Annotated in this window: 103 protein-coding genes, 3 tRNA genes and 6 pseudogenes (2 of these 112 only partly in view); 40 read left to right on the top strand and 72 right to left on the bottom strand. The window is 72.0% G+C overall.

Going from position 1 to position 112359, the window contains the following annotated elements:
* Positions 1-364 carry the end of an amino acid permease gene (locus SRB17_RS08260; protein WP_153536346.1) on the top strand. It extends 1058 nt beyond the left edge of the window, so 364 of the gene's 1422 nt are visible here — the last part of the coding sequence; the start codon falls outside the window, past its left edge; its stop codon occupies positions 362-364.
* A 34-nt stretch (positions 365-398) separates the two neighbouring features.
* On the opposite strand, the gene SRB17_RS08255 is transcribed toward SRB17_RS08260, so the two are convergent.
* Positions 399-1241, bottom strand: a complete 843-nt coding sequence (locus SRB17_RS08255; RefSeq protein ID WP_153536343.1) for an NmrA family transcriptional regulator — start codon at positions 1239-1241, stop codon at positions 399-401.
* A gap of 178 nt (positions 1242-1419) precedes the next feature.
* Between SRB17_RS08255 and SRB17_RS08250 the strand changes: the two genes are divergently transcribed.
* Entirely contained in the window at positions 1420-2865 is a 1446-nt protein-coding gene (locus SRB17_RS08250; protein WP_153536341.1) for a flavin monoamine oxidase family protein, read from the top strand.
* A gap of 164 nt (positions 2866-3029) precedes the next feature.
* On the opposite strand, the gene SRB17_RS08245 is transcribed toward SRB17_RS08250, so the two are convergent.
* Positions 3030-5006 carry a chorismate-binding protein gene (locus SRB17_RS08245; RefSeq protein ID WP_323375178.1) on the bottom strand — a complete coding sequence of 659 codons (1977 nt, stop codon included), beginning with the start codon at positions 5004-5006 and terminating at the stop codon, positions 3030-3032.
* A 106-nt stretch (positions 5007-5112) separates the two neighbouring features.
* On the opposite strand from SRB17_RS08245, the gene SRB17_RS08240 reads away from it, so the two are divergent.
* Entirely contained in the window at positions 5113-6273 is a 1161-nt protein-coding gene (locus SRB17_RS08240) for an FAD-dependent monooxygenase (RefSeq protein WP_194293943.1), read from the top strand.
* Positions 6274-6303: 30 nt separating this feature from the next.
* Here SRB17_RS08240 and SRB17_RS08235 read toward each other — a convergent pair whose 3' ends face one another.
* The 7 genes from SRB17_RS08235 to SRB17_RS08205 form a co-directional block, all read right to left on the bottom strand.
* Positions 6304-6504, bottom strand: coding sequence for a 2-hydroxymuconate tautomerase (locus tag SRB17_RS08235; protein WP_153536335.1), 201 nt, complete (start codon positions 6502-6504; stop codon positions 6304-6306).
* 75 nt (positions 6505-6579) lie between these two features.
* Complete coding sequence (locus SRB17_RS08230) at positions 6580-8901, bottom strand: ATP-binding cassette domain-containing protein (protein WP_416237033.1); 2322 nt, start codon at positions 8899-8901, stop codon at positions 6580-6582.
* A gap of 44 nt (positions 8902-8945) precedes the next feature.
* The gene (locus tag SRB17_RS08225; protein WP_323375177.1) at positions 8946-10739 is read right to left on the bottom strand and encodes a gamma-glutamyltransferase family protein; all 1794 of its coding nucleotides are present in this window, start codon (positions 10737-10739) and stop codon (positions 8946-8948) included.
* Between the two features lie 80 nt (positions 10740-10819).
* The gene (locus tag SRB17_RS08220; RefSeq protein ID WP_153536333.1) at positions 10820-11692 is read right to left on the bottom strand and encodes a PhzF family phenazine biosynthesis protein; all 873 of its coding nucleotides are present in this window, start codon (positions 11690-11692) and stop codon (positions 10820-10822) included.
* Positions 11689-12588, bottom strand: coding sequence for an LLM class flavin-dependent oxidoreductase (locus tag SRB17_RS08215; RefSeq protein WP_323375176.1), 900 nt, complete (start codon positions 12586-12588; stop codon positions 11689-11691). Before SRB17_RS08215 ends, SRB17_RS08220 begins: the two co-directional genes overlap by 4 nt.
* A 44-nt stretch (positions 12589-12632) precedes the next feature.
* Positions 12633-13592 (bottom strand): hypothetical protein, encoded by a 960-nt coding sequence (locus SRB17_RS08210; RefSeq protein WP_153536331.1) that lies wholly within the window; start codon positions 13590-13592, stop codon positions 12633-12635.
* The gene (locus SRB17_RS08205; protein ID WP_153536329.1) at positions 13589-14059 is read right to left on the bottom strand and encodes a VOC family protein; all 471 of its coding nucleotides are present in this window, start codon (positions 14057-14059) and stop codon (positions 13589-13591) included. The genes SRB17_RS08210 and SRB17_RS08205 overlap by 4 nt, the downstream gene beginning before the upstream one ends.
* Positions 14060-14178: 119 nt before the next feature.
* Between SRB17_RS08205 and SRB17_RS08200 the strand changes: the two genes are divergently transcribed.
* Complete coding sequence (locus SRB17_RS08200; protein WP_194293942.1) at positions 14179-14847, top strand: O-methyltransferase; 669 nt, start codon at positions 14179-14181, stop codon at positions 14845-14847.
* 75 nt (positions 14848-14922) lie between these two features.
* On the opposite strand, the gene SRB17_RS08195 is transcribed toward SRB17_RS08200, so the two are convergent.
* From SRB17_RS08195 to SRB17_RS08170, 8 genes and pseudogenes are all read right to left on the bottom strand, one after another.
* Positions 14923-16524 (bottom strand): 4-hydroxyphenylacetate 3-hydroxylase N-terminal domain-containing protein, encoded by a 1602-nt coding sequence (locus SRB17_RS08195; RefSeq protein WP_153536324.1) that lies wholly within the window; start codon positions 16522-16524, stop codon positions 14923-14925.
* 4 nt (positions 16525-16528) lie between these two features.
* Positions 16529-17146, bottom strand: coding sequence for a flavin reductase family protein (locus SRB17_RS08190; RefSeq protein WP_153536322.1), 618 nt, complete (start codon positions 17144-17146; stop codon positions 16529-16531).
* A complete protein-coding gene (locus SRB17_RS48435; RefSeq protein WP_416237046.1) occupies positions 17143-17757 on the bottom strand; it encodes an aminodeoxychorismate/anthranilate synthase component II in 615 nt (204 codons plus the stop codon). The genes SRB17_RS08190 and SRB17_RS48435 overlap by 4 nt, the downstream gene beginning before the upstream one ends.
* Before the next feature lie 196 nt (positions 17758-17953).
* Positions 17954-18061, bottom strand: a pseudogene (locus tag SRB17_RS48430) (hypothetical protein); the annotation flags it as partial.
* A 320-nt stretch (positions 18062-18381) separates the two neighbouring features.
* Positions 18382-19209: pseudogene (locus SRB17_RS48425) on the bottom strand (chorismate-binding protein); the annotation flags it as partial.
* 410 nt (positions 19210-19619) lie between these two features.
* Entirely contained in the window at positions 19620-20840 is a 1221-nt protein-coding gene (locus SRB17_RS08180) for a 3-deoxy-7-phosphoheptulonate synthase (protein ID WP_153536318.1), read from the bottom strand.
* Positions 20841-20957: 117 nt separating this feature from the next.
* Positions 20958-25556 carry a non-ribosomal peptide synthetase gene (locus SRB17_RS08175; RefSeq protein WP_153536316.1) on the bottom strand — a complete coding sequence of 1533 codons (4599 nt, stop codon included), beginning with the start codon at positions 25554-25556 and terminating at the stop codon, positions 20958-20960.
* Between the two features lie 65 nt (positions 25557-25621).
* The gene (locus SRB17_RS08170; protein ID WP_194293941.1) at positions 25622-27460 is read right to left on the bottom strand and encodes a non-ribosomal peptide synthetase; all 1839 of its coding nucleotides are present in this window, start codon (positions 27458-27460) and stop codon (positions 25622-25624) included.
* A 432-nt stretch (positions 27461-27892) separates the two neighbouring features.
* Between SRB17_RS08170 and SRB17_RS08165 the strand changes: the two genes are divergently transcribed.
* The gene (locus SRB17_RS08165) at positions 27893-28357 is read left to right on the top strand and encodes a MarR family winged helix-turn-helix transcriptional regulator (protein ID WP_153536311.1); all 465 of its coding nucleotides are present in this window, start codon (positions 27893-27895) and stop codon (positions 28355-28357) included.
* A 79-nt stretch (positions 28358-28436) separates the two neighbouring features.
* Here the strand turns inward: SRB17_RS08165 and SRB17_RS08160 are convergent.
* Positions 28437-28510 (bottom strand) — tRNA-Pro (locus SRB17_RS08160).
* Positions 28511-28557: 47 nt separating this feature from the next.
* Complete coding sequence (locus SRB17_RS08155; RefSeq protein ID WP_153536309.1) at positions 28558-29985, bottom strand: MFS transporter; 1428 nt, start codon at positions 29983-29985, stop codon at positions 28558-28560.
* 218 nt (positions 29986-30203) lie between these two features.
* Between SRB17_RS08155 and SRB17_RS08150 the strand changes: the two genes are divergently transcribed.
* Positions 30204-30782 (top strand): helix-turn-helix domain-containing protein, encoded by a 579-nt coding sequence (locus SRB17_RS08150; protein WP_323375175.1) that lies wholly within the window; start codon positions 30204-30206, stop codon positions 30780-30782.
* A gap of 49 nt (positions 30783-30831) precedes the next feature.
* Here SRB17_RS08150 and SRB17_RS08145 read toward each other — a convergent pair whose 3' ends face one another.
* Complete coding sequence (locus SRB17_RS08145) at positions 30832-31347, bottom strand: hypothetical protein (RefSeq protein WP_153536307.1); 516 nt, start codon at positions 31345-31347, stop codon at positions 30832-30834.
* A gap of 129 nt (positions 31348-31476) precedes the next feature.
* Between SRB17_RS08145 and SRB17_RS08140 the strand changes: the two genes are divergently transcribed.
* The gene (locus SRB17_RS08140) at positions 31477-31821 is read left to right on the top strand and encodes a cupin domain-containing protein (RefSeq protein ID WP_153536305.1); all 345 of its coding nucleotides are present in this window, start codon (positions 31477-31479) and stop codon (positions 31819-31821) included.
* Between the two features lie 84 nt (positions 31822-31905).
* On the opposite strand, the gene SRB17_RS08135 is transcribed toward SRB17_RS08140, so the two are convergent.
* Both SRB17_RS08135 and SRB17_RS08130 read right to left on the bottom strand, forming a co-directional pair.
* Complete coding sequence (locus SRB17_RS08135) at positions 31906-32529, bottom strand: poly-gamma-glutamate hydrolase family protein (RefSeq protein ID WP_153536303.1); 624 nt, start codon at positions 32527-32529, stop codon at positions 31906-31908.
* A gap of 13 nt (positions 32530-32542) precedes the next feature.
* Entirely contained in the window at positions 32543-33574 is a 1032-nt protein-coding gene (locus SRB17_RS08130) for a LacI family DNA-binding transcriptional regulator (RefSeq protein WP_153536301.1), read from the bottom strand.
* Between the two features lie 123 nt (positions 33575-33697).
* Here SRB17_RS08130 and SRB17_RS08125 point away from each other — a divergent pair, with 123 nt between their 5' ends.
* From SRB17_RS08125 to SRB17_RS08115, 3 genes are all read left to right on the top strand, one after another.
* Positions 33698-34864, top strand: a complete 1167-nt coding sequence (locus tag SRB17_RS08125) for a phytanoyl-CoA dioxygenase family protein (protein WP_153536299.1) — start codon at positions 33698-33700, stop codon at positions 34862-34864.
* Positions 34865-34894: 30 nt separating this feature from the next.
* A complete protein-coding gene (locus tag SRB17_RS08120; protein WP_153536297.1) occupies positions 34895-35683 on the top strand; it encodes an SDR family oxidoreductase in 789 nt (262 codons plus the stop codon).
* A 69-nt stretch (positions 35684-35752) separates the two neighbouring features.
* Complete coding sequence (locus tag SRB17_RS08115; protein ID WP_153536295.1) at positions 35753-36757, top strand: Gfo/Idh/MocA family oxidoreductase; 1005 nt, start codon at positions 35753-35755, stop codon at positions 36755-36757.
* Positions 36758-36805: 48 nt separating this feature from the next.
* Here SRB17_RS08115 and SRB17_RS08110 read toward each other — a convergent pair whose 3' ends face one another.
* The 5 genes from SRB17_RS08110 to SRB17_RS08090 all read right to left on the bottom strand — a co-directional run bounded on the left by SRB17_RS08110 (position 36806) and on the right by SRB17_RS08090 (position 41059).
* Entirely contained in the window at positions 36806-37000 is a 195-nt protein-coding gene (locus tag SRB17_RS08110; RefSeq protein WP_153536293.1) for a hypothetical protein, read from the bottom strand.
* A 148-nt stretch (positions 37001-37148) separates the two neighbouring features.
* Positions 37149-38057 carry a sugar phosphate isomerase/epimerase family protein gene (locus SRB17_RS08105; protein WP_153536291.1) on the bottom strand — a complete coding sequence of 303 codons (909 nt, stop codon included), beginning with the start codon at positions 38055-38057 and terminating at the stop codon, positions 37149-37151.
* Between the two features lie 2 nt (positions 38058-38059).
* Positions 38060-38965 carry an ATP-binding cassette domain-containing protein gene (locus SRB17_RS08100; protein WP_153536289.1) on the bottom strand — a complete coding sequence of 302 codons (906 nt, stop codon included), beginning with the start codon at positions 38963-38965 and terminating at the stop codon, positions 38060-38062.
* Between the two features lie 4 nt (positions 38966-38969).
* Positions 38970-40040 (bottom strand): ABC transporter permease, encoded by a 1071-nt coding sequence (locus tag SRB17_RS08095; protein ID WP_153536287.1) that lies wholly within the window; start codon positions 40038-40040, stop codon positions 38970-38972.
* Positions 40040-41059 (bottom strand): sugar ABC transporter substrate-binding protein, encoded by a 1020-nt coding sequence (locus SRB17_RS08090; protein WP_153536284.1) that lies wholly within the window; start codon positions 41057-41059, stop codon positions 40040-40042. The genes SRB17_RS08095 and SRB17_RS08090 overlap by 1 nt, the downstream gene beginning before the upstream one ends.
* A 178-nt stretch (positions 41060-41237) precedes the next feature.
* On the opposite strand from SRB17_RS08090, the gene SRB17_RS08085 reads away from it, so the two are divergent.
* The 5 genes from SRB17_RS08085 to SRB17_RS08065 all read left to right on the top strand — a co-directional run bounded on the left by SRB17_RS08085 (position 41238) and on the right by SRB17_RS08065 (position 47598).
* On the top strand, positions 41238-42029 hold the full coding sequence (locus SRB17_RS08085; RefSeq protein ID WP_153536282.1) for a GntR family transcriptional regulator: 792 nt from the start codon (positions 41238-41240) through the stop codon (positions 42027-42029).
* A 328-nt stretch (positions 42030-42357) separates the two neighbouring features.
* Positions 42358-43671 (top strand): ABC transporter substrate-binding protein, encoded by a 1314-nt coding sequence (locus tag SRB17_RS08080; protein ID WP_153536281.1) that lies wholly within the window; start codon positions 42358-42360, stop codon positions 43669-43671.
* Between the two features lie 8 nt (positions 43672-43679).
* Positions 43680-44660 (top strand): carbohydrate ABC transporter permease, encoded by a 981-nt coding sequence (locus SRB17_RS08075; RefSeq protein WP_153536279.1) that lies wholly within the window; start codon positions 43680-43682, stop codon positions 44658-44660.
* Complete coding sequence (locus SRB17_RS08070; protein ID WP_153536277.1) at positions 44657-45550, top strand: carbohydrate ABC transporter permease; 894 nt, start codon at positions 44657-44659, stop codon at positions 45548-45550. The genes SRB17_RS08075 and SRB17_RS08070 overlap by 4 nt, the downstream gene beginning before the upstream one ends.
* Before the next feature lie 35 nt (positions 45551-45585).
* Positions 45586-47598: a beta-galactosidase gene (locus SRB17_RS08065; RefSeq protein ID WP_323375174.1), complete on the top strand. Its 2013-nt coding sequence runs from the start codon at positions 45586-45588 to the stop codon at positions 47596-47598.
* Positions 47599-47609: 11 nt separating this feature from the next.
* Here the strand turns inward: SRB17_RS08065 and SRB17_RS48420 are convergent, their stop codons facing one another.
* Entirely contained in the window at positions 47610-48029 is a 420-nt protein-coding gene (locus SRB17_RS48420; protein ID WP_416237032.1) for a hypothetical protein, read from the bottom strand.
* Positions 48030-48281: 252 nt separating this feature from the next.
* On the opposite strand from SRB17_RS48420, the gene SRB17_RS08055 reads away from it, so the two are divergent.
* The 3 genes and pseudogenes from SRB17_RS08055 (at position 48282) to SRB17_RS47970 (ending at position 50587) form a co-directional block, all read left to right on the top strand.
* Complete coding sequence (locus tag SRB17_RS08055; RefSeq protein ID WP_153536273.1) at positions 48282-49499, top strand: PP2C family protein-serine/threonine phosphatase; 1218 nt, start codon at positions 48282-48284, stop codon at positions 49497-49499.
* Between the two features lie 154 nt (positions 49500-49653).
* A pseudogene (locus SRB17_RS47975) lies at positions 49654-49908 on the top strand (MASE1 domain-containing protein); the annotation flags it as partial.
* Positions 49909-50005: 97 nt separating this feature from the next.
* A complete protein-coding gene (locus tag SRB17_RS47970) occupies positions 50006-50587 on the top strand; it encodes an MASE1 domain-containing protein (RefSeq protein ID WP_323375173.1) in 582 nt (193 codons plus the stop codon).
* Here the strand turns inward: SRB17_RS47970 and SRB17_RS08045 are convergent.
* Positions 50566-50642, bottom strand: a tRNA-Pro gene (locus tag SRB17_RS08045). The two genes, SRB17_RS47970 and SRB17_RS08045, sit on opposite strands and share 22 nt — an antisense overlap.
* 104 nt (positions 50643-50746) lie before the next feature.
* Here SRB17_RS08045 and SRB17_RS08040 point away from each other — a divergent pair.
* The 3 genes from SRB17_RS08040 (at position 50747) to SRB17_RS08030 (ending at position 52636) form a co-directional block, all read left to right on the top strand.
* On the top strand, positions 50747-51250 hold the full coding sequence (locus tag SRB17_RS08040) for a DUF309 domain-containing protein (RefSeq protein ID WP_153536271.1): 504 nt from the start codon (positions 50747-50749) through the stop codon (positions 51248-51250).
* Positions 51251-51317: 67 nt separating this feature from the next.
* The gene (gene cobF, locus SRB17_RS08035) at positions 51318-52091 is read left to right on the top strand and encodes a precorrin-6A synthase (deacetylating) (protein ID WP_323375172.1); all 774 of its coding nucleotides are present in this window, start codon (positions 51318-51320) and stop codon (positions 52089-52091) included.
* A 50-nt stretch (positions 52092-52141) separates the two neighbouring features.
* The gene (locus tag SRB17_RS08030; protein ID WP_153536267.1) at positions 52142-52636 is read left to right on the top strand and encodes a hypothetical protein; all 495 of its coding nucleotides are present in this window, start codon (positions 52142-52144) and stop codon (positions 52634-52636) included.
* On the opposite strand, the gene SRB17_RS08025 is transcribed toward SRB17_RS08030, so the two are convergent.
* Positions 52623-53369 (bottom strand): cobalt-precorrin-6A reductase, encoded by a 747-nt coding sequence (locus SRB17_RS08025; RefSeq protein WP_153536265.1) that lies wholly within the window; start codon positions 53367-53369, stop codon positions 52623-52625. The two genes, SRB17_RS08030 and SRB17_RS08025, sit on opposite strands and share 14 nt — an antisense overlap.
* A 70-nt stretch (positions 53370-53439) precedes the next feature.
* On the opposite strand from SRB17_RS08025, the gene SRB17_RS08020 reads away from it, so the two are divergent.
* Entirely contained in the window at positions 53440-54219 is a 780-nt protein-coding gene (locus tag SRB17_RS08020; protein WP_323375406.1) for an HAD-IIA family hydrolase, read from the top strand.
* Here SRB17_RS08020 and SRB17_RS08015 read toward each other — a convergent pair.
* The 3 genes from SRB17_RS08015 to SRB17_RS08005 all read right to left on the bottom strand — a co-directional run bounded on the left by SRB17_RS08015 (position 54208) and on the right by SRB17_RS08005 (position 57850).
* Positions 54208-54981, bottom strand: a complete 774-nt coding sequence (locus SRB17_RS08015) for a sulfite exporter TauE/SafE family protein (RefSeq protein WP_153536260.1) — start codon at positions 54979-54981, stop codon at positions 54208-54210. The two genes, SRB17_RS08020 and SRB17_RS08015, sit on opposite strands and share 12 nt — an antisense overlap.
* Positions 54982-55075: 94 nt before the next feature.
* Complete coding sequence (locus SRB17_RS08010) at positions 55076-56602, bottom strand: long-chain-fatty-acid--CoA ligase (protein ID WP_153536258.1); 1527 nt, start codon at positions 56600-56602, stop codon at positions 55076-55078.
* 60 nt (positions 56603-56662) lie between these two features.
* Entirely contained in the window at positions 56663-57850 is a 1188-nt protein-coding gene (locus SRB17_RS08005) for a thiolase family protein (protein ID WP_323375171.1), read from the bottom strand.
* Positions 57851-58027: 177 nt separating this feature from the next.
* Here SRB17_RS08005 and SRB17_RS08000 point away from each other — a divergent pair, with 177 nt between their 5' ends.
* From SRB17_RS08000 to SRB17_RS07985, 4 genes are all read left to right on the top strand, one after another.
* Positions 58028-58837, top strand: a complete 810-nt coding sequence (locus SRB17_RS08000; RefSeq protein WP_153536256.1) for an alpha/beta hydrolase — start codon at positions 58028-58030, stop codon at positions 58835-58837.
* Positions 58838-59013: 176 nt separating this feature from the next.
* Positions 59014-59346: a DUF3140 domain-containing protein gene (locus tag SRB17_RS07995; RefSeq protein ID WP_153536254.1), complete on the top strand. Its 333-nt coding sequence runs from the start codon at positions 59014-59016 to the stop codon at positions 59344-59346.
* A gap of 21 nt (positions 59347-59367) precedes the next feature.
* Positions 59368-60015 (top strand): endonuclease, encoded by a 648-nt coding sequence (locus tag SRB17_RS07990; RefSeq protein WP_153536252.1) that lies wholly within the window; start codon positions 59368-59370, stop codon positions 60013-60015.
* Positions 60016-60062: 47 nt separating this feature from the next.
* The gene (locus tag SRB17_RS07985; RefSeq protein WP_323375170.1) at positions 60063-60863 is read left to right on the top strand and encodes an SAM-dependent methyltransferase; all 801 of its coding nucleotides are present in this window, start codon (positions 60063-60065) and stop codon (positions 60861-60863) included.
* A 14-nt stretch (positions 60864-60877) separates the two neighbouring features.
* Here SRB17_RS07985 and SRB17_RS07980 read toward each other — a convergent pair whose 3' ends face one another.
* Positions 60878-61732: a Cof-type HAD-IIB family hydrolase gene (locus SRB17_RS07980; RefSeq protein ID WP_153536248.1), complete on the bottom strand. Its 855-nt coding sequence runs from the start codon at positions 61730-61732 to the stop codon at positions 60878-60880.
* Between the two features lie 193 nt (positions 61733-61925).
* Here SRB17_RS07980 and SRB17_RS07975 point away from each other — a divergent pair, with 193 nt between their 5' ends.
* The 5 genes from SRB17_RS07975 (at position 61926) to SRB17_RS07955 (ending at position 66944) form a co-directional block, all read left to right on the top strand.
* Complete coding sequence (locus tag SRB17_RS07975; protein WP_323375169.1) at positions 61926-62738, top strand: SAM-dependent methyltransferase; 813 nt, start codon at positions 61926-61928, stop codon at positions 62736-62738.
* 87 nt (positions 62739-62825) lie between these two features.
* Positions 62826-64229: a glutamine synthetase family protein gene (locus tag SRB17_RS07970; RefSeq protein ID WP_323375168.1), complete on the top strand. Its 1404-nt coding sequence runs from the start codon at positions 62826-62828 to the stop codon at positions 64227-64229.
* A gap of 2 nt (positions 64230-64231) precedes the next feature.
* Positions 64232-65422 (top strand): amidohydrolase family protein, encoded by a 1191-nt coding sequence (locus SRB17_RS07965; RefSeq protein WP_153536246.1) that lies wholly within the window; start codon positions 64232-64234, stop codon positions 65420-65422.
* Between the two features lie 7 nt (positions 65423-65429).
* A complete protein-coding gene (locus SRB17_RS07960) occupies positions 65430-65966 on the top strand; it encodes an NUDIX hydrolase family protein (protein WP_153536244.1) in 537 nt (178 codons plus the stop codon).
* A 180-nt stretch (positions 65967-66146) separates the two neighbouring features.
* A complete protein-coding gene (locus SRB17_RS07955) occupies positions 66147-66944 on the top strand; it encodes a hypothetical protein (protein ID WP_153536242.1) in 798 nt (265 codons plus the stop codon).
* An 85-nt stretch (positions 66945-67029) separates the two neighbouring features.
* On the opposite strand, the gene SRB17_RS07950 is transcribed toward SRB17_RS07955, so the two are convergent.
* Positions 67030-67103 (bottom strand) — tRNA-Pro (locus tag SRB17_RS07950).
* A 124-nt stretch (positions 67104-67227) separates the two neighbouring features.
* Here SRB17_RS07950 and SRB17_RS07945 point away from each other — a divergent pair.
* Positions 67228-67935, top strand: a complete 708-nt coding sequence (locus SRB17_RS07945; RefSeq protein WP_153536240.1) for a transketolase — start codon at positions 67228-67230, stop codon at positions 67933-67935.
* A 32-nt stretch (positions 67936-67967) separates the two neighbouring features.
* Complete coding sequence (locus SRB17_RS07940; protein WP_153536238.1) at positions 67968-68882, top strand: transketolase family protein; 915 nt, start codon at positions 67968-67970, stop codon at positions 68880-68882.
* A 178-nt stretch (positions 68883-69060) separates the two neighbouring features.
* On the opposite strand, the gene SRB17_RS07935 is transcribed toward SRB17_RS07940, so the two are convergent.
* The 13 genes from SRB17_RS07935 to SRB17_RS07875 form a co-directional block, all read right to left on the bottom strand.
* Positions 69061-70344 carry an MFS transporter gene (locus SRB17_RS07935; RefSeq protein ID WP_153536236.1) on the bottom strand — a complete coding sequence of 428 codons (1284 nt, stop codon included), beginning with the start codon at positions 70342-70344 and terminating at the stop codon, positions 69061-69063.
* Positions 70345-70438: 94 nt separating this feature from the next.
* Positions 70439-70798: an MmcQ/YjbR family DNA-binding protein gene (locus tag SRB17_RS07930; protein WP_153536234.1), complete on the bottom strand. Its 360-nt coding sequence runs from the start codon at positions 70796-70798 to the stop codon at positions 70439-70441.
* 30 nt (positions 70799-70828) lie between these two features.
* Entirely contained in the window at positions 70829-71359 is a 531-nt protein-coding gene (locus SRB17_RS07925) for a GNAT family N-acetyltransferase (RefSeq protein WP_416237031.1), read from the bottom strand.
* Positions 71356-71925 (bottom strand): helix-turn-helix domain-containing protein, encoded by a 570-nt coding sequence (locus SRB17_RS07920; RefSeq protein WP_323375167.1) that lies wholly within the window; start codon positions 71923-71925, stop codon positions 71356-71358. Before SRB17_RS07920 ends, SRB17_RS07925 begins: the two co-directional genes overlap by 4 nt.
* Before the next feature lie 46 nt (positions 71926-71971).
* On the bottom strand, positions 71972-72877 hold the full coding sequence (locus SRB17_RS07915) for a LysR family transcriptional regulator (RefSeq protein ID WP_153536232.1): 906 nt from the start codon (positions 72875-72877) through the stop codon (positions 71972-71974).
* A gap of 31 nt (positions 72878-72908) precedes the next feature.
* Positions 72909-74102, bottom strand: coding sequence for a glycine C-acetyltransferase (locus SRB17_RS07910; RefSeq protein WP_153536230.1), 1194 nt, complete (start codon positions 74100-74102; stop codon positions 72909-72911).
* Positions 74103-74140: 38 nt separating this feature from the next.
* Entirely contained in the window at positions 74141-75169 is a 1029-nt protein-coding gene (gene tdh, locus SRB17_RS07905) for an L-threonine 3-dehydrogenase (RefSeq protein WP_323375166.1), read from the bottom strand.
* A gap of 189 nt (positions 75170-75358) precedes the next feature.
* Complete coding sequence (locus SRB17_RS07900) at positions 75359-75934, bottom strand: GAF domain-containing protein (protein WP_153536228.1); 576 nt, start codon at positions 75932-75934, stop codon at positions 75359-75361.
* Positions 75935-76019: 85 nt separating this feature from the next.
* Positions 76020-76619, bottom strand: coding sequence for a GTP-binding protein (locus SRB17_RS07895; RefSeq protein ID WP_153536226.1), 600 nt, complete (start codon positions 76617-76619; stop codon positions 76020-76022).
* Entirely contained in the window at positions 76597-76968 is a 372-nt protein-coding gene (locus SRB17_RS07890) for a DUF742 domain-containing protein (RefSeq protein WP_323375165.1), read from the bottom strand. The genes SRB17_RS07895 and SRB17_RS07890 overlap by 23 nt, the downstream gene beginning before the upstream one ends.
* A gap of 2 nt (positions 76969-76970) precedes the next feature.
* On the bottom strand, positions 76971-77405 hold the full coding sequence (locus SRB17_RS07885) for a roadblock/LC7 domain-containing protein (protein ID WP_067127653.1): 435 nt from the start codon (positions 77403-77405) through the stop codon (positions 76971-76973).
* A gap of 96 nt (positions 77406-77501) precedes the next feature.
* Complete coding sequence (locus SRB17_RS07880) at positions 77502-79958, bottom strand: sensor histidine kinase (protein WP_228395922.1); 2457 nt, start codon at positions 79956-79958, stop codon at positions 77502-77504.
* A 368-nt stretch (positions 79959-80326) separates the two neighbouring features.
* Entirely contained in the window at positions 80327-81493 is a 1167-nt protein-coding gene (locus SRB17_RS07875) for an MBL fold metallo-hydrolase (protein WP_323375164.1), read from the bottom strand.
* A gap of 233 nt (positions 81494-81726) precedes the next feature.
* Here SRB17_RS07875 and SRB17_RS07870 point away from each other — a divergent pair, with 233 nt between their 5' ends.
* The 4 genes and pseudogenes from SRB17_RS07870 to SRB17_RS47965 form a co-directional block, all read left to right on the top strand.
* Positions 81727-82884: an acyl-CoA dehydrogenase family protein gene (locus SRB17_RS07870; protein ID WP_153536222.1), complete on the top strand. Its 1158-nt coding sequence runs from the start codon at positions 81727-81729 to the stop codon at positions 82882-82884.
* Positions 82884-84602 carry a thiamine pyrophosphate-binding protein gene (locus tag SRB17_RS07865; RefSeq protein ID WP_153536220.1) on the top strand — a complete coding sequence of 573 codons (1719 nt, stop codon included), beginning with the start codon at positions 82884-82886 and terminating at the stop codon, positions 84600-84602. Before SRB17_RS07870 ends, SRB17_RS07865 begins: the two co-directional genes overlap by 1 nt.
* Positions 84599-85783, top strand: coding sequence for a glutamate dehydrogenase (locus SRB17_RS07860; protein WP_153536218.1), 1185 nt, complete (start codon positions 84599-84601; stop codon positions 85781-85783). The genes SRB17_RS07865 and SRB17_RS07860 overlap by 4 nt, the downstream gene beginning before the upstream one ends.
* Positions 85784-85865: 82 nt before the next feature.
* Positions 85866-86114 (top strand): annotated as a pseudogene (locus SRB17_RS47965) (CoA-binding protein); the annotation flags it as partial.
* 198 nt (positions 86115-86312) lie between these two features.
* Here SRB17_RS47965 and SRB17_RS47515 read toward each other — a convergent pair.
* Both SRB17_RS47515 and SRB17_RS47510 read right to left on the bottom strand, forming a co-directional pair.
* A pseudogene (locus SRB17_RS47515) lies at positions 86313-86588 on the bottom strand (amino acid permease); the annotation flags it as partial.
* Positions 86589-86655: 67 nt separating this feature from the next.
* Positions 86656-86997 (bottom strand): annotated as a pseudogene (locus tag SRB17_RS47510) (amino acid permease); the annotation flags it as partial.
* Between the two features lie 368 nt (positions 86998-87365).
* On the opposite strand from SRB17_RS47510, the gene SRB17_RS07845 reads away from it, so the two are divergent.
* A complete protein-coding gene (locus SRB17_RS07845) occupies positions 87366-87980 on the top strand; it encodes a TetR/AcrR family transcriptional regulator (RefSeq protein WP_323375163.1) in 615 nt (204 codons plus the stop codon).
* 373 nt (positions 87981-88353) lie between these two features.
* Here the strand turns inward: SRB17_RS07845 and SRB17_RS07840 are convergent, their stop codons facing one another.
* Both SRB17_RS07840 and SRB17_RS07835 read right to left on the bottom strand, forming a co-directional pair.
* On the bottom strand, positions 88354-89139 hold the full coding sequence (locus SRB17_RS07840; RefSeq protein WP_323375403.1) for an SGNH/GDSL hydrolase family protein: 786 nt from the start codon (positions 89137-89139) through the stop codon (positions 88354-88356).
* 153 nt (positions 89140-89292) lie between these two features.
* Positions 89293-91365 carry an alpha-galactosidase gene (locus tag SRB17_RS07835; RefSeq protein ID WP_323375401.1) on the bottom strand — a complete coding sequence of 691 codons (2073 nt, stop codon included), beginning with the start codon at positions 91363-91365 and terminating at the stop codon, positions 89293-89295.
* Positions 91366-91539: 174 nt separating this feature from the next.
* On the opposite strand from SRB17_RS07835, the gene SRB17_RS07830 reads away from it, so the two are divergent.
* Positions 91540-92337: a tyrosine-protein phosphatase gene (locus SRB17_RS07830; protein WP_323375162.1), complete on the top strand. Its 798-nt coding sequence runs from the start codon at positions 91540-91542 to the stop codon at positions 92335-92337.
* Positions 92338-92359: 22 nt separating this feature from the next.
* On the opposite strand, the gene SRB17_RS07825 is transcribed toward SRB17_RS07830, so the two are convergent.
* Positions 92360-92482 carry a DUF6126 family protein gene (locus SRB17_RS07825; RefSeq protein ID WP_153536212.1) on the bottom strand — a complete coding sequence of 41 codons (123 nt, stop codon included), beginning with the start codon at positions 92480-92482 and terminating at the stop codon, positions 92360-92362.
* Positions 92479-93102, bottom strand: a complete 624-nt coding sequence (locus SRB17_RS07820) for a helix-turn-helix domain-containing protein (RefSeq protein ID WP_153536210.1) — start codon at positions 93100-93102, stop codon at positions 92479-92481. Before SRB17_RS07820 ends, SRB17_RS07825 begins: the two co-directional genes overlap by 4 nt.
* A gap of 125 nt (positions 93103-93227) precedes the next feature.
* Here SRB17_RS07820 and SRB17_RS07815 point away from each other — a divergent pair, with 125 nt between their 5' ends.
* Positions 93228-93524, top strand: a complete 297-nt coding sequence (locus tag SRB17_RS07815; protein ID WP_153536208.1) for a hypothetical protein — start codon at positions 93228-93230, stop codon at positions 93522-93524.
* Between the two features lie 7 nt (positions 93525-93531).
* On the opposite strand, the gene SRB17_RS07810 is transcribed toward SRB17_RS07815, so the two are convergent.
* The 18 genes from SRB17_RS07810 to SRB17_RS07730 all read right to left on the bottom strand — a co-directional run.
* Positions 93532-94917: an aspartate aminotransferase family protein gene (locus tag SRB17_RS07810; RefSeq protein WP_153536206.1), complete on the bottom strand. Its 1386-nt coding sequence runs from the start codon at positions 94915-94917 to the stop codon at positions 93532-93534.
* Complete coding sequence (gene dxs / locus SRB17_RS07805) at positions 94914-96812, bottom strand: 1-deoxy-D-xylulose-5-phosphate synthase (RefSeq protein ID WP_323375161.1); 1899 nt, start codon at positions 96810-96812, stop codon at positions 94914-94916. The genes SRB17_RS07810 and dxs overlap by 4 nt, the downstream gene beginning before the upstream one ends.
* 39 nt (positions 96813-96851) lie before the next feature.
* Positions 96852-97979 (bottom strand): flavodoxin-dependent (E)-4-hydroxy-3-methylbut-2-enyl-diphosphate synthase, encoded by a 1128-nt coding sequence (ispG, locus tag SRB17_RS07800; RefSeq protein ID WP_153536204.1) that lies wholly within the window; start codon positions 97977-97979, stop codon positions 96852-96854.
* 4 nt (positions 97980-97983) lie between these two features.
* The gene (hpnH, locus tag SRB17_RS07795) at positions 97984-99009 is read right to left on the bottom strand and encodes an adenosyl-hopene transferase HpnH (RefSeq protein WP_153536202.1); all 1026 of its coding nucleotides are present in this window, start codon (positions 99007-99009) and stop codon (positions 97984-97986) included.
* Positions 99010-99014: 5 nt separating this feature from the next.
* Complete coding sequence (locus tag SRB17_RS07790; RefSeq protein WP_153536200.1) at positions 99015-99656, bottom strand: 1-hydroxy-2-methyl-2-butenyl 4-diphosphate reductase; 642 nt, start codon at positions 99654-99656, stop codon at positions 99015-99017.
* 2 nt (positions 99657-99658) lie between these two features.
* The gene (gene shc, locus SRB17_RS07785; protein WP_153536198.1) at positions 99659-101683 is read right to left on the bottom strand and encodes a squalene--hopene cyclase; all 2025 of its coding nucleotides are present in this window, start codon (positions 101681-101683) and stop codon (positions 99659-99661) included.
* A 121-nt stretch (positions 101684-101804) separates the two neighbouring features.
* Positions 101805-102941, bottom strand: a complete 1137-nt coding sequence (locus tag SRB17_RS07780; RefSeq protein WP_153536196.1) for a polyprenyl synthetase family protein — start codon at positions 102939-102941, stop codon at positions 101805-101807.
* The gene (gene hpnE / locus SRB17_RS07775) at positions 102941-104374 is read right to left on the bottom strand and encodes a hydroxysqualene dehydroxylase HpnE (protein ID WP_153536194.1); all 1434 of its coding nucleotides are present in this window, start codon (positions 104372-104374) and stop codon (positions 102941-102943) included. The genes SRB17_RS07780 and hpnE overlap by 1 nt, the downstream gene beginning before the upstream one ends.
* The gene (locus SRB17_RS46030) at positions 104371-104589 is read right to left on the bottom strand and encodes a DUF6380 family protein (RefSeq protein ID WP_228395921.1); all 219 of its coding nucleotides are present in this window, start codon (positions 104587-104589) and stop codon (positions 104371-104373) included. The genes hpnE and SRB17_RS46030 overlap by 4 nt, the downstream gene beginning before the upstream one ends.
* Positions 104589-105551, bottom strand: coding sequence for a presqualene diphosphate synthase HpnD (hpnD, locus tag SRB17_RS07770; protein WP_323375160.1), 963 nt, complete (start codon positions 105549-105551; stop codon positions 104589-104591). The genes SRB17_RS46030 and hpnD overlap by 1 nt, the downstream gene beginning before the upstream one ends.
* Positions 105548-106444 carry a squalene synthase HpnC gene (gene hpnC, locus SRB17_RS07765; protein WP_153538009.1) on the bottom strand — a complete coding sequence of 299 codons (897 nt, stop codon included), beginning with the start codon at positions 106442-106444 and terminating at the stop codon, positions 105548-105550. The genes hpnD and hpnC overlap by 4 nt, the downstream gene beginning before the upstream one ends.
* Positions 106445-106805: 361 nt before the next feature.
* Positions 106806-107615 carry an ABC transporter ATP-binding protein gene (locus SRB17_RS07760; protein WP_323375399.1) on the bottom strand — a complete coding sequence of 270 codons (810 nt, stop codon included), beginning with the start codon at positions 107613-107615 and terminating at the stop codon, positions 106806-106808.
* 31 nt (positions 107616-107646) lie between these two features.
* Positions 107647-108576: an ABC transporter permease gene (locus tag SRB17_RS07755; protein ID WP_323375159.1), complete on the bottom strand. Its 930-nt coding sequence runs from the start codon at positions 108574-108576 to the stop codon at positions 107647-107649.
* Positions 108577-108635: 59 nt separating this feature from the next.
* The gene (locus tag SRB17_RS07750) at positions 108636-109508 is read right to left on the bottom strand and encodes a glycosyltransferase (RefSeq protein ID WP_153538004.1); all 873 of its coding nucleotides are present in this window, start codon (positions 109506-109508) and stop codon (positions 108636-108638) included.
* Between the two features lie 8 nt (positions 109509-109516).
* On the bottom strand, positions 109517-110296 hold the full coding sequence (locus SRB17_RS07745; protein WP_153536192.1) for a CDP-alcohol phosphatidyltransferase family protein: 780 nt from the start codon (positions 110294-110296) through the stop codon (positions 109517-109519).
* Complete coding sequence (locus SRB17_RS07740) at positions 110274-111335, bottom strand: iron-containing alcohol dehydrogenase family protein (RefSeq protein WP_323375157.1); 1062 nt, start codon at positions 111333-111335, stop codon at positions 110274-110276. The genes SRB17_RS07745 and SRB17_RS07740 overlap by 23 nt, the downstream gene beginning before the upstream one ends.
* Entirely contained in the window at positions 111323-112075 is a 753-nt protein-coding gene (locus SRB17_RS07735) for a sugar phosphate nucleotidyltransferase (protein ID WP_153536190.1), read from the bottom strand. The genes SRB17_RS07740 and SRB17_RS07735 overlap by 13 nt, the downstream gene beginning before the upstream one ends.
* Positions 112072-112359: the 3' end of a DUF5941 domain-containing protein gene (locus SRB17_RS07730; RefSeq protein ID WP_153536188.1), read on the bottom strand. Its footprint extends 1509 nt past the window's final position; the window shows 288 of its 1797 coding nt (coding positions 1510-1797); its start codon lies off the right edge, out of view — the gene reads right to left on this strand; the stop codon is at positions 112072-112074. Before SRB17_RS07730 ends, SRB17_RS07735 begins: the two co-directional genes overlap by 4 nt.

Below are 112359 nucleotides of genomic sequence, written 5' to 3'. Positions count from 1 at the left end.
CCGGGGCGTGCCGACGGTGGGCGTCGGCGTCACGGTCGTCCTCTCCTCCCTGCTCACGGCCTACAACTACCTGTCGGGCTCGGCGAAGGTGTTCGACGTCCTGGTCCTCGTCACCACGTTCACCGCGACCGTGCCGTACCTGCTGGCGACGGCGGCGCAGCTGTTCCACCTGGTCTCCGGCCGGTCGGTGGACCGGGGACGCCTGGTGCGGGACTCGGTGATCACCGTGATCGCGGCCGCGTTCTCCGTCTGGCTGATGGCCGGCGCCGGTTACGCGGCGGTGTACCAGGGCGTGCTGTTCCTGTTCGTCGGCATCCTGGTCTACGCGGTGATGGCGGCTCGCCGGCAGCGACGCGAGGCGTAGCCCCAGCGCCCGGCGCCGGGACCCTTCGCGGGCGTCAGGGCGTCGCGGCTGCGCCCGGAGTGCGGCGCCAGCAGCCGCCGGCCGCCGCCGCGGCGGCGTACTCCCGCAAGCTGCGGGCGGGGCGCCCGATCAGCCGGGGCACGGTGTCGAGCGGCTCGGTGTCGCCCAGGGCGCGGAGTGCGGCAAAGGCGGCGACGTCCCGCTCGATCGCCTCCGCCGGCCGGCCGAGGGCGGCCTGCGCGGCACGGTAGGCGTCCTCGCCGCCGTGGAACCTGACGGGCCGGCCGGAGACCTCCTCGATGACGGCGCACGCCTCGTGGAAAGACAGCGCCTGCGGCCCGGTCAGCTCGTACGACCGGCCGGCGTGCCCGGTCTCCGTCAGCACCCGGGCGGCCACCTCTCCGACGTCGTCCAGGTCCACGAAGCCCTGACGGCAGTCCCCGACCGGTACGGCCAGTTCCCCGGCGAGCACCGACGCGCGGAAGGGGCCCTCGTCGAAGTTCTGGTCGAACCAGTCGACGCGCAGGATCGTCCAGGCGGTCCCGGACTTCTTGACGATGTCCTCGGCGTCGAGAAGCCGCTGGTCCCCCATCGCCTCGATGGCGCGGCTGGAGAGCAGGACGACGTGACCGACGCCCAGGTCCGCCGCCAGGGCGACGAAGTCCGGGTCGACCGGGATGCCGTCGGGGGCCATCAGGAACATGCGGCCGGCGCCGCGCAGGACCGGCTCCCAGGTGCCGCGGTCGTGCCAGTCGAACGGGACGGCGCCGCGCCGGGAGGCGGCCCTGACCGGCGCGCCCAGCTTCCGCAGATGCGCGGCGACACGTCGGCCCGCGGAGCCGGTGGCTCCGATGACGAGGATCGGTGTGGTGCTCATGCCTCCTGAACGACGGCCGGGGCGGGAGGAAACGACCAGCCGGAGAAGTCATCGCATTCCCTGGGGCAATCAGTTCGCCTTGACGAGGGGACGCATCGCCACATCGAGCCCGAATATGATTTCCTGTTTTCAATCATATGGGTGAACCGTGAGCGGTCACGACGGAGGGGAGATGTCCATGTCCGAGCTGACGCAGACGGACGTGCGCCGGGCGTTCGACCAGGGGATGCCGGGGTTACGGGTGCCGGGCCGGGTCGTCGTCGTCGGTGCGGGTCTGTCGGGCCTCGCCGTGGCGTACGAACTGGCCGAGCGGGGCGGTGACGTCACCGTGCTGGAGGCGTCGGACCGGCCGGGAGGACGGGCGTACACGCTGCGCGCCCCCTTCGCCGACGGGCTGTACGCCGAGGCCGGCGCGATGACCCTCACGCCGCACTGCCACTACGCGATGCACTATCTGCGCGAGCTGGGGGTGGAACTCGACACGGCCGACCTGGTCGGCACACGGTTCTCGTACTTCGCCGGCGGCGGCTTCTTCGGTCCCGACGCCGACTCCCTCGACCGCGCCGGACTGCCCCTGGCTCCGCACGAGAAGGGGCTGAGCGTCGCCGACATGATCGACCGGTACGTGCGCCGCACCTACGAGGCACTGGAGCCCGACATCACGGCGGCCGACTGGGCGCCGACGCCACTCCTCGCGCCGTACGACCGGCGGTCGGTCCACGAGGTGCTGACCGGGCGCGGCGCCTCGCCGACGGCGATCGACCTGGTGGAGCCGCACTTCCTGGAGATGCGCGGAGGGGACCTCAAGACCGCCTCCGCCCTGTCCTGGCTGCGGCACGAAGCCGGCCCGCACTCGCTGGCCAACGCCGACGCCCGGTGGTCGAAGGTGAGGGGCGGCACGGACCGCTTCCCGCGGGCGTTCGCCGCACGGCTGAAGGACCGCATCCGCTATCGCGCTCCGGTGGTGCGGGTGACCCAGCACGACGACGGCGCGCGGGTCACCTTCCTGGACGGCACCCGGATGCACACCCTGGACGCGGAACGCGTGGTGGTGACCGTGCCGTTCAGCGCGATCCGGCACATCGACTTCACGGACGCCGGGCTGTCCGCGGCCAAGCGGGACGCCATGCGCCGGGTGACGTACTCGTCCATCGTGCGCATCTACCTGCAGATGCGCCGGCAGTTCTGGCCCCAGGACAACGCGAGCTTCTCCACCGATCTGCCGGTGCGCTGGGTGCGGGACGCCACGCCCCGGCTGCCCGGGCCCCGCAAGATACTGGAGTGCCTGATCACCGGCTGGCACGCCCGGGCCCTCGCCGTGCTCAGCCCCGAGGAGCGGGTCCGCTTCGCCCTGGACCAGGTCGAGCGGATGCTGCCGGGCGCCCGTGAGCACTTCGAGACCGGCACCTCGGTGGTCTGGGACCGGCAGCCGTACGTCGAGGGCGCCTACATCCTGCCCGAAGTGGGACACAGCTCCCTCATGCCGGCCATGCGCCGGCCGGAGGGCCGGCTGCACTTCGCCGGTGACCACACCTCGTTCGAGCCCAACGGCGGCTCGATGACCCTCGCACTGGAATCGGCCGCGCGGACCGTGCTGGAGCTGGGGGCTGCCGCGGGGGCGTGAGCGGCCGGGCGGCCCCCTGGGTCCTGTCGTCGAACTCCCTCCCCCAGCCTTCGGCCGGGGGGACCCCCGGAGCACGCACCTACGACGTACATAGCCGCTCCGCGGCGGGCGCGAGGCCCCCCTGCGGGCGGACGACGGGAGTTTGACGACAGGACCCAGCCCGCTCAGGCCAGCAGCAGGCCGAGCAGGTCCGCGCCCTCCACGGTCAGCACCGAGGCGGGGTGGAAGGCGAATCCTCCGGTGCGCGGACCGCGCAGGGCCGCCGGTTCACCGCGGTGCGGGCCGTACCAGAGGTTCAGGCCGAGCCGGCGGGCCCGGATGTCGGCGTCGGGGCCCGCCGACACGGTGTGTGTGCCGGCGTATCCCACCGTCACCCGCCGGCCGAGCACGTCGATCTCGTGCTGGGCCGGGGCCCCGCCCCACGGCCGTACGGTCCCGGCCAGGCCCAGCCCGCCGAGCAGGAGGTGGAAGCCGAGTCCGAAGCCGAACGTGGGCGTCCCACGGGCCAGGAACCGGGCCGCGAGGCCGCGCAGGCCGGCGATCCGGTCGTCTCCGGGGGCGAACGGGTCACCGGGACCCGGGCCGAGGATCACCGTGGTCCGGGGGTCGACGGACTCCGCCGCCGCGACCACCGCGCCCCAGGGGCGCACCTCGACCGTGTGGCCGAGCCCGCGCAGCATGGTGGCCAGCGCCGCCGTCTCCTCGCCTGCCGCGTCCACGAGCAGCACGGACCGGCCGGACTCCGGTCGGCCGCCCGGCCGTACGGGGTCGCGCCAGTGGGCGGACAGACGGGCGCGCCGGCGCGCCAGTTCGGCCGTCACCGACGGGTGCCGCGTCGGGGGGTCGAGGGGCTCCGGTGCGGTGACCCGGGGGCGCATCGCGCGGTCGGCGTCGCCCGGCCGGTCCCGGCCCGTGCCGCCGTCGCCGGTCCGCCCGGCGCCCTCGAACACCGACAGCAGGGCCGCTGCCTTGGCGCGGGTCTCGGCCGCCTCCGCGGCGGGGGCGGAGCGGGGTCCGACGGTGGCTCCGACGGACAGCTTCAGCCGACCCTGCCCGGACACCTCGAACGTTCGGATGAGCACGGCCGTGTCCAGGTCCTCCCGGCCCTCCCCGTCATGACCGAGCAGTGCGATCAGGCCGCCGTAGTAGCCCCGCCCGGTGGGTTCGCGCCGGGCGATGACACGGCAGGCGTCCGCGAACGGGCGGCCCACCGCCGTCGCCGCGAACAGCGTGCCGGCGAGCGTGTGCCGGACGGAGAGCGCGGCGGACCCGCTGATCCGGCAGGCGGTGTGCAGCACCCGGGCGAGGGGCCGCAGTTGAGGTCCCTCCAGCCGTATGTCACCGTCGCTGACCCGGCACAGCATGGCCAGTTCCGCGTCGATGACGGCGCCCAGTTCCTCGGACTCCTTGCGGTCGCGCAGGAACGCCACCAGGTCGGCGGCCGCCGGCGGTCCCCCGGGTGGCAACCGCAGCGTCCCGCACATCGGGCTCAGCGCGACCCGGCCGTGCCGGACCCGGACGTGGGCCTGCGGGGAGGCACCGGCCAGTGCGGCCCCGCGGGGGCCTCCCGTGTACACGGCGAACGTCCAGTGCGCGCCGGGCTCGACGGCCAGCAGCCGGTGGAACAAGGCGCCCACCGCCGCGGGCCCGTGGGCGCGCAGCCGGGCGGTGAGGTCCCTGCGGATCAGGACGTGCAGTCCGGTGCCCGCGACGTCGTGGTCCACGACCTCGCGTACCACGTCGGCGTACTCTGCGTCGGTGCCGTCGAACCCGGCGTCGTCCCAGGCCGGTTCCGTCCCGTGGCGGGCGGCGGCGAGAGCCGCGGCGAGGGCGTCGACGCCGGCCGTGTACCGCCGGCGGATCCGCAGCACCCGCAGCGGTGTGCCGTCGTCGCGGCAGTCCAGTCCGCATTCGGCCAGACAGCGGTAGGGCAGCAGGGCCAGGGCGTGCGGGCCGCCGCCCGGCCGGGGCGGACCCGCGGGCAGGTCGGTCACGCGGGGGACGGTGTCCATGGTTCCGGTGAACACCTCGAACTCTCCGGGGCCTGCCCCGTCCCGCGTACGACGGCGTACCAGGGCGAAGGGGGGAGGGTCGGAGGCGGTGAACAGTTCGGCCAGCATGACCGAAGATGATTGCTCCACAGAACATTCCTCCCGGGCTTTTCCCTGCAGACCGGCTTGTTTCATTTCCGTCTGGTTACTATTTGCTGGTCCCTGCACGTGGATCCCCCGAACCCAGCGAGGTGTCATGCGGATAGCGGTGATCGGAGCCGGCCCCGGCGGGCTGTACACGGCCTGCCTCGTCAAGCGCCTGCGGCCCCAGGACGTCGTGGAGGTCTGGGAGGCCGACGCGGCAGGTGACACATTCGGGTTCGGTGTCGTCTTCTCCGACGGTGCGCTCGGCGGTATCGAGGCGGCGGACCCCGTACTGTTCGCAGCCGTCACGGCCGAGTTCGCGCGCTGGACGCGGATCGACGTCCACTACCGCGGCCGGACCCAGCACAACGAGGGGTACGGGTTCGCCGCGATCGGCCGGCACACCCTGCTCCGGCTGCTGCGCGAGCGCTGCGCCGGCCTCGGGGTGCGGCTGCACTTCGGCACCCCGGCGCCACTGGTGTCCCGGCTGCGCGCCGCGTACGACCTCGTCGTCGCCGCGGACGGCGTCGGATCGCAGACCCGGGCCCGGCACCCGGCCGCGTTCGGCACGGAACGCCGGACGGCCGGTGCGCGATACATGTGGCTCGGCACGGACCGGCCGTTCGACGCGCTCACCTTCGCCGTCGTGGAGACCGAGCACGGCCCGATGCAGGCTCACGCCTACCCGTACGCCGACGGCCGCGGCACGTTCATCGTCGAGGTCGGCGACGCGGTGTGGCACGCGGCCGGTTTCGAGGCCGCGGAGCGCCGGTCCGGCGAGGCGGCGGGCGACGGGCGGAGCATCGCGAGGGTCGCGGAGTTCTTCTCCGAGCTGCTGGACGGGCACGGGCTGTGGGGCAACCGGTCGTACTGGGGACGCTTCGTCGCCGTACGCAACCGGAGCTGGAACCACGGCAACCTCGTCCTCCTCGGCGACAGCGCGCACACCACGCACTTCTCGATCGGTTCGGGCACCAAGCTGGCCATGGAGGACGCCCTGGCCCTCGCCACGGCCCTGCACGACCATCGGGAGCTTCCCGAGGCGCTGGCGGCCTATCAGGACGAGCGGCGGCCCGCCGTGGAGCGGATGCAGCGGACCGCGCTGACCAGCCTGGAGTGGTTCGAGAACATCGACCGCTGTGTCGGGCTGCCCCCGGAGGCGTTCAACGCGCATCTGCTCACCCGCAGCGGCCGGCTCAGCCGCGACGATCTTCCGGCGGTCGATCCCGAGCGCGTCGGACGGATCCGCCGGCGGTTCGCAGACGCGGCCTGAACCGCGGGGTCCGGGCGGCACGAGGGCCGCTCAGCCGCCCCGGACCCGCCGTTCGGCCATCGAGTCGCCGCCCACGAACCAGTGCTCGGGTGCGCACTCGTCCACCGTCACCCGGATCACGTCCCGTGGGGTGCCCAGCGTGGCGTGCACGGCGTCGGTGAGAGCGCGGGCGAGCGCGGCGATCTCCTCCTCGCCGCGGCCGCTCAGCAAGGTGACGTGGATGAGGGGCATGAGAACTCCTTGTCCGTGCGGGGGCATGGGGCGCGGGGGCATGGGGCGCGGGGGCATGGGGCGCGGGGGCGGCGGTCAGAGGTGACCGTGTGCGGCGAGGTCCTCGGCCAGGCACCGGCCGGTGTGCGAGGCACGTGCCCGCACCAGGTCGGCCGGGGTGCCCTCGAAGACCACCCGGCCGCCGTGCCGGCCGGCCTCGGGGCCGAGGTCGATGATCCAGTCGGCGTACTTCAGCACGTCCAGGTCGTGTTCGATCACCACCACCGTGTTGCCGCCGTCGACCAGCCGGTCGAAGAGGGCGAGCAGCTTGCCCAGGTCCGTCATGTGCAGACCGGTGGAGGGCTCGTCGAAGACGTAGACGCTGCCGGAGGTGTGCAGCCGGTGGGCCAGTTTCAGCCGCTGGCGTTCACCGCCGGAGAGGGTGGACAGGGACCGGCCGAGGGTGAGGTAGCCCAGGCCCACCTCGGTGAGCAGGGCAAGCCTGCGGCGGACGGGCTCCTCCTCGAAGAACGCCCTGGCCTCCTCGGCCGTCATGCCGAGGACGTCCACGATGGTCCTGCCGGACAGGGTGTGGCGCAGCGCCTCGTCGTTGAACCGGCGTCCCGCGCAGCGCTCGCAGACCGTGGTGACCGGGTCCATGAAGGCGAGGTCGGTCTCGATCACGCCCCGTCCCTGGCACTCGGGGCAGGCGCCCGCGGAGTTGAAGCTGAACAGTGCGGGGTCGGCGCCCGAGGCGCGGGCGAACAGCCGCCGGACGGTGTCCATGATGTCGACGTAGGTCGCGGGAGTGGACCGGGAGGAGATCCCGATCGAGGACTGGTCGACCACGACCGCCCCTTCTCGGTGCCGGGCGACCAGTTCCCGGGCGAGCGAGCTCTTGCCCGAACCGGCGACGCCGCTCAGCGCCACCAGCACGCCGGTGGGCACGTCGACCGTGACGTCCTGGAGGTTGTGCAGCCGGGCCCCGTCGACCGTCAGACTGCCTCGAGGGGTCCGGGGTGCGGGCTTCAGACCGGGCACCGAGGCCAGGCCGCGTCCGGTCGGGGTGGCGGCGGCGCGTAATCCGGCCAGGGTTCCCTCGTAGACCACCTCGCCCCCCTGGCCGCCCGCGCCCGGACCCATGTCGACCACATGGTCGGCGATGGCGATCACGTCCCGGTCGTGCTCCACCACGAGCACCGTGTTGCCCTTGTCGCGCAGCCCGAGCAGCAGCTCGTTCAGGCGCCGCACGTCGCGCGGGTGCAGACCCACGCTCGGCTCGTCGAAGATGTACGTCAGCCCGGTCAGGCTGCTGCCCAGGTGGCGCACCGTCTTCAGGCGCTGGGCCTCGCCTCCGGAGAGGGTGGCGGTCTGGCGGTCGAGGCTGAGATAGCCGAGTCCGACCGCCTCGATCCTGCGCAGCGCGGACAGCGCCCCCTGCACCACCGGTTTGACCGCCGGGGCGTCGATCCGCTCCAGGCGCCCGATCAGATCGGTGACCTCCAGGGCGGCGTAGTCGGCGATGGTGTCCGCGCCGATGCGCGACGCGAGCGCGGCCGGTCCCAGCCGGGCGCCGCCGCAGGTCGCGCAGGGGCCCTCCGTCACGACCCGCTCCACCGCCGCGCGCTCCTTCGGCTTGAGGGCGTCCAGCCCCGGCTTGAGGTAGCGGCGGGTGAAGCGCAGCACGATCCCTTCGTACTCGTTCTTGTAGACGCCGTGCCGGCCTGCCCGGTCGACCTTGAACCCCGAGCCGTGCAGCAGCAGTTCGCGGTCGTCCGCGGAGAACTCGCGCAGCGGCAGGTCGGGATCGAAGAGCCCCGACTCCCCGTACAGCTGCCACTGGAAGGTGCCCACCGCGAAGGCCGGGAACCGGATGGCGCCCTGGTTGAGGCTCCTGTCCTCGTCCAGCAGCCGGCCGAGGTCCAGCCGCACGGTGGATCCGAGCCCCTCGCACTCCGGGCACATGCCCCGCGGGTCGTTGAAGGAGTACATGTGCGAGGGGCCGGCGCTGGGCCTGCCGTGCCGGGAGAACAGCACCCGCAGCATGGGGTGGATCTCGGTCATGGTGCCGACCGTGGAGCGGGCGTTGCCGCCGACCGGGCGCTGGTCGATCACGATCGCGGTGGACAGGTTCTCGATGACCTCCGCGTCGGGCCGCTCGAACTTGGGCAGCCGGTTGCGGATGAACGCCGGGTAGGTCTCGTTCAGCTGCCGCTGCGACTCGACGGCGATCGTCCCGAACACCAGCGAGGACTTGCCGGAACCCGACACCCCGGTGAAGACGGTCAGCCGCCCCTTGGGAATGCGCAGGCTGACGCCCTTGAGGTTGTTCTGCCGGGCCTCGCCCAGAACGATGCAGTCAGCCGGGTCCGGTGACGGGTGGGACGCCATGCCGTTCCTCTTCCACGTACGAGCCATCAGATGATTTCCTCTGGGAAATTTATCCCATCCAGGGTCCTTCCTCAATCGGCGACGGCGTAGGCCTGCGCGCCGCGCGGGCTGGCCGCGGCAATGACCATGTCGTCCCTGCTCATTCCGGTGGCGCAGACCTTGCTCAGGGTGTAGTCGGCCACCGTGCGCACCGTGTGGCCGCGCCGCCGGAGCTCCTCGATGGTTTCCACCGGCATCCCCTCCTCGACGACCAGGGTCCCGGGAGCGAACCGTCGCGGGGTGAAGGAGGTCGGCACGTGATCGGTGTGGAAGGTGCGCGCCTCGACGGCCTCCTGCACCCCCATGCCGTGCTCGGCGTAGCGCAGGAAGAACTCCAGGGTCCACTGGTCCTGCTGGTCTCCGCCCGGCGTGCCGAACGCGAGAAGAGGCCTGCCCTCCCGGAGCACCAGGGTCGGGCTGAGCGTGGTGCGCGGGCGCTTGCCCGGTGCCAGCGCGTTGGCGTGGCCGCGGGTCAGGGTGGCCATCTGCCCGCGCGTGCCGAGCGGGAAGCCCAGGCCGGGCACCACGGGAGAGCTCTTCAGCCAGCCGCCGCTCGGTGTCGCGACGACCATGTTGCCGCGGGCGTCGACGGCCGTGACACAGCAGGTGTCGCCCCGGGCGGCGGTGGAGCGCAGCACCGCCGGGATGCCCTCCTCCAGCTCGCCGAGCCAGGCGGGGCCGGCCGGTCCGGCGGACTCGTCGTGGATCGGCGGCAGCACGGGGGCCCGGCCGCCGGGCGAGCCCGGCCGCAGCTCCCCGGACGCCTCCCGGCCGATCAGCGCGCGGCGGGCCGCCGTGTAGTCCGGGTCGAGCAGGGCGTCCATCGGCACCTGGGCGTGGGCGGGATCGCCGTACCAGGCCTCACGGTCGGCGAACGCCAGTTTCGCCGCCTCCGTGACGCAGTGCAGGAAGTCGGCGCTGTGCGGACCCGTGCCCGCGAGGTCGAAGCCCTGCAGGAGCGCGAGTTGCTGCAGGAAGACGGGGCCCTGGGACCAGGGCCCCGCCTTGTGCACCGTGAGGGCGCCGTGCCGCAGGGAGAGCGAAGGCTCCACCGTCGGCCGCCAGCCGGCCATGTCGGCGCCGGTCAGCAGCCCGCGATGGCGGCGGCCCGTCGCGTCGATCTCCTCGGCCGTCGCCAGATAGTGGTCGACGGCCTCGGCCACGAAGCCCTCGTAGAAGGCGCGCACGGCCGCGTCGATCTGTTTGTCCCGGTCGGCTCCGGCCGCCCTGGCCTCGTCCAGGATCCGCCGGTAGGTCCGGGCGAGGTCCGGGTTGGTCATGCGCGAGCCGGGCCGCGGCGCGACGCCGCCGACCAGGTAGGTGCGCGCGGACTCCGTCCACTCGTCGCGGAACAGGTCCTGCATGGCCCGGATCATCTCCGCGGCCTTGGGCAGCAGGGGGTAGCCGTGCTCGGCGTAGCCGACCGCCGGCTCAAGGACGTCCTCCAGGCGCAGGGTGCCGTACTCGGCGAGGACCCGCAGCCAGGCGCCGAACGCGCCGGGCACCACCGCGGGAAGGAGACCGGAGCCGGGGATCACCGACAGGCCGAGGTCCTCGAACCGCTCGATGGTCGCGGCCCGCGGCATCGGGCCCTGTCCGCAGACGACGTCGACCTGCCCGGACCCGGCCCGGTGGGCCAGGACGGGCACGTCTCCGCCCGGCCCGTTGAGGTGGGGCTCCACCACCTGGATGACGAACGCGGCGGCCACGGCCGCGTCGAACGCGTTGCCCCCCTTGTCGTACATCCGGAATCCCGCGGCCGAGGCCAGCCAGTGGGTCGAGGCGACCGCGCCCCGGGTACCGCGCAGCTCTGGACGGAACAACACAGTCGGGTTCCTCTCGTCTTGGTTGCGATCGTCGTTGCGCTCTTGGTTCTGAGTGCCTGCTGGTGAGCGTCCGGGCCCGATCAGCCGGTGACGGCGGTCGTTCGGGGCAGGCGCATCCGGCCGGCGGCGGTGGCCACCACCTCTCCGGTCACCTCGGCCGCGACCGCCCGGCCGCCGCGCACGGTCACCGCGCAGTCGAGCCGGGCGGGCCGGCCCAGCCCCTCGCCCTGCCGGACGCGGTAGGCCCAGGTGCCGTCCGCCGGCACCCGGCCGGACTGGGCGAGCCAGGCGCCCAGTCCGAGGGCGGCGGAGGCGCACGCCGGGTCCTCGGGCATGCCGTAGCCGGGGGCGAACACCCTCACCTCGGCCCGTTGCGCACGGCTGTCATGGGCGACGACCACCGCGTCGGGGCAGCCGGACCACACCGGGTGCTCCGGGTGGTGCACGGCGCGGGCGACCGCCTCGGGCCGTACCGGCAACACATGGAACGCCGGTCCGAACCCGGTCACGCAGGGCTCGGCCACCAGATCGCCGGCGGTGAGACCGCACGCCGCGAGGAGTGGGGCGGGATCCAGGGGCTCGGGTGGCACGGGCTCGCCCCGGACCCGGAGCGAGGCCCGCCGGTCGTTCGCCCGCACGGTCAACAGCCGCCCGCCGCACTCCTGCACCGACTCCCCGGCCGGCAGGCGGCCCAGCCGGACGAGGGTGGTGGCCGTGCCCACCGCGGAGTGCCCCCCGTACGGCGACTCCCGCTCCGGGGTGAAGACCCGGACCCGGTGAGTGGCCCCGGCCGACTCGGGAGGCAGGACGAACGCCGTCTCGGTGAGCCCGATCTCGCAGGCGACGGCCCGCATTCCGGTGTCGTCCAGTGCCGTCGCGTCCGGGACCACCCCGAGCGCGCAGCCCTCGAACGCGGTGTCCGTGAACATGTCGACGATCTCGTAGTCGATCACGGCCGCTCCCCGGACCGGGCGGTCAGCACGTCCTCGGCGATCCGCTCCAGCACCCGCACGCTGCCCTGATAGGGGAAGGAGGGCCGGGGCCAGTGCACGACGAAGTCGGTGACGCCGAGTTCGCCGAAGCGGCCGACGGCGTCACGGTAGGCCTCGACGGAGTCCAGCGTGCCGCCCACCACGGCGCCGGTGAGCAGCAGCCGGCGCAGCGTGGACGGATCGCGCCCGGTCTGCTCACAGGCCTCGTCCAGGCGCGCCAGCTGCTCCTTGATCGCCGGCAGCGTCTCCTCGTACGGCACGGCGTCGAAGTTGCCGGGCGCCCCTGCGGTGATCCACAGCGCGGCGTGGCGGGCGGCCAGCCGCATGCCGCGCGGCCCGGTCGCCGCGATGGCGAACGGCACCCGGGGCACGGTCAGGCAGCCCGGCCGCATCGGCACCTCCCGGACGTCGTAGTAGGCGCCCGTGTACGTGGTGCTGGGCCGGCTCAGCAGCTGGTCCAGCAGCTCCACGAACTCGGCGAAACGGTCCGCGCGTTGCCGCGGGGAGTAGGCGGTCGGGTCGACCACGCGGTCGTCGAGGCCGCCGGCCCCCGCGCCCAGACCGCAGACGAACCGGCCGCCGGCGATGTCCTCGAGGGTCATCACGTCCTTGGCCAGTGTCACCGGGTGCCGATAGGTGGGGGTGGCCACCATGGTGCCCACGGTCAGGGTCGAGGTGGCCGCGGCGGCGGCCGCCAGGGCGGGTACGGCGCCGAACCAGGGCTCGTCGCGCAGCCACCGCCACATCAGCTGGTCGTAGGTCCAGGCGTGATCGAAGCCGAACTCCTCGGCGCGCGCCCACAGTTCGCGGGCCCGCGGCCACCGGTGCTCGGGCAGGACGACGACTCCGTGCCGCACGGTCCGTCAGCTCCTCTCGGTCGGGTGTCGGGGACGAGGGCGGCTCAGCGGGCGATCGTGCCGCCGAGCAGCCGCCGGTCGAGCGCGGCGGCCAGGCCGTCGGCACGCTCGAGCACGGCCGTGAAGTCGCGCTCGCAGGCCCGCGCGGACTCGCTGCGCAGTTCCTCGGGCAGCGCGGCGTCCTCCTGCGGGGTCAGCCCGGGGTACAGGCCGTTGACCGACACGTCCACACGCACCGCGGCCAGCCGGCGCCGGAGCTGGCCGACGACCTCGGCGGTGGGGACGTCGGCACGCAGGGTGAGGAAGTAGTTGTCGTAGACCAGGGCCTGCAGGCGGGGGTGGTTCGGCCGGGCCGTGTGGGCGTTCTCCTGCAGCAGGGACCTGCCGCTGGGCACCAGCTTCGCGGCGACGCCCGAGTGCACCAGGTGGTAGAGCCGGACCTCGTCGGCGAGCAGGGTCCCCTCCGGGGTGTCCTGCCACGGCAGCTTCCGTCCGCGCAGCACCTGCCGGACGGGGGCGAAGTCCGGCGCCCAGGTGCCGCTGAAGCCACGGTGCTGCAGGAACATACTGGGCCGGATGACGTCGCCGTAGACGTCCTTGGGGCAGGAGCTGGTGTAGAGCAGCATCGCGGTGTAGGCCCGCGTCAGGTCCGCCATGGCCGTCAGCGACGGGGCGGGGTCGGGCCGGGCGTGCGCCTGGTGCAGCGCGTGGCCGAGCAACTGCCAGACGGCGAAGGTCACCTGGTGGCCGGTGATCCAGCGGAACCAGAACAGCTGGTGGGCCAGTTCCGGAAGGCCGGGCGCCGGACCCGTGCGCGGGCACGCAGGCGGTGCCGTGGCCGGTCCGGACGCGGGGCCGGCGCGCAGCACGTCGGGCACGTCGGCCACGGGCCGGTGCGGCGGCTCGGGCAGGGTCAGCGGCTCCAGGCCGTAGGGGAAGTCCCCGAAGTCCCAGCCCTCGGGCACCGGCAGCTCGGTGACGACACGGTCCGGGCCCGCGCTCATGCGGCACCGCCCGGGACGTAGGTGAGCTCGAACTCCAGGCCGTTGACGTCGAACAGGTAGCAGCTGTGCACCCCGTCGGCGTCGACCACGATGTCCGTGGGCTGCTCGTCGGTCGCGAAGTCGTAGCGGCCCGAGAGGTACAACTCGATCCAGCGTTCACGCCAGGACCGGAGTTCGTCCGGGGAGCCCGTGGCGAGGCAGACGTGCTGGAACTGGGGCTTGTTGCCCCCGGGCAGGACCGGGTCGTGTCCCTCGCGTTCGAAGAGATGGAAGCGGACGTCGGCGACGCCGATCTCGGTGAGCCGGGTGATGCCCGGCAGCCTGCTGTGGGTGAGTTCGGAGAACGTGGTGAGCGTCCAGGTCTCGGTGCAGCCGAAGAAATCCTTGTACCAGGCCAGGCAGTTGTCCAGATCGCGGGTCTGGACACCCAGGTGGTGCATCGAAGGCACGAGTTTCGCTTCTGACATGTGGTGCACTCTCCTGTTTCTGGACTTTATCCGGGCGGAATTGAGGACCGCTTTTCGGACACTTCTCGGCTCTTGTCATGCTCTTGCCAGTCGCGGATTTCTGATGAATTATGGCGGGCATGGAACAAGAGCTTTGGAACAGCGTCGACGCCTATTTCAGCTCCCTTCTCGTGGAGCAGGACGAAGCCCTTTCGAAAGCCGCCCGCGCCCATGTCGAATTCGACCTCCCCGATCTCGCCGTCAGCGCCCCGCAGGGAAAGCTGCTGCATCTGCTGGCGCGTCTCGGGCGGGCGCGCAGCATCCTGGAGATCGGCACGTTCGGCGGGTACAGCAGCATCTGGCTGGCCCGCGCGCTGCCGTCCGACGGCCGTCTGGTCACCATCGAGTGGGAGCGGTCCTTCGCCGAGGCCGCCGCGGCGCGCCTCGCCGAGGCGGGGGTCGCCCACCTGGTCGAGCAGCACGTCGGCCGGGCGCTGGACATCCTGCCGACGCTCGACCGGCCCGGCACCGCCCCCTTCGACATGGTGTTCATCGACGCCAACAAGTCCGACATCCCCGCCTACTTCGACTGGGCCCGGAAGCTGGCGCGGCCGGGCGCGGTGGTGGTGGTCGACAACGTCGTCCTGGGCGGGGCGGTGGCCGAACCCGACCACCCCGACGCCGGCGTCCAGGGCGTGCGCCGGTTCCACGAGCAGCTGGCCGGCCGGACGGACGTCGTCGCCACCTCGATCCAGACCGTCGGCACCAAGGGGTACGACGGCTTCACGCTGGCCCTGATCACCGGTTGACCCGCCGGGGCGGGCGGTTCGCCTCCCGCCCCGGAACAAGCCTCCCTGCCTGCTCCGAGGGCCGGTCGGCGGCGGTCAGTCGACGTCCGGCGGCACCAGGTCCGGCGCGGTCCAGCCGTCCAGGTCGTACTCCGCCATGCACTGCTCGGCGAAGCCCCGGTACCGGTCGACGAGACCGGAGGCCGTCTGCGCGTGCAGCAGTTCGATCCGCACGCTCTCGTGGTTGCCCGAGTAGTTCCGCTCGTACAGCTCGTGCCGGCCGGCGAACTCGGTGCCCACCGAGTCCCAGATGAGCTTCATCAGCTTGGCCCGCTCCACCGCCTCGTAGCCGTTCGAGCCCCGCATGAAGCGGTCCAGGTGGGGCCGCAGTTCCGGCTCCTTGAAGTCCTTGGCGTGCGAGGTGAGGTAGATCAGTCCGCTGCTGAGGTCCTGCAGGATGATCTCCCGGACGCGGGGGTAGCCGACCGTCATGAACCACCGGTAGGCCATGCCGTAGTCGAGGTTGGGCAGCAGGGCTCCGGCGTGCCACGGGTCGGGGTTGTGCGCCATCGCGTCGCTCAGCGCCCAGAACATGTTGCGCCAGGCGAGGACCTCGCCGACCCGGGTCTGGATGCCCCGGAAGTCCTTGGTGCCGGTGACCTCCACGCCCTTGAGCAGCAGACCGGCCAGGAAGTCCAGCTTCACGGCCAGCCGGGTCACCCCGTGGAAGGTGAGCCGGTGGGTGAAGCCGGAGGTCTGCAGGAAGGTGCCGGCGCGGGCGGTGTCCCCGTAGATGAGCACGTTCTCCCAGGGGATCTTCACCTTGTCCAGGACGAACACGGTGTCGTTCTCGTCGAGCCGGCTCGACAGCGGGTAGTCGAACGGGCTGCCCGTGCGGCTCGCGGCCAGTTCGTAGGACTGGCGGCAGATGAGCTTCACCCCCGGTGCGTGCAGGGGCAGCGTGGCGACGAGGGCGAACTCCTTCTTCTTGACGGGCAGTCCGTAGTGGGCCACGAAGTTGAAGTGGGTGAGCGCGGAGCCGGTCGCCACCACCTTCGCGCCGCTGACCACGAGACCGTCGTCGCACTCCTTCTCCACGTGCACGAAGACGTCGTCCACCTCGTCCGCCGGACGGTGCCGGTCGACCGGCGGGTTGATCACCGCGTGGTTCCAGAACAGCACGCTCTCCTGCGCGGCGGCGTACCAGCGGCGGGCATTGTCCGCGAAGTCCCCGTAGTACTCCGGGTTCGCGCCGAGGGTCGCAAGGAAGCTCGCCTTGTAGTCGGGGCTGCGGCCCATCCAGCCGTAGGTGAGGCGGGCCCAGGCGGCGATGGCGTCCCGGTCGCCCACGAGATCCTGCACGCTGCGCGGCACCCGGTAGAACTTGTGGGTGAAGCCGTCGCTGCCGGTGTCGGTGGGCGCGGTGAGCGTGTCGTGGTGCTCCGGGTCGTGCAGGGCGTCGTACAGGCGCGCCGTCATGCGCGCGGTGTTGCGGAACGCCGGGTGCTTGGTGACGTCGTCGACCTTCTCGCCGTACGCCCAGATCTCCCGGCCGTCCCTGATGCTCTCGATGTACTCGTCCCCGGTGAGCGGCCGGGTGACCCGGGCCGTCGCGGAGGCCGGTCGTCCGGTCGTGCCGGGTGCGGCGGGCTGTTCGGTCGTGCCGGGTGCGGCGGGCTGTCCGTTGTCGGGTGCCATGTCCCTACTTCCGTGTCTCGTGATCGGTGACGAACTGCTCCCTGACCGGTCCTGGGCCGTCCAGGCAGAACGACCACACCGCGGTGGACCCGTCCGGCCCTGGTCCCGCCCGCTCGTCCTCCTCCGTCATCAGCCGGGGGAAGACACCGCGGTAGAACAGCAGTGGCCGGCCCCCGCCGGCGGCGAACTCCTCGACGCGGCCGACGTGCAGGGTGTGGTCGCCTCCGTCGTAGGTGCGCCAGGGGCGGCACACGAGGTGGCCGAGGGTGCCGCCCAGCCGAGGCCGGTCCCCGTCCGGGCGTACCCAGGGCACGGCACCGGCCGACGGGCCGCCGGCGAAGTGCACGGCCAGGTCCCGCTGGTCCTCGCCGAGCAGATTGACGACGTACGGGCCCGCGTCCAGCAGGGCGGCGGCGCGGGTACGCCGGCCCAGGGCCACCAGGGCCAGCGGCGGGTCCAGCGACACCGAGGTGAAGGAGTTGACCGTGGCCCCGTGCAGCAGGCTGCCGCGCCGGCAGGTCACCACCGTGACCCCGGTGGCGAAATGGCCCAGGGCGCGGCGCAGTTCGCGCGCCTCGCGCGAGGTGACGGCCCGGCCGGCCGTGGCGGGCGTCGCGTTCATGCGCTCTCCTCGGCTCGACGGGAGACCAGGGCCTCGGTCAGTTCCGCGGTCCTGCGGGCCCGGTGCACCAGTTCGCGCAGGATGTCCGGGCCGTCCTCGGTGAGCAGCGACTCCGCGTGGAACTGGACGGTGGCCAGGCCCGGGCCGTCCAGCGCCACCACGTCGCCGTCGGCACGGCGCCAGACGCGGGCCGGGCCGCCGGGACCGGGCAGGGCGCAGCGATCGGTGTCGGAGCGGGCGGTGAAACTGTTGTAGAAGCCGACGTTCCGCTCCCGGCCCCACAGTTCGACGGTCATCCTCGCCCCCTGGCGGGGCTGGTCCAGCCTGACCAGGCCGAGACCCAGCACCCCGCAGACGGCCTGGTGACCGAGGCACACGGCGGCCAGCGGCAGCCGCCGGGCGAGCCTTCGGGCGGCCAGGGACCGCAGCCGCGCCACGCGTGCGTCGGCCGTGTTCCGGGGGTCGCCGGGGCCGGGCCCCAGCAGCAGCACGGTCTCGGGGTCGCCGGCCACGGCAGGGACGGCCCACCAGGGGTGGACCTCGACCTGGCAGCCGACCGCACGGAGTTGCCGGGCGAGCATGCTGGTGAAGCGGTCCTCCGCGTCGATCACGGCAACCCGCGGACCGGTGCCGGGCGGTACGGCGAGGTGCGTGCCGCCCTGGAGCCAGAAGGCGGCGATGCCGTCGTTGCGGGAGCACAACGCGGCCCGTACCGCCGGATCGGAGGCGAGCGGCCCGACGTCGGGCGGACGGGAGGCGGACCGCTTGGAATCGGACGGACCGGAGGCGGACGGGCCGGAAGCGGGCTCACCGGAAGCGGACCACTTGGAATCGCGCGGACCGGAGGCGGACGGACCCGAAGCGGGCTGACCGGAGGCGGACGGACCCAAACTGGGCTGACCGGAGGTGAACGGACCGGAGGCGGACGGACCCGAAGCGGGCTGACCGGAGGCGGGCTGCCCGGAGGCCGACGGACCCGAAGCGGGCTGGCCGGAGGCCGACGGACCCGAACTGGGCTCACCGGAAGCGGGCTGACCGGAGGCCGACGGACCCGAACTGGGCTCACCGGAAGCGGGCTGACCGGAGGCCGACGGACCCGAACTGGGCTCACCGGAAGCGGGCTGACCGGAATCGAGCGGCCTGGCCTGCGCGGCGGGACCGGCGGTCGGGGGCCGGTCGCCGGTCCCGCCGTGGCGGGCGAGGGCGGTGAGCAGGCCCGCGGCCTTCGCCGTGGTTTCCGCCGCCTCCTCGTGCGGCACCGAGTCCCGCACCACGGTCGCGCCGGCGGTCAGCCGGACCGTGCCGTCCGCGGCGATGTCGGCGGTGCGCAGCACGATGACCGCGTCCAGACTGCGCCGTCCCGCTTCCCGGCCGGCCAGCGCCAGCACGCCGCTGTAGTAGCCGCGGCCCCGCGGCTCGTACCGGGCGATGACCCGGCAGGCGTTCTCCACCGGGCTGCCCGTCACCGTGGGCGCGGGCACCGTGCCCCGCAGGATGTCCGTCAGCGACAGCTCGGACCGGCCGTGCAGGTGGTACTGGGTGTGCGCGAGACGCGACATCCAGGCGAGCGTCGGACCGGACACCCGCACACCGGGGCCGCACAGCTCGCTCATCATCTTCAGTTCCTCGTCCACGACCATGTACAGCTCGTGGATCTCCTTGAGATCGGCGAGGAACCGGAGCAGGCCCTCCCGGTCCGGGCCGCCCGGCTCCGGGTAGCGGTAGGTGCCGCTGACCGGGTTCATGGAGACCTGCGCGCCGGCCACCCGTACCTGCTGTTCCGGGGAACTGCCGATCAGGTACCGGTCACCGGTGCAGACCAGGTAGGTCCAGTAGGCGCCGCTCTCCGCGATCAGCAGTCGGCGCAGGGCGGCCAGGGCCCGGCTCCGGTCGAAGTCGCGGATTCTCCCGTACAGGCTGCGGGCGAGGACGAAGTTGGCCCCCTCACCCCGCTGGATCTCCCGGCGGGTGAGGGCGTCGACACCGGCGGCGTAGCGGTCGTCGTCGAGGTCGAACCCGGCCCGGTCGACGCGCAGTTCGCCGTCCGGCAGCAGCGCCAGCATCCGCTCCAGGGAGACCGTGTGCTGGGACGTGACGTCCAGGGCGAGCAGCGGAGTGCCGTCGTCGGGTGCCGCGAAACCGCGTTCGGCGATCTGCCGGTGGGGCACCAGGGCGAGGACCCGGTGCGCCGGTCCGGTGCGAGCCGGCCCCTGGCACGCTGCCGGGGCCGGCTCGTCGTCGAGACGCAGCTCGGCGAGGCCGGCGGCGGTGCGGACGGGTCCGCTGACGACGTCCACGGTGTCCGGGTGACCCGCGCCCGGCCGGTGCAGGATCGCGAAGGGCGAGCCCGGTGGAGGCAGCAGGGCGTCCAGGGCCGAATCACCGCGTCCGTTCGCCCCCGGCTCGTCCGGTTTCACGGGCTCCACCGCCTCTCCCGGCTCGCCCGCCCCGCTCTCACGGCTCTCCCGGGCGCTCACGCGGCGGCCTCCAGGGCCGGCAGCCGCCAGTAGGCGGTCGCGGCGACGGCCTGGACCAGGTTCAGCCGGGGATCGCACAGGGTGCGGTAGGCCGGGCCGGGGACCGGGCTGAACCCGGCACCGCTGCACTCGACGATGTCGTCCGGAGAGGCCTCCAGGTGCAGTCCGGCACTGCGGCCGCCCTCGGCGGACACGATGTCCACGAACCGGCTGATCTCCGTCATGACGGCGCTGAGCCGGCGCGTCTTGAGTCCGTGCGCGGTGCGTTCTCCGTTGCCGTGCATCGGATCGCACAGCCACAGCACGGGATGACCGGCGGCGCGCACCGCCCGCACCAGAGGTGCCAGGCCGTCGATGCGGCCGGCCCCGAACCGGGCGACGAGGGAGAGCCGGCCCGGTGAGCGCTCCGGGTCGAGCGCGGCGCACAGGGCGAGCACCTGCTCCACGGACGTGGTCGGCCCGATCTTGCACGCCACCGGGTTGTCCACCTCCGCCAGCAGCCGCACATGGGCGCCGTCCGGCCGGCGGGTCCGTTCGCCGACCCATGGCCAATGGGTGCTGGCGAGGTAGGCGCGGCCGGAGCGGTGCCGGCGCACCAGGGGCAGCTCGTAGTCGAGCAGGAGGGCCTCGTGGCTGGTCCACACCCGGGTCTCGGCGGGGGATCCCTCGCCGCGGCCCAGCCGGTCCAGCGACTCCACGGCCCGCTGAGCGGCCCGGAAGCAGCTCAGGATGCGGCCGGGGTCGGGGCGGCGGGCGGCGGCGTCGGGTTCCGGGGCGTTGACCATCGGGCCGCGGTAGACCGGTAACGGCACGCCGTCGTGCAACTCCTCCGGCTGGGAGCGGGGTTTGGCGTACTGTCCGGCGACCCGGCCCACCCGGACGACCGGCCGCCCTGCGCCCGTGCGCACGATGTCGCTGAGGACGTCCAGCATCTCGGCCTTGCGAGCCAGCGGGGCCGGATCGCAGTCGGCGGGGTCCTCGGCGCAGTCTCCGGCCTGCAGGATGCACAGCTCGCCCACGGCGGCGCGTTCCAGGAGCCGGCGCAGGGCGCGCACGCTGTCGTACGTCACCAGTGGGTCCGCGCACGCCAGTTCGGTGTGGACGAGGGCGAGACGCCCCGGGTCAGGCCACTGAGGCTGCTGTGCGGCCGGGAGGGCGGCGACGACGGAGGGTATGAGGGTGTCGTATTCGGTCTCGGGGCAGGAGCTCGTGGGCATGACTGCTCGTGCTTTCGGTGTCCGGCGACCGCCTGGGCGATGGCCGTGATGGTGGATGGTCGGTGGGCGCCGTGGGGTGCCCGGTACGCCGGGGGGCACCGGACGGCGCCGGTGTCCTCAGTCGTCGGCCAGCTCTCCGGTGGAACGGAAGTAGCGGATCATGCGGGTGATCGCCGCTTCACCGATGGCGGGCCAGGTCAGACCCAGCTCGGTCAGCAGGCGGGTGGTGGCGGCGTTGTGGTAGGTGTTGTCGCCCAGTTCCAGGGCGCCCTCGCGGAAGAGGGGTACGGCGGCGGCGAGGGCGTTGCCGCCCGGGCCGCGTGCGGACTCCTCCAGGCGGGCCAGCCATGCGTCGGTCGGCACGATCTCGAGCGGACGGCCGTCGGCGCGCAGGGCCGCGTGGACCGGAGAGAAGTCCGATCCGTTCGGATGGAAGACGTGCAGGGTCCGGTTGTGGGCGGCGGGGTGCCGGGAGAGGGCGACGACGGCCCGGGCGACGAAGTCGACGGGCAGCAGATCGGTGAAGAGGTCCTCGGCCGGCGGGGCCGAGCCCAGTTCGATGAAGCTCTTGATCTGCCGCCACAGGAAGTCGTCGCTCTGGCAGGCGCCGGTGACGCTGTCTCCGGAGATGCGTCCGATGCGGTGGATGGTGACCGGGATGCCGTGCGCGCGCGCCGCGAGGGCGATGCGCTCGGCGACCCACTTGCTCTGGGTGTAGCCGATGCCCAGGCGTTCGCACGCCTCGGGCACGTCGTCCTCGGTGAGGACCGCGCCGGCGGGTGCCTCGCCCGGCGCGAACACGGCGATGGTGGACATGTACTGCAGATGCTTGGGCCGGTCCGTCGCAGCGAAGCGGACGAGATGGCGGAAGCCCTCGACGTTCGTCGGCTTCACCGAGGCGTACGGCAGCACGAAGTTGATGTGCGCGGCCGCGTGGTGGACGACGTCGACGGTGCCGGCCAGCGTGTCGTACGCCGGGCCGCTCAGACCGAGCCCCGGCCGGCTCAGGTCACCGGGTACGGCGCGCACCCGGGACCAGTCGATCCGCCCGTCCAGCCGGTAGCGTCCGGCGGTGGCGCGCAGCCGGCGTGTGGCGTCCGGTTCGTCCGCGGCCCGTACCAGGCAGTGGACCCGGGCGCCGGTCCGTGTGGTCAGCTCCCGCAGCAGGTAGCTGCCCAGGAACCCGGTGGCGCCGGTGAGCAGGACGTCGCGGGCCTCGGCCACCGGCACCGGGGTGCCGGTGACGGCGGGCAGACCGTCCGGAAGGGTCACGTCCGCCCGCAGCGCGGGAGCGGCGGCGGGGGTGCCGGTGCCCAGCCGGGCGGCCATGCCCGCCACGGTCGGGTCGTCGAACAGGGCGCGCAGGGACAGCTCCTGGCCGAACGACCGGCGCAGGCGGTAGACGAGTTCGGTGGCGATGATCGAGTTTCCGCCGATCGTGAAGAAGTCCTCGTCCCTGCCCACCGCGGACACCTTCAGCACGTCCGCCCACTCCCGGGCGATCCGCTGCTCCAGTCCCGGCCGCGGGGGGCGGGCGGGCTCCGCGGGTGCGGTCCGTGCCGCGTGCGCCTGTGCGACGGCCAGTTCGCCGACGGCCCGCCGGTCGGTCTTCCCGCTCGGGGTCGTCGGCATGTGCTCCACCGGCACCACCAGCGCGGGCACCATGTAGTCGGGCAGCGTGCCGGACACCGCGCGGCGCAGCTCGGCGGTCTCCCAGGTGCGGGAGGCTTCCAGGACCGCGACGAGCCTGCGGTCTCCGGGCGCGATGTCGACGGCGGCGACGGCGGAGGAGGCGACGCCGTCGAGGTCGTCGAGAGCGGCCTCGATCTCGGCGGGCTCGATCCGGTAGCCGCGTATCTTGATCTGGTCGTCGGTCCGGCCGAGGTACTCCAGGTCGCCGGCGGCGTTCCAGCGCACCAGGTCGCCGGTGCGGTAGAGCCGGTCACCGGGTTCGCCGAAGGGGTCCGGAAGGAAGCGGCGGGCCGTCTCCTCGGGGCGGTTGCGGTATCCGGGGGACAGCACGGACCCGCCGATGTACAGCTCGCCCGGGACGCCGGGGGGTACGAGCCGCCGGTGGGCGTCCAGGACCACCAGCCGGACGCCGTCCACCGGGCGGCCGATCGGCGGGGTGTCGGGCCAGTCGGCGGGCGGGCCGGTGAGGGGGTGCCAGGTGGCGAGGTGGGTTTCCGACGGCCCGTACATGTTCACCAGCCGGGCCGCCGGGTGCCGGGTGAAGAACTCCCTGATCTGCGGGGAGACGACGAGGGCCTCGCCGACGGAGGTGATCTCACGCAGGTCGTCCAGGCGCGGCCCGCCGTCCGCGGCGAGGGCTGCCAGCTGCTGCAGCGCGATGTACGGCAGGTACACCCGGGTGATGCGGCGCCGGGCGAGGAACCCGGCGAGGGCCTGCAGGTCCTTGCGCAGTTCCTCGGGGACGAGCACCAGGGTGCCGCCGGCGCACAGGGTGCCGAGGATCTCCATCACCGAGACGTCGAAGGACAGCGACATGTACTGCAGCGTCCGCCCGGTCGCCCCGCACGGTGAGCAACGGTCCTGCGCGCGTACCAGGTTGGCGACGGTCCGGTCGGCGATGACCACACCCTTGGGCAGGCCGGTGGAGCCCGAGGTGTGCACGACGTAGACCGGGTCGTCCGGCGTCTTGACCCGGCCGAGTCCGGTGGCGGGCGCCGCGGCGATGCGCTCGGTGTGCCGGTCCAGCACGAAGAGGCGCTCGCCCGGCGGCAGTTCACCGGCCAGCACGGTGTCCGTGACGGTCAGCGAGACCCCGGCGTCGTGCAGCGTGTGGGTGAGCCGCTGGGCGGGGTATGAGGGGTCGAGCGGCACGTACGCGGCGCCGGTCTTGAGGACGGCGAGCAGGGTGACGACCATGGCGTGGGAGCGGGGCAGGCAGATGCCGATCCGGGTGCCGGTGCGGGCGCCGGACGCGCGCAGCACCTGGGCGAGCCGGTTGGCTCGCCGGTCGAGCTCGCGGTAGGTCAGGGCCGTGCCGTCGTCCTCCAGGGCCACGGCGTCGGGGGTGGCGGCCGCCTGGGCCTCGAAGAGTTCGCTGACGGGCGCGTCGTGCGCGGCGTACGCGGTGCGGTCGCCGCGGGCCAGGACGGTCCGCCGCTCCTCCTGGTCGAGCGCGTCCAGTTGGTGCAGCGGCGCGTCGGGGAGGCGGACGAACTGTCCCATCAGGTACCGCAGTCGCGCTCCCATGGCCTGCGCGGTCGCCTCGTCGAAGAGGTGGGTGTCGTATTCGATCAGGCCGTGCAGGCCCTCGGCGTCGCGTTCGAAGACCACCGACAGGTCGTACTTGGCACCGTGGGAGGCACCTCGTTCGATGCGCAGTTCCCCGTCCCCGTGGGTGATCCGTCCGGAACCGGCCTGGGTGAGCACGAGCATGGTCTGCACGAGCGGGGTGTAGCCGCTGCTGCGCGGCGGCTGGAGCCGCTCGACGACCTTGTCGAACGGCACCCACTTGTGCCGCAGCGCGCGGCTCACCTCCTCGCCGGCCTGCCGCAGCACGTCCCGGACGGTCATGCCGGGGTCGATCTCCTGGCGCAGGACGACCAGGTTGACGAAGTAGCCGATCAGGTCGTGGGTGGCGGGATCGTCGCGGAGTGAGACGGGGCTGCCGACCAGCACGCGCCGCTGCCCGGTGTGCCGGGCGAGGAAGACCGCGTACGCGGCGACGAGCGCCATGAACAGGGTCACCCCCGCGTCCCGGGCGAGGGCCTCGAAGTCGTCGGCCAGGGCGGCCGGGAGGCGCAACGGGACGGCGCCGCCCCGGTGTTGCTGCACCGGGGGGCGGGGCCGGTCGGTGGGCAGGTCCAGCACCGGGAGTTCCCCGGCGAGCCGGTCGGCGACCTGGTCGAGGGAGCGTGCCAGGGCGTCGGGGGTCATCCGGTCCCGGTACCACTGGCTGAAGTCCGCGTAGGTGGGCCGGAGCGGGTCGGCCTCGACGGGCAGCCCGCGGCCGAGGCGGTCGTAGGCGTCGAGGAGTTCGCGCAGGAAGATGCCGGCGGAGGCGGCGTCGGAGGCGATGTGGTGGATGTTGCAGACGAGCGCCGACCGGTCGTCGGGACCCTGGGCGCAGGTCAGCGCGACGACCGGCCCCCGCGACAGGTCGAGGCGGAGATTGGCCACCCGGTGGACGAGGGCGGCGAGTTCCTTGTCGTCGCCGTAGCGGGCGACCTCGAACTCGACGGCGTCGTCGTCCTCCGAGACGGTCTGCCGGAGGACCCCGTCGCGCAGGGCGTAGGTGGTGCGCAGGACGTCCTGGCGGCGCAGCACACCGCGCACGGCCGCACGCATGCGGTCGGAGTCGGCGGTGAAGGGCAGCCGGACGGAGAACGGGCCGTTGTAGGCGGCCGGGTGGGGCAGGTACTGGTCGATGAGCCAGATGCCGCTCTGGCCGAAGGAGGCCTCCACGCCCGTCCCGTCGCGCCGGACGAGCCCGGCGCGCAGCTCGGGGGTCCGGGGCGCCCCGCGCCGCTCGGCGAGTCGTGCGGCGACGTCGGCGACGGTGACGTGGCCCGTCAGCTCCGCGGCGGTGACGTCGACGGCGAAGACGGCGGTCAGGGTGGTGGCGAGGCGGTCGAGCGGGCCGGGGTGGGAGCACCGGCCGGCGAGCGGCTCGTGCGCGGTGAGGCCGGCGCTGGCGAGGGTGGTCCGGGCAAGGTCGAGTACGGCGGTTTCGAGGGGGGAGTTCACCGGTCGTTGTCCTCTGCAGAGATCCACCGGCCGGCGGCGACGGACGCCGCACGGCCGCGGCCGGGTTACGACTGCTGGGCCTGTGCCGCGGGGTCGCGCCCGGTGTCCCGCGCCTGCTCGACGAACCGCGCCAGCTGTTCCACGGTGCCGTGCCGGAACACGTCCTCGGTGCTCACCTCGACGCCGAAGATCTTCTGCAGCCGGGAGGCGAGTTGCACGAAGTGCAGGGAGTTCCCGCCGTGCCCGAGGAAGGAGTCGGTGGTGGTGAAGTCCTGGGCGCCGGAGATGTCCTTCCAGGCCTGGAGTACGACGGTCTCGAGCGGGTTCTGCACGGCTGCGTCACCTTTCTTCGGCTTCGGTAGGGCCACCGACGGGTCCGTGAGCGCGGACCGGTCGATCTTTCCGTTGACGTTCCTCGGCAGCTCGCCGAGGTGGTGGAACGAGGACGGGACCATGTACGAGGGCAGTTCGTCCCCCAGCAGCCGCGCCAGGTCGGCGCCGTCGCGAGGCCGTCCGTCGGTGGTGGTGTAGAAGGCGGTGAGCGACTTGTCACCGGCGTCCTCGGGGAACGCCTTGACCACGGCGTCGGTGACGCCGTCGAGGGCGCGCAGGGCGAGGGTGACGGCGGTCAGTTCGACGCGGTAGCCGCGGATCTTCACCATGCTGTCGGCGCGGCCGACGAGGACGATGTCGCCGTCGGCGGTGGTGCGGGCCAGATCGCCGGTCAGGTAGCGGAGCCGGCCGTCGGGGCCGGTGACGAACTTGCGGGCCGTCAGTTCGGGATCGTCGAGATAGCCCTGGGCGAGTCCGAGTCCGCCGACGGTCAGCTGTCCGGGTGTGCCCGGCGGGCAGGGCCGCAGGGTGTCGTCGAGGACCTCCAGGTCGACCTCGGGCAGGGGGCGCCCGACGGGGACCCGTTCCTCGCGGGGGACGTCGTCGGCGCCGCGGATGGGGTGGAGGGCGGTGATGGAGGAGTTCTCGGTGCAGCCGTAGCCGTTGTAGATGACCGCCTGTGTCGACCGGGCCGCGCGGCGCAGGTGCTCCGGTGACGGGAAGTCGCCGCTGAGCAGGATGACCCGGAGGTCGCGCAGGCACTCCGGTTCCTCGTCCACCAGCAGGTTGAACAGGCCGCAGGGCAGCGAGAGCGCGGTCACGCCGTGCCGGACGATCGCCTCCTTCAGCGCCGGGAGGCTGGGCAGTCCGTGCGGCATGACGACGAGTCGTGCTCCGTGCAGGAAGGCGAGCCAGATCTCGATGGTGGAGGCCGCGAAGGAGAACGCGGCGGACTGGACCAGACAGTCCCCCGGTCCCATCCGCAGGTCGCCGGCGTACGGTCCCAGCCGGGCCAGCCCGCGGTGGGCGATGCGCACGCCCTTGGGCCGGCCGGTGGATCCGGAGGTGAACATGAGGAACGCGGTGCTCTCCGGATCGGACACCGCGGGCGGCGCCATGTCGGAGCCGGGGTCGGCGCCCCGGGTCAGCTCGTCGACCGGCACGTGCAGCGGTGCCCCGGCCGTCGTGGGCGCGGCGCCCGGCGGTTCGGTGTCGTGCACGACGGCGCGCGGCGCCGATTCGGCCACGACCCGGGAGACGAACGGCGCGGGGTGATCCGGGTTGAGGGGCACCACGCAGGCGGCCGCCTTGAGCACGCCGAGCATGACCGCGTACAGGTCGGTCGAGCGGCGCAGATACACGGCGACCCGGTCGCCGGGCGCCACCTTCCGGGCGACCAGAGCACGGGCCACGCGCTCGGCCCGCTCGTTCAGTTCGCGAAAGGTCACGGTCTCCGTGCCGGAGACGAGGGCCACTTCGTGGCCGGCGGTCCGCACGATGCGGTCGAAGCAGTCGGTGAGAGTCAGGGAAACAGGGGAACGCGCCGCGCTCGACGCGTGGTCCGTGCGCACATGTGCTCCTTGCCTCGCTGGCATCCAGGGACAGGCATTCCACGGAAACAAGCACACATCAGATGAAAACGGATGATTGCTGTGTGGAAATCACGTTAGGCATGAGCTCTTCAGCGTGTCAACCCCGATCCGGACCGGCACGCCCGCCCTCACCTACACCCCGACCCTACGACCCACCCTCCGCGCACCTCCGCTTTTTTCAGCCATTCGCTTTCCATCAGGAAAGCGACCGCTCGTTGACGAAAGATCCAACAATCGTTTTCCCGGAAGAAATCATTCCGGATCTCACACTTGAGGGAATCTGATTTCTGATCGGAAACCATTTTGTGAAGTGGAGGCCGCGTGTGGAGCGCAGTGGTGTACGTGAGGTCTGACGATCGTTGATAATGGGTAACCAACCGACTCTCTCCCACCTCATCATCCGAGGGACTGATGACTCGAACCGACAGTCCACCGCGCGCGTCCGACGCTCCGCCCGCGCCGGGCGAACTCGAGGACGCACTGTCCCACCTGCAGTGCATCCTGGTCGCCCGCCGCACGCGCTCGAATCCGGAAGGCGTCACCTGGCAGCAGTACGACGTGCTCGAACTGCTGCGTATTCGCGGTCCCATGACCCCCTCGGTCCTGAGCGGCTCGCTCGGCGTGTCGAGGGCGACCACCTCCAAGGCGCTGCGGGTCCTGAAGGACCTCGGCCTCGTCGGGCAGCAGACGCTCGGTGAGGATCGGCGTGAACTGACCACCTCGCTCACCGCGACCGGCGAGTCCTTCCTCACCCGGGTGGCCGACCAGCGGCGCGACAACGCCGCCATCGTCGAGGCCGCCCTGAGCCCGGGCGAGCGGGCGATGTTCGTCGAGCTGTGCCACAAGGTCGCCGGGGCCCTGGAACCCCACCTGTGACCGAGAGAGACCGCAACGGCGAAGGCCGTGCCGAGGATTGCGACAATCCTCGGCACGGCCTTCGCCCTGCGTCTCGCAGTCGGGACGACAGGATTTGAACCTGCGACCCCTTGACCCCCAGTCAAGTGCGCTACCAAGCTGCGCCACGTCCCGTTGCGGTCCCACCCGGGGTGTCCCCCGCGTGATCACGCAGGTCAACCCTACCGCACCCGAGCGGGTGCCGGTGCCGCCCCCGAGGCGGCGGGGATCGTCGTACGGTCCTGGCGGCGGGCCGGGACGAGGAGGGCGGCGCCGGCCGCGGCCAGGCAGAGGAGGGCGAGCAGGGCCCAGCCGTGGGTGTAGCCGGAGGCGTAGGGCAGGCCGGAGGGCTGGAGGCGGCCGGTGACCAGGACGCCGGTGAGCGCGGCGCCGATGGAGCCGCCGATGGTGCGGATGTTGGCGTTCATGCCGGTCGCGGCTCCGGTCTGCTCGGGCGGGACGCTGCCGACGACGAGGTTGGCCATGGACGCGAAGGCCAGCCCGATACCCAGGCCGAACAGCCCGGCCACGACGGCGATCTGCCACTGGGCGTCATGCCAGAGGGTGAGGAAGCCGCAGGCCAGCGCGCCGAGGGCGGCACCCGCGGTGAGGAGCGCCTTGGCGCCGACGCGGGGCTCCAGGCGGCCCGAGAGGATGCCGGAGAGGAACATCGCCAGCAGCATCGGGAGCATGAGGAGGCCGGAGGCGGTGACGCTCGCGCCGAAGCCGTAACCGGCCGTGGACGGCGTCTGGACGAAGCCCGGCAGGAAGGACCAGATGGCGTACATGCCCGCGCCGAAGAGCAGGGCGGCGGCGTTGGTCGTCCACACCGCGGGCAGCCGCATCACGCGCAGGTCGATCAGCGGGGTGCGGGAGCGGGCCTCGGCCGTGAGCCACAGGACGAACAGCACGACCGCGGCGGCGAACAGACCGAGCACCTTCGCGGAACCCCAGCCCCACTGCCCGGCCTGGCTCAGCGGCAGCAGCAGGGCGACCAGCCATGCGGAGAGCAGGATGGCGCCGTACCAACCCACCTTCCCCTGGGCCCGCTTGGGCGACTCGGGGACGTACGCCACGGCGATCAGGACCGTCGCGGCGACGATCGCCACGGGGATCCAGAACAGCCAGCGGTAGTCGAGCGCGGAGACGATCGGTCCGGCGGCCACCATGCCGACACCGCCGCCCGCGGCGATGACCGCGGAGAGGGTGCTGATGCTGCCGCTCACCTCGGCCGGCGCGAACTCGTCGCGGATGATGCCGAAGGACAGCGGGAACAGGGCGCCACCGACGCCCTGGACGACCCGGGCGACGACGAGGACACCGATGTCCGGGGCGAGCGCGGCGACCAGACAGCCGGCGAGGACGGCGAGCAGGACGCCGACGAGCGTGCGCTTCTTTCCGACGAGGTCACCGACCCGGCCGAGGATGGGGGTGAAGACCGAGGCGGACAGCAGGTAGGCCGTCATCACCCAGGTCGCGGTCGACTGGGAGGTGTGCAGGGCGTGCTGGACGGTCGGCAGGGCCGGCGCGATCAGCGACTGGAGCATGGAGAACACGCCCGCACCGGTCGCGAGGACCGCGAAGGTGAGGCGAGTGGACGTGCGGGGCATGAGAGAGCCTCTCCGAAGGGGAGCGCCGAGGAAGGGGCGAAGGAGGAAGTCGAGGAAGAGGTGACGGGGGCATCGCCGCCGGGCACGTCTGCCCAGGGCGGAGTCGGCCCCAGCACTGCTAAAGTGGAGGTGCACCTCCACTCTAGCGGAGGCGCGCCTCCGGTTCAACCGAACCGGATGCGTTCCTCCGGTTCATCGATCCCCCATGGGAGGCACCAGTGACGGCCACGCCGTTCCCCGTCGGCGAGATCGTGGCGACCCGCCGGCCTCACCGCAAGGACGCCGCCCGCAACTACGACGCCCTGCTCGCCGCCGCCCGCGAGGCGTTCGCGGAGCACGGCTCGGACGCCTCCCTGGAGGACATCGCCCGCCGCGCGGGCGTCGGAATCGGCACCCTGTACCGGAACTTCCCCACCCGCCGCGACCTCTTCGAGAGCGTCTACGCCGACGAGGTCAACACGCTGTGCCGGGCGGCCGAGGAGGTGGCGGACCTACAGCCGTGGGAGGCGCTGACGGCCTGGCTGGACCGCTTCTCCGGCTACATGGTCACCAAGCGCGCGGTGCGCGAGGCGCTGAACGACGAGTCCGAGATCTTCCAGACCTGCCGCGACTCGATGTACGCCGCCGGAGGCCCGCTGCTCGAGCGCGCCCAGCGGGCCGGCGTGGCCCGCGCGGACATGGACTTCACCGACCTGCTGAGGATGGTCGCCGGCATCACGGCCACGGCGTTCGACGACGACGCCCAGCGCGACCGCGTTCTCGCCATCGCGCTCGACGGGGTACGCACCGGCCGCTGAGGCCGGGCACCACCTCCTTGATGGGCGCCTTCCACTTGATGAGCGCCTTCTACTTGATGAGCGCGTTCGCCACCACCACGATCACCCCGAGCAACGCGTCCCCGCCGCCCATGAGGCACGCCATGGACCAACTCCGTGCCGACCAGCGGGCGGTGATCAGGCCGAGGACGAAAAGAATCACGATGTTGAGGGCGAACGCCGGGTACTGGACCCCGTTCGGCGGCCACCAGCCCCAGCCCGCGCCCGCGAGCAGGAAGACCGTGGGCAGCACGGCCGTGACCAGCGGCCACTCGTCCCGCAGCGTGCGCAGCACGTCCCAACGGCGGTGCGGGGCGCGTTCCGCGATGTAGTGGGCGTAGCCGTGCGCGAGGGCGGAGGCGCAGGCGGTCACCAGGAGCCACACGGCGTCGTAGAGGCGGCCGGCGGCGGTCGTACGGCCGTACTGGGTGAGCGCCGCGACCATCGAGCTGGCGAGCACGGCACCGTACACACCGCCGAACAGGACGGCCTCGCGTGTGTCGTGCTGCCGGGGCGGTGCCGTGCCGACCGCCGTGGAGTCAGCCATGTTCCCCACGATCAACCGTGCCACGCCGCCCCGCCAGTTCGCACGGACCGACGAACTGTCCTCCCACCAGCCCAGATGCCCCACACACTGTCGGCTTCGCCACGGCCCGGCGCTGGCTAGGCTCGCCGCATGACGCACAGCTTCGCGCTCCACATCCCCGACGCCGAACTCGAACCCGAGCCCCTCGACCCCGAACAGATCGTCTCCGGCGACCCGGAGGTCACCGGGAAGGTGGTCTGGGAGTCGCCGGACGGCCGGCAGATCCGCGGGATCTGGCAGATCACGCCGGGCGCGGTCAAGGACACGGAGGCGGACGAACTGTTCGTCGTGATCAGCGGTTCGGCGACGATCGAGGTGCAGGACGGGCCGACGCTGACGGTGGGGCCGGGGGACATGGCGGTGCTGCGGGCGGGGGACCGTACGACGTGGACCGTGCGCGAGACGCTGCGCAAGGCGTACGCGATCAACCTGTGAGGCGCGGTCGGGGCGCCGCGACATGCCGTCGCGCGTCTGCGGCGCCGTTGTGGTCGCTCGCGCCCACACGGCGGTAGCCGCATGTCAAAAGGGCCCCGCGCCCCTTTGGGGCGCGCCGGCTCGGGGCGCCAAGCTGCTCAGCTCCTTGACCCCGGCGGTCAGCGCCTCGGCCACCGCCTGCGGCGGTATGTCCGCTCCCCCGCTCGTGCGGGCCGAGAGTGGCAGTTCCACCTGGACGCCGCGCAGGCGGGTCAGGTTGACGGGGTTGCGGGGATGGACGCCGCGCAGGTCTGCCGGGATGGCCGTCAGGTCGGTGACGGCCGGGAACTGTGGGGCGCCGGCGGCGAGCGCCGAGGCGAGGACGTGGGCCGCGGGCCGGTTGGCGCCGCCCAGGAAGATCGTGTGCGGTGCCTCGGGGCGCATGTGGCCGTGCACGGAGACCGTGAGGGAGACGTGCTCCAGGAACTCCCGCAGGAGGGCGCAGTGATCGGCCGCCATGCGCGCGGACGGGATGTGCACGGGGCGCCGTACCCCCGGCTGGGTGAAGACGAGGCTGGTGGCGCCGCAGCGGCGCGCCACGAGGTCCGCGAGTTCGGCTGTGCCCCCTTCGTTGCTGCCGTGCAGGGCCAGCAGCCCGATCCCGCTGCCCGGTACGAGGGCCGCGACCAGCGGTGTGCCGTCGATCTCCACGTGTTCGGTACGGGTCACCGGATCGCCCCCTTCACTCGGCCGGCTGCGCGGGCATGTTGTACGGCGTGACGACCTGGATCGCGGACGGCAGCGCCGGGCCGGCCGGGGGCAGCGCGCCGTGCGCCCGCATCACGAGGTGGCAGGCCTCCCGCATGTCCTGGCGCAGGTCGTGGTGGAGCACGGCGGACAGCCGGTGCTCGCGCAGCAGTCGCGTGTTGTCGTGGTCGAGGTCGTGGGCGATGAACACCGCGCAGGCGCGGCCGAGGTCGGCGAAGGCGCGCAGGGTGGCGTCGTTGCCGCCGCCGATGGAATACACGGCCCGGATCTCAGGGTCCCGTTCCAGGGCCGCGCGGACCAGGTCGTACTGGGTGGCGTCCAGGCCCTGTCCCTCGGCGATCTCCACCAGGGTGCGCTCGGGATGCCGGGCCCGCATCACGCTCCGGAACCCCATCTCGCGCTCCTCCTCGTTGCGGAAGTAGCCGCTGCTCAGGCTGGTGAGGACATGGCCGGGCCGGTCGCCGAGCCACTGGCCCATCAGATAGGCGGCGGTGGCCCCGGCGGCCCGGTTGTCGCTGCCGACGTAGCCGATCCGGCCGCCGGCGGGCAGGTCGGTGACCAGGGTGACGACCGGGATGCCGGCCGCGGTGAGCCGGCCCACGGCGGCGGTGACCTCGGGGACGTCCGGCGCCTTGAGGATCACGCCCTGGGAGCCGCGCCGGGCGATCCGGTCCAGCGTTCTGACCTGCTCGGCGGCCGGGCCGGTCTCGCGGAAGTGGAAGCGTGAGCGCACCACCGCCGGGTGCAGGGACGGCAGTTCGGCCTCCAGGGCGGCGCGTACGGCGGTGGAGAACCGCTCCGGCGCCTGCACCACGATGTCCACCATGAAGGTGCGGCCGACCAGCCGCACCTGGGTGCGCTGCCGGTCGAGGTCGGCGATGGCCCGGTGCACTTCTTGCGCGGTGCTCTCGCGCACGCCTCCCCTGCCGTTCAGCACACGGTCCACCGTGGCCTCGCTCAGACCCGCCTGACGTGCGATCTCCCGGATCGGGAACGGGTGTCCCATGGGCCGGCTCCTTGAGGGGTTTTTGATGGCTGGCTGCTGGTTGTTCGAGGGGTTTGTCATGACAAGAATGACAGGGCTGTGCCGCTCCGGTGGCCTGAAGTCGTGACTGAAAGAAGGACACCGATGTCCGTCGCCTCCGTGCCAGGCCGTGCCTGGCTGTCCGAGCAGGACTGCGACCTGGACGCCTTCCGCGCCCTGATCGACCGGACGACCCGCCTCATGGACTACCCGCACGCCGCCTCGGTGGCCGAGAACGTGCTGGTGTACGAGGGTGAACGGCTGCGTGCCGGCGGGGACCGGGACGCGCTGCGGGCGGAGCTGGTGCGGGCGTTCGCCGACGGCCCCGGCATCGTCGTCGTCCGGGGCGCCTACCCGGACCCGGCGGTCGTCGACCGGGTCACGGCCGTGTTCGAGGCGCTGATCGCCGAACAGCGGGCGTCCGGCGCCACCGCCGGCGACCACTTCGCCCAGCCCGGTGCCAACGACCGGGTGTGGAACGCGCTGGAGAAGACGGCCCTGTACGACCCGGAGGCGTTCGCCGGCTACTACGCGAACGACGTCCTGGCCCTGGTCTGCTCGGCCTGGCTGGGTCCCGGCTACCAGGTGACCTCGCAGGTCAACGTGGTCAACCCGGGCGGCGCCGGGCAGACCGCGCACCGGGACTACCACCTCGGCTTCCTCAGCAACGCGACCGCGGCCGCCTACCCGGCCCATGTGCACCGGCTCTCCCCGGTGCTCACCCTCCAGGGCGCGGTCGCCCACTGCGACATGCCGGTGGAGTCGGGCCCGACGCTGTATCTGCCGTACTCGCAGCGGTACGAGCCGGGCTATCTGGCCTGGCGGCTCCCGGAGTTCCAGGCGTACTTCGAGGCACACCACGTACAGCTCCCGCTCGCCAAGGGCGACGCGGCCTTCTTCAACCCGGCGCTCTTCCACGCCGCCGGCACCAACCGCACGGCGGACGTGCGGCGCACGGCCAATCTGCTCCAGGTGTCCTCCGCCTTCGGGCGCGCGATGGAGACGGTGGACCGGGAGGCGGTGGCGAACGCGGTGTTCCCGGTGCTGCTGGGGCGCGCGGCCGAGGGGGCCGGCGAGGCGTGGCTGGAGAACGTGATCGCGGCGAGCGCCGAGGGCTACCCCTTCCCGACCAACCTCGACAGCGACCCGCCGGTCGACGGTCTGGCCCCGCCGGCGCAGGCGGACGTGCTGCGGCGGGCGGTGCGCGAGAAGTGGACACCGGAGCGGCTTCGTGCGGAGTTGCGGGCCGGTGCGGAACGGCGAGAGAGCTGAGGAAGAGAGCTGAGGAAGGGCGGGCACGTCATGGGACTTCTCGACGGACTTCTCCGGGAGAAGATCGTCCTGGTCAACGGCGGCAGTCAGGGGGTCGGTGCGGCGATCGCGCGGGCCGCCGTCCGGGAGGGCGCCGTCGTGGCGGTCACCGGGCGCCGTACCGAACCGGGTGAGGCGCTGGTCGCGGAGCTGGCGTCGGCCGGGGGCAAGGCGATGTTCGTGCGCGCCGATCTGGCGGACGCCGAGCAGGCCAGGGCGGCGGTCGCCGAGGTGGTGAACGCCTACGGCCGCATCGACTGCCTGGTGAACTCCGCCGGGCTGACCTCCCGGGGCACACTGCTGGACACCACCCCGGAGCTGTTCGACGCGCACATCGCGATCAACCTCAAGGGGCCGTTCTTCGCGATGCAGGCGGCGGTCGCCGACATGGTGGCCCGCAAGGCGCCCGGCACGATCGTCAACATCATCACCTCGTCGGCGCACGGCGGTCAGCCGTTCCTGGCGCCGTACGTCGCCGCCAAGGCGGGCCTCGCGGGCCTGACCCGCAACGCGGCGCACGCCCACCGCTGGGACCGGATCCGGATCAACGGCCTGAACATCGGCTGGACCGCGACGGAGGGCGAGGACGCCACCCAGCGCGCCTTCCACGACGCCGGCGACGACTGGCGCGAGCAGGCCGCGGCGAAGCTGCCCATGGGGAAACTGGGCCAACCGGACGAGATCGCCGACTTCGTGGTCTTCCTGCTGTCCGACCGGTCGGGGGTGGTCACGGGCTCGGTGATCGACTGGGACCAGAACGTCCTCGGCGGCCTCGACTGAACCTCCCTCTCCGTTCGTCCCGGCAGGAACCACCTCGTCCCCGCAAGAACTGCAAGGAGCCTCATCCTCATGCGCATCGGAATCCTCGGCCTCGGCCGCATCGGCGCCTTCCACGCCGAGACCCTCTCCGGACTGGACGCCGTCGAGTCGCTCGTCGTCGCCGACCCGTTCGCGGACGCCGCCAAGGCCGCCGCCGAGCGGTTCGGCGCCGAGGTCGTGGACTCGCCGGAGGCGCTGCTGGCCGCCGGCGTGGACGGCATCGTGGTGGCGGCCGCGACCGACGCCCACCCCGCCCTGATCCTGGCCGGCGTCGAGGCCGGCGTCCCGGTCTTCTGCGAGAAGCCCGTCGCGAAGACGATGCGCGAGGGCGTCGAGGTGCTGAAGGCCGTACGCGACAGCGACGTGCCGATCCAGATCGGCTACAACCGCCGCTTCGACGCGGGCTTCACCGCCGCGCGGGCCGCCGTACAGGCCGGTGAGCTGGGCAAGCTGCACACGGTCCGCTGCACGACCCTGGACCCGGCGCCGCCGCCGGCCGCGTACATCGCCGCCTCCGGTGGCATCTTCCGCGACTGTTCCGTGCACGACTTCGACATCATCCGCTGGGTGACCGGCCGCGAGGTCACCGAGGTGTACGCGGTCGGCGGAAACCGCGGCGCCGACTACATCAAGGAGGCGGGCGACGCGGACACCACCGGCGCGATCCTCACCCTGGACGACGGCACCCTCGCGGTGGTCTCCAACTCCCGCCACAACGCGCGTGGTTACGACGTCCGCATGGAGCTGCACGGCTTCGCCGACTCCATCGCCGTCGGCCTGGACGACAAGCTGCCGCTGCGCTCGGTCGAACCAGGGGTGACCTTCCCGTCCGGCACCCCGCACGGCTTCTTCATGGACCGCTTCACCGACGCCTACCGCGCCGAACTCACCGCGTTCACCGAGGTCGTGGCCGGCACCCGCCCCTCCCCCTGCACCGTCGAGGACGCCCTGGAGGCGGGCTGGATCGCGGAGGCCTGCACCCTGTCGCTGCACGAGCACCGGCCGGTGACGCTCGCGGAGGTGCGGGTGCCCTGAGACATACGGGAGGCGCCGGGCGGAGGTGCCCGGCGCCGCACCCGTGTCTCAGCCGCAGTAACGGATCAGCCACTCGTCGGGGTTGTACGTGTCGCGCGCCGGGTCGGGCAGGGTGGCCGGCTTGGTCTCGACCGTGTCCTCGGGGCGTATCCGCTCGGGCAGCGTGCCGAAGCGGTCGCGGCGCAGCAGCGCCGGGTCGGTGGCGTCCCGGGCCGTCTTCCGGGGTTCGGTGCGGTGTGTCATCTCGTCCTCCCGTCTGCGCGGGCGTCCCCCGTCATCGTGCACAACGCCCGCGTGCCCCCGGTTGGTTCCCGGCCGCTCTCCGGCCGAATCCGTCGCGGTCACGAAGGAACCGGGCCCGCGGAAGGGGCCCGGTCCTTCGGAGAGGTGCTCAGGCCCCGCAGGACCGCAGGAACCGTCGCGTCCGCAGCGCGATCGGCAGGGGCTTGTCCGGCTCGCACGGATACATGTCCTGCTCGACGATCGCGAACAGCTCCACGCCGAGTCGCTGCGCGGCCTCGAGGACGGGCGCCAACTCGGGTACGCCGGACGGCGGTTCGCACATCACTCCGCGCTGCACCGCCGGCCCGAACGGCACCCCCTTCGCGACCACCTCGGCGAGGATGTCCGGGTCGACCTGCTTGAGGTGCAGATAGCCGATGCGCTCGCCGTAGGTCTCGATGAGCTTGACGCTGTCCCCGCCGCAGTAGGCGTAGTGCCCGGTGTCCAGGCACAGGTTGACCAGCTCGGTGTCGGTCGAGTCGAGGAAGCGTTCGACGTGGTCCTCGGTGTCGATGTGGGTGTCGGCGTGCGGGTGGACCACGATGTCCAGGCCGTACGTCTCCTTGACCTCGTGGCCGAGCCGCTCCATGCCCTTGGTCAGATGCGCCCACTGCTCGGCGGTCAGCTCCGGCGGCTCCAGGATCTCGGCGGTCTTGTCGTCCCGCCAGAAGGACGGGATGACCACCAGGTGCCGCGCGCCCATCGCCTGGGTGAGTGCGGCGACCTGGCTGACGTGCGCCCAGGTCTCCGCCCAGACGGACGGGCCGCGGTGCATGCCGGTGAAGACCGTGCCCGCGGAGACCTTCAGGTTGCGCCGGGCCACCTCGTCCCCGAGTCGCGCGGGGTCGGTGGGCAGATAGCCGTAGGGGCCGAGTTCGATCCACTCGTAGCCGGCCTCGGACACTTCGTCCAGGAAGCGTTCCCAGGGCACCTGCCGCGGGTCGTCGGGGAACCAGACGCCCCAGGAGTCGGGGGCCGAGCCGACCCGGATGCGGTCCAGCGGGGTGGGGGTGGCCATGGTCAGGGGGTTCCTTCCGCAGAGGGCGCGACGGGTGCGGTGAGGTCGCTCTCCTCGGGGAGTTCCTCGACGTCGACGCCGCGTACCTGGGCCAGTTCGTGTTTGAGGGCGGCGAGTTCGGCGCCGCCGGCCATGTGGTTGGTCAGTTCCTCCAGGCTGACCTGGGCGCGGGAGGCGGACAGTTCCAGGGTGCCCAGGCGCAGCACGCTGAAGTGGTCGCCGACCATGTAGGCGTGGTGGGGGTTGTGGGTGATGAAGATGACGCCGAGGCCGCGGTCGCGGGCGGCGGCGATGTACTTCAACACCACCCCGGACTGCTTGACGCCCAGGGCGGCGGTGGGCTCGTCCAGGATCAGGACGCGGGCGCCGAAGTAGACGGCGCGGGCGATGGCCACGCACTGGCGCTGGCCGCCGGAGAGGGTGCCGATGGGCTGTTCCAGGTCGTCCAGGACGATGCCCATGTTGCGCAGTTCCTCATCCGCGGTCTTCTTCATCCGGGCGATGTCCAGCCGGCGCAGCGGCCAGGGGCCGCGGGTCATCTCCGAGCCGAGGAAGAAGTTGCGCCACACCGGCATCAGCGGCACGGTGGCCAGGTCCTGGTAGACGGTGGCGATGCCGCGGTCCAGTGCCTCGCGGGGGCTGGAGAAGCGCACCGGGGCGCTGTCGACGAGGAACTCGCCCTCGGTGTGCCGGTGCAACCCGGAAATGATCTTGATGAGGGTGGACTTGCCGGCGCCGTTGTCCCCCAGCACACAGGTCACCTGACCGGCGTGCACCGTGAGGTCGACGCCGTGCAGGGCGCGGATGTTGCCGTAGGACTTGCCGGCCCCTCGCAGCTCGACCAGCACGCCGTCGCCGGCGGGCGGTGTGTCCTGGACAAGGGTGGTGTGGGTGTGGTTGTCGCTCATCGCTCTACCTCCGGGTCGCCGTGCGCTGGACCCACAGATTGATCAGGACGGCGCCGAGCAGCATCACGCCCAGGAAGGCCTTGAACCAGTCGGGGTTCCAGCCGGCGTAGACGATGCCCTGGTTGACCATGCCGAACATGAACGCCCCGAAGACCGGGCCGATCGCCGAGCCGGCGCCGCCGGTGAGCAGACAGCCGCCGATCACCGCCGCCGCGATGTAGATCAGCTCCTGCCCGACGCCCTCACCGGACTGCACGGTGTTGAAGGAGAACAGCTGGTGCATGCCGATGAACCAGGCGCCGAAGCCGACCAGCATGAACAGCGAGATCTTGGTGAAGGTCACCGGGACACCCACGGCCCGGGCGGACTCCTTGTTGCCGCCGACCGCGAAGATCCAGTTGCCGTACCTGGTGCGCAGCAGCACCCAGGTGGCGATCGCGGCGAACACCAGCCACCACACCACCGTGATCTTCACCTGCACCCCGCCGACGTCGAAGGACGAGGCGAAGACCTTCCTGGCCTGGTCGAAGCCGTCCATGTCGCTGATGTCGTCGGTGGCCACATTGCCGGTGACCAGCTTGGTCACGGCCAGGTTCACGCCCTGCAGGATCAGGAACGTGCCCAGCGTGATCAGGAAGCTGGGCAGACCGGTTTTGACCACCATCCAGCCGTTGAAGAAACCGATCGCGAGCGAGACGGCCAGGGCGACGATCACACCGGTCCACACGTTCATGGTCAGCTGGTAGCTGAGCATGCTCGCGGTCAGCGCGGAGGTGATCACCGCGACGCCCGCGGAGAGGTCGAACTCACCGCCGATCATCAGCAGCGCCACCGGCAGCGCCATGATCCCGATGGTCGAGGACTGGTAAAGGATCGTCGCCATCGAGCTGCCCTGGCGGACCGAGGGCGCGACGACCAGGAAGAAGACCAGTACGGCGGCGGCGCCGAGGAAGACACCCACCTCGGGCCGGGCCAGCAGCCGCAGTGCCAGCGGGCGGCGCGCGGTGCGGCCGTCGCCCTCCTTCGGGCCCGGCGGGGTGGTCACCGACGGTCCAGCCTGCTGGGCCATGCTCATCACCGGGTGCCCTTCGCGGCGAACTCGGCGACCTTGTCGACATTGGACTTGTCGACGAAGGCCGGGCCGGTCAGCACCGGCTGGACTCCGCCGCCGCTGTAGTTGCCGTTGTACTTGTAGAGCCACAGGGCGTCGACCGCAAGGTAGCCCTGCAGATAGGGCTGCTGGTCGACGGCGAACTCGATCGAGCCGCTCTGGACGGCCTTCACCAGGTCCTTGTTCAGGTCGAAGGTGGCCACCTTGGCCTTGCTGCCCGCGTCGGACACCGACTGCACCGCCGTGAGCGCGAAGGGGGCGCCGAGGGTGACGACGGTGTCGATGGAGTTGTCCTGCTTCAGCTTGGCCGTGATGGTCGACTTCACCGACGGCATGTCGGTGCCGTTCACATACAGCGTCTCAGTCGTGCCCTTGAACGTCTTCTTCACCCCGTCGCAGCGCTGGGTCAGGCCCACGTTGCCCTGCTCCTGGATCACACAGACGATCTTCTTGGCGCCGGTGGTGTTCAGCTTGTCGCCGAACGCCTCGCCCGCCACGCTCTCGTCCTGCCCGAAGAACTCCAGCAGGCCGAGCTTCTTCCAGTCGCTCAGGCCCGAGTTCAGGCCCACCACCGGTATGCCTGACTGCTCCGCCTTGCCGATGACGCTCTTCATCGCGTCCGGCTTGGCCAGGGTGACCGCGATGCCGTCGACCTTCTGGTCGATCGCGTTCTGCACCAGGTTCGCCTGGTTGCCGGCGTTCGGGTCGGCGGAGTACACGAGTTTGACGTTGTCCTTGGCGGCGGCGGCCTCGGCGCCCTTGCGGACGGTGTCCCAGAAGGTGTCGCCGGGCGCCTGGTGCGTGACCAGGGCGACGGTCATGCGCGGGGTGTTGGCCTTGCCCGCCGAGGCGTTCTGCGCCGCCTCCTCGGCCTTCTTGCCGCCGTGGCTGCTGGCGCAGCCGGCGAGGGTCAGGGCCGCCGCGGCGGCGACCGCCACCACCGGGGCCAGCCTCCGGGAGCGGGAGGGAGAAGAGCGGTCCATCTTTCCTGCACCTCACTGTGCGTGCGACGGGGGAAGGGACGCTGTTGCGTTGGGACGCGATCCAAGTCCCTGGGGCGCCTGCTGTCAATACTTTGTTAAGACATCATTTCACGCGGTGGTCCGAATGTAAGTACAAACCATTGACACCCTCGCCCTCCGGGACCTACACCTGAGAGGCATGAGCCCAGTACACCGCACCCCGCAGCGAACGGCACCGGGTGATCGCGCGGTCGACTCCCTCAGCTTCACCCTGGACCGCACGAGCCCGGTGCCCCTGTACTACCAGCTCGCCCAGCAACTGGAGGCGGCCATCGAACACGGCACGCTGGCCCCGGGCAACCTCCTGGGCAACGAGGTCGACCTCTCCGTACGCCTCGGTCTGTCCCGGCCCACGGTGCGCCAGGCGATCCAGTCCCTGGTCGACAAGGGCCTGCTGGTGCGCCGCCGCGGGGTGGGCACGCAGGTCGTGCACAGCAAGGTCAGACGGCCACTGGAGCTCAGCAGCCTCTACGACGACCTGGAGTCGGCCGGCCAGGGTCCGACCACCCGGGTGCTGCGCAACGAACGGGTCCCGGCGAGCGCGGAGGTGGCCGCCGCCCTCGCCCTCGCGGAGGGCGCCGAGGTCACCGTGCTGGAGCGGCTGCGCTGCACCCACGGCCGGCCGGTGGCGTTCCTGTGCAACTACCTGCCGGCCACGCTGCTCGAACTCCCCACCGATCAGCTGGAGTCGACGGGTCTGTACCACATGATGCGGGCGGCCGGGATCGTCCTGCACAGCGCCCGCCAGTCCATCGGCGCGCGCAGCGCGACGGCCGAGGAGGGCGCACTGCTGGACGAGAAGGAGGGCGCGGCCCTGCTCACCATGCGGCGCACCGCGTACGACGTCACGGGCCGGCCGGTGGAGTACGGCAGCCATGTGTACCGGGCATCGAGGTATGCCTTCGACTTCCAGTTGCTGGTCCGCACCTGAACCGCCGGTCCGCACCTGAACCGCCGGTCCGACCCCGAACCGCTGGTCAGCACCGGAAGCGGAACCACCCGTGTTCACACAGTGCCCGCGGCCGCCCGCGCCGTGGGGGCTCTCGGTACTTCACCCGGCCGAACACGCAGGTGAACGATGACGATTACGTTTCGGGCAAGAGACAGCACAGAGAGGGCCGACCTATTGACTCATGAGCGGACATGGGGCTGTTATTACGCCCACGATGTTCGGTCGAGTTGGTTTCTGATCGGTTTCGAAGACCTTTCGTTGATCAACTCATCCCCTTGACCGAGCCCTGTATTCCTCAGGAGCCGCCATGCGCCTCTCCCCCTCCGGTCTCTCCGTCCCGGGTCCCAGCCGTCGCTCCGTCCTGCGTGGTGCGGGCAGTGCCGCCCTGCTCGCCGGTGCCGGCATACCCCTGCTGTCCGCCTGCGGAGGCAGCGGTTCCGCCTCGGACCCGAAGACCGTCACCCTCGGCTCCAACGCCTCGGACGCCGTGCCGAAGAAGGCCTTCGCGGCCGTGTACGCCGACTTCAAGAAGCAGTCCGGCATCACGGTCGATGTGAACACCAAGGACCACAACACCTTCCAGGAGCAGATCAACTCGTATCTGCAGGGCACGCCGGACGACGTGTTCAACTGGTTCGCCGGGTACCGCATGCAGTTCTTCGCGGCCAAGGGCCTGGCCTCGCCGATCGACGACGTGTGGGCGAAGATCGGGGACAACTTCCCGGACGCGATGAAGAAGCTCAGCAAGGGCCAGGACGGCAAGTACTACTTCGTGCCGCTGACGACGTACCCCTGGGCGATCTTCTACCGCAAGAGCGTCTTCACGCAGCACGGCTACAAGGTCCCCACCACCTGGGACGAACTCGTCGCCCTGTGCAAGCAGATGAAGAAGGACGGCCTGGTCCCGATCGCCTTCGGCGACAAGGACGCCTGGCCGGCGATGGGCACCTTCGACCAGATCAACTTCCGCCTCAACGGCTACGACTTCCACGTCCAGCTGATGGCGGGCAAGGCGGCCTGGACCGACCCCAAGGTGAAGGCCGTCTTCGACCACTGGGCCGAGCTCCTCCCCTACCACCAGGACGGCTTCATGGGCCGTACCTGGCAGGACGCCGCGCAGACGCTGGTGGCGAAGCAGGCCGGCATGTACCTCCTCGGCTCCTTCGTGGCCCAGCAGTTCACCAACAAGGCCGACCTGGACGACCTCGACTTCTTCCCCTTCCCGGAGATCAACTCCGCGTACGGCCAGGACACGGTCGAGGCGCCGACCGACGGCTTCATGGTGAGCAAGTCCCCGAAGAACCACGACGGCGTACTGAAGCTGATGGAGTACCTCGGCACCCCGGCGGCCGAAGAGCTCTACCTCAAGGGCGACCCGAGCGTGGTGGCCGCCTCCAGCAAGGCCAGCACGTCGTCGTACTCGGCGCTGCAGAAGAAGGCGTTCGACATGATCGGCAACGCCAAGACGCTCACCCAGTTCATGGACCGCGACTCCCGTCCCGACTTCACCTCCACGGTGATGCAGCCGGGCCTGCAGAAGTTCCTCCAGAACCCCAAGGGCGTGGACAGCCTGTTGTCGTCCATCGAGCGCCAGAAGAAGACGATCTTCGCGTCCGAGTGAGCGACCCGATGACGACCGATACGACCACGCAGACCCCGGAGGCGGCCGCCGTGCCGCCTCCGGGCGCCTCGCCCGCGCGCACGCGGGCCACACACGGCCACCGGCGCCTGCTGACCCGCCGTGACCGCATCACGCTCGCCCTGATGGCGGGCGTGCCGACGATCCTGCACGTGCTCCTGGTGTGGGTCACCGCCATCGCCTCGATCTTCCTCGCCTTCACCACCTGGGACGGCATTGGGTTCGACTCGATCAAGTGGGTGGGCCTGGACAACTTCAGGCAACTCTTCAACGACAACCCGCAGTTCTGGCCCGCCGTCCAGCACAACATCATCTGGTTCGTCGTACTGATCCTGATCCCGACGCCGTTCGGCCTGTTCCTGGCCGTGCAGCTGGACAAGCGGATCCGGTTCAGCCGGGTCTACCAGACCGCGTTCTTCCTGCCGGTCGTCATCTCGATGGCCTGCATCGGGTTCGTCTGGCAGCTGGTCTACAACCCGGACACCGGCCTGATCAACAGCATCATCGGGGCCAACAAGCCGGGTCACTACATCGACTGGATCGGCGATCCGCACCTCAACCTGTGGGCGGTCCTCATCGCCGCGTCCTGGCGGCACACCGGCTACATGATGATCCTGTACCTGGCCGGTCTGAAGAGCGTCGACCCGTCGCTCAGGGAGGCCTCCGCGCTGGACGGCGCCAACGAGTGGCAGACGTTCAAGAGCGTCATCTTCCCGACCCTGCGCCCGACCAACACGGTCGTGCTGGTGGTCACCATCATCGAGGCGCTGCGCGCCTTCGACCTGGTCTTCGTCTTCAACAAGGGTGCCCAGGGCACCGAGTTGCTGTCGATCCTGGTCACCAACAACATCATCGGCGAGTCCAGCCGCATCGGGTACGGCTCCGCCATCGCCGTCGTCCTGCTGGTGATCTCCCTCGCGGTGATCATCCCGTATCTCATCGCCACCTTCCGGAAGGAGCGGCGCGCATGACCAGCACCACCGTCGCGGCGCCGCCGAAGCGGCGCGCCCCGGTCCGACCGGCCCGTGTCCTGTTGCACGTCTTCCTCGCCGGCACGGCGCTGGCCTGGCTGGCGCCGCTGCTGTGGGCGATCTTCTCGGCCATGCGGCCGTACAGCGAGACCAGCGCCAAGGGATACGTCTCCTGGCCGAGCAAGCTGACGTTCGAGAACTTCACGAACGCCTTCAAGCAGTCGGACATGCTGCACTACTTCGGCAACACCCTGGTCATCGCGATCCCGGCCGTGCTGCTGACGCTGTTCCTGTCGTCCTGCGTGGCGTTCTACGTCGCCCGGTTCGACTTCCGGCTCAATCTGTCCCTGCTGCTGGTGTTCACTGCCGGCAACCTGCTGCCGCAGCAGGTCATCATCACCCCGCTGTACCGGCTGTACCTGCTGACGAACCTGCCGGGCATCACGCAGAGCGGCAAGCTGTACGACTCCGCGCTCGGCCTGGTCCTCATCCATGTGGCCTTCCAGTCCGGGTTCTGCGCGTTCGTGCTGAGCAACTACATGCGCTCGCTGCCGCACGAGCTGACGGAGGCCGCGCTGGTCGACGGCGCCTCGGTGTGGCGGCTGTACTGGCAGATCACCCTGCCGTTGTGCAAGCCGGCGATGGCGGCCCTGGCGACCCTGCTGTCGATCTGGATCTACAACGACTTCTTCTGGGCGCTGGTGCTGATCTCGACCGGCCAGAACATGCCGATCACCTCGGCCCTGAACAACCTCTCCGGCCAGTACTTCACCGACCCCAACCTGGTCGCCGCGGGCTCCCTGCTGACCGCGATCCCGACCCTGGTCGTCTACTTCGCGCTCCAGCGTCAGTTCGTCAGCGGGCTGACCCTGGGCTCCAACAAGGGCTGAGACGCCCGCACGTGAAAGAGAACGAAGAGAACGCAGTGAAGCGCACCCTGTCCGTCCCCGGCCTCGCCTACGGCGGCGACTACAACCCCGAGCAGTGGCCCGAGGAGGTGTGGGCCGAGGACATGCGCCTGATGCGCGAGGCCGGGGTGAACCTGGTCAGCCTCGGCATCTTCTCCTGGGCGCTGCTGGAGCCGTCCGAGGGCGAGTACGACTTCTCGCACCTGGACAAGGTCCTCGGCCTGCTGCACGAGAACGGCATCGCCGCCGACCTGGCCACGCCCACGGCGGCGCCTCCGGCGTGGTTCTTCCGCGCGCACCCGGAGGCGCTGCCGGTCGACCGCGACGGCCGCACCCTCTCCTACGGCAGCCGGCAGACCTTCTGTCCCTCCTCCCCCGCCTACCGCGAGGCCGCGCTGCGCATCGCGGGCGCGCTCGCCGAGCGGTACGCGGACCACCCGGCCGTGCGCATGTGGCACGTGCACAACGAGTACGGCTGCCACAACGCGGCCTGTTACTGCGACACCAGCGCGGCCGCCTTCCGCCGCTGGCTGAGGGCCCGGTACGGCGACGACCTGGCGGCCCTCAACCACGCCTGGGGCACGCGGTTCTGGAGCCAGTGGTACTCCGACTGGGAGGAGATCCTGCCGCCGCGCGCCACCGGCGCCGTATCCAATCCCACCCACCAGCTGGACTGGCGCCGGTTCTGCTCCGAGGAGCTGTTGTCACTGTGCACGGCGGAACGGGACGTGCTGCGGACCGCCGCCCCCTCGATCCCGGCGACCACCAACTTCATGGTGATGTTCAACTTCGACGCGCTGGACTACTGGCGCTGGGCACCGGAGCTGGACATCGTCTCCAATGACCACTACCTGATGTCCACCGACCCGGCGTCGGAGATCGACATCGCGCTCAGCGGCGACCTGACCCGTTCCCTCGCGGGCGGTCCGTGGCTGCTGATGGAACACTCCACCGGCGCGGTGAACTGGCAGCCCGTCAACCGGGCGAAGCGGCCGGGCGAGTTGCGCCGCAACGCGCTCGCGCACGTGGCGCGCGGCGCGGACGGCATCGCGTACTTCCAGTGGCGGCAGTCGAAGGCGGGTGCGGAGCAGTGGCACTCGGCGATGGTGCCGCACGCGGGCACCGACAGCCGGATCTGGCAGGACGTGGTGCGACTGGGCGCGGATCTGCGGGCGCTGGCGGAGGTCCGGGGCAGCACGAGTCCGGCCGAGGTGGCGATCGTGTGGGACTGGGACGCCCGCTGGGCCCTGGAGCTGCCCTCGCAGCCCAGCGGCGAGCTGCGCTACGCGGACCTGGTCCGGGCCTGGTACGAGCCGCTGTGGCGGTCGGGCGTGCCCGTGGAATTCGTCCGGCCGCAGGCCGACCTCTCCGCCTACCGCCTGGTCCTGGCCCCGAACCTGTACCTGGTCGACGACGCCGGGGCGGCGAACCTGTCGGCGTTCGCCGAGCGCGGCGGCACCCTCGCCGTGGGCTTCCACAGCGGGGCCGTGGACGAGAACTGCCATGTACGGCTCGGCGGTTACCCGGGTGCGTTCCGCGAGGTGCTCGGCGTCCGCTCGGACGAACCGTTCCCGTTGCTGCCCGGGGAGCAGGTTGTTCTCTCCGGTGCCGTGCCGGACGGCGCGACGGGCACGCTGTGGTCGGAGCGGCTGCGCCTGGAGGGCGCCGAGGCGGTGGCATCGTACGCGGACGGCCCCCTGTCCGGCGTCCCCGCGGTGACCCGCCGCCCGCACGGCACGGGCACCGCCTGGTACCTGGCCACGCTGCCGGACCCTGCCACCCTGGCCGCGCTGCTGGACCGCGTCCGGGGCGAGGCGGGCGTGGAGCCGGTGCGTACAGCCCCGCCCGGCGTGGAGGTGGTCCGCCGGCGCGGCCCCGAGGCGGACTACCTGTTCGTCATCGACCACGCCGGCCGGGGCGCCGAACTCCCCGTGGCACCGGGCTCGTCGGAGCTTCTGACCGGCAAGGAGACGGCGGGCACGGTCACGGTCGCACCGGGCGAGGTGGCGGTCGTGCGGGAACCGCGGTGACGCGGTGACCTTCACCGGGACCGCGCTTGCGTGAGCGGTTCCGCCAGGTGGTCGGCGCGGGCGATGAGCCGGTCGAGCCGCGCCCCCTGGCGGGCCCTGCGGAGTCCGTGGCGGCGGCCGTGGAGCGCGGCCTGGACCGCGTGCAGTTGGCCCCGGCGCCGGACGCGTTCGCGGTCGAGTGCGGCGGCCTCGGCGAAGACGTCGGGGCCGCGGTGCAGGGCCTTCGCCGGATAGCCGACCGTGGCCCGGTGCACCGAGCAGGCCATCAGCAGCGTGCCTCCGTCGTCGACCGGCCGGGGCAGCCGGGGCGGCTGCTGCTTCCGCGCCGGCGCGGTGATCGCCCTGGTCCTCTGGTCCCCTGGGCACCCTGCGATCCGGTCCCCGGGCGTGATCACTTCCACCGGCCGGGACAGTGTTCCGATCCGGTGCACCTGTCCGGATATATGACACATCGGTGACGTGGTCCACCATCAGAGACGACGCAGCATGGCCGTCGACCCCGAGGTGATCGGGGTCGTGGAAGGAGGCCGGGATGCAGCGTTCGACGCGGAGCTGTGGGCGGCGGTGATGGCGGGGCAGAGGCAGGGGAGACCGCTGAGCCGGCAGTACCTCCCCGACCTGCACATGCGTCCGCGCTCCGAGCTCGGCCGGATCGACGACCAGCGTGCGCGCTGCTGTCCTCCATGGACCGGCTGCAGGGCCCGCTGGACGCGGTGGTGGCCATCAGCCGGGAGGTGGAGCTGCCCGCGGTGCTGCACCGGATCGTGACGACCGCCATGGATCTGGTCGGCGCCCGCTACGGCGCCCTGGGCGTGCTCGACGAGTCCGGAGAACGCCTGGAGCAGTTCGTCGCGGACGGTCTGTCCGCGCAGGAACGCGAGGCTCTGGCCGAGGCGGGACTGCCTCGTGGTCAGGGCGTCCTCGGCCATCTGATCCGCTACCCCGACCCCCTGCGGATCGACGACATCCCGGGCCATCCCTCCTCCGTCGGATTCCCGGCCGGCCACCCGCGCCTGCACACCCTGCTCGGCGTGGCCATCACCGTGCGCGGCGAGATCTACGGCGATCTCTACCTCTCCGAGCGGGACGACGGACAGCCCTTCGACGCGCACGACGAGACCGTCGTCGTCGCCCTGGCCGGCGCCGCCGGCATCGCGATCGACAACGTCCGCCTGTTCGCACGGATTCGCGTCGGAGCCGAGCAGTTCCAGCGGCTGCTGCTGCCCACACCGCCGGACCTGCGGCCGTTCACCGCCGTCGCCATCTACCGGCCCGCCGCCGAGCCCAGTCAGCTCGGCGGGGACTGGTACGACGCCATACCCCTGCCCGACGACGTCGTGGCGGTCGTCATCGGCGACGTGGCCGGCCATGCTCTGCAGGCCGCGGCCGCCATGGCCACCACCCGCAACATGCTGCGCGCGCTCGTGTTCGACCAGAGCTGTCCGCCCGGCGTGGTCCTCGACCGGCTGGACCGGGCCCTGGAGACGGTCACGAACCAACGCGTCACGACCACCACCCTGGCCCGCATCGAACCGGAGAGAGCGGGCTGGCGGCTGCGCTGGAGCACCGCGGGCCACGTCCCGCCGCTGCTGGTCACCCGCGAGCACCACGTGGTCCATCTGCTCGGCGAGCCCGGACTGCCGCTCGGTGTGGACACCGAGCAGCCCCGCCCGGACCACACCCGCCTCCTGCCCCCGGAGGCCACCGTCGTCTTCTTCACCGACGGGCTGATCGAGCACAAGGACCACCCCCTCGACGAGAGCCTGAGCGCACTCGCCGGCCCCGCCGCGGTCCATGCGGACCTCCCCCTGCCGGACTTCGTTCGGGCCCTGGCCGATCAGCACCCCAGCGATGGTCACGACGACATGGCCATCCTCGCCCTGCGCACCCCGCCCGCCTGATCAGCGGGTCACCACTCTCGTTGCCGCTCCCGCGCCCGGCCGGCCGGCCGGCCGTGGAGGATCCAGGAGATCGGGCGGGTGATGGGTTCGGACGACGGTTTCGGACGCCGTCTGGTTGACAGGTTCGGGGCGATGCCGAAGCGGAGGTCGCCCGATGGCTGTGGCGCGGCATCAAGGACTGCGGCGCAGTGGTGCGGCCGCCCTGGAGATCTGTACCGTCGCCGCGCTGTACTACGGATCGGCCAGGCTGGGACTGCTCCAGCAGCTGGTGCGCGGCCAGGTCACCCCGTTGTGGCCGCCGAGCGGTATCGCGGTGGCGGCCCTGCTCCTGCGCGGCCCGCGGCTCTGGCCGGGCATCGCCCTCGGCGCGTTCCTGGTCAACATCTCGCTGGGGCCGTCCCTCCCGGCCGTACTCGCCATCGCCGTGGGGAACACCCTCGCCCCCGTCTGCTCCTGCCTGCTGCTGCGCGGTACGGGCTTCCGCACGGAACTGGACCGGCGACGCGATGGGCGTCCTGGTGGTCACACCGGTCCTGCTCGTCCTCCGCTCGGCACGCCGGCCGAGGGGCGCGCCGGCGTCCCGGTGGGCGGAGGCCCTGCTGCTTCTGCCGGCCACGGCCGGTTACGGATTCCTCGTGACCGGTCACACGCCCTTGCTGTTCCTCGGGTTCCCGCTGCTGATCTGGGCGGCCTTCCGCTTCCAGCTGGCCGGGGCCGCTCCCTGCGCGCCGGCCGTGTCGATCTGCGCGATCATCGCCGGTACCGAGAGATCGGGCCCGTTCGCCGGTCAGGACCTGCTCACCGCGATGATCACCCTGCAGGCCTTCAACGGATCCGCCGCGCTGACCGCGCTGATGCTGGCGACGGTCGTCAGCGAGCGGAACCAGACCCAGCAGGAGATCGCGCGGGCCTGCGGGCAGCTCGCCGCGATGGCGACCAAGATCGCCGTCGTGGACCGCCTCCCGACGCTCCCCGACGCGGAGGCCGGGAAGAAGGCCGGAGACCAGCAGACGCGAAAGGCCGTCTCCTCATCCCTGAGGAGACGGCCTGCGACCGGCAACAATGCTGGTCGGGACGACAGGATTTGAACCTGCGACCCCTTGACCCCCAGTCAAGTGCGCTACCAAGCTGCGCCACGTCCCGTTGCGCTCACTCGCGGTGACCCGCGTGATCGCGCGAACAGCACTTTACCCCACCTTCGGGGGTGGGCCGAAGAGGGCCCGGGTGAGCCGGGGACAATCGGCTGTATGACGAACGCGGGCGCATCGGATGCCAGGGACCGCGACCCGGAGGGGCGGGCACGCAACGCGCGGCCCCGGGACGGACTCGGCCGGCCGCTGCCCTACGGCACGGAGGGCGTCCCCCGGCAGCCGGAGGGTGTCGCACGGCAGCCGCAGCAGACGGTCGCCGAGGCTCAGGCCCTGCTGGACGCCGGGAAGCCGTTCCATGCGCACGAGGTGTTCGAGGACGCCTGGAAGTCGGGGCCCGAGGAGGAGCGCACGCTGTGGCGGGGGCTCGCCCAGCTGGCGGTGGGCCTCACGCACGCGGCGCGCGGGAACGCCGTCGGCGGGGCCCGGCTGCTGCGGCGGGGCGCGGGAGCGCTCGCCGATTGGGAGGCCGGACAGGGCGAGGACCGGCCGTACGGGATCGACCTCGCCGGGATCGGCCGGTGGGCGCGGGAGCTGGCGGGGCGGGTGGAGAGCGGGGAGCCCGTGGACGCGGGGGACGAGGCGCCCCGGCTCCGTTCCTGAGGGCTGCTGTCGCCGTGCGTGTGGACGCGGTGCACGCACTGTCAGTGGCATGCGGCAGACTCGGGGCGTGCGAAAGATTCATGTCATCGGTATCGGCGCGGGCGACCCCGACCAGCTGACCCTGCAGGCGGTCAAGGCGCTGCGGGGCACGGACGTGTTCTTCCTGCTCGACAAGGGCGAGGTGAAGAGCGATCTCACCCAGCTCCGCCGGGACATGCTGGACGCGCATCTGCCCGAGGGCTCGTACCGGGTGGTGGCGGTCCGTGACCCGGAGCGGGACCGGAAGGCGGGCGGACCGGCGTACTCGCCGGCGGTGGAGGACTGGCGCAGCGCCCGCGCCGGGATCTACGAACGGCTGATCGCCGAGGAGCTGGGCGAGGACGGCACCGGCGCCTTCCTGGTGTGGGGCGATCCGGCGTTGTACGACAGCACGCTCGGGATCCTCCAGGAGGTGCTGGAGCGCGGCACGGTCGCGTTCGAGTACGACGTCATACCCGGCATCAGCAGCGTCTCCGCCCTGGTCGCCCGGCACCGCACCGGCCTGAACCGGGTGGCCCGGCCGGTGCAGATCACCACCGGGCGGCGGCTTGCCGAGGGGTTCCCCGAGGGGGTGGACGACGTGGTCGTGATGCTGGACGCGCACCAGTCCTTCCGGAAGTACGCCGAGGAGGACATCGACATCTACTGGGGCGCGTACATCGGCACCCCGGACGAGCTCCTGGTCTCCGGCCCGATCGCCGAGGCCGGCCCGCGCATCGAGCGGGTGCGGGCCGAGGCACGCGAGCGCAAGGGCTGGATCATGGACACTTATCTGCTGCGCAGAAACCCTGGCGATCAGTAGCGGCGGAAAACCCGGTGAGCCGGAGACCGGGCGCCGGTCATACTCGGGCCATGTCCGGCACTCCCGTCCGTTTTGGCGATCCACGCTGTACGGAGTACGACTTCCTCGACTCGATCCTGGTCCACTGCCCGCGCTGCGACCGCATCGCCCGCGTCCTGCGGCAGCCGCACCCCGACGTACGGCCGCTGTTCGCGCCCCGGCGGCTGGTCTGCCGGTCCTGCGGTCTGGCCCGGACATGGGCGGGCCGGGGCATCGGCCTGGGGGCGCGGCAGCGGGGACCGGCCGAGGATCCGTACCTCCGCGCCCGACTGTGGCTCCAGCGGGAGACCCGGCACGGCCGGCTGTGGGCCTACGACCTGCGGCACCTCGACCTGATCCGCCGCTGTGCGGCAGCCGGTCTGCGCGAGCGCGCCCCCTGGTACGACACCGGGCAGAAGATGACCCTGGTCGCCCGCCTGCCGGCCTGGATCAAGTCCGCCAAGAACCGGGACGAGGTGCTGCGTACGGTCGACCGGCTGAGGGAGTCGGTCCTCACAGAGGGCTGAGACCGAGCCACTCCCGTACGCCCGCCACGTCGGACACCACCGCCACGCCCCGCGGGAGCGGAGGACGCCGTACGACGACGACGGGCAGGGCGAGTTCCCGCGCCGCCGTCAGCTTCGCGGCCGTGGCCTCGCCGCCGCTGTCCTTGGTCACCAGCACCTCGACGCGATGGGTGCGCAGCAGCTCCGTCTCGTCGGCGACGGTGAACGGGCCGCGCGCGAGCACCAGTTCGGTGTCCGGCGGCAGGGGCGGCTCGGGCGGGTCGACCGATCGTACGACGAAGTGCAGTTCCGTCAGGTGGGCGAAGGCGGCGAGTCCCAGGCGCCCGGTGCTGAGGAAGACCCGGCGGCCGAGGCCGGGCAGCGCCTCGGCGGCACCGGCCAGGGACGGGACGTCGTACCAGCGGTCGCCGGGGCCAGGCCGCCAGCCGGGGCGGCGCAGGACGACCCAGGGAATCTCCGTGGCCGCCGCCGCGCGGGCCGCGTTGGCCGTGATCGCCTCGGCGAAGGGGTGGGTGGCGTCGACCAGGGCGTCGACGTGGTGCGTGCGCAGCCAGTCGGCGAGGCCCTGCGCACCGCCGAAGCCGCCGATCCGTACCTCGCCCGCCACCGCTCCCGGCCGCGTGACCCGCCCGGCCAGGGACGTCGTCACCCGGACGCCGGGCCGGGCGGCGAGGCCGGCGGCGAGGCGGCGGGCCTCCGTGGTGCCGCCGAGGATCAGGACGTGCGCGGGCATAGGGGTGAGCGTACGAGGTCGTACGGGACGGTCCGGCGTCCGGGTCGCTACGGTCGGAGCCATGCGAACCGTGGCATCCGTACATGCCGTGCTGATCGACATCGACGGTGTCCTCACCGTCTCCTGGAAGCCGCTGCCGGGCGCGGTGGAGGCGCTGCGGGCGGTGAGGGACGCGGGACTGGGGGTGGTCCTGGTGACCAACACGACGTCCCGGTCCCGGGCGTCCATCGCGGGATCGCTCGCGGACGTGGGATTCCCGGTGGGTGCCGAGGACGTCCTGACTGCCCCAGCGGCCACCTGCGCCCACCTGGCCGGAGCCCGCGTCGCGCTGTTGAACAGCGGGGACATCGGGGAGGACCTGGAGGGGATCACCCTCGTCGGCGACTCCGACGACGCGGTACCGGACGTCGTCCTGCTCGGCGGCGCCGGGCCGGAGTTCGGTTACGAGGCGCTCAACCGTGCCTTCGCCCGGCTTCAGCGGGGCGCGCGGCTGGTCGCCCTGCACCGGAACCTGTACTGGCGGACGGACGAGGGACTCCAGCTGGACGCGGGGGCGTTCCTGGCGGGCCTGGAGGCGGCCGCCGGGGTCGAGGCGGAGGTCACCGGCAAGCCCTCGCGGGCGTTCTTCGAGGCGGCCCTCGGGCGTCTCGGGGTGGGCGCGGAGCAGGCGTTGATGATCGGGGACGATGTCGAGTACGACGTCCTCGCGGCCCAGCGGCTCGGCATCACCGGGGCGTTGGTCCGCACGGGCAAGTTCCTGCCGGAGACCCTGGAGCGGGCGAGCGGCACCCCCGACCACGTCCTGGACTCCTTCGCGGACCTCCCGGCCCTGCTGGGGCTAGCGCAGTAGCAGTTGCGCTCCGCCCACGATCGTCGCCGCGATCACGAGTTGTTCGAAGAGTCGCTGGTTGATCCTGTTCACAGCCCACTTGCCGAACAACGCACCGGGCACGACGAACAGCGCGAGCGCCGCGTCGAGAAGCAGCGAGCGCCCGTCGATCAGACCGAGCCCCGCGCTGAACGGCACCTTGGACACGTTCACGATGAGGAAGAAGAAGGCCGAGGTGCCGAGGAAGCCCAGCTTCCGGAAGCCGGCCGACAGCAGGTACATCGACATCACCGGGCCGCCCGCGTTGGCGACCATCGTGGTGAACCCGCCGAGCACGCCGTACGAGCGGGCCTTGGCACGGCCGGTGCGCGAGGTGACCTGCTCCGGGGCCTCCCCGGCGTCCGCCGTGCGCCGCCGCCACACCGTCACCCCCGCCATCAGCAGCAGGATCGCGCCGATCGAGGTCCGTACGATCCCGTCGTCGGCCCACATCAGGAAGAGGGTGCCGACCACCACCCCGGCCGCGACGGCCGGGAACAGCCGCCACAGGGTGGGCCAGTGGGCGTGCCGCCGGTAGGTGAGCACGGCGAGCACGTCACCGGCGATCAGGACGGGCAGCAGGACCCCGGTGGAGGCGCGGGCGGGCAGGACCGCCGCGAAGATCGCGAGGCTGACCGTGTTGGCCCCGCTCACCGCGGTTTTGGAGAAGCCGACGAGCAGGGCCGCGAAGGCGAGCGCCGCGAACCCCCAGCCGGATATGTGCCAGAGCGTCATCGTGTTCATGCGGGGACCGATGCTATGTACGGACAAGCCTCCGGCGTAAGGACCGTCTCGCCAGGTGACCCCTGCCGTGACCCTTCAGCCCGCTATGACCGGTTCACCCCGCCCGCTGTGACCCTTCCGCGTACCGCGCCCGCAACTCCCGCTTGAGCACCTTCATGCTGGGACCGAGCGGCATGGCGTCCGTGAACTCCACGCGCCGGGGGTACTTGTGCCGGCCGAGGTGCTCCTTCGACCAGTCGGTGATCGCGGCGGCGTCGGGCGCGGCGCCCGGTGCCGGTACGACGACGGCGCAGACTTCCTCGCCGTGCAGTTCGTCGGGCAGGCCGATGACCGCGACCTGGGCGATGCCGGGGTGGCGCATCAGCACCTCCTCGACCTCCCTCGGGTACACGTTGTAGCCGCCGCGGATGATGACGTCCTTCTTGCGGTCGACGATCCTCAGGAATCCCTCGTCGTCCTTGGTGCCGAGGTCGCCGGTGCGGAACCAGCCGTCGATCACGGCCTCGGCGGTGGCCTCGGGCCGGCCGAGGTAGCCGGAGAAGACGTTGTGGCCGCGGATGACGACCTCGCCGAGTTCGCCGGGCGGCAGCAGCTCGATGCGGCCCTCCACCTCGGCGCGGGCGATCTCCACGTCGATGCCCCACAGCGGATGCCCGATGGTGCCCGCGCGGGTGCCGAACACGGGCTGGTTGACGGTGGCCGTCGGCGAGGTCTCCGACAGCCCGTACCCCTCGTAGATCCTCGCCCCGAACGCGTCCTCGAACCGCTCCAGTACGGCGACCGGGAGCGAGGCCCCGCCGGAGACGCACACCCGCAGGGCGGGCAGCGCGCCGGCGTCCGGGGCGGCCGCCGCGAGGGCGACGAACATGGTCGGCACGCCGTGGAAGGAGTTCACGCCCTCCTTGACCATCAGCTCGATGGCCCGGGCGGCGTCGAAGCGGGGCAGCAGCACGAGCGTGGCGCCCGCCCGCCAGGTGGAGTTGAGCGACACCGTCTGGCCGAAGGCGTGGAACAGCGGCAGCGCGCCGAGGGCGATGTCGTCGGCGCGGATGTCGTTGGCGTCGAAGGCGTTGACGGTCGCGTTCATCACGAGGTTGAAGTGGCTCAGCACGGCACCCTTCGGCACGCCGGTCGTGCCGCTCGTGTAGAAGATCACCGCCGGGTCGTCGGCGGTGCGGGTGACGTACGACGGCAAGGGCTCGGCGTCGGCGGCGAGTCTGTCGAACTCCTCCCCCAGGACGACCACATGGACGCCGGTGGCCTCGGCGGCGGCTCGGCCGGTCTCCGCCTGGGCCGGATGGACGAGCAGCAGCGTCGCCCCGCTGTCCCGAAGTACGTGCTCCACCTCGCCGGCCGACAGCAGCAGATGCACGGGGACGACGACCCCGCCCGCCGCGGCGATCGCGTAGTAGGCGACCGGGAACTCGGCGGTGTTCGGCGCCATCAGGGCGACCCGGTCCCCCGGCCGTACGCCGAGCCCAGTGAGGGCACCCGCCCGGGCGAGCGCCTGGCGCCACACCTGCGCGAACGTGAGCCGCAGGTCCCCTTCGACCAGCGCGGTCTTGTCAGGGCGGCGCCTGGCGTTCTCGGCGAGGATGGCGGCGACGGACAGGGTTGCCATGGAGTGCTGCTCCGTTTCCTTGCTGCGGCTCGACCGACCAGATCCCCCGTCGGGAAAGCGCTAGTGCCGCTCGACCAGCACCGCGCTGCCCTGCCCCACGCCCACGCACATGGTCGCGAGCCCCCGCTCGGCACCCGTGCGCCGCATCCGGTGCAGGAGTGTGGTCAGGATGCGGGCGCCCGAGCAGCCGAGGGGATGGCCGAGGGCGATGGCGCCGCCGGTGGGGTTGACCAGGTCGGGGTCGATGCCGAGTTGGTCGACGCAGGCGAGGGCCTGGGCGGCGAACGCCTCGTTGAACTCGGCCTCCTGCAGGTCGGCGATGTCCCAGCCGGCCCGGCCCAGCGCCTTGCGGGTGGCGGGGACCGGGCCGATGCCCATCACATCGGGGTGGACCCCGGCGGAGGCGCCCGCGACATAGCGGCCCAGGGACTCCAGGCCCAGCTCGTTCAGGGCCTCCTCGCTGACCAGGAGCAGCCCGGCCGCGCCGTCGTTCATCGGCGAGGCGTTGCCCGCGGTGACCGTGCCTCCCTGGCGGAAGACCGGCTTCAGCCTCGACAGCTTCTCCAGCGAGGTGTCCTCACGGACGCACTCGTCCTGCTCGACCACGACGCCGTCCGGCCGCTCCACGGGCAGGAGTTCGTCGTCGAAGTGCCCGTTCTTGCGTGCGGCGGCGGCGAGTCGGTGGCTGCGCAGGGCGAACTCGTCCTGCCGGTCACGGGAGACGCCGTACCGCTCGGCGACCTCCTCGGCGGTCTCGCCCATGGAGAGCAGGCCGTGCAGGTCCTTCATCGTCGGGTTGACCAGGCGCCAGCCGAGGCGGGTGTCGTGGGTCTCGATGCGCTGCGGCAGGGCCTCGTCGGGGCGGGGCAGCACGAACGGGGCGCGGCTCATGGACTCGGAGCCGCCCGCGAGCACGATGTCGGCCTCGCCGGCGGCGATGGTGCGCGCGGCGGTGGTGACGGCTTCGAGGCCGGAGGCGCACAGCCGGTTGACGGTGGCGCCGGGCACCGACTCGGGCAGCCCGGCGAGCAGGGCGGCCATGCGGGCGACGTTGCGGTTGTCCTCGCCGGCCTGGTTGGCCGCGCCCCAGTAGACGTCGTCGATCCGGGCCGGATCGAGGGCGGGCACGTCGGCCACCAGGTGGCGGATCACGGTCGCCGCCAGGTCGTCGGGGCGGACGGAGGAGAGGGAACCACGCAGCTTGCCGATGGGGGTGCGGCGGGCGGCCGCGAAGTGGACGGGACGCACGGCTTCGACTCCTGACCTACGACTGATCCACGGCGTTGTCGATCAGCGGACCACACGGGGACACGTGGACGGATCGCACGCGGCCACTTAATTAGCACTGCTAGTTTTAGACTATAGACCTCCGCCCGGCCCGCTGGGAAGATCCTCCGGGGCTTCACCGACCCACCCGGAGGAGACATGCACCACGTCCGCGAACACACCCTCCACGGAACGCACGGCCCGGTGGCCGTACGCGAGTGGCCGCACCCCGCACCGGCGTACCTGGCGCTGGTGGTGCACGGATACGGCGAGCACGCGGGCCGGTACGACGAGCTGGCCGCCGTACTGACCGGCCACGGGGCCGCCGTGTACGGGCCCGATCACGTCGGCCACGGCAGGTCGGCCGGTGAGCGGGTGCTGATCGAGGACTTCGAGGACGTGGTCGGCGATGTGCACGCGGTGGCCGACCTCGCCCGGGCCGCGCACCCCGGCCTGCCGCTCGTCCTGGTCGGCCACTCCATGGGCGGACTGATCGCGGCCCGCTACGCGCAGCGGTACGGCGCCGAGCTGAGCGCGCTGATCCTGTCCGGGCCGGTGATCGGCGCCTGGGAGCTGCCCGGGCGGCTGCTGGCCCTGCCGGAGATCCCGGACACCCCGGTGAGCCCGGCCGCGCTCTCCCGGGACCCGGCCGTCGGCGCCGCCTACGCGGCCGATCCGCTGGTGTGGCACGGGCCGATGAAGCGGCCGACGCTCGAGGCGTTCGCCCGGACCCTTCGGACCGTCGACCGGGCGGGTGACATCGGCCCGCTGCCGCTGCTGTGGCTGCACGGGGACGATGACCGGCTGGTGCCGCTGTCCGGCAGCCGGGTGGGCGTGGAGCGGCTGGCCGGCTCACGACCGACCGAGCGGATCTTCGCCGGGGCGCGGCACGAGGTGTTCCACGAGACGGACAAGAAGGAGGTCTTCGCCGAGGTGATCCGCTTCCTGGACCGGGCGCTGCCCCGCTGATCAGGCCCGTTTGCCCCCTGACGCGCTGGGCACCCGCCCCTTCGGACAGGACCGTACGCAACCCGGTCGATCCACTTCCAGCTGGACGAGGTGGGACTCGCCGCCCGACGCCACGTGACGGGCCGGCGGGGCCACATGTGAAACCGGCGGGACCGTATGCGAAAGGGGAAAGCCCCATGGCCGACTCGCTCGAACTCGACGCGCTGTGGGAGAACTTCCACCGCGTGGTGAACATGACCTCGGCCGAGCTCGCGGACTGGCTGCGGGTCCGGGACTCCGGCGAGCTGACCGAGCCCCTGCCGGATCAGGCGGGTTCACCGGTCGGGCAGCGCGTCCTCGCGATCCTCCAGAAACGCCGCATGGACCTCACCGATGACGACCTCGGCGTGCTGCGGAAGGTCGTGGACACCGTCGGTGACCTGGTGGACATGGAGGAGGAGCCCGAGGCCGAGGACACCGGCCGCCGGCACCAGCTGATGTCGCTCGGCCACGACCCGCTCAAGCCCTAGCCCAGCCCCGGAGCCGCAGCCATGAACCACGACGAACGAGTCCTGCGCGAACTGCTGTCGGAGTACGGGCAGACCTACGCCGAGGAGGCGGGCATCCGGCTGAAGGACACCCCGCAGCCGCTGTACCGGCTGCTGGTGCTGGCCCTGCTGCTCAGCGCCCGGATCCACGCCTCGGTCGCGGTGGCCGCCGCGCAGGCCCTGCACGAGGACCATCTGGACAGCCCGCGCCGCATGGCCGACGCGGACTGGCAGCAGCGGGTGGACGCGCTCGGCCGCGGCGGCTACCGGCGCTACGACGAGCGCACCGCCACCCAGCTCGGCGACGGCGCCGAGCTGCTGCTGGACCGCTGGTCCGGCGACCTGCGCCGGCTGCACGAGGAGGCGCACGGCGACACCGGGGAACTCAAGCGGCTGCTCCAGGAGGAGCCGGGGGTCGGTCCGGCCGGCGCCGACATCTTCCTGCGCGAGGCCCAGCGCGTCTGGCCCGAAGTGGCGCCCTACCTGGACGGCAAGGCGCTCTCCGGGGCCCAGCGGCTCGGCCTGCCGAAGGACCCGCACAAGCTCACCGAGCTGGCCGGGAGGACCGAACCGGCCGTGCTGGCCGCCGCGTTGGTGCGGGCCGCGCTCGACAAGGAGGTGGCCGAAGACTGTCTGCGCCGCGCGGCATGATCGTGTCAGACTGCTGCTCGCATTCGGCGGGAGCGAGGGAGCAGCAGGTGACGGGGACCGGGCCGGCCGCACAGCACATCGACACCACACGGCCGCATCCGGCCCGGGTGTACGACTGGTTCCTCGGCGGCAAGGACAACTACCCGGTCGACGAGCGGCTCGGCCGGCAGATCGCCGCCGTGGACGGGGGCGGCGCGCTCCGGGCCGCGCGCGCCAACCGCGCGTTCATGCACCGGGTCACGCGCGCGCTCGCCGAGGACGGCATCCGCCAGTTCCTGGACATCGGCACCGGCATACCGACCGAGCCGAACCTGCACCGGATCGCCCAGTCGGTGGCGCCCGACGCGCGGGTCGTCTACGTCGACAACGACCCGATCGTGCTGGCCCACGCCGGCGCGCTGCTGCGCGGCACGCCCGAGGGCGTGACGGAGTACGTGCAGGCCGACGCCCGCGATCCGCGCGGCATCCTCGAACAGGCCGCCCGCGTGCTGGACCTCGGCCGCCCGGTGGCCCTTTCCCTGATCGCGCTGCTGCACTTCGTCACCGACGAGGACGGCGCCCGCGAGGTGGTGTCGACGCTGGTCGACGCGCTGGCGCCGGGCAGCTGCCTGGTGCTGTCGATGATGACGGCCGACTTCGAGCCGGAGAACGTCGAGCAGGGCATCGCCGCGTACGCCGCCGGCGGGGTGACCCTGGTCGCACGCTCCCGCGACGAGGTGGCCGCGTTCTTCGAGGGCCTCGACCTGCTGGCGCCCGGCGTCGCACCGGTCGACGCCTGGCGCGGCGAACCGTCCCCGGACGAGGCGGCCCCGGTGTCGCTGTACGGCGCGGTGGGCCGCAAGCCCTGACGGGCTCGCACCGGTTACAGACCGAGCACGCGGGAGACGGTCCGCAGCACGCCGTTGTCGTTGTTGGACGGGGCGAGGTGGCGGGCCCGGCGGACGACGTCGGGATGGGCGTTGGCCATGGCGAAGGACCAGTCGGCGGCGTCGAGCATCTCCAGGTCGTTGAGGTAGTCGCCGAAGACCATGGTCTGCGCCGGCGTGATGCCGAGCGCCCGCTGCAGGCCGCGCAGCGCGGTGCCCTTGTTGGCGGTGCGGTTCATGACGTCCACCCAGTGCTCGCCGGAGACGACGACCTGGTGGGTGGCGGCGAACTCGGCGAGGGCCGGGGCGGTGGAGTGCTCGGCGGCCCCGAAGTCGAACAGCGCGACCTTGATCACGTCGTCCTCGACGGCGGTGACGTCCTCGACGATCCGGTGCTCGACGTAGTACTTGCGGACCTCCGCCAGGAACGCCTCGTCCGTCCGCTCGACGTACGCCGAACGCTTGCCGCACACCACGGCGCCGACGTCCACGCCGTCCGCCACCAGCCGTCGTACCGTACGGGCCACCCCGGCGGCGACCGGCTCGTCCATCGGGTCGGAGCTCAGCTCCACGCCGTCACGGACCACGTACGTGCCGTTCTCCGCGATGAACACCATGCCCTCGGCGACCTCGGCGAACTGCCGGGCCAGCGTGGCGTACTGGCGGCCGCTCGCGGGGCTGAACAGCACGCCCCGCCGGCGCAGTTCGGCGAGCATCGGCCACAGCCCCTCAGGAATCCGCTTGGCGTCGTCCAGCAGCGTGCCGTCCATGTCGGTGACGATCAGCCGGATGTCGGCGGGGCCGGCGGGCGGGTGGGGAGTGTCGAGGAGGGGGGCGGGCGTGGCGGGCATGTCCTGCTTCCGGTCGGGGACGGCGTACCGGTCCAGTGTTCCTCATGCGCCGAAACGTCCCGGAGCCGGCCCCTCGTGCACCGAAACGTCCCGGAGTCGCCCCGAACCGCCCACGGTGCGCGTTTCCCGGGACAGCGCGATCACCGGGCGGCACAATGACGGCGGAGGACCGCAACCGGAGAAGGGCGGCGACGTGACCGAGAGCCACTCCCCGACGGCCGGACCGGAGCAGCTGAACACCTCCGTGGCGCACAACGCCCGGGTGTGGAACTACTGGATCGGCGGCAAGGACAACTACGAGGTCGACCAGCGGGTCGGTGAGCACGTCGCCGGGATGTTCCCGGTGATCCGGGCGGTGGCCCGCGCGGACCGGGCGTTCCTGGCCCGGGCGGTGCGGTTCCTGACCGCCGAGCGCGGGATACGGCAGTTCCTGGACATCGGCACCGGCCTGCCGACCGTCGACAACACCCACGAGATCGCGCAGCGGATCGCCCCCGAGTCACGGATCGTCTACGTCGACAACGACCCGATCGTGCTCGTGCACGCCCGCTCGCTGCTCACCAGCTCCCCCGAGGGCGTCACCGACTACATCGACGCCGATGTGCACGACCCGGACGGCATCCTGCAGCGCGCCGCCAAGACCCTGGACCTGAGCCGGCCGGTCGCGCTGATGATGCTGGGCATCCTGAACTTCGTCCTGGACACCGGCCAGGCCCGTGACGTCGTACGGCGGCTCATCGCGGCGCTGCCGTCGGGCAGCCATCTCGTCCTCACCCACCCGACGCACGACCCCGACGTGGGCGGCGAGGGCAACCGGGCCGCGATGGAGTTCTGGAACGCCAACGCCACCCCGCCGATCACCGCCCGCAGCCGCGCGGAGATCGCCGGTTTCCTCGACGGCCTGGAGCTGGTCGAGCCGGGGCTGGTGCCCTGCTCGCAGTGGCGCGCCGGGTCGGCGGACGCCGCCGCGGTGCCCCAGTACGGCGCCGTGGCCGTGAAACCCTGACGCCCGCACCGGGGGCGGACCGACGCCGAGAGCCCGAAGGCGCGGAGCACGTGCGCAGGACGGAGGACGTATGGCCGAGGAGGACGTGTGACCACCCTTGCCGACCCCGTGCCCGGCGGGCGCCCGGAGGATCTGCGCCGGGTCGCGGGGCTGACGGCCGACCTCGCCGCGCGGGGCGTGCGGGGGATCGTGCTGGCCTATGTGGACACCGCCGGTGTCTGCCGGGTGAAGACGATCCCGACGGCGCGGCTGGAGGCGGCCGTGTCCTGGGGAGTCGGCATGTCCCCCGTGTTCGACACCTTCCTCGCCGACGACTCGATCGTCAGCACCGACGTCCTCGGCTCCCCGGACGGTGACCTCAGGCTCTACCCCGACCTGGACCAGCTGGTCGTGCTGGCCGGGCAGCCCGGCTGGGCATGGGCGCCGGTGGACCGGATCACCCAGGAGGGCACCCGGCACCCCGGCTGCGCCCGGACCTTTCTGCGCCGGATCGTCGCCGAGGCCACGCAGCGGCACGGCCTCGCCTTCAAGGCGGCGATCGAGGTCGAGTGGACGGTCGGGCTCGGCTCGGCACCCGCCGGGGAGTTCGTGCCGGCGGTGTCGGGCCCGGCGTACGGCGGCATCCGGCAGGTGGAAATGAGCGACTGCACCGCCGATCTGCTGGCCGCGCTCGACGCCCAGGGCGTGCCGGTCGACCAGCTTCATCCCGAGTACGCGGCAGGGCAGTTCGAGGTGTCTGCGGGCGCACTGGATCCGGTGGCGGCGGCCGACCGCAGCGTGCTGGTCCGGCAGACGATCCGGGCGGTCGCGCAGCGGCACGGCCTCAGGGTGTCGTTCTCGCCCGCGGTGTCCGCCGAGGCCGTCGGCAACGGCGGCCATGTCCACCTGTCCTGCTGGCGCGAGGGCGTGAACCTGCACGCGGGCGGGGAGCGCCGGTACGGCATGACACCCGAGGCGGAGTCCTTCGCGGCCGGGATCCTGGCCCGGCTGCCCGCGCTGACGGCCGTCACCGCGCCGAGCCCGGCCAGCTATCTGCGGCTCAGACCCTCCCGGTGGGCGGGGGTGTTCACCGCCTGGGGCCGGGAGACCCGCGAGACCGCGCTGCGGGTGATCACCGGCTCGGCGGGCCGCCGGGAGCAGGAGGCCAACCTGGAGGTGAAACCGGTCGACCTGGCCGCCAACCCCTATCTCGCCCTCGGCTGTGTCATCGCCGCCGGCCTGGACGGGATCGACTCCTCCCGGGCCCTCCCGGAGGAGATCACCGGCGACCCGGCCCGGTACGGCCCGGACGAGGCGGCGGCTCTCGGCGTGCGGCGGCTGCCGCAGTCGCTGCCGGAGGCCGTCGACGCGTTCCGGCCGGACGAGGTGCTGCGGGCCGCGCTGGGCCCGGTCCTCGCGGACGCGGTGACCGCCGTACGGCTCGGCGAGGCGGCGGCCGTCGACGGCCTGGACGACGCGCGGGTGGCGGCGGCCTACCGCTGGGTGTACTGACCATGGCCACGCCGGGACCGGTCCACGAGGCCCTCGCCGGACTGGCGCTGGTGGACCACCACTGCCACGGCGCCGTGACGGCCGACCTCGCGCCCGGGGAGTTCGCCTCGCTGCTGACCGAGGGCGAGGCCTGGCCCGGCGTCTCGCCCTTCGACACCCCGGCCGGCGTGGCCGTACGCCGGCACTGCGCGCCCCTGCTGGACCTCCCCCGGCACGCGCCGCCGGCCGACTACGTGGCCCGCCGAGCGGCCCTGGGCGCACAGGAGGTCAACCAGCGCTTCCTGCGGGCCGCGGGAGCCGGGGTGTTCCTCGTGGACACCGGCTACGCCCCGCACCCGCTCACCACCCCGGCCGAGCTGGCGGAGGCCTCCGGCGCGGCCGCCTTCGAGGTCGTACGCCTGGAACAGGTGGCGGAGGAGGTGGCCGCGCGGGGCGTCGAGCCGGGCGAGTACGCGGCCCGCTTCCGCGAGGCCGCCGAGGAGGCCGTACGCCGGCCGGGCGTGGTGGCGGTGAAGTCGGTGGCCGCCTACCGCACCGGTTTCGCCCTGGACCCGGCGCGCCCGGCGGACAGCGAGGTGACCGAGGCCGCCCGGCACTGGTTCGCGGCGGCGCCGGACGGGGGCCGCGCCCGGCTCACCGATCCGGTCCTGCTACGGCACCTGCTGTGGACGGCCGTCGATCTCGGCCTGCCCCTGCAGCTGCACACCGGCTTCGGCGACGCCGACCTGCGACTGCACCACGCCGACCCGGCCCTGCTGACCGACTGGCTGCGGCTCACGTCCGGCACGGTCCCGGTGCTGCTGCTGCACTGCTGGCCGTACCACCGGCAGGCCGCCTATCTGGCCGCGGTGTTCGAGCAGGTGTACCTGGACGTGGGTCTCGCCCTGCACCACACGGGCCCGGCCCGCAGCCGGGCGGTGCTGGAGGAGGCGCTGGAGATCACCCCGTTCCGCAAACTGCTGTACAGCTCCGACGCCTACGGGGTGGCCGAATTCCATCACCTCGGCGCCCTGTGTTTCCGGCAGGGGCTCGCCGATCTGCTCCAAGTCCGCGTCGACGCCGACGAGTTGAGCCTGCCCGACGCCCTGCGCATCGCCGCCTGGACCGGCCGCGACAACGCCCTGCGCCTCTACGGACCACCCGTATCCGACCCGGCCCGCGATCCCAGCGGACGCCCCACCCGGAAAGTATGATCAAGCAATGTCTGACATGACCGAGACGACGCCCGGCTGGCTGTCCACGGACGAGCTGGAAATGGCCAGGGCCCGGATGCCGATCCTGTACGTCGAGGCCGTACCCGTGCGCGTGGACGACAGCGGCGAAGTCACCAGCATCGGTGTGCTGCTGCGGATCGGCCCGGACGGGACGGTCAGCCGGACCCTGGTGTCCGGCCGCGTCCTGCACCACGAGCGGGTCCGCGACGCCCTGCTGCGCCACCTGGAGAAGGACCTCGGCCCGGTCGCGCTGCCCCGCGTGCCCCCGTCCCTGCAGCCGTTCACGGTGGCGGAGTACTTCCCGACGGCGGGCATCACGCCGTACCACGACCCGCGCCAGCACGCGGTGTCCCTCGCCTACATCGTCCCGGTCACCGGCGACTGCCGCCCCCGGCAGGACGCGCTGGACCTGGTCTGGTTCAGCCCGCAGGAGGCAGCCTCCCCGGCGGTGCAGAGCGAGATGCCGGGCGGGCACGGGGTGCTCCTCAAGCAGGCGCTCGCGCACATGGGTCTGGCCCTCTGACCGCGGCGGCCCGACTCGCCTGTCTATCAGCCCGGTCAGGCCGCCGACCAGGGGCTTCCCCGATGCGTTCAGGTTGCGTTCAGGTTCGCGGCGGCCCGTGGCAACGGCTGCCCCAGAAGCCCCAAAACAATGGCAAAGGGGGCTGGGGAAAGATCAGTTGGGCGTGCGAGGGTGCGGGCCATGAGCACAGAGCACGTCCTGGACGACCGGCCCCGCGCGCACGTACGCGCGCGCATACGTGAGAGCGCGAACAAGGTGCCGGAGGTCACCGTCTACTTCTGGATCATCAAGGTCCTCACCACCGGCATGGGCGAGACCGCCTCGGACTTCCTCGCCCATCTGCTCGGCCCCATCCCGGCGGTGGGCCTCGGCGGTCTCGCGTTCGCGGCGTCCCTCGTGCTCCAGTTCGCGGTCCGCCGGTACGTGGCCTGGATCTACTGGACGGCGATCGTCATGGTCAGCGTGTTCGGCACGATGGCCGCGGACGTGCTGCACGTCGGCCTCGGTGTCCCGTACACCCTGTCCACCCCGCTGTTCCTGCTCGCCCTGACCGCCGTCTTCGTGCTCTGGTACGCGTCCGAGCGCACCCTGTCCATCCACTCCATCCGCACCAGGCGCCGCGAGCTGTTCTACTGGGCGGCCGTCCTCGCCACCTTCGCCCTGGGCACGGCCGCGGGCGACCTGACGGCCACCATCGGCCTCGGCTACCTGGGCTCGGTCGTCCTGTTCGCCGTGGCGATCTGCGTGCCGGCCCTCACCCACCGCGCCGGACTGCTGGGCGCGGTGACCGCGTTCTGGACGGCGTACGTCATCACCCGTCCGCTCGGCGCGTCCCTCGCCGACTGGATGGCCCTGCCCGGCACCCGGGGCGGCCTGGGCTGGGGACTCGGCCCGGTGACGCTGTCCTGGACGGTGGCGATCGTCGGCTTCGTGGCGTTCCTGGCGCTGTCCCGTCGCGACGTCGAGCCGACGCCCTGACACCCGCGCGGCGGGGACTTCCGGCGGACATGCGTAAGGGGCCTTCCGAAGAAGGCCCCTTGACCGCGTAACAGTCCGACTTCCGTCGGGACGACAGGATTTGAACCTGCGACCCCTTGACCCCCAGTCAAGTGCGCTACCAAGCTGCGCCACGTCCCGGTGCCGTTTGACCTGGGGTTTCCCCGGTCGAAACGCGCAGGGAAACAATACCGCACTCCGCTTGGTGATCGCGCACCACTTTCCGGTTGACCTCAAGTTTGCTTGAGGTTGCAGGATCGTCGGTATGAAGATCGCAGCGAACGAAAGCCGCACATCCGGCTACGACGACCTGCCCGGCCTGATGAGCCTCATGACCGGCGACGAGAAGCACGGACCGGCGGCCACCTCCACCCTCGACGTGCTGTGGGTGCTCTACGACCGGGTGCTCCGGGTGACGCCGGAGCGGCGGGACGATCCCGCCCGGGACCGCTTCCTGCTGAGCAAGGGGCACGGGCCCATGGCGTACTACGCGGTGCTGGCCGCGAAGGGATTCGTGCCGGTGGACTGGCTGCCCGGCTTCGGGTCGTACGACTCCCCGCTCGGGCACCATCCGGACCGGGTGCTGGTTCCGGGTGCCGAGATCGGCAGCGGCTCGCTCGGGCACGGGCTGCCGATCGCGGTGGGCAGCACGCTGGGGCTGCGGGCGCAGGGGCTGCACGATCCGGCGGTCTGGGTGCTGATCGGGGACGCCGAGCTGGACGAGGGCAGCAACCACGAGGCGATCGCCTTCGCCGGGCCCGCGGGCCTGGAGCGGCTGCACACGGTCGTGGTCGACAACTCCTCCGCCAGCCACGCCCGGCCCGGCGGGATCGCCGCCCGGTTCGAGGCGGCGGGCTGGTCGGCGGCGACCGTCGACGGGCGCGATCACGAGGCGCTGTACACCGCGTTCACCGCGCCGCATCCCGGGCGGCCGCACGTGGTCGTGGCCCGGGTAGAGCCGAAGAACGCCTGACTCTCCCCGCTCATCGGAAAGGGCACAGTTTCATGGACACCATGCGTGATCGTTTGGCCCCCGTCGTCTCCCGGCTGCTGGACGAGGACCCGCGCGTCGCGGTGGTCCTCGCCGAGATCGGCAAGGACGGCTTCCGCGAGGCCATGGCCCGGCATCCCGACCGGGTGATCAACGTCGGCATCCGCGAGCAGTTGCTGGTCGGGGCGGCGGCGGGGCTGGCACTGACCGGGCTGCGGCCCGTGGTGCACACCTTCGCCAGCTTTCTCGTGGAGCGGCCGTTCGAGCAGGTCAAGCTGGATCTCGGGCACCAGGACACCGGGGCGGTGCTGGTGAGCGCGGCCGCGTCCTTCGACTGGCCGGCCGGTGGCTACACGCACATGGCCCCGGGCGATGTGGCTCTGCTCGACACGCTGGACGGCTGGACCGTGCATGTGCCCGGACACCCGGACGAGGCCGAGACACTGCTGCGCCACGCGGTCGCGGCGGGCGACGACAAGGTGTACGTACGGCTGTCCCTGCAGGCCAACCGGCAGGGCCGGCTGATCGACGGCAAGCACTTCGTCACCGTCCACGAGGGCCGCCGGGGTGTGGTCGTCGCCGTCGGGCCCGTGCTGGACGCGGTCCTGGCCGCCACGGAGGGCCTGGACCTGACTGTCCTGTACGCGACGACCGTACGGCCCTTCGACGCGGCGGGACTGCGCCGGGCCACGGAGGCGGCGGGCACCGACGTGGTCCTGGTCGAGCCGTATCTCGCCGGCACCTCGACGACCGCGGTGAGCGAGGCGCTCGCGGACGTGCCGCACCGGGTCCTGGGGCTCGGCGTGGGCCGCCGCGAGCTGCGCCGGTACGGGACGATCGAGGAGCACGTGGCCGCACACGGGCTGGACCCGGCGAGCTTGCGGGAGCGGATCGCGGGGTTCACGGCGCCCACCCGCCGGGCCGGTTGAGCGCCGTGCGCGACTGCGGATCCGCGGGGGCCGGCCGCGCAGTTCCCCGCGCCCCTTCGGGGCGCTGGGGGTACCCCTCTGAGGGAGGCACCCCGCAAGCGCGGGCGAGCGAACCGACCCCCGGCCGGCACGAGCGCAGGGCACAGAGCAGCTCAGGGCACCTGCACGCGCCCGGCGCTCACTGCGCAGGCGCATCCGCCCGGACCAAGTCCCGTATCGCCGGAACCGCAAGCAGAGCCACGGCCACCGCCACGCTCGTCGCGGCGGCGATCAGCAGCACGTGCCCGGCGCCGAGCGCATCGGCCGCCGGCCCCGCGAGGGCCTGGCCCACCGGCATCATGGCGAGGGAACCGGCCACGTCGTAGGCGTGGATGCGGTTGAGGACGTCCGGCGGCACCTGGGTCTGCACGCTGGTCGCCCACATCACGCCCCAGAACGACATCCCGGCGCCGGCCACGGCCGCTCCCGCCGCCATCGCGGCCACGCCGAGTCCCGCTCCGACGGCCGCCGGGAAGCCGAAGAAGGCGAACAGGGAGAGCGCGCCGGCGCGGAGCATCCGGCGGGGCCGCAGCCGGAGGGCGAGCAGGCCGCCGACGACGGTGCCCGCGCCGAGGGCGGAGTTGACCAGGCCGTAGGCACGCGGGCCGTGCTGCTGGACGACCTCGGTGGCCACGAGCGGGACGGTCGGCCCCCAGGCCGCGATCATGTACAGGCACCAGACGGCGATCACGCTCCACAGCCAGGTCCGGGATCTGAACTCCCGCCAGCCCTGGACCAGATCGGCTCGGAACGCACGCATCCCGCGCCCGGTGGCGGCACGGGCGCCCTCGGGGAGCGGCGGCAGCCGGAGCAGCAGCAGGCACAGGGCGCTGGTCGCGTAGGTCGCGGCATGCGCGGCGAACACCGAGCCGGGCGAGGCGAAGCCGACCAGGAGACCGGCGACGGCGGGGCCGGCGAGCTGGGCGGCGGACTCGGCGATGCGGATCGCGCCGTTGGCGCCCTGGATGTCGGCGGCCAGCCGGGGCACCGTACTGGCCACGCCCGGCTGGAAGACCGCGCCCGCCACGCCGTTGACGAAACCGATCACGCAGATCTGCCACAGCACCACATGCCCGGCGAAGAACAGGCCCGCGGCGAGGGACTGGGTGCCGAGCCGGACGAGGTCGGCGCCGATCATGAGCCTGCGGGTGCTGAACCGGTCGGCGATGACCCCGCCGAAGACGACGAGACCGGCGAACGCCGCCGCCGTCGAGGCCATGGCGAGGCCGACCGCGCCCGCGCCGTACCCGTGCTCCAGCAGGCCGGCGGCGAGGGCCACGGGCAGCATGGTGTCGCCGAGGCGGGCGACGGCCCGGGCCACGAAGAACAGCGCGAAGTCCCGGGACCAGACGGCCCGCCCGCCCGCCTCGCTCCCGCGCGCTCCCCGCGTGGTGATGTCGTGCCGTGCGTCCGTTCCCGTCATCGCGGATGCTCCCTCCCCGCCGTCCCCCGTGGTGCCGCGCCCGTCTGCGCCGCGCGGGATCATGCCACGCCCCGCGCGCGCGTACGGCGCATTTTCACTCCCCGGTCGGCAGCCCCAACTCGGGGTGGGTGTCGAGGAGTCGGGGCGGTGCGGCCTGCCGCCAGGAGTCGGCGAGGATGTCCCGCAGCTCGTCCTCGTCCTCCAGGGCGGCGAGTCTCGCTCTGACCCAGGCGAACTGGGCCTCGTGGTCGGCGATCCAGAACTTCTCCGGCTCGGCCAGCACCAGTTCGTCGCGCTCCTCCTTGGGGCAGCGCACGGCGAGGGACGTCTCGTCCTCGGGCAGGGTCGCGAACATCTTCCCGGCCACCCGGAACGTGGGCATGCTCCAGGCGACCTTCTCCGTGGTGTCCGGCAGGGACAGGGCGATACGGCGTACGTCTTCGGCATCCGGCATGCAACGCACCGTAGCTCCTGCCACTGACAGTCACCCGGCCGGCGGCTCCAGCCGTTTGTAGTACAGGGTCGTCGGGCGCAGCTCGCCGCCGGGACTCTCCGCGTAGTCGGGGATGACTCCGGCCCGGGTCCAGCCGGCCGAGCGGTAGAGGTGCTCGGCGGGGCCGGCGGTCTCGGTGTCGAGGTGGAGCAGGGTGATGCCGGCGGCCGCGGCGGCGGCCTCGGCGGTGGTGAGGAGGCGGCGGCCGAGTCCCCGTCCGCGCGCGGAGCGGTGCACCATCAGCTTCACCAGTTCCGCGCGGTGGCGGCTGTTCGGCTTGTCGGGGTATGCGAGGCTCACGGTTCCGGCGGGCCGGCCGGTGCCGTCGAGCGCGGCCCAGACGGCGAGCCGGCCCGCCGCCGTCGCCTCGGCCCGCTGCCGCCACCAGGCGGTGGCCTCCTCGTGCGTGAGCGCCGCGAGGAAGCCGACCGAGGCGCCACCGGCCACGGTGTCGGTCAACACCTCCGCCAGCTCCGCCGCACGCTCGCGGAGGTGCTCGGCGTTCCAGCGCTCCACCCTCACGGCCGCACCACGGCCAGCGCGTACCGTGCCTCGACGGGGCCGGCGCACCGCAACCGGGTCGGGCCGAAGACGCGCATCCGCAGGCAGTCTCCGGGGTCCAGGTGGTGGACCTGCTCCCCGTCGGTCACCTCCAGGGCGCCGTCGAGCACCCACAGATGCTGTTCCAGGCCGGCCACGGGCGGGCGGTCGTAGGCGATGTCGGCACCCGGCGCGAGCCGGCCCTCGACCAGTTCGCCGCGCAGCCCGGCGTGCGGCGGGGAGACGGACCGCCGGACGAATCCCGAACCGCGGTCCTCCCAGATCTGCTGCTCGGCGGCCCGGACCAGCGGCGCGGGCGCCGCCTCGACCTCGCTGAGCAGCTGGGACATGGTGCGGCCATAGACATGGCAGAGCCGGTTCAGCAGGGCGGCGGTGGGGCTGATCTCCACGCGTTCGGCGCGCGACAGGGTGGACCGGCTCACCCCGCTGCGCTCGGCCAGCTCCCCCAGGGACCAGCCGTGCTGGGTACGCAGTTCGGCCAGCCGGGCGCCGAGCCGGGTGTCGAGGGGATCCTCTGGGCTTCTCACATCCAGGACGTTATCCCGGATATGAGACAAGCGCGTTACGGATGCCTCACGCCTCCTGCGCCGCCCGCCCCAGCGCCTCCAGCACCGGCCGGATCAGCGGGTGCCCCTCGGCGCCGCGCCGTACGGCGGCGAAGACGCGGCGCGTGGGGGCCACGCCGTCGACGGGGCGTACGACGACGCCGGTGAGGTCCATGCCGTTCAGCGCGGAGCGCGGTACGAGGGCTACGCCCGCGCCGGCCGAGGCGAGCGCGACCACCGCGCGGAAGTCGTCGGAGGAGTGCTCCAGGCGGGGCTGGAAGCCGGCGTTCTCGCAGGCCAGGACAACCACGTCGTGGCAGGGGTTGCCGGGGTACGGGCCGATCCAGGGGTCCTTGGCCAGCTCGGCGAGGGGGACCTCGGCGGCGTCCGCGAGGCGGTGGCCGACGGGTACGACCGCGTCGAACGGCTCGGCGTAGAGCGGGACGTGGGCGAGCCGGGGGTCGTCGGCGGGCGGGGCGCCCCGGTACTCCACGGCCACCGCCACGTCGACCTGCCGGTCCAGCACCATGGGCAGGCTCGCGTCGCCTTCGGCGTCCTGGACACGGATGCGTATGCCGGGCGCGGTGTCCGCGAGCCGGGCCACGGCCGGGGCCACGACCTGGGCGATGCCGGTCGCGAAGGCGGCCACGGTCACCGTCCCCGCCTCGCCCGAGCTGTACGCGGCGAGCTCCGCCTCGGCCCGCTCCAGCTGGGCGAGGACCGCGTTGGTGTGGCTGAGCAGGATCTCGCCGGCCGCGGTGAGCCGTACGCCCTTGGCGCTGCGCTCGACCAGGCGGTGGCCGGTCTCCTGCTCCAGCGCTGTGAGCTGCTGGGACACCGCCGAGGGGGTGAGGTAGAGCGCGGCGGCTGCCGCGGTGACCGTGCGGTGGTCGGCCACCGCACGGAGGATGTGGAGCCGCCGTGCCTCGATCATGCCCTCAATTATCCCAGGGGGTCAGCGCTGGTCAGGCCGCCAGCTCGGCGCGGGCCGCGACGAAGGCGTCGACCGCGCGGTTGACGTCCTCGGTCGAGTGCGCGGCGGACAGCTGGACCCGGATGCGGGCCTGGCCCTGCGGGACGACCGGGTAGGAGAAGCCGATCACGTACACACCCCGCTCCAGCAGCAGCTCGGCCATGCGGCCCGCCTTCGCCGCGTCGCCGATCATCACGGGCGCGATGGCGTGGTCGCCGGGGAGGATGTCGAAGCCCTCCTCGGTCATCCGGCGGCGGAACAGGGCGGTGTTCTCGTTCAGCCGGACCCGCAGGTCGTCGGCGGACTCCAGCAGGTCGAGGACCGTCAGGGAGGCGGCGGCGATCACCGGGGCCAGGGTGTTGGAGAACAGGTACGGACGGGAGCGCTGGCGCAGCAGGGCGACGATCTCGGCGCGGGCGGCGACATAGCCGCCGGAGGCGCCGCCGAGGGCCTTGCCGAGGGTGCCGGTGATGATGTCGACGCGGTCCATGACGCCGTGCAGCTCGGGGGTGCCGCGGCCGGTCGGGCCGACGAAGCCGACGGCGTGCGAGTCGTCGACCATGACCATCGCGTCGTAGCGGTCGGCGAGGTCGCAGATCTCGCGCAGCGGTGCCACATAGCCGTCCATGGAGAAGACGCCGTCGGTGACGATCAGCCGGCGCCGCGAGTCGGACGCCTCCTTCAGCTTCGCCTCCAGGTCGGCGAGGTCGCGGTTGGCGTAGCGGTAGCGGCGGGCCTTGGACAGGCGGATGCCGTCGATGATGGAGGCGTGGTTGAGGGCGTCGGAGATGACCGCGTCCTCCTCGCCGAGCAGGGTCTCGAAGACACCGCCGTTGGCGTCGAAGCAGGAGGAGTAGAGGATCGTGTCCTCCTGGCCGAGGAACGCCGAGAGCCGGGCCTCCAGCTCCTTGTGCACCTCCTGGGTGCCGCAGATGAATCGGACGGAGGCCATGCCGTAGCCCCAGCGGTCCAGGGCGGCGTGGGCGGCGGCGATCACCTCGGGGTGGTCGGCGAGGCCGAGGTAGTTGTTGGCGCAGAAGTTGAGGACCTCGCCGGGCCGGCCGCCGGCGGTGACGCCGACGGTCGCGGACTGCGGGGTGCCGATGACCCGCTCGGGCTTGTGCAGGCCGGCGGCCCGGATCTCGTCGAGGGTGGCGCGCAGGTCGTCGCGGACAGAGTCGAACATGGGGGAGCTCTCCTGAAGGTGCTTGCGGATGACGAGAGTTACGCAGTCCAGTCGAGAATGACCTTGCCGCCCTTGCCGCTCGCGGCGTCGGCGAAGGCCGCCTCGAAGTCGCGGTAGCCGTAGCGGCCGGTGATCACGGGGGCGAGGTCCAGGCCGCCCTCCAGCAGCACCGACATGGCGTACCAGGTCTCGAACATCTCACGGCCGTAGATGCCCTTGATGGTGATCATCGACGTGACGATCCGGGCCCAGTCGACGGGGAACTCCTGCGCCGGCAGGCCGAGCATGGCGATACGGCCGCCGTGCGTCATGTTGGCGATCATGTCCCGCATCGCCTCGGGGCGGCCGGACATCTCCAGGCCGATGTCGAAGCCCTCGCGCAGCCCCAGCTCCCGCTGCCCGTCGGCGATGGTGGTCTCGGCGACGTTCAGGGCGAGGCTCACGCCGATCTTGCGGGCCAGGTCCAGGCGCTCCTCGCTGACGTCGGTGATGACGACGTTGCGGGCGCCCGCGTGCCGGGCCACGGCGGCGGCCATCAGGCCGATCGGTCCGGCGCCGGTGATCAGCACGTCCTCGCCGACCAGCGGGAAGGACAGCGCGGTGTGCACGGCGTTGCCGAACGGGTCGAAGATCGCGGCCACGTCGAGCTCGACGGGGACGCGGTGCACCCAGACATTGGACGCGGGCAGGGCGACGTACTCGGCGAAGGCGCCGTCCCGGCCGACGCCGAGACCGACGGTGGCACGGCACAGATGGCGGCGGCCGGCCAGGCAGTTGCGGCACCTGCCGCACACCAGATGGCCCTCGCCGCTGACCCGGTCGCCGATGCGGATGTCGTTCACGTCGCGGCCGGTCTCGACGACCTGCCCGACGAACTCGTGCCCGACCACGAGCGGAGTGCTGATCGCCTGCTGCGCCCACCCGTCCCAGGCCCGGATATGCAGGTCGGTGCCGCAGATACCGGTCCGCATGACCTTGATCAGTACGTCACCCGGGCCGATCTCGGGCTCCGGGACGTCCGTCAGCCAGAGCCCGGGCTCGGCCTTCTCCTTGACCAGCGCCTTCACGCGTGCGGCTCCTGTGGGTGAGGTCCCGGCCCGCGGGCAGACGTCAGCAGCCCGCACCGGGTCAGAGGGGTGGAATCACCCTGCAATCTGCCGTATCCGCGGGCCGCGGGTCCATCGAGCTTTTCTTAACCGCCGCCTCAGCTTTCCTTCACGCCCCAGGTGCCGGCGGCGAAGGTTCGCCCCGGCCCGTCACAGGGGCAGCCCGTCCTCGGCGCTCCGCTCGAGGCGTACGACGAGATCGGCGGCCAGCGCCTTGATGGTCTCCAGGCCCGATCGGCCCCAGGCCCGGGGCCCGGTGTCGGCCGCGCACACGGTGCCGAGCGCCATGCCGGAGCTGTCGATGAGCGGGGCACCGAGATAGGAACGGATGCCGTACTCGTCCACGACGGGATTCCCGGCGAACCGCGGATAGTCGCGGACGTCCTCCAGCACCAGCGCCTTGCGGCGGACCACCACATGGGGGCAGAACCCATGCTCGCGCGGCAGGACCCGGCCGAACTCGGGCCGGCTGCCGTCCTCCCTGACCAGCGGAGCGACGGCGGGGACGCACAGGCCCGCGAAGAACTGATGGTCCTCGCCGACGAAGTTGACCATGGCGTAGGGCGCGCCGGTGAGCCGGGCGAGGTGGTCCGCGAAGACGTCGAGCGCCGGATCGGGACGGTCCGCCAGGCCGAGCAGGCGCAGCCGGTGGACGCGGGCGGGGGCCTCCTTGTCCTCGGGGGTGAGGAGCAGACCCCGGACCGGCCGGGGCGGCTCGTAGGTCATGGCCGGGCTCCTGCCCGTACTGCTGGCCGGGTTCCGGCGCTGTGGGCGTACCTCATATAGGAACTCCGTGGGCGGTAGGGCGTGATCACATGTGGGCGCCATGGCTCGGCGCGGTCGCCGGGGCGTGGGCGAGGAGGTGGCGTACCAGGGTGAGCAGGGTCTGCACGCCGGAGCTGGAGATCCGGGCGTCGCAGCGGACGACCGGGATCTCGGGGTCGAGGTCGAGGGCGGCACGCACCTCCTCGGGTTCGTAGCGGTAGCCGCCGTCGAACTCGTTGACGGCGATGATGAAGCCGAGTCCGCGTTCCTCGAAGAAGTCCACGGCGGCGAAGCAGTCCTGGAGCCGGCGGGTGTCGGCGAGGATCACCGCGCCGAGGGCACCCTCGGACAGCTCGTCCCACATGAACCAGAACCGCTCCTGCCCCGGTGTGCCGAACAGGTACAGCACATGGTCCGGATCGAGGGTGATCCGGCCGAAGTCCATGGCGACCGTGGTCTCCATCTTGTTCTCGACGCCCTCGAGACTGTCCGTGCCGACACTGACCGTGGTGAGCAGCTCCTCCGTGCTGAGCGGCGCGATCTCGCTGACCGCGCCCACGAAGGTCGTCTTGCCGACCCCGAATCCGCCCGCCACCAGGATCTTCAGCGCGGTCGGGAACGGGTCAGAGCTGTCGTCGTAGTCCATCGAGCACTGCCTCCAGCAGAGACCGGTCAGTGGGTGTGTGGTGGAAGGCGGGGGGCTTGGTGGTCAGCGCCCCGCAGTCGACGAGGTCCGAGAGCAGCACCTTGGTGACGACCGCGGGCAGTTTCAGATGCGCGGCGACCTCGGCGACCGAGACGGGGGCCCGGCACAGGTCGAGCGCCTGGGCGTGCTCGGGGCCGAGGTAGCCGAGCGGGGTGACGCCGGTGGCCATCACCTGCGACATCAGGTCCAGGGCGATGCTCGGCTTGGTACGTCCGTTGCTGACGGTGAACGGGCGCACCAGCCGTCCGGCCGCGTCGTCCAGCCAGGGCCCGTCGCCGGCTGCGGCCACGCTCAAGGCCTCGTCGCCGTGGGTTCGACGGCGTGCTGCCGGGGCGCGGTCACCAGGTAGGGGCGGACGCTCTTGACGAGCATCGCCATCTCGTAGCCGAGCACGGCGGCGTCGGCCTCGCGGCCCGCCAGTACGGCGAGGCAGGTGCCGGAGCCGGCGGTGGTGACGAACAGCAGGGTCGAGTCGAGCTCGACGACGACCTGGCGGACGTCCCCGCCGTCGCCGAACCGGATGCCCGCGCTGCGGCCGAGGGAGTAGAGGCCGGAGGCCAGGGCTGCCATGTGGTCGGCACTGTCGATGTCGAGGCCGTGCACGGACTTCACCAGCCCGTCGCAGGAAAGGAGCACCGCGCTGGTGGTGTGCGGTACGCGCTGCACGAGGCCGCTCAGCAGCCAGTCGAGGTCGGATGCGTGGGCGGTCGGCGCATCGCTCGCCATGGTGGATCGACTCCTTGGGGTACGAAGGTCTGCGGGAGCGCTGGCGGTTGGGGGGTGCGTGCTCGGAGGTGGGGGTGGGTGGATACGGTGCGGGCGTCAGCCGGCCGGGGCGCTCCCGTCGGGCCGGCCGGCGCCACGGGCACCGTCGGATGCGGGCGCGTGGGTGCGCCCCTGGGGTATGGGGGTGGGGTCCCTGTGGTCGGAGCCCATGTGGTCCGAGCCCCTGTGATGGGTGCTCGTATGGTCCGAGCCGATGTGGTCGGGCTGCACACGAGCCGGGTCGGTGAACTCCGGTACGGCGGGGCGGAGGTGATGGCCCATCGCGGCGGCGGCGTGGGCGGCGTCCATGTGTGCGGACTCCATGTGTGGGGACTCCATGTGGGCCGCGTCCATGTCGGCGGTGCCCACGTGGGCCGAGCCCATGTGGATGGTCTCCCTGTGGGTGGACTCCGTGCGCACGGTCTCCATGTGGGCTGAGCCCATGTGTGCGGAGTCCAGGTGGCCGGCGTCCGAAGGGGCGGGCTGCTGCTCCTGGCTCTCCATGTGCTGCTGTGCCTCGGCGAGTCCGATCCCCCGCTGGAAGGCCGCCATCAGCCCCGGGTCGTGGCCCGGGACGGTGTCGCCGTCCTGGCGGGGTGCGGGACCGCCGCGCAGCTGGGGGACGATGTGCTCCTGGGCGCGCCGACGGGGCAGTTGGGGCTTGTTCATGGTGCCCCGCACGGCGCCGGTGCGCGGCGTGGGCAGCATGCCCGCGTGCGCCTCGACCGCCGCCCGGTCCCCGGCGCCGATGCCGGGCACCGCCTCGGCGGGGTTGGGCCGGCCCTGCCGGGTCCCCCGCACGGGAAGCGGCGCGAGGCCGCCTCCGCTGTGCCCGCCGTCACCGTTCCCGGCGCCGCGCCGTACGGCCTCGCTCTCGGCGCCGCGCCGCCCGCTCCCGCGCCGGGCGTGCGGCCGCCCGGTCATCTGATCCTGTCCGCCTCCGGAACCGGCCTCGCTCCCGGAGGCCACTACGGCGCCTCCCCCGGCCACGGCCCCCGAGTCGGCGGGGCCCCCGGCCTCCGGCCCGGTACCGCCGCGCGCGGGGCCGTCACCGCCCGACCGCACTCCCGGCACCGGCACGGGCGCGGCCCCAGGCGCAGTCGTCGGGACGGACCCCCGCACCTGCCCCGGCTCGCGCTCCGGCCGGGACCCGTGCCCCTGCCCGAACCCCTGCCCCTGGTCACCGACCTGGCCCGGAAGCCGTACCTGCGGAGTGACACCGGTGTCCGCCGGATCCTGCGGCCGGGGTACGCCCGTCCCGGCACCGGCACCGGCGCCCGCGACCGCGACCGCGCCGGCCGCCCCGGGTGCCGTACCCAACAACGCCTGCGGGACGACGAGTACGGCCTGCACACCTCCGTAGATGTTGGTCTGCAGCCGCACGTGGATGCCGTGCCTCCGGGCGAGCTGGGAGACGACGTAGAGGCCGATGCGGCCGTCGGCCAGCAGGCTGGCGACATTGACCTGGTCGGGGTCGGCGAGCAGGGCGTTCATGCGGTTCTGTTCGCCGACGGGCATGCCGAGCCCGCGGTCCTCGACCTCCACCGCGAGCCCGGAGGTGACGAGGTTGGCGCGGAGCAGGACCTGGGTGCGCGGGGCGGAGAACACCGAGGCGTTCTCGATGAGTTCGGCGAGCAGATGGATGACGTCGGCGACGGCGTGGCCACGCAGTTCGCCGTCGATCGGCGGCACCAGCTTGACCCGGGAGTACTGCTCGACCTCGGCGATGGCCGAGCGCAGCACCTCGGTCATGCTGACCGGGTTGCTCCACTGGCGCCGGGAGACGGCGCCGCCGAGCACGGCCAGGTTCTCGGCGTGCCGCCGGATACGGGTGGCCAGGTGGTCCACGTGGAACAGGCCCTTGAGCAGGTCGGGGTCCTCGATCTCGTTCTCCAGGTCGTCGAGGATCGAGATCTCCCGGTGCACGAGGGACTGGAGCCGGCGCGCGAGGTTGACGAAGACCTCCAGCTTCTGCTCGCTGCCCGCCTGGCTGGACAGCTGGGCGGCGCGCACGACGGCGGTGACGGCGCCGTCGTGCGCGCGGGCCAGGTCGGCGGCGAGCAGCTCGAAGTCGTCGGCGTCCGCGGGCGGCCGGCGGCGCGGTGCGCGCTGTGGCGGGGCCTCCCCCTGGCGCAGCGCGTCGACCAGGTCGTGCAGGTCGGCCTCGCCGCGCGCGGCGGTACGGCGCAGCGCGTCGACGCGGTCGGAGACCGATCGGGCGGCCCGGTCGGCGGCCACGGCGGCGATGAGGATGCCGGCGACGGTCACGGTGACCGCTCCGGCGAGCACGGCCCAGAGCATGGGTCCGGTGCGGGCGCCGGTGGACCGGATACTGAAGATGACCGCGGCGGTGGCGCTGAGCGCGACCGCGAGGGGCGGCAGCACGGCGAGCCGCAGGAGCTGGGGCCGTATGTGCGTCTCGGGCAGTGCGGGAGCGGGTCGGGCGACCGGTCGCCCGTGCCGGCCGCCCTCTCGGCGGTCGGCACGGGTGGCCGGTGCGCGGAGGTGAGACATCTGCGTCCTCGTACTAGTCCGTCGGGCTGCCATGCGGCCACTGACAGTAGTCGCCTCCCCCTCATGTGCGGGGGGCAGTTGACAAAGTCCCGCAGGATTGGTCCCGCTCTGGTATGAGCCCTCGTACGACAGACCGATTACCCGGTCATGCACGGGAATTGGACGCGAAAGACTTCGATACGACTCGCGCAGAACCGGTCACCACGACGCGATCACCATCTGGACATTCCGTACGTCCGTTGGCCTGGCCCACTCGCGGATCACCCGGCAGTCCGTTACGGGGAGTATCCGCTTTGGCCTTGGGTGGGTCGCGCAGGCATACGGGGTGACACGGCAACGCCCCAGGGGCGCCCGGCGCCCCGGCGGCGTCACCTCCGGGTGGGCGGCTCCGCCACGAACGCGCCGACCGAGCGCCAGGTGCGCCGGATCTCCCCCGACACGCCGCGCCACCACGCCTCCGCCGGGAGCTTGCCCGCCGGCTCGAAGGGCTCGCCCGGGCGGGGCAGGGCCACCGCCTGGCCGGCCTCCTCGGCGGCCTCCTTCGTCCACTCGCCGGGCTCGGCCCAGGGGTGCGGGGCCAGGTTGAAGGTGCCCCAGTGGATCGGCAGCAGCGCGCCGTGCGGCACTCCGCCCTGCAGGTCGATATGCGCGCGCAGGCCCTCCTCCGGGGTCATGTGGATGTCGGGCCAGAACTCGCTGTACGCGCCGATCTGGATCATCGTGGCGTCGAACGGGCCGTGGTCGGCGCCGATGTCCGTGAAGCCCTCGAAGTAGCCCGTGTCACCGCTGTGGAAGATGCGGTGCTCCTCGCCGGCGACGGCCCAGGAGGCCCAGAGGGTGTGCTGGGTGTTGCGCAGGGCGCGGCCACAGAAGTGACGGGCCGGCGTGGCGGTGAGGGTGAGTCCGCCGACCCGGGTCGACTCGTGCCAGTCCAGCTCGCGCAGGCGGTCCGGGGAGACGCCCCAGTGCTCGAGGTGGGCGCCGACGCCGAGCGGCACGGCGAACAGGGTGTCCGTGCCGGCCAGCGCCTTGATGGTGGGCAGGTCCAGGTGGTCGTAGTGGTCGTGCGAGATGACGACCACGTCGACCTCGCCGAGCGCGGCCAGCGGCAGCGGCACGGGGTGCAGCCGCTTGGGCCCGGCGAAGGGGAACGGGGAGCAGCGCTCGCCCCAGACGGGGTCGAACAGGACCCGGTGGCCGTCGATCTCCGCGAGCACGCTGGAGTGGCCCATCCAGGTCAGCCGCAGCCCGGTGGCGGGCGGCTTGGCCAGGTCGGCGAAGGTGGTGGGATGCACCGGGACGGCGCCCTTGGGGGCACGCAGGGGCCGGGTCTCCTTGTCGAGGAACACCTTCGCGAGGTCCAGCGTGGAGCCGGAGGGACGGGTACGCGCGGTGCCGCCCGGGTTCTGGAAGACGCCGTCCTTGAAGTGGGGGGAGCGGCGGATGCGTGCCAGGCGCTCTCCGCCCGGTTCCGCGCCGAAGGCGGCGGGCCGCAGGGCGCGGAGCCCGGAGCTCGAGTCACGCAGTCCGGTCACGGTACCTCCCGGTGTGGTGGGTGAGGCTCCCCATTATGGTCGGCCCCTCCGACAGCCCGGCCCGGCCGGGGGCACCTCTCCGGGGCCCGGGGGCAGGCTACTGAACCTCCGTTCAGCACGTTGACAGGGCGCGGACCGGCTCCGGATACTGACTCACGATTCAGTAGAGCATGGAGTGGAGCTCTGCCCGGCGCCCTTCGCCGACCACCGTCCGCGGCCGCCTTGGAGGCACCATGTCCGACCTCCCCACCGAGTTGGTCCCGCTCCGCCCCGAACAGCGCGACGTCGTCGATCTCGCGCGTGCCTTCGCCCGCGAGGAGATACGGCCACGCGCGCGTGCCGTGGACGAGGCCGACGTGGAGACACCCTGGGACCTGTGGCGCAAGGCCGCCGAGGTCGGCATCACCGGGTTCATGCTGCCGGAGGAGTACGGCGTGGGCGGCTTCACCGACGTCCTCACCCAGTGCCTGGTCCAGGAGGAGCTGTGCGTGGGCGACCTGGGCATCGGCAACCTGCTGTGCTCCAACGGCTTCTTCGCCGACCCGGTCCTGGAACTCGGCACCAAGGAGCAGAAGCGGGAGTGGCTGACGCCCCTCTCCGGCCCGGACACCCCGATGACGGCCCTGGCGACGACCGAGCCGGGCGCCGGCTCCGACGCCGCGTCGATCGTCACCGCCGCGCACCGCACGGCCGGCGGCTACCGGCTGCGCGGCCAGAAGGCGTGGATCTCGAACGCGGGCGAGGCCGAGCACTACGTCGTCTTCGCCAAGACCGACCCGACCCGGCGCTCGCGCGGGGTCAGCGCGTTCCTGCTGCGCAAGGGCACGGAGGGCATGACCTTCGGCGAGCCGATGCGCAAGATGGGGCAGCGGGCGATCGTCTGCCGGGAGATCTTCTTCGAGGACGCGTTCGTGCCCGAGGAGCACCGGCTCGGCGCGGAGGGCGAGGGCTTCGCCGGGCTGATGCGGACCTTCGACATCTCCCGTACGGTCCTGGGAGCGGCGGCGACCGGAGTGGCCCGGGCGGCGTACGAGTACGCGCGCGACTACGCCCGTGAGCGACGGCAGTTCGGCAAGCCGGTCATCGAGCACCAGGCGGTCGCCTTCCGCCTCGCCGACATGCGCACGCGCGTGGAACAGGCCCGGCTGATGACCTGGCGGGCGGCCCGCCGTCTGGACGCCGGTCTGGAGGCCAGCGCCGAGGCCGCGATGGCCAAGCTGACGGCGTCGGAGACGGCCGCGTTCTGCACCTGGGCGGCCGTGCAGACGCTCGGCGGCTGGGGCTACTCGCGGGAGTTCCCGGTGGAGCAGTGGATGCGGGACGCCAAGCTGGAGGAGATCGAGGAGGGCACCTCCGACATCATGCGGCTCGTCAGCGCGCGGAGCCTGTGATGGGCACTGTCGCGGAACCGGTGTCCCGGGGGGCCGACGACGGCCTCCTGACGGGCGGCCAGGCCCTGGTACGGGCCCTGCGGGCGCACGGCGTGACGCAGGTCTTCGGCATCCCGGGCACCCACAACCTGGAGATCTACCGGCATCTTCCGGCCTACGGCATCGCTCATGTGACGCCCCGCCATGAACAGGGTGCCGGGTACGCCGCCGACGGGTACGCGCGCGTGACTGGCCGGCCCGGTGTGGTGCTCACCACGACCGGGCCCGCCCTGCTCAATGCGGCGGCGGCCGTCGGCGAGGCCTACGCGGACAGCGTGCCGCTGCTGGTCGTCTCGCCCGGCATGCCCCTCGGCCATCCCCGGCCGGCCACCGGCGCGCTGCACGAGATGCGCAGCCAGACCGACGCCCTGCGCGGGATCGCCGCGTTCAGTCACCGGGCCTCGTCGGTCGCGGAGATCGACGCGGCCGTGGCCCGGGCGTTCACCCTGTTCCGCACCCGGCGCCCGCGCCCCGCGCACATCGAGGTGCCGCTGGACCGGCTGGCGGCCGCACAGGCGCCCGGGCCCGTCCGGCGCGCCTCCAGCACCGCACGGCCCACGCCCGCCCCGGAGGCCGTACGACGGGCCGTCACGGTCCTCTGCGGGGCCCGCCGCCCCGCGCTGGTGCTCGGCGGCGCAGCCGTCGGCGCTCGGGCGCAGTGCCGCCACGCCCTCGCGGAGCTCCTGGGGGCACCGGTCGTGACCACGGCGGCCGGCAAGGGCACGGTCGCTGAGACCCATCCGCTGTCCCCCGGGGTGTCCCTGCACAGCCCCGCCGTGCAGAAGTGGCTCGCCACGCGGGACGTCGTGCTCGCCGTCGGCACGGAACTGTCCGAGTCCGACTTCTGGACCGTCCCGCCACCGCTGGACGGCACGCTCGTACGCGTCGACCTCGACCCGGACCAGATGTACGCGGGCGCCGTGGTGGACGTACCGCTCGTGGCGGACGCGCGGCTCACCCTGGAGGCCCCGCTGACGGACCTGCCGGACGACGGGCACGCGCGCGTACCCGAGTTCGCCGGAAACGCATGCACGCGCGTGGCCGGGCTCTCCGGAAACGCGCACACGCGCGTGGCCGACGACGTGGCCGCCCTGCGCGCCGCGCGGGACGCCGAGACCGCCGCGCGGGACGCCGAGACCGCCGCGCGGGACGCCCGCTGGATCCCGTATCTGCGGGCGATCCGCGAGGTGCCGGCCGCCGATGCCGTCGTCACCTCCGACAGCGCCCAGTGCTGCTACTACGGCGCCCTCCCCCACTTCCCCGTCGGTCCCGAGGGCCGCTATCTGCACCCCACCGGCTTCGGCACCCTCGGCTACGCGCTGCCCGCCGCGATCCGTGCCGAGGTCGCCGCGCCGCACCGGCAGGTGCTCGCGCTGAGCGGGGACGGCGGGCTGCAGTTCACCGTGCAGGAACTGGCGAGCGCCGCACAGCTCCGACTCCCCTTGCCCATAGTGGTGTTCGACGACGGCGGCTACGGCGAGACCAGGGACGAGATGCGGGCACGCGGCGACGTGCCGACCGCGGTGGACCTCGCGCCGGTCGACCTGCCCGCCCTGGCCCGCGCGTACGGAGGACACGGCACGCGCGCATGCGACCCGGCCGCACTGGCGCGCGCCCTCACCGAGGCCCTGGACCGGCCCGGCCCCACCCTGATCACCGTCCCCGAGGAGACCCCATGACCGCCCCCGCTCCCCTGATGTCGCTCGTCTGGACCGATCACGTGACCGGCCGCCAGGGCTTCCTGGTCGTGGACCGGCTGGTGCGCGGCGTGGCCAGCGGCGGGCTGCGGATGCGCCCGGGCTGCATGCTGGAGGAGGTGGCGGGGCTCGCCCGCGGCATGACCATGAAGGAAGCCCTGCACTACGACCCCGAGGCCCGTTACGTCCCCCTCGGCGGCGCCAAGGGCGGCATCGACTGCGATCCCCAGGATCCGGCGGCCTACGGGCTGCTGGTGCGCTACCTGCGCGCCATGCGACCGTACATCGAGCGTTTCTGGACCACCGGAGAGGACCTCGGCCTCAGCCAGGACCTGGTCGACCGCGCGGCGGCCGAGGCGGGCCTGGTCTCCTCCATCCAGGCCGTGTACCCGCTGCTGGACGACGAGGCGGCGGCCCGTCGGCGGCTCGCGGACGCCTTCGCGGTCGAGGTGGACGGCATCGGCCTGGACGAACTGGTCGGCGGCTGCGGGGTCGCCGAGTCGGTGCTCGCGGCGCTGGACCGGGCGGGCGTGCCGTATCCGGGCACCCGGGTGGCGGTGCAGGGGCTCGGCACGATGGGCGGGGCCACCGCGCGGTTCCTCTCGCGCGCAGGACTGACGGTGGTGGCGGTCGCCGACATCAAGGGAACGATCGCCAATCCCGCGGGGCTGGACGTCGAGGCCCTGCTGGCCGCGCGGGACGGTTACGGCACCGTCGACCGTCGTGTGCTGGGCCCCGGCGACCGCGAACTGACCGGCGACGCCTGGCTGTCCGCGGACGTGGAGGTGCTCGTGCCGGCGGCTGTGTCGTACGCGATCGACACGACCAACCACGACCGGATCCGCGCCCGCTGGATCGTGGAGGCCGCCAACATGCCCGTGCTGCCGGAGGCGGAGGAGCTGCTGGCCGGGCGCGGGGTCACCGTGCTGCCGGACGTGGTGGTCAACTCCGGTACGAACGCCTGGTGGTGGTGGACCCTGTTCGGCGACATCGGCGCGGATGCCGAGGAGGCCTTCGGCTACATCCGGGGCCGGATGCGCGCGCTGATCGGCCTGGTGCTGGCGCGCGCGGACGCCGACGGTACGACCCCGCGCGCGGCCGCCCACGCCCTGGTGACCGACCGGCTGCCGGTGATCGCGGACCGCTTCGGATGGTACCGGTGACGGGCCCCGCCGAGGCTGCCCCGGACACGCTGTTCGCCCCCGCCTCGGTCGCCGTCGTCGGTGCCTCCGCGCAGCCCGGGAAGTGGGGCTACTGGCGGGCCAAGGGGGCGCTGGCGGGGCGGGGCGGCGGGAGGTGCACCTGGTGAACCGGCGGGGCGGCAGCCTGGACGGTGTGCCGTTCCGGGCCGGGCTGACCGGGCCGGCGTGCGAGCACGTCATGGTGGCCGTGCCTCCCGCGCACGTACGGCCCGTGGTGACCGAGGGCCTGGCGGCCGGCGCTCGCCACTTCACCGTCATCGCCTCCGGCGGGGACCCGGCCGAGGAGCGCGCGCCGGCCCGCGGGGTGACCGCCCGGGGCGCCCGGTTGCTCGGGCCCAACTGCATGGGCCTGGTCGACACGGGCAGCGAACTGCGGCTCAGCTGGGGTGAGTTCCCGACGGGCGCGGTGGGGCTGGAAGCCGGTGAGGGTGACCGTGCCGTCCGCCGCGATGGAGCCGCCGTAGACCGTGAAGACTGCCGTGCAGGCGTCGGTGAACCCGCCCAGGCTGCCGATGCGTTCACTCGGCAGGACGAACAGGATGCCGAGGATCGGGCCGCCGTAGAGCACGAGCGCGGCGAGGCCGGAGCGGAGGATGGACAGCGGGATGTCCCGGCGCGGGTTGCGCATCTCCTCGGCGGCGGAGCTGGGCAGTTCGAAGCCGACGTAGTTGAAGATCAGGACGGGGACGAGGGCGACGAAGCCGGCGTACGTCGGGGTGAACCCGCCGGCGGGCAGGGCGTGGACGCCGTTGCGGACGGCGTACACGACGACCGACAAGGAAGAAGCCGAGCAGCACGACCCGGGCGACGGCACCGGCGATCGGCACCCGTTTCCCGATCCGCACGGACTGGACGACCGCCAGCGCTCCGCCCCAGATGAACACGAACCCGGCGACGTACTTCCAGCCGCCGGGCAGCGGGGTGAAGAACTCCTCCCAGGTCGTCAGGGCGATGATGCACAGACCGCCGCCCACCCGGACCGGGTTGGAGATCCGGTGCAGCAACTGGTTGACGCCGGCGGTGAGTCGGCCGAAGGCCAGCCGGGTCCACACGTACGGGCCGCCCTGCACCGGGAAGGCGGCGCCGAGTTCGGCGACGAGCAGTCCGTACGGCAGGAAGAACGCGAGCGCGAGGATCGCCATCCAGGTCAGGCCCTGGGGGCCCTGGGCGGCCACCGAGCCGATGGTGTCCAGGCCGACGAGCGTGCAGATGAGGAAGAACAGCACGTCGAGCCGGCGCAGATCCTTGCGGAGCCGGGTGCGCTGCTCGCCCCAGCCGGCGGAGAGATCGGGTGTGTCGGAGCCTTGCGGGTGCGCGGAGGTGGTCGGGGCGTGGGTCACGGGCGGGCTCCTACGGGCGCGGGCGGACTCCTGGGACGGCGGGGGGTGGCGACGGCACGGTGGCCGGGCGGTGCCGGCGGACCGCCTGCGGTCCGAACTTACTGACTGAACGAGCAGTCAGTAGTGCGGTACTGTGGCCCCGGCCGCACAGGGGTGTCATGAGGTCGTCGGCGCATGTCCGGGCGGCTGTGTAGGGTGACCGCGTGGCGAGAGTGCGGTTGAGCGTGGCCGAGCGGCAGGAGGAGCTGCTGCGGGCCGCCATCGGGCAGATCGAGGCGCGGGGCGTGGCGGCGGTCAGGATCGCCGACGTGGCGGCCGCGCTCGGGGTGAGCAACGCGCTGGTGCTGTACCACTTCTCGACGAAGGAGAAGCTGGTCGCCGCCGCGTTCGCCTACGCGGCCGAGGACGATCTGGCGCATCTGCGCAGGCTGCTGGGCCGGCGGACGTCCGCGCTGCGCCGGCTGCGGGCGGCGGTGCGCTGGTACGCGCCGACCGGGCAGGCCAAGGGCTGGCGGCTGTGGATCGAGGGCTGGGCCGTGTCCCTGCGCGAGCCGGCCCTGCGCGAGGTCACCCGGGACCTGGACAGGCAGTGGAAGGCGGCGATCACCGAGGTCATCGCCGAGGGCGTGGCGGCGGGCGAGTTCGCCTGCGCCGACCCGGCCGGCACGGCACTGCGGCTGACCGCGCTGCTGGACGGGCTCGCCGTGCAGCTGACGTCGTACCCGGGAGCGGTGCCGCGGACACGCGCGCAGGAGTGGGTCGACGACGCGCTCGCACGGGAACTGGGGCTGGAGCGGGACGCGTTGACAGAGCGCTAGGCCCTGTCGTCAAACTCCAGCCGTCCGCCCGAAGGGCGGGCCCTGCGGCGTCAGGTGCGTGCTCTCGGCGTGCCGGACCCTGGCCCTCGTACTGGATGTACTTGGACCTGGGTCCGGTGCGGCGAGAGTGCGTGCATGGCGTCGCGGGGCAGGAGGGAGTTTGACGACAGGGCCTAGGCCGCGCCTCGGGGCAGGGCGCCGGCGTGGTGGGCGCTTCCCGGGTCGCCTCCGGGCGGCACGCTGCCCCCCGGCCCCCTGCCCCACCTGCAGCCCACCGCGCCCGAGCACACAGCCACACACAGTCGGAGAACACAGCCACGCACGACCGCGCCCCGCACCGAAAGCCACCCGGTGCGGGGCATGCCGGTGCGGGTCAGGCCACCGAGGCGATGCGCATCTTGATGTCGTCCGGGGACAGGGTCCCCTTCGCCGTCACATGGTCGCCGGAGGACTCGCCGCGCAGTCTGCGGCCGATCCACGGGACGAGGTACTCGCGGGCCCAGTGGACGTCGTCGCGGCGGATCTCCAGGGTGCCCCGGGGCGGCTGCGGCGGCCATGGCTGCTCCGGGTCGGCCGGGACCTCCAGACCGAGGACCTGACCGGCGCGCAGCGCCACGCGCGTGTGCCCCTCGGGCGACAGGTGGAGCCGGTCGCTGTCCCAGGCCCTGCGGTCCTGCACGGACTTCAGGGACCACAGGTCGAGCACCGGGCATCCGTACCGGTCGGCGATGGCACGGACATGCCCGTTGTACGTGGCGATCTTGCCCCGCAGATGCTTGAGCAGGGGGACGCCACGGGTGTCGAAGCCGGTCGTCACCATGACCGTGCCGGCCGCCTCGGTCAGCCGGGCCACGGCCCGTTCGAAGCGCTCGGCCACCTCGTCCGGGTCGGTGCCGGGCCGGATGATGTCGTTGCCGCCCGCGCAGAAGGAGACCAGGTCCGGGGCCAGTTCGACGGCCTTCGGCAGCTGATCCTGCACGATCTGGTCGAGCAGCTTCCCGCGAACCGCGAGGTTGGTGTACCTGAAGTCGCCCTCGGGCTGCCGGTCGGCGAGCAGCACCGCGAACCGGTCGGCCCAGCCCACGAACGCCCCGTCGGGCCCCGGGTCGCCGACGCCCTCGGTGAAGCTGTCCCCCACCGCCACGTACGACCCGATCACTGATCTGTTGTCATTCTTCGAATCGTCTGCCACGTCGGACCATGATTCACCTTCGCATGTGACCTACGCGACCGTAAGGAGGGGTTGACGAACGGTGAGATGTGACACTCTTAAATAATTTGCCAACCAGGAATAAGGCTGGTGGCAGAAAGCTCAGATGCGGCGCAGCCGGAGGACCGTGGCATCCAGGTCGCCCTTGAGTCCGGTGCGCAGCCCGTGGTGCAGCAGAACCGCACCCCGGTGCACTTCACCCGTTTCGCGGCATTCGTACGACGCCGTGGGGTCGAGTCCGCGCAGCCGCAGCGCCGGCACCGGCTCGCCGTAGCTCTGCGCCTGGAGCCAGGCGAGGACCACCGTCTCCTCCCCCAGCACGTACTGGACGGCGCTCAGACCACCGGCCGGGGGCCTCAGCCGGTACAGCTCGCCCTGCTGGACGACCGGGCGGATCTCCTTGTAGAGCTCGACCCACTGCCGGGCCTCGGCCAGCTCCTGGTCGGTCCACTCGGTGAGGTCGCCGCCGACCCCGAGGACACCCGCCATGGCGCTGACGAACCGGAACCGCAGCGAGCTGGCCCGGCCGTTGAGCTGGGTGTTCGGGCTGTCGGTGACCCAGGCTGCCATGACCCGGGCGGGGTGGATCTGACTGAAGCCGTGCTGGATGGCGAGCCGGTCGAGCGGGTCGGTGTTGTCGGAGGTCCACACCTGGTCGGTACGGCTCATGACACCGAGGTCGATCCGGCCGCCGCCGCCCGAGCAGGACTCGAAGGCGACCCCCGGGTGGGCCGCGCGCAGCCGGTCCAGCAGGGCGTAGAAGGCGCGGACATGGTCCACCCACAGGCGCTGCGGGTACGGCTCGCCGGGCCAGCCGGCGTCGGTGAAGCAGCGGTTGAAGTCCCACTTCACATAGTCGATCGGCGCGCTGGAGAGCAGGGTGTCCAACTGCTCCCAGAGGTACTCCTGGACGTCCTCGCGGGCGAGGTTGAGGACGAGCTGGTTGCGCAGTTCCGTCCGCTTCCGTCCCGGTTGGTACTGCACCCAGTCGGGGTGGGCGCGGTACAGGTCGCTGTCCGGGTTGACCATCTCGGGCTCGACCCAGATGCCGAACTGCATGCCGAGGCCGTGCACCTGGTCGGCGAGCGGCTTCAGGCCGTGCGGGAAGCGGTCGGGGTTGGGGGTCCAGTCGCCGAGGCCCGCGCGGTCGCTGGTGCGGGCACCGAACCAGCCGTCGTCCACGACGAACAGCTCCACGCCGATTCCGGCGGCCCGGCGGGCGAGCGCGAGCTGCTGCTCCTGGGAGATGTCGAAGGTCGTCGCCTCCCAGGAGTTGAAGAGCACCGGGCGGTCCCGCCCGGCGTCCGGGATGACGTACGCACGCTGGTAGGCGTGCCAGCTGCGGCTCGCGCCGCCGAAGCCGCCGTCGCTCCACAGGCCCGCGAAGACGGGTGTGGTGTACGACTCCCCCGGCTGAAGGAGCAGCAGGCCCGAGTCGTCGTAGCCGGCGCCGCCCGTGATCTGCACGCGCGCGTCCGGGAGTTGGGCGACCGCGATGCGCCAGGAGCCGGACCAGCCGAGTGCGCAGCCGTACACCTCACCGTTCTCCTCGCCGGCGTCGGTGTCGAGTGCCACCCAGGGCAGGTGCTGGTGGCCGGTGTGGCCGCGGCGGCTGCCGATGACCTTCTCGCCGTAGGTGAGCTGGGCGGTGGTGAGGAGGGACTCGGCGGCCCAGCGGCCGTGCAGCTGGGACAGCCGCCAGCCGTCGCGGTCGGGCAGGGTCCAGGTGGCCGCGTCGGCGCGGAGCAGCTCCACGCGCGCGTGCGTGCCGTTCGCCACGGTGACCCAGCGCTCGACGACGTCTCCGCGCATCCGGTAGTGGAGGGTGACGGCGAGGCCGTCGTCGTCGAAGCGCAGGCGCAGCCCGTCACCCTCGCTGCCGTACGACACGAAACGCCACTCCGTGCCGCGCCGCTCCTCGGTGCGCACGGACAGGGCCGGGCGGACGAAGCGGGGGCCGCCCTCGACGGGGTACTCCTCGCGGCCGTCGAGCGGGGACTCGAAGGGCCAGTAGCCGGGCAGCGGGTCCTTGGCCAGGGCCTCCGCGTCCGCGAGCGCGATGCGTGGCCCCCAGTGCAGATGGAGCAGCTCGTCCGCGTCGGTGAGATGCAGGGCATAGCTACTGGTGGGCCCCGAGAGGAGCCAGGTACGACCGTCTTCGGCGATGTCCACCACGTAAGACCTCACAGGTGTCAACAGATCCGCTCAAGTGCCAACATCATCAGTCTGCGGAGCCCCTGGTGACAATGCCTGTGGACAACTCCTTGCCCGAGGAAACCGATGTCGTATGGTCGACGGAGCGCCCGCCGGCGAGACACGGCGGCGGGGCCCGAACCGGGAGGAGCCCCCGTGACGCAGCAGGTCCCGTCGACCGAGCCGGAGCTGGCCGGCGTGCGCAATTTCCGTGACGTGGGCGGTCTGCCCACCACGGACGGACGGCGGGTGCGTCACGGCGTGCTGTTCCGCAGCGGGCATCTGGCGCACGCGACGGACGAGGACGCGGCCTTCCTCGCCTCCCTGGGCCTGCACACGATCTTCGACTTCCGCAACGCGGCCGACCAGAAGCTGGAGGGCCCGGACGTCGCGCTGCCCGGCGTGCGGAACGTGAACCTGCCGCTGAGCGACCCGGCGGACGGCGCCGAGTTCTGGAAGATGGTCCGCGACGGCGATCTCGAGCAGCTGCGTGGCATCCTGGACGACGGCAAGGGGGCGGCCCGGATGATCGCCTCGTACCGGTCGATCGTCACGGAGCGCACCGCAGAGCACTCCCGGGTGCTGCGCGCCCTCGTCGAGGACAGCGTGCCCGCCCTGATGCACTGCGCGGCGGGCAAGGACCGCGCGGGTATCTCCATAGCGGTGACACTCCTCGCACTCGGTGTGGAGCGCGAGGCGATCGTCGCCGACTACCTGGAGTCCAACGCCAAGCACCGGCGCTACAAGGTCCGCCGCAGCGGCAGCACGGACACCGCGTACACGCCGGAGATCATGGAGCTGCTCAGCCCGCTCTTCGACGCCCGCGCCGAGTACCTCCACGCGTCGTTCCAGACCATCGAGGAGATCTGGGGCGGGGTGGACACCTACCTGGAACGGGGCCTCGGCATCGACCGGGCGTCCCGCGACGTGCTGCGCGAGCGCCTGCTGGACTGACCGACGTGCGTCGAGCCGTCCGTCAGTTCTTCGCTCCCAACGCGAACAGCAGGAAGAGAAAAGCAGCCAGGACGTGGCCGGCGGCGATGTAGATGATCAGCCGGATCCACAGGGAACGGGGAAACTTCGTCTCGAAGTTGCTCATGGCAGCTCTCCGGTCAGCGGGCCCAGGCACAGCGTGGCCGTGGGGCTCTGCAGCAAGGTGTGGACGAACAGCAGCTCGACGCCGTCGTGGTCCTCGGCGGCGAGGCGGTGCGGGGTGAGCGAGTCGAAGTGCGCGCTGTCGCCGGGCGGGAGCAGGTGCACGGTGTCACCGAGGCGCAGCCGCAGCCGGCCCCGGAGGACGTAGAGCCACTCCTCGCCGGGGTGGACGCGCACGATGTCGCCCTGTGAGCCGTACGGCACGCGCACGCGCAGGGCCTGCATGCCGCGGCCCGGCGCCCCCGCCTGGAAGTAGGTCCAGCCGCCCGCCCGGGTCGGCTCCATGTCCCTGGACCGCACGATCGCGTCCCGGTCGGCGACCGTCTCGCCGAGCAGGTCGGAGACGGTCGTACCGTAGATGCGGGCGAGGGCCAGCAGCATCGGCAGCGACGGCTGCCGCTGTCCCGTCTCCAGCCGGGACAGATGGGCCGGTGAGAGCCCGGCCTCGCGGGCCGCCGCCTCCAGGGTGAGGCCGGCGCGGCGGCGCAGTGCGCGCAGCTGCGGTGCGACGGCGGGCAGGTCGTCGCCCGGACGCGCCGGCGGCCCGGCGTCTGAGGCGTTCATGCCTCCATTCAGCCCGACGTTTGCCTCATCGGCAATTTTCTTGCCTATGAGGCAAAAGCGCTCGTCGCCGGATTCCCCCTGCTAATCTCCCCCAAAGTCGAACGCGTTCGAAAATGGGGGACCGGATGCCTGCACGCCCTCAATCCCGCGACACCGGCACGCCCGCCGCCGCCCTCGGACCCCTCGCGCTCGCCCTGGGGGTCGTGTCCGGGGCGGGCGTGTGGCCCACGCTCACCTTCACGCTGCTGCCCTGGTCGCTCCTCGCCGGCGGGCTCGCCGTCACCTTCGGCGCCATGGGCGTCTACTACGCCGGCCGGGGCATCGGCCGGCTGTGGACCTCGGTCGTCGGCATCGTGCTCGGAGTGATCGGGCTCGCCGATCTCTCCGTGGGCTTCCTGCTGCTGGGCGTATTGGGCGTATAGCAACCGGTCAGCGGCCCGCCACCGCCTGCTTGATCAGGGTCTTGCCGAAGTCCCACATCAGGCCGCCGCCGCTGTGCGCGTCGTCCATCACCGCCGTGAAGGCGGCCACGAACCGCTCGACGTCCGCCTCGTCGATGATCAGCGGCGGGATCAGCTTGATCACCTCCAGGTGGTCGCCGGAGACCTGGGTGAGGATCCGGTGCCGCTGCAGCAGCGGTACGACGACCATCTGGGCGAACAGGCCCTTGCGCGCGGCCTGGAGCATGGCCCAGCGGCTGCGCAGCTTCAGCGAGGAGGGCCTGCCGAACTCGATGCCGATCATCAGGCCCCGGCCGCGGACGTCGGCGAGCAGCTCGTAGGTGTCGATCAGCGCGGTCAGCCGGGACTTCAGCAGCTCGCCCGTCTTGCGTACGCCCGCGACGATCTGCTCGTTCTCCATCACCGACAGTACCGCGAGTCCGCACGCCATCGCCTGGGCGTTGGATCCGAAGCTCGCCGAATGGACCAGGACACGGTCCATGGACGAGTAGACCTTCTTGAAGATCCAGTCCTTGCCGAGGGTGGCGCCGACCGGCACGTACCCGCCGGACAGCGCCTTGGCCACGCACACCAGGTCGGGTTCGACGCCGTCCTCGTGCTGGTAGGCGTAGAAGTCGCCGGTGCGGCCGAGACCGGTCTGCACCTCGTCGGCGATGAGCAGCGCCTTGTGCTTGTGCAGCAGCTCCTGCGCGGCGCGCAGATAGCCGGGCGGGGCCTCGTGCACCCCCTTGCCCTGGATCGGCTCCACGATCAGGGCGGCCACGTCGCCCTTCATCAACTCCCGTGCCAGGGTGTCGAGATCGCCGAGCGGTACGGCGGTGTCGGGCAGCAGCGGGGCGAAGCCGTCGCGGAAGCCGCTCTCGCCGTTGACCGACAGGGAGCCGGTGGTCAGGCCGTGGAAGGCGTGGTCGCAGTAGAGGATCCTGGGCTTGCCGGTGGCGTACCGGGCGAACTTCAGGGCCGTCTCGACGGCCTCCGTGCCGCTGTTGCCGAAGAACACCCGGTCCAGGTGCGGGCTGTGGGTGAGGAGCCGCTCGGCGAGCAGACCGGGCAGCGGCTGGCAGTCGAACCGGGTGAGGTCGGCGAGGTCCAGGTCGAGCACGTCGTGCAGGGCCTTGCGGACGACCGGGTGGTGGCGGCCGAGGCCCATCACCCCGAACCCGGCGAGCATGTCCAGGTGGTCGTTGCCGTCGGCGTCGTAGAAGTGGGCGCCCTCGGCCCGCTCGTAGACCTTGTCGAAGCCGATGGTGTGCAGCATGCGCGGGAGCTGCGGATTGAGGTACTCGGTGTGCAGCTCGTAGCGTTCGGCTCCCCGCTCGGCGAGCAGCGCGCCGAGGTCGAACTCCGTGCTCATTCACTCTCCTTGGCTGTGCCGCTCGCGTCCTTGACGGCCAGGCTCCCACTGATCCGCCCGGCGATCTCGACGGGCGTGAGACCGATGTCGGCCAGCACCTCACCGCGCTTGGCGTGCGCGAGGAACTGCTCCGGGATGCCGAACCGCCGCACCGGAACGTCCACGTCGGCGTCGCCGAGGGCCAGCGCCACGGCCGAACCGACGCCCGCCGAGCGGCTGTTGTCCTCCACCACGGCCACCAGCCGGTGCTCGGCGGCGAGGCCCGGCAGCGAGGGGTCGACGGGCTTGACCCAACGGGGGTCCACCACCGTGCAGTTGATGCCGCGCGCCTGCAGCAGGTCGGCCGCCTGCAGGCACACCGGCGCCATCACGCCGACGGCCACCAGCAGCACCTCGGGGCGTTCGGCGCGGTGCAGCACGTCCATGCCGCCGACGCGGTCGAGGGCCGGGATGTCCGGGCCGACCGACTCCTTCGGGAAGCGGACCAGGGTCGGCGCGTCGTCCACGGCGACGGCCTCGCGCAGCTGCGCGCGCAGCTGACCGGCGTCGCGCGGGGCGGCGATCCTGAGGCCCGGGACGACCTGGAGGACCGACATGTCCCACATGCCGTTGTGGGAGGCCCCGTCGACTCCGGTGACGCCGGCCCGGTCGAGGACGAAGGTGACACCGCAGCGGTGCAGGGCGACGTCCATCAGCAGCTGGTCGAAGGCGCGGTTGAGGAAGGTGGCGTAGACGGCGACGACGGGGTGCAGCCCGCCGGTGGCGAGGCCGGCCGCCGACACCGCGGCGTGCTGCTCGGCGATGCCCACGTCCCACACCCGGTCGGGGAAGCGCTCGGCGAACCTGCCGAGGCCGACCGGGTGCAACATGGCCGCGGTGATGGCGACGACGTCGTCCCGTTCCTCGCCGATCTTCACGATCTCGTCGCCGAACACCGAGGTCCAGGAGGGTCCGTTGGACGGCGCGAGCGGCTCGCAGGTCAGCGGGTCCATCACGCCGACCGTGTGGAAGTGGTCCTCCTCGTGGGCGAGGGCGGGCTCGTAGCCGCGGCCCTTCTCGGTGAGGCAGTGGACCAGGACCGGGCCGTGGAACCGTTTCGCCCGGCGCAGCGCCGACTCGACGGCCTTGATGTCGTGGCCGTCGATCGGGCCCAGGTACTTCAGCCCCAGGTCCTCGAACATGCCCTGCGGGGCGAACGCGTCCTTGAAGCCCTTCTTCGCGCCGTGCAGGGACTCGTAGATCGTGTTCCCGACGATCGGGGTGCGCAGCAGCACGTCCTTGCCCCAGGCCAGGACTTTCTCGTAGCTGTCGGTGGTGCGCAGGGTGGCCAGGTGGTTGGCGAGGCCGCCGATGGTCGGGGCGTAGGAGCGTTCGTTGTCGTTGACGACGATGATCAGCGGCCGGTCCTTGGCGGCCGCGATGTTGTTCAGCGCCTCCCAGGCCATGCCGCCGGTCAGCGCGCCGTCGCCGATGACGGCGACCACATGGCCCTTCTCCCCCTGCACCTGGTTGGCCTTGGCGAGGCCGTCGGCCCAGCCGAGCGCGGTGGAGGCGTGGCTGTTCTCGATGACGTCGTGCTCGGACTCCTCGCGCGAGGGGTAGCCGGACAGCCCGCCCTTGCCGCGCAGCTTGGAAAAATCCTGACGACCGGTCAGCAACTTGTGGACGTAGGACTGATGGCCGGTGTCCCACAGGATGCGGTCGACCGGTGACTCGAAGACCCGGTGGAGCGCGATGGACAGTTCCACCACCCCCAGATTGGGCCCGAGGTGACCACCGGTCCTCGATACCGCATGCACCAGGAACTCACGTATTTCTTGGGACAGTTCAGCGAGTTCCGCCTCGGACAGCGCCTTCACGTCGCGTGGTGTCCGGATCGTCTCCAGAATGGTCACGCTGGGCCCCCTCTCGGTCCGTGCCGTGCTGTGCTCAACTCATTCGTCTGCGGGGCTCGTCCGCTCGGCGAGCTTCATGGCCTCCTCGATCAGGGTCTCCACGATCTTCGACTCGGGGACGGTCTTGATGACCTCGCCCTTGACGAAGATCTGCCCCTTTCCGTTGCCCGAGGCAACTCCGAGGTCGGCCTCACGGGCCTCGCCGGGACCGTTCACCACGCACCCCATCACCGCGACCCTGAGCGGCACTTCCATGCCGTCGAGGCCCGCCGTGACCTCCTCCGCGAGCTTGTAGACATCCACCTGGGCCCGGCCGCAGGACGGACAGGAGACGATCTCCAGGCGCCGCTGCCTGAGCCCCAGCGACTGGAGGATCTGGATGCCGACCTTGACCTCCTCGACGGGCGGAGCGCTCAGCGACACCCGGATCGTGTCGCCGATGCCCCGGCTGAGCAGCGCCCCGAAGGCCACGGCCGACTTGATCGTGCCCTGGAACGCCGGACCGGCCTCGGTGACCCCCAGGTGCAGGGGGTAGTCGCACTGTTCGGCGAGCTGCCGGTAGGCCTCGATCATCACGACCGGGTCGTTGTGCTTCACCGAGATCTTGATGTCCCGGAAGTCGTGCTCCTCGAAGAGCGAGGCCTCCCACAGCGCGCTCTCCACCAGCGCCTCCGGGGTTGCCCTGCCGTACTTCTGCAGCAGCCGTCTGTCGAGGGAGCCGGCGTTGACGCCGATCCGGATCGGCGTGCCGTGGTCCTTGGCGGCGCGCGCGATCTCCTTCACCTGGTCGTCGAACTTCTTGATGTTGCCCGGGTTGACGCGAACCGCCGCGCAGCCGGCCTCGATGGCCGCGAAGACGTACTTCGGCTGGAAGTGGATGTCCGCGATCACCGGGATCTGCGACTTGCGGGCGATGGTGGCGAGGGCGTCCGCGTCGTCCTGCGTGGGGCAGGCGACGCGGACGATCTGGCAGCCGGACGCGGTGAGTTCCGCGATCTGCTGCAGGGTGGCGCCGATGTCCGACGTACGGGTCGTCGTCATCGACTGCACCGACACCGGGGCTCCGCCCCCGACCGCCACCGGCCCGACGTGGATCTGCCGCGACCGCCTCCGCGGTGCGACCGGCCGGGCCGGTACCTCGGGAACCCCCAAGGGGACGGCGGTCATCGCGTCAGCCCTGCTTCCCGCTCGTCATCGTCTCGCGCGCCGCCCGCAGGGACTCCTTCAGGGAGCCCATCGTGGCGAGCACGGCGGTCGGCTCGTAGCCGCAGTGCGCCATGCAGTTGGCGCAGCGCGGGTCCTTGCCGCGGCCGTACTTGTCCCAGTCGGTGTCCTCGACGAGTTCGCGGTACGTGGACACGTATCCGTCGCTCATCAGATAGCAGGGGCGCTGCCAGCCGAAGAGCGAGTAGCTCGGGATCGCCCACGCCGTGCAGGGGAAGTCGACCTTGCCCTCGAGGAAGTCCAGGAAGAGGGGGCTCTGGTTGAGCCGCCACTTCTTGCGGTTGCCGCCCGCGAACGCCTTCTTGAACAGCTCGCGGGTCTGCTGCACACCGAGGAAGTGCTCCTGGTCGGGGGCCTTCTCGTAGGCATAGGCGGGCGAGAGCATCATCTCGTCCACCTCCAGGTCGTCGTTGAGGAAGTTCAGCACCTCCACGACGGTCTGCGGGGTGTCGGTGTTGAAGAAGGTGGAGTTGGTGGTCACCCGGAAGCCGCGCCGCTTGGCCTCCTTGATGGCCTCGACCGCCTCGTCGAAGGTGCCCTCCTTCGCCACCGAGGCGTCGTGCCGCTCACGCAGCCCGTCGATGTGCACGGCCCACGCGAAGTACGGCGAGGGCTTGAACTTGTCCATCTTCTTGCGCATCAGCAGCGCGTTGGTGCACAGGAAGACGAATTTCTTCTTGGCCACCAACTGCCGCACGATCTCGTCGATCTGAGGGTGCATCAACGGTTCACCACCGGCGATGGACACCATCGGCGCACCGGATTCCAGCACCGCGCCCACGGCCTGCGCGACGGGCATGCGCTGCTTGAGGACGCCCGCCGGATGCTGGATCTTGCCGCAGCCCTCGCACTTGAGGTTGCACGCGAACAGCGGCTCCAACTCGACCAGGAGGGCGAACTTGTCCCTCTTCCTGAGCTTCTGTTCGAGCAGGTATGTAGCGACCTTGACAGTCTGGCGCAGCGGCATGGCCATCTGGCTCACCTCCGGGGGAGCAGCAAAGAACGGTGCCATTCGAAAAATGCGGGAAGAACGGAACGAAGAACACGGAAAGCAGATATTCCACCGCGTACGGTGCCGATCCGGACGAGTTCATGTTCGGGTGCGTCCACGACGACCCGCACGGCGGCGACCGGGCGCTCAGCGCCGCGGACGGCCGTGAGGAGCGTGGCCGCCGACTCCATGTCGACCGCGATCGAGCCGGTCGCGAGCAGGTCGGACCGCTCATGGCCCCGGACCACATGGTCGGAGCCGGTGAGCGGGCCGGTGTGGACCGTGCGTCCGGGCAGGATGCGCACGAGTTCCTTGACGAGCAGTTCGGTGCCCACGCAGGCGACGGCGCCGCGCGGGTCCCGGGTCTCCTCGGCGACCACCAGATCGCCGGGGTGCATGCCGGGGGCGAGCCCGGCGCAGAAGCCGGTGGCCAGGACGGCCGCGCCGGCCAGCGCGGGGACCGCGAGCTGCCGGGTGAGGGAGCGTTCCGCCGCACGGGGGCCCATGCCCGTACGGACGAAGGTGACCGGCCCGTCGGCCCCGTTCCTGTCCCCGGTGCGCAGGGCAAGGTGCTCAATGCCGAGCGCGCAGGCGATCAGCAGCGGGGCCGGTGCGGGCTGGGTGCTCAAGGTCAGCTCCCCTTCGCCTCGGGAAGCGGTTTCCCGGCGAGGAGGCCGCGCTCGAAGGGGTCGCCGTGCAGATACCGGCCGAGCGCGGTGAGTGGGAAGACCTGCCGGTACAGGTGGTAGTTGATGGAGAAGTCCCAGGGGAAGCCGGTGCCGGTGAAGTACGGCTCGTCCCAGGTGCCGTCCTCCCGCTGGGTGTCGGCGAGCCACTGGACGCCCCGCTCGACCGCCTTGGAGTCCTTCTCCCCCGCCGCGAGCAGCGCCATCAGCGCCCAGGCGGTCTGCGAGGCGGTGGAGGCGCCGCGGCCGCTCCACTCCTTGGCGTACTTGTAGGAGCGCAGGTCCTCGCCCCAGCCGCCGTCGTCGTTCTGCACGCCCTCCAGCCAGGCCACGGCCCGCCGGATCGCCGGGTGCGAGCCGGGCAGTCCGGCCGCGGTCAGCGCGGGCACCACCGAGCCCGTGCCGTAGATGTAGTTGACGCCCCAGCGGCCGAACCACGAGCCGTCCGGCTCCTGTTCGGCGAGCAGCCAGTCGATGCCGCGCCGGGTGCGCGGGTCGTGGGCGAGCCCCTCGGCGGCCAGCATCTCCACGACGTGCGCGGTGACGTCGGCCGACGGCGGGTCGATGACCTCACCGAAGTCGCAGAACGGCAGCCGGTTCGGGAACGGGCTGGTGTTGTCGACGTCGAAGGCGCCCCACGCGCCGTTCTTCGACTGCATCCCGAGGTTCCAGCGCACCGCGCGCGCGATCGCCCCCTCCACGCGGTCGGGGTCGTGGTGCCGGACCCGGCGCAGGGCGAGGGAGACCTCGGCGGTGTCGTCGATGTCGGGGTAGTTGTCGTTGTGGAACTCGAACGCCCAGCCGCCCGGCGGGAGTCCGGGCCGCCGTACGGCCCAGTCGCCGGGCCGGACGATCTCCTCGCCGAGCATCCAGTCGGCCGCCTTGACCAGTTGCGGATGGTCGGCGGGCAGGCCCGCGTCGGCGAGTGCGATGGTGGCCAGGCAGGTGTCCCACACCGGGGACTGGCAGGCCTCGATCATCCGGGCGCCGTCCTCGCGCCATACGGCGAAACGGTCCAGCGAGGCGAGGCCCTCGCGCATCACCGGATGCTCCAGGTCGTACCCGAGCAGGTGAAGGGCGATGACCGAGTACACGGCCGGGGGCTGGATGCCGCCCCAGCAGCCGTCGTTCTCCTGCCGCTCGATGATCCAGCGGGCCGCCGAGTTCAGCGCGGCCCTGCGGAGTCTGCGCACGGCGACCTTGCGATAGCCGCGGACCACCTTGTCGAGCCGCTGGAACAGCCCGTCCCAGCTCACCACCGGGGCGAGCGGCTGCGGCGGGTTGGGGTTAGCCGGATCGGTGTGCAGCTCGTCCAGCGGGAACGGCGCCGGGCGCACCGGGCGCTTGGCGGAGACGACGGTGAGCGGCACGATCGTCTGCCGCGCCCAGCAGCCGAAGTCGTAGATGTTGAGCGGGAACCAGGTGGGGAAGTAGATCAGCTCCGGCGGGAGTTCGGGCAGGTCCTCCCACTTCCACCAGCCGAACAGGGCGAGCCAGATCCGGGTGAACACACGGGAAGCGGCGATACCGCCGCGCTCACGGATCCAGGCGGACGCCTTGGCCATGTGCGGGTCGCCGGGCGCGTCGCCGGCCAGGCGCAGGGCGACATAGGCCTCGACGGTGGTGGACAGCTCCCCCGGCCCGCCGTAGAAGGTGGCCCAGGTGCCGTCCTCGCGCTGCTCGCCGCGGATGAACAGGGCGGCGGCCTGTGTGGTCCTCTCGTCGCGGATCCCCAGGAACTGGCGGAGCAGCAGATCCTCGGCGTCCATGGTGACATTGGTCTCCAGGTCGCCCTTCCACCAGCCCTCGGCGTCCTGCCGCGCGAGCAGGAAGTCGGTGGCGCGCCGGGTGGCGCGTGCGGCGGCTTCGTGCACCCCGGCCGCCCCGGGAGTGGTGATGGCGGTGTCGCTGGCCGCGGCAGCGCGGGACGGCACAGTCGCCCCGGTGCTTCCGTCGGTCGTCGCTGTCATGGCTTCCCCTTCGTGCAGTCGTGCGAGTCGTGCTGCTGTGGGTCCGCCGTCGGCCGGTGTCCTGATGTCGATCCTCGGACACCGGCCGGCGACTACGCGAGGCGTGTTGGGCCGATAGTGATCATCTCTTTCGTACGACGACGAAGTCGGCGAGCGCCGTGAAGCAGTCGCGCACCCGGTCGGGCATGTCGACGGCGTCGAGGGCTTCGATGGCGACGGTGTGCTGACGGCGCGCTTCCGCGGCCGTCCAGTCGCGGCCGCCGGCCTCCTCGATGAGGGCCGCCCGGGCCGCGAACTCCTCCTCGGAGAAGTTCTCGAAATCGCTGCTCTTGGCGTCCGCGGCGAGGATCTCGCCGAGCCGCTCGGAGGCGGGGCCGCCGGCCGCGAGCGCGGCGACGACCGGCAGGGACTTCTTGCGCTGGCGCAGGTCGCTCCAGGTCTGCTTGCCGGTGGCCTCCGGGTCGCCCCAGATGCCGAGCAGGTCGTCGATGGCCTGGAAGGCGAGGCCGAGGTGGTAACCGTACTTCTCCAGCGCGTCGGCGGTGGCGTCGTCGGCGCCGCCCAGGACCGCGCCGATGGAGCTGGAGGCGGCGAGCAGCGCGCCGGTCTTGTTGCCCTCCATCTCCAGGCACTCCTCGACGGTGACCCGGTCGCGGTGCTCGTAGGAGATGTCCTGCGCCTGACCGTCGATCAGGGCGCGGGTGGCGGTGGTGAGCCGGCGGGTGGCGCGGCCGGCCTCCACGGTGCCGAGCTCCAGCAGGATCTCGTTGGCGAGGGCGAACAGGGCGTCGCCGACCAGGATGGCCTGGGCGGGTCCGTGCACCTTCCAGACGGTGTCGCGGTGCCGGCGCTGCTCGTCGCCGTCCATCAGGTCGTCGTGCAGCAGCGAGAAGTTGTGGACGAGTTCGACGGCGACGGCGCCCGGGATGCCCACCTCGGGCGCGGCGCCGGTGACCTCGGCGGAGAGCACGGCGAGCGCGGGACGCACGGCCTTGCCGCCGTCGCCGTCGGCCGGATTGCCCTGGGCGTCGATCCAGCCGAAGTGGTAGGCGGCGACGGTGTCCATGGGAGACGCCAGCCGGTCCACGGCCGCGCGCAGGACCGGAGTGGCCAGGGTGCGGCCGCGCTCCAGCAGCGCGGTCACGTCCACCGCGGCCCGTGGAGCGGGCGTCGAGGCCGGGGGCACAGTGGGCACAGTCTCTCCTCTTGTTGCGGTACCGGGGGTGCGGGGGCTTGCCGCGGGCTCCTGATCGAGCATCAGGCCGCCTCCTCGAACTCGAAGAGATGGCGGGGGCGGGGCCGGCCCAGGGCGCCGAGTGCGGCGTCGGCCGCGCTCACTCCACTGCGGACCGCACTCTCCATGGTCGCGGGCCACCCGGTGGCGGTCCACGCTCCGGCCAGGTACAGGCCGGGTGCCTTGGTGCGGGCACCGGGCCGCAGCCGCCCGACGCCGGGGGTGGGAGCGAACGTGGCCGTGCGCTCCCGGGTCACGAAGAAGTCCTGCACCACGGCGCCGCGGGTACCCGGAATCAGCCGCTCCAGCTCGGGCAGATAGCGCTCGCGGAGTTCTGCGACCGGCAGGTCGATCTCCGCTTGCGCGGCCGACTGCGACAGCGCCAGGTACTGGCCCGTGGCGAGACCGGAGGCCTCGGTGCGGTCGAACACCCACTGCACGGGGGTGCCGAGGGCCGCGAAGAAGGGCCGCGCCAGCACGGTGCGGTCGTAGACGACATGGACGTTGAGGATCGGCGCGGTGCCGATCCCGAGCAGCCGCTCGGGCGCGTCGAGGGCGCCGGGCGGCAGCAGGTCGTGGGCCTCGCGCTGGGGTACGGCGAGGACGACGGTGTCGGTTTCCAGGCGCTCGCCGGGAACCTGAACGCTCCAGGTGCCGTTCTCGTTGATAGAGACGGAGGTGACGCGTGTACGGACCTCGGTACGGACGCCCGCGGAGTCGAGCGCCTTGCGGGCCAGCCGGTCGTGCAGTTCGCCCAGCGGGACGCGGGCCCAGCCGATGTCGGCCGCGCCCGGGTCGGACAGCAGACCGGTCTTGAACACCATCGCGGCGAGCCCCAGCGAGGCGTCGCCCGCGACCGCGTTGAGGGTGGCGACCCCGACCAGGTCCCACAGGGCCTCGACGGCGCGCGCCGACTGGCCGTGCGCGGCCAGCCAGCTGCCGAAGTCCTGGGTGTCCAGGGCCGGATCGGCGAGGTCGAGCCCCTTCAGCGCGAGCGCGGCCCGCCCGACCGCGGCACGCTCGGCGAGCGAGAGGTGCGGATAGGCGGCCAGGCTGCGGCCCAGGTGCAGGGGGACGGGCAGCGGGTCGCGCCGCAGCCGGCCGAGCCGCCTGCCTTCGGGCTTGGCGACGTCGACGACGGGCACGTTGAGGCGGTCCTGCAGCGGTGCCAGCGCCGCGCCCTCGATCCGGTCGAGGAACCAGCGGTAGGCGGTGCAGCAGCGCAGGTACACGTGCTGGCCGTTGTCGACGGTCAGCTCGCCGCGCTGGAAGGAGAAGGCGAGGCCGCCCAGCCTGGGCCTGCCTTCGAGCAGGGTGACGCGGACTCCGGCGTCGGCGAGCGCGAGCGCCGCGGTGATCCCGGCCAGCCCGCCGCCGACCACGACGGCGCGGCGGCCTGCGGCGCCTTCCGGTTCCGCGGTGCCGTGAGTCTGTGCGGGGCCTGAGCCGTCGCTCATCGTGCGTCCGTCCTTCGTCTGCGGGTCCGTCGCGGCTGGTCGTGCCCACCCGGCGGCAGACGCATGTCAGACACGGCCCCGCGCCCCTCGGGGGCGCGACCGTGCTGGATGAACGGTGCACGTTCCGCCGTCGCAGTCAGGGACGCCACGCCGCAGTGGAGGGTTGCCTGCCGCAGGTCCCCTGGTTCGGTGGCGTCCGGTCCGGTGGCGTCCATCAGGCGCGCCTCCTGACGGAACGCGGGGAGAGGCCGCGGCTCACATGCCGGGTGTCCAGACCGGACAGTCCGCGTACGGCGACGTAGGCCTTCTCGCGTCCGGGCAGCGAGACCCGGCCGCGCAGTACGGCCTCGGGGTCGCGCTCGATGCGGTCCAGCAGCCGGCGGTAGATGCCGGCCATGGCGGCGACGCACGCGCCGCTGCGCCGGTCGAGCATGGGCAGCAGCTGGTAGCCCTCGGCGAACAGGGCGCGGGCCCGCCGCACTTCGAAGTGCACGAGGCCCGCGAAGTCGGAACCCTCCGGCGGCGTCGGCCCGTCGAACCCGGCCGAGCAGCCGAACTTGGCGAGGTCGTCGGCGGGCAGATAGGTACGGCCGCCGGCCGCGTCCTCGCGGACGTCTCTGAGGATGTTGGTGAGCTGCAGGGCGAGGCCGAGGGTGTCCGCGTACTCGGATGCGCGCTCGGCGCCGCGCGCTCCCGGTTCGGTGCCGAACACGCCGAGCGAGAGGCGGCCGATGGCACCGGCGACACACCGGCAGTAGACCTTCAGGTCGTCCCAGGTCTCGTAGGTCTCCCCGCGCACGTCCATCTGGACGCCGTCGATCAGCTCGTCGAGGCCGCCGAGCGGGACCGGGAAGGCGCGCGCGGCGTGGGCGAGGGCCACGGCGACCGGATCGGTGTCGTCCTCCTCGACCTCGTCCTGGCGGACCCGGGCGAGCAGCGCCCTGGTGTCCTCGAGCCGCTTCAGCTTCACCTCGTCGGCCAGGTCGCCGTCGCCGATGTCGTCCACGCGCCGGGAGAACGCGTACAGCGCCGACATGGCACGGCGCTTGGGCGTGGGCAGCAAGCGGATTCCGTAGGCGAAGTTGCGTGCCTGCTGCCCGGTGACGGTCTCGCAGTAGCTGTAGGCGGCGAGTACCGGTGCGGACACGTGCGACGGAGAATCCACGGTCCGGATCACCCCTCTCCTCGCAGGATCACGCCCGCCTCACGCAGCAGCTGGACCTTGCCGGGTCGGGGCGGGCCGGGAAGTACGTCGTACTCGGCGGCGGCGATCGCCCTGATCGCCGCCCTTCCCCCCGCCACGAACCCTGCGAGAAGCAGCTTCAACCTGCCGTGGACGCTACCCACCAGGGGGGCGCCTTCATTCAGCAGATCGCGGGCGCGTTGTGCCTCGTATGCAACCAGGGCGCGCACCGATGCGCTCGCGGTTTTTTCGCCTAGATCCGTTTCCTGCACGTGGAAGCGCTTCATGTCCTCGGCCGGGAGGTAGATCCGGTCACGGCCGAGGTCCTCGGCGACGTCCTGGAGGTGCTCCACGATCTGCAGCGCGGTGCAGATCGCGTCGGAGAGCCGGATCCGCTCGGGGGTCGAGGTGCCGGTGACGGCGAGGACGAGGCGGCCGACGGGGTTGGCGGACAGTTCGCAGTAGGCGAGGAGGTCGTCGTAGGTCTCGTAGCGGGCGACGAGCTGGTCCTGGCGGTTGGCGGCGATCAGGCCGAGGAACGGCTCGGGGGTGAGGGAGCGGCGGCGGGCGGTGGGCTGGAGGCGGCGCAGCAGCGGGTGGCGCGGGGTGCCGTCGAAGACGCGGCGCAGATCGGCCTCGAAGGCGTCGAGCAGGACCAGCCGGTCCTCGGCCTCGGCGGGCGACACGCCGAGCAGCCGGGCGTCGGCACCGCCGGGGGCGAGGTCGCCGTCGCCGATGTCGTCGACGAGGCGGGCGAAGCCGTAGACGGCCATGAGGTCGGCGCGCCAGGCCTTGGGCAGGAAGAAGGGGGCCACGGGAAAGTTCTCGCCGGTGGCCTTGTCCAGGGTGGCGCGTTCCGTATCCGACGCCGTCTCGCCGGCCGTCATCGGGCGCTGCCCGGCGCGGGGACGGCACATGCTGCGTTGAGCTGGGGAGTTTCCGTAGCCATTGCCGTCACATCTCCCGTTCTACACTGCCGACCCAACACACACTATTTCGGACACGCCGCCCGACGATCCGCGGGGTCGCCCTGGCGCGGGGTGTCGCGCATTATCGCCCCACTTGCCGCTTTCCGGCACCGGTACAGCTTACGTTGTACAACGCAGCAAGGTTCGTCGGGGTGTCCTGCACATCACAACAACACACCGATTGGCGTCAAGATTCCTGACGCGAAACGGAGTTGACGGTTCCTTTGCAGACGCCGGGCCCCACCGGACGGCTCCCGGCGGGGCCCTGGCCGAAAACGGGCTACTTGCCCGTGAACTTCTCGTATTCCTTCAAGACCTCTTCGGTCGGTCCGTCCATGCGCAGCTCGCCCCGCTCCAGCCACAGGACGCGGTTGCAGGTGTCCCGGATGGACTTGTTGTTGTGGCTGACCAGAAACACCGTGCCGGCCTCCTTGCGCAGCTCCCGGATGCGTTCCTCCGAACGCTTCTGGAACTTGCGGTCACCGGTGGCGAGCGCCTCGTCGATCATGAGGACGTCGTGGTCCTTGGCGGCGGCGATGGAGAACCGCAGCCGGGCCGCCATGCCGGAGGAGTAGGTGCGCATCGGCAGGGTGATGAAGTCGCCCTTCTCGTTGATGCCGGAGAAGTCGACGATGTCCTGGTAGCGCTCCTTGACCTGCTCCCGGGACATGCCCATCGCGAGGCCGCCCAGAGTGACGTTGCGCTCACCGGTCAGGTCGTTCATCAGCGCCGCGTTCACACCGAGCAGCGAGGGCTGGCCGTCGGTGTAGACCCTGCCCTTCTCCGCGGGCAGCAGGCCGGCGATGGCACGCAGCAGCGTGGACTTGCCGGAGCCGTTGGAGCCGATCAGGCCGATGGCCTCGCCGCGGTAGGCCACGAAGGACACCCCGCGCACGGCGTGCACCTTGCGCACGCCCCGCGCCGCGTCGTCGGAGCCCCGCCTGAGGATGCGGCTCAGGGCGGCCGTCGCGCTGCCCTTGCCGGTCTTGGCGCCGTTGACGCGGTAGACGATGTGCAGGTCGTCCGCGATGACGGTGGGGCGAGGGTCCCCGGTGTACTGCCCCGCGTTGTGCTCTGCGGTCTGCCCCACGTTGTGCTCTGCGGTCTGCTCCGAGTTCTGCTCAGCCACGGCCGTACCTCTCCTCCGCCTTCCAGAAGTACACGAATCCGCCGGCGAAGACGACCACGGCCCAGAACAGCGCGATCGCCCACACGTGCGGCGGCAGATTGGAGGCGCCGTAGCCGTCGATCAGCGCGTAGCGCATCAGGTCCATGTAGACGGCGGCCGGGTTGACCTGGAGCAGCCGGACCGCGATCTCGGAGCGGCCCTCCATCATCTTGTTGATGGAGAACATCACGCCGGACGTGTACATCCAGGTGCGCAGGACGAACGGCATCAGCTGGGCGAGGTCGGGCGTCTTGGCGCCCATGCGGGCCACGATCAGCGCGAGCCCGGTGTTGAACAGGAACTGCAGCACCAGGACCGGCACGATCAGCAGCCAGGCGGGGCTCGGGTAGCTGCCGAACCCTATCGCCACGACGAACATCACGATCATCGAGAACAGCAGCTGCTGGAGCTGCTGCAGCGAGAAGGAGATGGGCAGCGAGGCGCGCGGGAAGTGCAGGGCACGCACCAGTCCCAGGTTGCCCGAGATCGCCCGGACGCCCGACATGACCGAGCTCTGGGTGAAGGTGAACACGAACACGCCCGTGACCAGGAACGGGATGTACACGTCCTGGGGCAGGCCGCGGCTCGCGTGCAGGATCACGCCGAAGATGAAGTAGTACACGCCCGCGTTCAGCAGCGGCGTCGCCACCTGCCACAGCTGGCCCAGCTTGGCCTGGCTGTACTGCGCCGTCAGCTTCGCCTGGGAGAAGGCGAGGATGAAGTGGCGCCGCCCCCACAGCTGGCGGACGTACTCGGGGAGCGAGGGCCGGGCGCCGCTCACGGCGAGCCCGTACTTGGCGGCGAGCTGCGCCGCCGTCAGTCCCTCGTCGGGCGACGGTATCGCGTTCACCGCGACACCGCCGTCATGGGTTGTGTGACTCACGAGTGGAAATCCGGACTCTCTTGGTAAGAAGCTTGCTCTCTTCAGGTAAGAGAAGCTTCTCAGATCACCGGGGGCCGGCCCAGCCGGGTCAGCCGCCACACCGTGCGCCAGCGCATCGGGCGGCGCGGGCCGCACGACGTGGTCCAGCCCTCCTTGAACCCGCCGAACCAGGCCCGCAGGGCCGGGCGGGAGGGGCGGCGGACCAGCGTGAGCAGCAGCCAGACCCCGAGGTAGACGGGGACCAGCAGGGCGGGCAGGTTGCGGCGGGCCAGCCACACGCGGTTGCGGGCGACCATGCGGTGGTAGACCGCGTGCCGCGAGGGCGCGGTGGTCGGGTGGTACAGCACCATGTCCGACCGGTAGTCGATCATCCAGCCGGCGTCCAGGGCCCGCCAGGCCAGGTCGGTCTCCTCATGGGCGTAGAAGAACTCGTCCGGCAGCCCGCCGACCTCGGCGAACACGCGGGTACGGACGGCGTTGGCGCCGCCGAGGAAGGTGGTCACCCGTGAGGAGCGCATCGGGTCGGAGGCGCGCAGCCGGGGCACATGGCGGCGCTGGGTCTCGCCGGTCTCCGGGTCGGCGATGCGGAAGCTGATGATGCCGAGCTCGGGGTCCGCGGCGAAGGCCTCACGGCACAGCTCGGCGGTGTCATGCCGCGCCAGCAGCCCGTCGTCGTCGAGAAAGAGCAATATGTCGACCTCGCGGCCGCCGGGCCCGAAGGCCTCTATGCCGACATTGCGGCCACCGGGGATGCCCAGGTTCTCGGGCAGCTCGATCGTCCGTACGCCCTCGGGCACGTCCGGGACCGGCGAGCCGTTGCCGACGACGACCACCTCGACCCGGTCGCCGTCCTGCTTGGCGACCGAGTCGAGCAGGGCCCGCAGCTCCTCGGGCCGGTTGCCCATGGTGATGACGACGGCGCCGACCCGCATGCCCGTGCTCACTTCAGCCTGCTGGAGGCGAGGATGGACACCAGGTGCAGCAGGGTCTGCACCAGCGCGATCCCGGCCAGCACCGCGACCCCCAGCCGGGAGAAGAACAGGTCTCCGCGCACCTGGTCGACGATCGCCAGGACCAGGATCAGCAGGGACGCCTCGATGCCGAGGATCAGCCGGTGGAACTTGAGCGCGGCGGCGGCCCGGCGGGCCAGCGCCATGCCGGAGGAACGCATCTCGGCGGCGGCCTCCTTGACCGGCGGCTTGCCGGCCTGGTGCCGCGCGACACCGACCAGGTCGGTCTCGGCCTTGATGAGGATGGCGCCGAGCGCGGCCAGGGTGCCGAGGAAGGCCCACAGCCAGTCGATACGGCCGCCGCCCCACAGGTCGGCGGCGCGCAGCCCGAAGCCCACGAGCACCGCGGCGTCGGTGAGGTAGGCGCCGACCCGGTCCAGGTAGACGCCGTTGAGCGAGTACTGCTTCTTCCAGCGCGCGATCTCGCCGTCGACGCAGTCCAGCAGCAGATACATCTGGACGCACACCACGCCGAGCACGGCGCCCCAGATCCCCGGCACCAGCAGTGCCGGGGCCGCGAGCACGCCGAAGACGGTCATCAGGTACGTGAGCTGGTTGGGCGTGACCCTGGTGTTGACCAGATAGCGGTCGATCCGCAGGGACACCTCACGCATGTAGAGGCGTCCCATCCAGTGCTCACCGCTGCGCCGGTCCTTCACCCCCGCGGGGTGGACGACCGGACGGAGTTCAGCTACCGATGGCCTTGACATAGTCGGCGTAGATGTCCTTGATCTGGTTCGGCTTGAGGTCGAGGTGTTCGAGGATCGTGTAGCGGCCGGGGCGGGTCTCCGGGGCGAACTCCACCACGCGCACGAACTCGTCCACGGTGAAGCCGATCTCCTCCGGCAGCACGGGAAGCCCGTGCCGACGCAGCACCTCGGCCGTGTGGACCGCCTCGTCGTGGGCCCCGCGCAGATACATCGCGAAGGCCGCGCCGAGCCCGCACTGTTCGCCGTGGGCCGCGGCCCGCTTGGGGAACAGCAGGTCGAGGGCGTGGTTGATCTCGTGGCAGGAGCCCGAGGAGGGCCGGGAGTCGCCGGAGATCGACATCGAGATGCCGCTGAGGACCAGCGCCTCGGCCAGCACCTGGAGGAAGTCGTTGTCGCCGATGCCGCCGGGGTGGCGCAGCACCGCCTCGCCGGCCTGGCGGGCCATGGCCGCGGCGAGACCGTCGATCTTCTCGCCGTTGACCCGGTTCGACAGCTCCCAGTCGGCGACCGCGTTGATGTTGGAGATCGCGTCGCCGATGCCGGCCCGGACGAAACGGGCCGGGGCCTCGCGGATCACGTCCAGGTCGATGACGACCCCGATCGGGTTCGGCACGCCGTAGGAGCCGCGTCCCGCGTCGTTGTCGAGGGTCGCGACCGGCGAGCACAGGCCGTCGTGCGCGAGGTTCGTCGGTACGGCGACCAGAGGCAGGCCGATGCGGGCCGCAGCGAACTTGGCGCAGTCGATGATCTTGCCGCCGCCGAGCCCGACCACCGCGTCGTAGTGGCCGGACTTCATCTCGCCGGCCAGCCGGATCGCGTCGTCGAGGGTGCCGCCGCCGACCTCGTACCAGCTGGCGCCGGGCAGCGAGGGGGCGATGCGCTCACGCAGCTTCGCGCCGGAGCCGCCGCTGACCGCGACGGCGAGCCGGCCGGACTGCGCGATGCGCTCGTCGGCGAGGACACCGGCCAGGTCGTCCAGGGCACCCGGGCGGATGTCCACGACGACCGGCGAGGGAATCAGCCGGGTCAGTAGTGGCACGCGATCTCCCGTCCCTTGGCGAGGTCGTCGTGGTTGTCGATCTCGACCCACTTGACCTCGCCGATCGGCGCCACGTCGATCCGGAAGCCGCGGTTGACCAGCTCCTGGTACCCGTGCTCGTAGAACTGCTGCGGGTCCGTCTCCCAGACCGTCTTCAGCGCGTCGGCCAGCTCGGGGGCGGCGTCGCCCTCGATCAGGGTGACGCCGATGTACTCGCCCGTGGCCTCGGCGGGGTCCATCAGCTTGGTGATCTTCGTCATGCCCTGCCCGGGGCCGACGACGACCTTCATCTCCTCGTCCGCGAGGGACTTCACGGTGTCCAGCGCGAGGATGATCTTCTTGCCCTCGCCGCGGGCCGCGAGCAGTGTCTTCTCGACGGAGACCGGGTGCACGGTGTCGCCGTTGGCGAGGATCACACCGTCCTTGAGGGCGTCACGGCCGCACCACAGGGAGTAGGCGTTGTTCCACTCCTCGGCCTTGTCGTTGTCGATGAGGGTGAGCTTGAGGCCGTACTTCTGCTCCAGGGCCGCCTTGCGCTCGTACACGGCTTCCTTGCGGTAGCCGACGATGATCGCGACCTCGGTCAGGCCGACCTCGGCGAAGTTGGCGAGAGTCAGGTCCAGGACCGTCGGTTCGCCCTCTATGCCCGCGGGCCCCACCGGCACCAGCGCCTTGGGCAGGGTGTCGGTGTAGGGGCGCAGACGCCGTCCGGCGCCGGCCGCCAGCACGAGGCCGATCATGCGGGTTCTCCTTCGTCGTGTACGGCGGGCGCCCCTGCGGACACCCAGAAGCGGATGCTCTCGGCGAGCACCACGAGGGCGACGGCCACGGCGAGGACCGTGAGCGCGACCGTGAACTGCGCTGCGGTGAGCACCGCGGCCAGAACGGCGACGAGCAGCGTCCGCCCCTCGTGCCCCCCGATGACGCGCACCAGCCAGGCCGGGGGCGCTCCGGCGTTGCCGCGGATGCGGTACACCGTGTCGTAGTGATGGTAGGCGACGGCGGACACCAGCCCGAAAGCTGC

It is taken from the genome of Streptomyces sp. RB17, assembly GCF_009604455.1.
In the GTDB taxonomy this organism is placed as follows: Bacteria; Actinomycetota; Actinomycetes; order Streptomycetales; family Streptomycetaceae; genus Streptomyces.
The sequence above is the reverse complement of the archived record's forward strand: the minus strand, read 5'-3'. Positions and strand labels throughout refer to the sequence as shown.

Bases quoted from the DNA above. Each gene is read 5' to 3' on its own strand.
- SRB17_RS08200 (WP_194293942.1), top strand. From the start codon at position 14,179: ATGGAACAAGAGCTTTGGAACAGCGTCGACGCCTATTTCAGCTCCCTT.
- SRB17_RS08015 (WP_153536260.1), bottom strand. From the start codon at position 54,981: ATGAACACGATGACGCTCTGGCACATATCCGGCTGGGGGTTCGCGGCG.
- SRB17_RS07865 (WP_153536220.1), top strand. From the start codon at position 82,884: ATGGGCACTGTCGCGGAACCGGTGTCCCGGGGGGCCGACGACGGCCTC.
- SRB17_RS07735 (WP_153536190.1), bottom strand. From the start codon at position 112,075: ATGATCGGCCTCGTGCTGGCGGCCGGCGCCGGACGGCGTCTGCGCCCC.
- SRB17_RS08190 (WP_153536322.1), bottom strand. From the start codon at position 17,146: ATGAACGCGACGCCCGCCACGGCCGGCCGGGCCGTCACCTCGCGCGAG.
- SRB17_RS08070 (WP_153536277.1), top strand. From the start codon at position 44,657: ATGACCAGCACCACCGTCGCGGCGCCGCCGAAGCGGCGCGCCCCGGTC.
- SRB17_RS08145 (WP_153536307.1), bottom strand. From the start codon at position 31,347: ATGGCTGACTCCACGGCGGTCGGCACGGCACCGCCCCGGCAGCACGAC.
- SRB17_RS07780 (WP_153536196.1), bottom strand. From the start codon at position 102,941: ATGCTCGATCAGGAGCCCGCGGCAAGCCCCCGCACCCCCGGTACCGCA.
- SRB17_RS08240 (WP_194293943.1), top strand. From the start codon at position 5,113: ATGCGGATAGCGGTGATCGGAGCCGGCCCCGGCGGGCTGTACACGGCC.
- SRB17_RS08130 (WP_153536301.1), bottom strand. From the start codon at position 33,574: ATGGGACACCCGTTCCCGATCCGGGAGATCGCACGTCAGGCGGGTCTG.
- SRB17_RS08025 (WP_153536265.1), bottom strand. From the start codon at position 53,369: ATGCCCGCGCACGTCCTGATCCTCGGCGGCACCACGGAGGCCCGCCGC.
- SRB17_RS08205 (WP_153536329.1), bottom strand. From the start codon at position 14,059: ATGTCAGAAGCGAAACTCGTGCCTTCGATGCACCACCTGGGTGTCCAG.
- SRB17_RS08140 (WP_153536305.1), top strand. From the start codon at position 31,477: ATGACGCACAGCTTCGCGCTCCACATCCCCGACGCCGAACTCGAACCC.
- SRB17_RS08115 (WP_153536295.1), top strand. From the start codon at position 35,753: ATGCGCATCGGAATCCTCGGCCTCGGCCGCATCGGCGCCTTCCACGCC.
- SRB17_RS07880 (WP_228395922.1), bottom strand. From the start codon at position 79,958: ATGTCTCACCTCCGCGCACCGGCCACCCGTGCCGACCGCCGAGAGGGC.
- SRB17_RS08010 (WP_153536258.1), bottom strand. From the start codon at position 56,602: ATGGCAACCCTGTCCGTCGCCGCCATCCTCGCCGAGAACGCCAGGCGC.
- SRB17_RS07745 (WP_153536192.1), bottom strand. From the start codon at position 110,296: ATGTCAAGGCCATCGGTAGCTGAACTCCGTCCGGTCGTCCACCCCGCG.
- SRB17_RS08000 (WP_153536256.1), top strand. From the start codon at position 58,028: ATGCACCACGTCCGCGAACACACCCTCCACGGAACGCACGGCCCGGTG.
- SRB17_RS07815 (WP_153536208.1), top strand. From the start codon at position 93,228: ATGCCTGCACGCCCTCAATCCCGCGACACCGGCACGCCCGCCGCCGCC.
- SRB17_RS08235 (WP_153536335.1), bottom strand. From the start codon at position 6,504: ATGCCCCTCATCCACGTCACCTTGCTGAGCGGCCGCGGCGAGGAGGAG.
- SRB17_RS08195 (WP_153536324.1), bottom strand. From the start codon at position 16,524: ATGGCACCCGACAACGGACAGCCCGCCGCACCCGGCACGACCGAACAG.
- SRB17_RS07955 (WP_153536242.1), top strand. From the start codon at position 66,147: ATGAGCACAGAGCACGTCCTGGACGACCGGCCCCGCGCGCACGTACGC.
- SRB17_RS07870 (WP_153536222.1), top strand. From the start codon at position 81,727: ATGTCCGACCTCCCCACCGAGTTGGTCCCGCTCCGCCCCGAACAGCGC.
- SRB17_RS07965 (WP_153536246.1), top strand. From the start codon at position 64,232: ATGGCCACGCCGGGACCGGTCCACGAGGCCCTCGCCGGACTGGCGCTG.
- shc (WP_153536198.1), bottom strand. From the start codon at position 101,683: ATGACAGCGACGACCGACGGAAGCACCGGGGCGACTGTGCCGTCCCGC.
- SRB17_RS07990 (WP_153536252.1), top strand. From the start codon at position 59,368: ATGAACCACGACGAACGAGTCCTGCGCGAACTGCTGTCGGAGTACGGG.
- SRB17_RS07960 (WP_153536244.1), top strand. From the start codon at position 65,430: ATGTCTGACATGACCGAGACGACGCCCGGCTGGCTGTCCACGGACGAG.
- SRB17_RS08165 (WP_153536311.1), top strand. From the start codon at position 27,893: ATGACTCGAACCGACAGTCCACCGCGCGCGTCCGACGCTCCGCCCGCG.
- SRB17_RS08040 (WP_153536271.1), top strand. From the start codon at position 50,747: ATGACGAACGCGGGCGCATCGGATGCCAGGGACCGCGACCCGGAGGGG.
- SRB17_RS46030 (WP_228395921.1), bottom strand. From the start codon at position 104,589: ATGGACGCCACCGGACCGGACGCCACCGAACCAGGGGACCTGCGGCAG.
- SRB17_RS08085 (WP_153536282.1), top strand. From the start codon at position 41,238: ATGAGCCCAGTACACCGCACCCCGCAGCGAACGGCACCGGGTGATCGC.
- SRB17_RS08055 (WP_153536273.1), top strand. From the start codon at position 48,282: ATGGACCGGCTGCAGGGCCCGCTGGACGCGGTGGTGGCCATCAGCCGG.
- SRB17_RS08210 (WP_153536331.1), bottom strand. From the start codon at position 13,592: ATGAGCGCGGGCCCGGACCGTGTCGTCACCGAGCTGCCGGTGCCCGAG.
- SRB17_RS08105 (WP_153536291.1), bottom strand. From the start codon at position 38,057: ATGGCCACCCCCACCCCGCTGGACCGCATCCGGGTCGGCTCGGCCCCC.
- SRB17_RS07900 (WP_153536228.1), bottom strand. From the start codon at position 75,934: ATGACCTACGAGCCGCCCCGGCCGGTCCGGGGTCTGCTCCTCACCCCC.
- SRB17_RS07750 (WP_153538004.1), bottom strand. From the start codon at position 109,508: ATGCGGGTCGGCGCCGTCGTCATCACCATGGGCAACCGGCCCGAGGAG.
- hpnE (WP_153536194.1), bottom strand. From the start codon at position 104,374: ATGAGCGACGGCTCAGGCCCCGCACAGACTCACGGCACCGCGGAACCG.
- SRB17_RS08075 (WP_153536279.1), top strand. From the start codon at position 43,680: ATGACGACCGATACGACCACGCAGACCCCGGAGGCGGCCGCCGTGCCG.
- SRB17_RS08230 (WP_416237033.1), bottom strand. From the start codon at position 8,901: ATGGCTCGTACGTGGAAGAGGAACGGCATGGCGTCCCACCCGTCACCG.
- ispG (WP_153536204.1), bottom strand. From the start codon at position 97,979: ATGACCGCCGTCCCCTTGGGGGTTCCCGAGGTACCGGCCCGGCCGGTC.
- SRB17_RS07860 (WP_153536218.1), top strand. From the start codon at position 84,599: ATGACCGCCCCCGCTCCCCTGATGTCGCTCGTCTGGACCGATCACGTG.
- SRB17_RS08125 (WP_153536299.1), top strand. From the start codon at position 33,698: ATGTCCGTCGCCTCCGTGCCAGGCCGTGCCTGGCTGTCCGAGCAGGAC.
- SRB17_RS08030 (WP_153536267.1), top strand. From the start codon at position 52,142: ATGTCCGGCACTCCCGTCCGTTTTGGCGATCCACGCTGTACGGAGTAC.
- SRB17_RS07945 (WP_153536240.1), top strand. From the start codon at position 67,228: ATGAAGATCGCAGCGAACGAAAGCCGCACATCCGGCTACGACGACCTG.
- SRB17_RS07885 (WP_067127653.1), bottom strand. From the start codon at position 77,405: ATGGCGAGCGATGCGCCGACCGCCCACGCATCCGACCTCGACTGGCTG.
- SRB17_RS08080 (WP_153536281.1), top strand. From the start codon at position 42,358: ATGCGCCTCTCCCCCTCCGGTCTCTCCGTCCCGGGTCCCAGCCGTCGC.
- SRB17_RS07915 (WP_153536232.1), bottom strand. From the start codon at position 72,877: ATGATCGAGGCACGGCGGCTCCACATCCTCCGTGCGGTGGCCGACCAC.
- SRB17_RS07910 (WP_153536230.1), bottom strand. From the start codon at position 74,102: ATGTTCGACTCTGTCCGCGACGACCTGCGCGCCACCCTCGACGAGATC.
- SRB17_RS07995 (WP_153536254.1), top strand. From the start codon at position 59,014: ATGGCCGACTCGCTCGAACTCGACGCGCTGTGGGAGAACTTCCACCGC.
- SRB17_RS47970 (WP_323375173.1), top strand. From the start codon at position 50,006: ATGGGCGTCCTGGTGGTCACACCGGTCCTGCTCGTCCTCCGCTCGGCA.
- SRB17_RS08255 (WP_153536343.1), bottom strand. From the start codon at position 1,241: ATGAGCACCACACCGATCCTCGTCATCGGAGCCACCGGCTCCGCGGGC.
- SRB17_RS08095 (WP_153536287.1), bottom strand. From the start codon at position 40,040: ATGAGCATGGCCCAGCAGGCTGGACCGTCGGTGACCACCCCGCCGGGC.
- SRB17_RS07935 (WP_153536236.1), bottom strand. From the start codon at position 70,344: ATGACGGGAACGGACGCACGGCACGACATCACCACGCGGGGAGCGCGC.
- SRB17_RS07825 (WP_153536212.1), bottom strand. From the start codon at position 92,482: ATGAGCAACTTCGAGACGAAGTTTCCCCGTTCCCTGTGGATCCGGCTG.
- SRB17_RS08180 (WP_153536318.1), bottom strand. From the start codon at position 20,840: ATGCCCACGAGCTCCTGCCCCGAGACCGAATACGACACCCTCATACCC.
- SRB17_RS08090 (WP_153536284.1), bottom strand. From the start codon at position 41,059: ATGGACCGCTCTTCTCCCTCCCGCTCCCGGAGGCTGGCCCCGGTGGTG.
- SRB17_RS07810 (WP_153536206.1), bottom strand. From the start codon at position 94,917: ATGAGCACGGAGTTCGACCTCGGCGCGCTGCTCGCCGAGCGGGGAGCC.
- SRB17_RS08120 (WP_153536297.1), top strand. From the start codon at position 34,895: ATGGGACTTCTCGACGGACTTCTCCGGGAGAAGATCGTCCTGGTCAAC.
- SRB17_RS08250 (WP_153536341.1), top strand. From the start codon at position 1,420: ATGTCCGAGCTGACGCAGACGGACGTGCGCCGGGCGTTCGACCAGGGG.
- SRB17_RS07930 (WP_153536234.1), bottom strand. From the start codon at position 70,798: ATGCCGGATGCCGAAGACGTACGCCGTATCGCCCTGTCCCTGCCGGAC.
- SRB17_RS08110 (WP_153536293.1), bottom strand. From the start codon at position 37,000: ATGACACACCGCACCGAACCCCGGAAGACGGCCCGGGACGCCACCGAC.
- SRB17_RS07895 (WP_153536226.1), bottom strand. From the start codon at position 76,619: ATGGACTACGACGACAGCTCTGACCCGTTCCCGACCGCGCTGAAGATC.
- SRB17_RS08100 (WP_153536289.1), bottom strand. From the start codon at position 38,965: ATGAGCGACAACCACACCCACACCACCCTTGTCCAGGACACACCGCCC.
- hpnH (WP_153536202.1), bottom strand. From the start codon at position 99,009: ATGGCCATGCCGCTGCGCCAGACTGTCAAGGTCGCTACATACCTGCTC.
- SRB17_RS07940 (WP_153536238.1), top strand. From the start codon at position 67,968: ATGGACACCATGCGTGATCGTTTGGCCCCCGTCGTCTCCCGGCTGCTG.
- SRB17_RS07820 (WP_153536210.1), bottom strand. From the start codon at position 93,102: ATGAACGCCTCAGACGCCGGGCCGCCGGCGCGTCCGGGCGACGACCTG.
- hpnC (WP_153538009.1), bottom strand. From the start codon at position 106,444: ATGACGGCCGGCGAGACGGCGTCGGATACGGAACGCGCCACCCTGGAC.
- SRB17_RS08155 (WP_153536309.1), bottom strand. From the start codon at position 29,985: ATGCCCCGCACGTCCACTCGCCTCACCTTCGCGGTCCTCGCGACCGGT.
- SRB17_RS07980 (WP_153536248.1), bottom strand. From the start codon at position 61,732: ATGCCCGCCACGCCCGCCCCCCTCCTCGACACTCCCCACCCGCCCGCC.